The following is a 115,343-nucleotide window of genomic DNA, read 5'->3' as shown; positions in this document are numbered from 1 at the left end:
GCCTGTGCCTGATCGTCAATACCGCGCCGGTGGCCTTCGGCGCGATGGGCATTCCGATCATCGTGGCCGGGCAGGTGACCGGGCTGGATGCATTCGAGATCGGGCAAATGGCCGGGCGCCAGCTGCCGTTCCTGACCGTCATCGTGCTGTTCTGGATCATGGCGATCATGGACGGCTGGCGCGGCATCAGGGAAACCTGGCCAGCGGTGCTGGTGGCCGGTGGTTCGTTCGCGATCGCCCAGTACCTGACCTCCAACTTCATCGGCCCGGAGCTGCCGGACATCACCGCCTCGCTGACGTCGCTGGTCTGCCTGACCCTGTTCCTGCGCAAGTGGACGCCGGTGCGCATCTTCCGCTTCGATACCGAGAGCAGCGCAGAAGCTGCCGCCCAGGCACTGGAGGCACCGCGCTATTCCACCGGCCAGATCGTCAAGGCATGGTCGCCGTTCCTGATCCTGACCGCGATGGTCACGATCTGGAGCATCAAGCCGTTCAAGGCGCTGTTCGCCACCGGGGGTGCGCTGGAGCACTGGGTGCTCAAGATTCCGGTACCGGCGCTGGATCAGCTGGTGCTGAAAATGCCGCCGATCGTGCCGGTCCCGACCGGCTACGAGGCGGTCTACACGTTCGATGCGGTCTCGGCCACCGGCACGGCGATCATGCTGGGCGCGGTGATCGCGATCGTGCTGCTGAAGATGCGCCCGGCCGCGGCGCTGCGCACGTTCGGCGAAACCGCCCGGGAGCTCAAGGTGCCGATCTACTCCATCGGCATGGTGCTGGCGTTTGCCTTCATCGCCAACTACTCGGGCCTGTCGGCCACGCTGGCGCTGGCCCTGGCGCATACCGGCAAGGCCTTCACCTTCTTCTCGCCGTTCCTGGGCTGGCTGGGCGTGTTCCTGACCGGCTCGGATACGTCCTCCAATGCGCTGTTCTCCGCGCTGCAGGCCACCACTGCCCAGCAGATCGGCGTGTCCGAGGTGCTGCTGGTCGCGGCCAACACCACCGGCGGGGTGACCGGCAAGATGATCTCGCCGCAGTCGATCGCGATTGCCTGCGCGGCGGTCGGGCTGGCCGGCAAGGAATCGGACCTGTTCCGCTTCACGGTCAAGCACAGCCTGATCTTCACCGTGATGGTCGGCATCATCACCACGGTGCAGGCCTACTGGCTGACCTGGATGATTCCCTGAGCCCATGCGCGGCAGTCCGGCTACCGGCATCGACCCCATCGCCCGCCACGCGGGCGACAATGGCGGCATGAAGAACGAACGCCTGTCCGACAAGGTGGCCGCGCAGCTGCGCAGCCTGATCCGTGAGCACAACCTGCAGCCGGGTGACCGCCTGCCGGCCGAACGACCGCTGGCGGTGCAGCTGGGGGTCTCGCGCACGGCGCTGCGCGAGGCGATCGCGCAGCTGGCCAGCCAGGGCCTGCTGAACGCGCGGGTCGGCGGCGGCACCTACGTGAGCGAACCGGCGGCCCGTGCCCGGCAGGCCATCGATGAGCCGTTGATGCCGTACCTGCCGCTGTTCCAGGGCGACCCGGAATACCGCTTCGACGTGCTGGAGATCCGCCACGCGCTGGAAGGGGCAACTGCGTGGCACGCCGCCTTGCGCGCCACCGACGAAGACCGCGCGAAGATCCGCCAGGCCTTCGACACCATGATGGCTGCGCATGGCAAGGACGATCCGGCCGGCGAGGCACAGGCCGATGCGGCCTTCCACCTGGCCATCGCCGAGGCCTCGCACAACCTGGTGCTGCTGCAGGTGATGCGTGGCCTGTTCGAGCTGCTGCAGACCAACATCTCGCAGAGCCGCGAGAAGCTCTATACCTCCGCCCGCACCTTCGAGCCGCTGTCCGTCCAGCACCGCGAGATGATGGATGGCGTGCTCTCCGGCGACCCCGAACGCGCGCGTGCCGCCGCGCACGCGCACCTGGAATTCGTGCACACCTCCCTGCGCACGCTCGATGACAACGAGGCCCGGCGCGCACGTGCGTCACGGCTTCCTTCTTCCCACGGTTGACCCATGATCATTTCCGCCTCCACCGACTACCGCGCAGCGGCACAACGCCGCCTGCCGCCGTTCCTGTTCCACTACATCGATGGCGGCGCGTATGCCGAGCACACCCTGAAGCGGAACGTCGCGGACCTGTCGGAGATCGCGCTGCGCCAGCGCATCCTGCGCAACATGTCCGATCTGAGCCTGGAAATGGAGCTGTTCGGTGAGCGTCTGGCGATGCCGGTGGCGCTGGCGCCGGTCGGGCTGACCGGCATGTATGCGCGCCGCGGTGAAGTGCAGGCGGCGCGGGCGGCGGCGAGCCGGGGGATTCCGTTCACGCTGTCCACCGTGTCGGTCTGCCCGATCGAGGAAGTGGCCCCGGCCATCGATCGGCCGATGTGGTTCCAGCTGTATGTCCTCAAGGATCGCGGCTTCATGCGCAATGCGCTGGAGCGGGCCAAGGCAGCTGGCGTGACCACGCTGGTGTTCACGGTGGACATGCCCACGCCGGGCGCGCGCTACCGCGATGCGCACTCGGGCATGAGTGGCCCGAACGCGCCGGCGCGGCGCATGCTGCAGGCGGTGGCGCACCCGCGCTGGGCATGGGACGTGGGCCTGTTCGGCCGCCCGCACGATCTGGGCAACATCTCCACCTATCGGGGCAGCCCGACCGGCCTGGCCGATTACATCGGCTGGCTGGGCAACAACTTCGATCCGTCCATTTCCTGGAAAGACCTGGAGTGGATCCGCGAGTTCTGGAGTGGACCGATGGTGATCAAGGGCATTCTTGATCCGGACGATGCACGTGACGCCGTTCGCTTCGGGGCCGACGGCATCGTGGTCTCCAACCACGGCGGTCGCCAGCTGGACGGGGTGCTGTCCACCGCGCGGGCGTTGCCGGCGATCGCCGATGCAGTCAAGGGTGAGCTGAAGATCCTGGCCGATTCGGGCATCCGCAACGGCCTGGACGTAGTGCGCATGATCGCGCTCGGCGCCGACAGCGTGCTGCTCGGCCGCGCCTTCGTCTATGCGCTCGCCGCGCAGGGCGAGGCCGGCGTGGCCAATCTGCTGGACCTGATGGCCAAGGAAATGCGCGTGGCGATGACGCTCACCGGCGCCAGGACCATCGCCGACATCAGCCGCGATTCGCTGGTGGACGCCACGCGTCGCCTCGCGGCCGCACCATGAACGCGGCATCCCAGGGCACGGCAGCGCTGCTGGCGCAGCTGCGCGCGATCGTCGGGGACGCACACGTGCTGTGCGGCGACAAGCCGACCCGGCGCTTCCGCAAGGGCTACCGTTTCGGCGATGGCCCGGTGCTGGCGGTGGTCCGCCCGGGCACGCTGCTGGAACAGTGGCGCGCCCTGCAGGCCATCGTGGCGGCCAACGCGATCGTGATCATGCAGGCGGCCAACACCGGCCTCACCGGCGGTTCCACGCCGGATGGTGCCGACTATGACCGCCCGGTGGTCATCCTCAACACGCTGCGCCTGACCGGTGTGCAGCTGATCAACGAGGGCCGCCAGGTGGTCTGCCTGCCCGGGGCGACGCTGGACCGGCTGGAAAAGGAGCTGGCGCCGCTGGGCCGCGAACCGCACTCGGTGATCGGCTCGTCGTGCATCGGTGCCTCGGTGCTGGGCGGGGTCTGCAACAACTCCGGCGGCTCGCTGGTGCGACGCGGCCCGGCCTATACCGAACTGGCGTTGTTCGCCCAGGTCGATTCCAACGGCAAGCTGCAGCTGGTCAATCATCTCGGCATCGCGCTGGGCGATACCGCCGAGCAGATCCTGGAGCGGCTGCAGGGCGGCGACTACGCGCCCGCCGACGTGGACAATGGCAACGACCGCGCCGCCTCCGACCCGCGCTATGCCGAGCAGGTGCGCCAGGTCGATGCAGCCACGCCGGCCCGCTACAACGCCGATCCCTCGCGCCACTACGAAGCCTCCGGCTCGGCCGGCAAGCTGGCGGTGTTCGCGGTGCGGCTGGATACGTTTGCGCGCGAGCCCGGCGAGGTGTTCTACATCGGCAGCAATGCGATGGAGGATCTGACCGCGATCCGCCGCCATCTGCTGACCGCGTTCGAGCGCCTGCCGATCTCGGGCGAGTACCTGCACCGCGAGGCGTACGACATCGGCGAACGGTACGGCAAGGACACCTTCCTGCTCATCGATCGCTTCGGCACGGCCAGGGTGCCGGCGGCGTTCGCGCTGAAAAGCCGCGTCGATGGATGGTTCGAAAGCCTTGGCCTGCGCGGGGTCACCGACCGCGTGATCCAGTGGGCGATGCGCTGCCTGCCGGGCCATCTGCCCGCGCGCATGGGCCAGTTCCGTGACCGCTACGAGCACCACCTGCTGCTCAAGGTGTCAGCGGTGGATGCCGCCGCCGCCGAAACCTTCCTGCGCACTCACTTCGCTGACAGCGAGGGCGACTTCTTCCAGTGCACGGCCGAGGAGGGGCGCAAGGCGTTCCTGCACCGCTTTGCGGTGGCCGGCGCGGCCGTGCGTTATCGCGAGGTGCACCGGCGCGAGGTCGAGGACATTGTGGCCCTGGACGTGGCACTACGGCGCGATGACCGCGCGTGGGTGGAACACCTGCCGGCCGAACTCGACGCACGCTTGGCCGGCAAACTGTATTACGGGCATTTCCTGTGCCATGTGTTCCATCAGGACTACATCGTGCGCAAGGGCGAGGATCCGCTGGCCATCGAGCACGCGATGTGGGCGCTGTTGGACGCGCGTGGTGCGGAGTATCCGGCCGAACACAACGTGGGCCATCTGTACCCGGCCAAGCCGGCCTTGGCGGCGTTCTACCAGCAACTGGATCCGAGCAATACGTTCAACCCGGGCATCGGCCAGACCGCGAAGACGCGCGGATGGAGCAGCTGCGACTGCACCCCCCACGGGTAGAGCCACCCCATGGGTGGCTGTGCCGGCGTATCGCAGGTTTCAGGGCAGCCACCCATGGGGTGGCTCTACCCGCAACGCTTCATTCGCAGCGGACGGCGGTAATCACGTTGTCCTTGTCGATGAACACCCGCAGCCGATCCTGGCGCAGGTCACGGGTGGTGATCGTGGCCGGGCCGATCGGGTTGATCAGGCCGGCGCCGCTCTGCACCAGCAGCTTGCGCATGTTCGCCTCGTCGGCCGGCTGGCCGATGGCCCAGCCCAGGGCATCGGCCTTGCACAGGCCTGGACCCTTGATCTCCGGGCCCGGCGTGCTCACGCACGCGGCCAGCGAGAGGGTGCCGGCGAGCGTGATCGCGGCGAGGGGGTAACGGAAAAGGGATGCCATCGGGTCGCTCCTGCGGGGTCAGGCGCCGACCATACCACTGCGGTGTGCACCGGCGCGTGGTTGGCACCCCGCGACCGTTGGGCGCAGCCCACGCGGCTGATGGGGCAGGGCGCAACGGCCACCGGCGCTACACTGGCGGCCTCTCAGATCGGCCATGCCGGGAGTCGCAGGTGCTGCACGTGTTCATGCTGGGTGGGCGACATGCCCGCGCCCGGATCGAGGTCCACGACGTGGCCTTCGCCAACGTCGATGCCATTGAAGAGGCCTACCCGCAGCTGCGCCAGGACTGGTTCGGTGAGCGGAAAGGGCTGCATCTCGATGGCTGGCTCGCGGTGGATGGGGTGGAGGCGTACCGGGTGCGCTTCGGCGACGCGGCCCCGGCCGTTGGCGCGCCGCGCCTGTACTTCCTCAATCTCGGCGGGTATGCCGCCGGTGCGCTGGGCGAGGCGCATGATTACCGGCTGCTGGTCGCCACGGATGCCGAGGCGGCCAAGCGCGAGGCCAAGGCCCTGCGCGATGCCAGCTGGTTCAAGCCGCATACCGATGCCCTGCTGGAGGTGGATGACTGCATCGCCATCGACCAGGTCGGTGGCCGCCACGTGCAGCTTGAGCGCGGTGAGCATCGCGGGATCACCCTGGTCAGTGACTACATCGTGATCGGCTGAGCGGCGCCGATTGCCCGCGGCCCCGCTGCTGGCGCATAGTGTCGCGGTCTTGTGAGGTCCGGCGATGTCGTCGCGACAGGTCAACCAACGGAAGTAGCGCATGCACAGCAGGAAGATCACGGCCGCATTGATCGTGACACTGGGAATGACGATGGCCGGCAACGCCGTGGCGGCCGAGCCGGACGCACCGGTATTCGGTGGCTGGCGCAACCTCCATTCGGCCAGTGGCGCCGAACCGGTTCTGAGGAACCAGCCGTTTGCGATCCTGCCGCGCGAGGTTGCCAAGGGCGAGCGCTTTGCGATCCTGGACCGCGAAAACAAGCAGGCGGTCTGCTGCCTGGTGGTAGACAGTGACCGTCTCGATGCGATTGCGCTGGAAACCAGCTACCGGCTGCCCGGGGTGTGGATCGCCGATCTGCTCGGCAACGAGGACTACAACCTCCGCCACGGCGACCCGCATGTGTTTGCGATGAAGCGCGAGGGCGACCTGGTCGACCATGTCTTCTCGCAGGAAGGCGGCGGTTACAGTGACCTCGGCGGCCTGCTGCTGCCGGCCGGTGCCGCGCTGGATGCCAGCGGCGGCAGCGTCAAGTTCGGTACCACCACGTACCGCCTGCAGGTGCAGTCACAGCGCTTCGCCGATGACAATGGCGCGCTGGATCGCTACACCCTGCAGCCGCCGGCACCGGCCGCACCGGTGGTGGTCGAGGTGCCGTACAGCACCTACTGACACGGAAGCGACAGAAACGGCGCGGTACAATCGCGCCCGCCCATCGGCACGGCCGGCTGGGCCCGCATTCCTGTCCGAGCTTGTCCGTGATCGCCCGATTGTCCTTGCCCTGTGCGGTGCTGCTGTTGGCAGCCTGCGCCACGCCGCCCCGGCCGCCGGCCAGACCGCCTGCCAATCCAGACGCCCTGTGGGGCATCATCCAGCGCGACTGCGCCGGCGAGGCCGCCCCTCGCGGCAGCTGTTTGGCCGTTTCTCCCCAGGCGCAGCGGCGCGATGTGCTGCTCAAGGATTCGCACGGCCACTACCAGTTCCTGGTGCTGCCGTTGGACCGCATCTCGGGCATTGAAAGCCCGGCGCTGCTGCGTGCCGGTGCCCCCAACTACTTCGCCGCCGCGTGGAACGCGCGCAGCCACACCGAGCAGGCACTCGGAATGGCACTGCCGCGCGATGTGGCCAGCCTGGCCCTGAATTCGCCCCATGGCCGCTCCCAGCACCAACTGCACATCCACGTGGATTGCCTACGGGCGGATGTCCTGGCCCAGCTGCGCCGGCTGCAGCCGGTCATCGGCGCCAGCTGGCAGCCGCTGCCGGAGCCGTTGCGCGGGCATGCCTATCTCGCCCGCCAGTTGCCCGGGGCCGAGCTCACCGCGAACCCGGTGCGTCTACTGGCCGCCCATCTGGCCGATCCGGCCGATATCGGGAACTGGTCGCTGGTGGTCGCCGGGCAGACGGGCCCCTCCGGTGCGCCCGGTTTCGTGTTGCTGGCCACCCGGTTGGACCTGGCGGCGGGCAACAAGGCCAGCGGTGAGGAGCTGCAGGATCACGCCTGCGCGGTATTGACCGGTGCCGCCGGCCCGCTGGACGGTGTGCTGTGAGGCGGTGCCAGGGCAGGGCGCGCAGCATCGGCTTGCGCATGGCCGGGTAAAAACGTCGCACCTGCGCACCGTGTTGGATCCGGCCTGCTCCTGGCGGCGTGTATCTCGCTTCCCCGGACGACACCTGTATCGCCGATCAGAGGCAGTGCCGGGCTACCGTGGAATCACCGGACGATCGCGCGGCGCAGGGAATCCAGCGCGATTGAAACAAAAACCACGGACGTGGCACGTTATAGTGGCCGTTCAATGCGGTTCCCGCTTTCGCGCCCGGGCTGACTGGCGCGACGTATCCGACTTAATCCATGACTGCTGAAACCACGACTCCGCCCGCCGCTGCGCCGTCCCAGGCCACCGGTCCGCTGTTCTACCAGGCGCCCGTTCCGCTGCGCTCGGATCTGCACGCCGCCTGGCGCCTGGTGCCGGACACCGCGCATTTTGCCGGGGAAACCAACGCGATCCCCGCCGTGATCGGCGAATTCGGTTCGCTGGCCCAGCATTACCCGATCATTTTCACCGGCAAGGACGCGATGCCGCTGGTCGCCGTCGGCCTGGCACAGCGCAACCTGTTCGTCACCGATGGCGTGTGGGACGAGCAGAGCTACGTGCCGGCCTACGTGCGCCGCTATCCGTTCGTGTTCATGCAGGCCGGTGATCAGGACGAGTACGTGCTCGCGCTGGATTCGGCTGCCAGGCAGGTCAACCAGGGCCAGAACGAAGACGGCGTGCCGCTGTTCCAGGACGGCAAGGCCACCGAGATCGTCGACAACGCCATGCGCTTCTGCGGGGATTACACCCGCGAGCATGACCAGACCCGCCGCTTCACTGCCGCCCTGATCGAAAACGAACTGCTGATCGACCGCAACATCGACGTCACCCTCGCTGACGGCCGGCAGATGTCGGTCAACGGTTTCCAGGTCGTGGATGTGGAAAAGTTCGCCGCGTTGCCGGACGCCACCGTCGTGGCCTGGCATCGCAGTGGCTGGCTGGCGCTGGTGCACCACCACCTGAGCTCGCTTGCACGTTTCAGCGCGCTGGTGAACCGCCAGAGCGCGCTGCCTGCCGACGCCTGAGTCCGGGCGCACGGCGTGTCACGGAAACGGCGGCCGCAGGGCCGCCGTTTTTCATTGCTTAGGCAAAATATCGATAAGCATATCGCGGGCGGTCATTTCCTCCTTTTCCGCCTGTTCAGCAGAATCACGGCCCCTCCCTCACTACGCTCCGGCACGGGCCTGACCCCGCCGGCACGTACGTCTTTACCGGAAATCTGCATGTCTGTGCTGTATCGCCCGCTGCGTCGGCGGGCCCTGGTTGTGTCGTTGTTGCCTTTGCTTGGTGCGGTATCGCTGGTCCACGCGGCCGATGCACCCACCCAGCTGGAGGCCGTCACCGTCACCGGCTCGCGCATCCCCCGCGCCAGCGTGGAAGGTCCATCCCCGGTCACCGTGATCACCCAGGAGCAGATCGAGGCACAGGGCTACCGCAGCGCGTTCGAGGCGCTCAGCGCGCTGACCGAGAACACCGGCAACGTGCAGGGCGAGGATTTCGGCAACACCTTCACCCCGGCTGCCAACACCATCAACCTGCGCGGCCTTGGCCCCAACCTTACCCTGGTGCTGGTCAACGGCCGCCGGCAGTCGGACTACCCGTTGGCCTACGAAGGCTCGGTCAACGTGGTCAACCTGGCCAACATCCCCAGCGCGCTGATCGACCGGATCGAAGTGCTGGCCGGGGGCGCCTCGGCGGTGTACGGCTCCGATGCGATCGCCGGCGTGGTCAACATCATCCTGAAGAAAACCTATGACGGCGTCGGGATCAATATCCGCGCCGGCACCACCGAACAGGGTGGCGGCGACAACCAGCGCCTGCAGGCGGTCGGTGGCGGTTCGGGTGAGAACTGGGACGCGATCTTCGGCCTGGAGATCGCCAACCGCAAAGCGATCTACGGTTCGCAGCGCGACTTCATGGATTCGCTCACCGACGATCCGCGCGGCGTGGCGCCGCTCGCGACGGCCGTGGCGTATCGCCGCAACGCCTCCACCAACAACTACATTGATCCCGGTGCCGATGGCTGCGATGCCGCCAGCACGTTGTATGGCGGCAGTGTCTTCCGCGCGCAGAATCCGCGCCAGGGCTGGTACTGCGGCAGCAATGAAGCCGCACCCACGTTCTGGACCGTGCAGACCGAGAAGCGCAACATCGATGCGTACAGCGCGGTGACCTGGCGCTTGAATGACCGTCAGGAACTGTTCGCCGATGCGGCGATCGGCACTGCGCGCATTTACAACAACACCCGCGCACCGAGCTGGACCTCCTCGCGCAATTACTTCTACAACCAGAACAGCGGTCAGCTGGAAAGCTGGTACCGGCGTTTCGCGCCCGAAGAGATCGGCGGCGTGCAGCGCAATGCCAACCGCTTCCTGGAGCAGTCGTGGTCGTTCAACGTCGGCGCCCGTGGCAGCATCGGCGGCTCGGACTGGGATTACGAAGCGGCCTACAGCCGCTCGCGCTACGAGAACAGGACGCAGCGCCCGGGCCTGCTGGTCGGCATCAATGCGTACCTGCTGGGCCCACAACTGGGCACCCGCGATGGCGTTGACGTGTATGCCCCGGATCCGTCGCGCCTGTACCAGCCGCTGACCCCGGGCGAGTACGAGGGGCTGTCGGACCGCTACGAGAGCCGCAACGCTGCGTGGCTGCAGACCGCCAGCGTCAGCGTCAACGGCCAGCTGTTCGATCTGCCCGGCGGCCGTGCAGCGCTGGCCGCCGTGGTCGAAGCCGGCAGCCAGGGCTACCGCAACCGCCCGGACCCGGCCTTGGGACAGGGCGTGTTCTGGAACCTCAACGCCGGCATTCCGGCCGGTGGCGAGCGTGACCGCTATGCCGCCGGGGTGGAGCTGCAGCTGCCCTTGCTGGAGCGCCTGACCGCGACCGTGGCCGGTCGCTACGACCAGTACCGTGCTGCCGGCGATCATCTGGGCAAGGCCACCTGGAGCACCGGCCTGGAGTTCCGTCCGTTCGATACGCTGCTGCTGCGCGCGAGTGCAGCAACCAGCTTCCGTGCGCCGGACATGAACTACGTGTTCGCCACCGAAACGCGCGGTTACAACCCCGGCATGACCGATTATTGGCGCTGCCGCAGTGCCGGCCAGGCATACGACGACTGCGATTTCAGCGGCCTGGCGATCGATTACACCAGTGGTGCCAATCCGCAGCTGCAGCCGGAAACCGCCAAGTCCTACGGTCTGGGCTTCGTGTGGTCGCCGTCTGCCAATCTGGACTTCACGGCCGATTACTACGACATCCGCATCGACGATGAGGTCACCAACCTGGATGCCACCCGCATCCTCAAGGATGAAGCCGATTGCCGCCTCGGCCAGACCGTGGGTGGCGACGCACGCGATATCGGCTCGGCACAATGCCAGGACGCGCTGCGTCGCGTGATCCGCAACCCGGCCGACGCGGCAGTGCAGCCAAACCAGGTCGTGCGCGTGCTGATCAACCCGATCAACGCCGCCTCCGAAACCGTGCGCGGCATCGACCTGAAGTCGACCCTGCGCTGGGACGCGGGCCGCTATGGTCGTTTCTCCGCCCGCGTGGCGTACTCGCTGGTGATCGATCACAGGTACCGCCAGTTCGCCGGCGATGACGTGCAGGACCAGCGCAACTCGTTGGATTCCTACCAGTGGCGCAGCAAGGTCAACGGCAGCGTGACCTGGGCGATCAACGACTGGACCGCCACCCTGTACGGCATGCGTTACGGCTCGTTGCCGAAGACCGACGGCAGTGGTCGCATCGCGCCGTACATGACCTACAACGCCAGCCTGTATCGCAAGCTCAACGACAACGCCACGCTCGGCCTGATCGTCAACAACCTGCGCGACAGCCGCCCGCCGGCGGACAAGAACGGCGGCGGCTGGCCGTTCTATCCGGTCGGCAACTACGACCCCTACGGCCGCCAGCTGTGGCTGGAGTTCGATTACCGCTTCCTGTAATTCCCTCGCGGGCCCGGCAATGGCAATGCCGGGCCCGCTGCGTTTGGGTCTACAGCGCATGCGACGATATACTGCGCGCCGCCGAGTGTTCCGGCGGTTGCAGGAAGCACGCATGACCCACCCGATTCATTACCGTCGCGCCGTGCCGGGCGATGCCGCTGCCTGCATCGATCTGCGTGGGCGCACCCGCGAAAATGCGTTTTCCGCGGCCGAGCTTGCCGGACTCGGCATCACCGAAGACAGCTGGGCGGCCGGTATCCGTGACGATGTACTGCCGGGGCATATCGCGCTGGAAGGCGAGCACATGGTCGGCTACTGCTTCGGCGATCGCGACGGCGGCGAGATCGTGGTGCTGGCAATGCTGCCGTCCCATGAAGGGCAGGGCATCGGTCGGCGGCTGCTGGATATGTCCATCGCCGATCTAGTCGAGGCCGGCCATTCGCGGCTGATCCTGGGGTGTGCGGCGGATCCTGCGGTGCGCTCGCATGGCTTCTATCGCTACCTGGGCTGGCGGCCGACCGGCGAGATCGACGCCTTGGGTGACGAAGTGCTGGAACTGCACGTGGGCGCCAGGCCATAGCACTTGGGTAGGGCATGGCAGTGATGGCGTGTCAGGGGCATGCGCATCGCCCGCTCACTGTGCAGCCGGTCACGGCTCGGTGATCCGCCTCTGAAACATGCTGGGCGCATCTGGACGGAGCGATGCGATGCCTGCGTGGTGGCTGACCCTGATGATGAGCGCCACAGCGGTGGATCTGCCGCCGCGACAGGTGCATACCTGCCTGGTCGACGGCGCGCGTCATTATCAGTCCACCCCGTGCGAGGGACGCACCGAGCGCATCCGCGAGATGCCGCCGACCGCACGCGACAATCGGTCCCACTCGGCGGCAGCGGGCCACCCCGCAGCGCCCGGCCGGACCCTCGAACGCATCGCTGCGAAGGCAGGGCCGGCCTTGAGCAGCATCGGCAGCAGCGGGAGGGTCAGCCCGGCTTTGAGGCAATCGCGTCGTTTCATGAGGGTCGTTCCTGCGGCGGCAGCGTGGTCGATGCCAGCGAGTGTGTTCCCGCAGAGGCCCGCGGGCCTTGGCCTGGGGCCGGATGTGGGTGATGAAGGGACGAGTGGCGGGGGCTCAGGGGCGGGTGGAGCCAGGCGGAGACGCGTCGGTCCCGCGCCGATTGACGGATGCCCGACGCGGCATACCCTAGTCTGGTTCCATTGCGCTCGCGGCCGTCGCTGGGCGAGCGTCCCACGACATCCGGATCCATGCCCACCTCGAACGACCCCGCCCCCGGCGCACTGGCCACCTTCACTCCGGCCACGCGCGATTGGTTCACGGCAGCCTTCGCTGCGCCCACGCCCGTGCAGGACCATGCCTGGGCGGCTATCAGCGCCGGCCAGCACACGCTGGTCATCGCGCCGACCGGCTCGGGCAAGACCCTCGCCGCGTTCCTGCAGGCGATCGACCAGCTGTTCCGCAGCGGTGAGCCTCCCAGCGATGAGCAGCCGGGCGATGCGCAGCCGGAGGCGTCGGTGCCGAAGAAGCGCGGCACCCGTGTGCTGTATCTCTCGCCGATCAAGGCCCTCGGCGCCGATGTCCAGCGCAACCTGCAGATACCCCTGCAGGGCGTCAGCGCCGAACGTGCGCGGCGTGGCGATCCGGCGGTCACCCTGTCCGTCGCGATCCGGACCGGCGACACCACCCCGGCAGAGCGGGCGCGACTGCTGCGGCGTCCGCCCGACATCCTGATCACCACGCCCGAATCGCTGTTCCTGATGCTCACCTCACAGGCGCGCGAGACGTTGCGCGACGTGCATACCGTGATCATCGATGAGATCCACGCGGTGGCCGGCAGCAAGCGCGGCACCCACCTGGCGTTGAGCCTGGAGCGGCTGGATGCCCTGCTGCAGGTGCCCGCGCAGCGCATCGGGCTCTCGGCCACGGTGCGCCCGGTGGAGGAGGTCGCGCGGTTCCTCGGCGGCGACCGTCCGGTCACCGTGGTCCATCCGCCGTCGCAGCGGGCGCTGGAGGTCCGGATCGTGGTGCCGGTCGAGGATATGGGCGACATTCCGCCGCATCCCGCTGCCGCCGATGCACCCGCGTCCGCGGGCCGGGTCGGCTCGATCTGGCCGCATGTGGAGGCCAGCATCCTGGACCAGGTGCTGGCGCGACGTTCGACGATTGTGTTCGCCAACTCACGGGGCGTGGCCGAAAAGCTGACTGCCCGGTTGAATGAACTGCATGCCGACCGTGTCGCCCGTGGCCAGCTCCCGGCGCGTGCCTCGATGGCGGCGGCTGCCCCCGAGCACTACGGGTCGTTCAACGGCGGCACCGCCGGGCGGGCCGCCGGAGCGGAGGCGCTGATCGCCCGGTCGCACCATGGTTCGGTCTCCAAGGAACAGCGCCGCGAGATCGAACAGGCGCTCAAGTCCGGCGAGCTGCGCTGTGTCGTGGCGACCTCCAGCCTGGAGCTGGGCATCGACATGGGGCTGGTCGACCTGGTGATCCAGGTCGCCGCGCCGCCTTCGGTCGCCAGCGCGCTGCAGCGGGTGGGGCGGGCCAGCCATCAGGTCGGGGGCATCTCCACCGGCCTGGTCTACCCGCGCACGCGGCGCGACCTGATCGATGCGTCCGTGGCAGTGGAGCGGATGCTGGCCGGCGAGATCGAAGCGATCGATCCGCCGCGCAACCCGCTGGACGTACTGGCCCAGCAGACAGTGGCCGCCGCGGCGATGGAAACACTGGACGTGGAGGCCTGGTATGCGCGCGTACGCCGCGCTGCGCCGTACCGTTCGCTGCCGCGCAGCGCGTTCGATGCCACCCTGGACATGCTGGCCGGACGTTATCCCTCCGATGATTTTGCCGGCTTCCGCCCGCGGCTGGTCTGGAACCGCGACACCGGTGCACTGAGCGCGCGGCCGGGCGCGAAACAGCTGGCGGTCACCAGCGGGGGCACCATCCCCGACCGCGGCATGTTCGGTGTCGTGCTTCCGGAAGGCGAAGAGCGTGCCGGGTCGCGCCGGGTCGGTGAGCTCGATGAGGAGATGGTCCACGAATCACGGGTCAACGATGTGATCACCTTGGGCGCCACCTCGTGGCGGATCGAGCAGATCACCCATGACCAGGTCGTGGTGACCCCCGCGCCGGGGCGTTCGGCGCGCTTGCCGTTCTGGCGCGGTGAGGGCGTGGGCCGCCCGGCCGAACTGGGCGAGGCGGTGGGTGCCTTCATCGGTGCGCTGGATGCCGGTGCCGCGGAAGCGGGCCTGCCGGCCGGGCTGCGCGAGCGGCTGCAGGCCTGCGGATTGGCCGACAACGCGATCACCAACATCGCCGGCCTGCTGGCCGAACAGCGTGAGGCCACCGGCGTGCTGCCCACCGATCGCACGCTCGTACTGGAGCGCTGCCGCGATGAGGCCGGTGACTGGCGGCTGATGCTGCATTCGCCGTATGGGCGGCGCGTACACGATCCGTGGGCGCTGGCGGTGGCCGCGCGCATCCGCGAACGCTGGGGCGTGGATCCAGCAGTGGTCGCCAGCGACGACGGCATCATCGCGCGGCTGCCCGACGCACAGGGGCGCCTGCCGGGCGCGGAGCTGTTCCTGTTCGAGCCCGAGCGTCTGCGCAGCGACGTCACGCGCGCCGTGGGCGGCTCGGCCCTGTTCGCTGCGCGCTTCCGCGAATGTGCCGCACGCGCGCTGTTGCTGCCGCGGCGCACGCCGGGTCGTCGCTCGCCGCTGTGGCAGCAGCGCCTGCGCGCCGGTGAACTGCTGGCCATCGCGCAGGGCCATCCCGAGTTCCCGATCCTGATCGAGACCGCGCGTGAGTGCCTGCAGGACGTCTACGATCTCGATGCGCTGGGCGTGCTGATGCAGCGGCTCACCGACGGCCGCGTGGCGATCGCCGATGTCACCACCGAGGTACCGTCGCCATTCGCGGCGAACCTGCTGTTCGGCTATGTCGCCGAGTTCATGTACGGCACCGATGTGCCGCTGGCCGAGCGCCGTGCGTCGGTGCTGTCACTGGACAGCGGCCTGTTGGGCGATCTGCTCGGCCAGGTCGATCTGGGCGAACTGCTGGATGCGGCCGTGGTGGAGCAGGTGGGCAACGAGTTGCAGCGCCTGGCGCCCGACCGCCGTGCGCGCGGCAAGGAAGGGGCGGCCGATCTGCTGCGGGAACTGGGCCCGCTCACCGATGAAGCGATGGCGCTGCGGCGGGTCGATGACGAACCTGCCGGGCATCTGCACGATCTCGCCGCTGAGCGGCGTGCGATCCAGGTCCAGATCGCCGGCCGCCTGCACTGGGCGGCCATCGAAGATGCCGCGCGGCTGCGCGATGCGCTGGGGGTCACCCTCCCGCGCGGCATCCCCGAGCCCTTCCTGCAGGCCTCATCGGACCCGCTGGGCGAGCTGCTGGGCCGATATGCGCGCACCCATGCGCCGTTCACCACGGCCGAGGTGGCGGCCGCGTTTGGATTGGGCGTGGCCGTGGCCGATGCGGCACTCACGCAGCTGGAAGCGCAGGGCAAGCTGCTCAAGGGTCGTTTCGGTGTGGCGCGTCGCGATGCCGAGGCCGTCGGCGCGGCCGCCGAGCCGGCGCCGCTGGCCCGTCACGAATGGGTGGGTGAGGCGGTGTTCCGTCGGTTGCGGGTGCGCTCGCTGCAGGCGGCGCGCGAGGCGACCCGGCCGGTCGCGCGCGACGCCTATGCCCTGTTGTTGCTGGAGAGGCATGGGCTGCTGAGCGATGCCGAACAGGCTGCACGTGGCATCGCTCACCGCGGGCCGGGTGCGCTGGAAGGCATCGACGGCGTGCTGCGCGTGGTGGAACTGCTGGCGGGCGTGGCGCTGCCGGCGTCGGTGTGGGAACAGCAGATCCTGCCCGCGCGCGTGGTCGATTACGCGCCGGCGATGCTCGATTCGCTGCTCGCCACGGGTACCGTGGTGTGGGCCGGGCACGGGCGGCTCGGCGAGGAGGACGGCCTGGTCTCGCTGCACCTGCAGGAATTCGCGGCAGAAACGCTGCCCGCGCCTGCAGTGGCAACCGCGCTGTCGCCGCTGCAGGATGCGCTGCTGCAGGTGCTGGCCGACGGTGGCGCGTACTTCGCGCGTCAGCTGGTCACCGCGGTGGGCACGCACGGGGGGCGGGCCGGCAGCCCGCCCATGGAGATCACCGCCGCGCAGCTGCACGACGCCTTGTGGGGCCTGGCATGGTCGGGGTACCTGACCACGGATCTGTGGGCGCCGCTGCGCGGCATGGCCGGGGGCCGCGCGCTGCGGCCGCGGGTCGCGCGCGCCCCGCGGCGCGGTCGACGCGTCCATGGCGTCCCGATGCACGACATGCCCTTGGCCGACGGAGCGCCGGCCGTGATCGCCAGCTTTGCGGCAGCCGCGCTGGCCGGGCGCTGGTCGCTGTTGCAGCGTGAGGCGATCAGCGACACGGCGCGCGCGGTGGCGCTGGCCGAGGGGCTGCTGGACCGGCACGGCATCGTGACCCGCGGGGCCGCGATGGCCGAAGGGATCGCCGGCGGCTTCCCGGCGCTGCAACAGGTGTATCGCGGCATGGAGGATGCAGGCCGGGTGCTGCGCGGCCGCTTCGTCGAAGGGCTGGGCGGGGCCCAGTTCGCCGATCGCCTGATCGTGGATCGACTGCGTGGCGTCGCCGATGCCCTGCGGCCCGGTGCTGGCGAGGTGGCGATCGGGCTGTCCGCGGTGGACCCGGCCAACCCGTTCGGTACCGTGGTGCCCTGGCCGGTGCACGGCTCGGCGGTCCGGCCGGTGCGCCGCGCCGGTGCCGTGGTGGTGATCGGCGGTGGACGGCTGCTGATGTACCTGGCCCAGGGGGGCCGCCAGCTGCTGACGTTCTTCGATGCGGACGATCCGTCCCTGGCAGGCACGACGGCTGCCGCGGCGCAGGCGCTGGCCAGCGCACTGCGGCGGGGCCGGCGCAGCTCGTTCACCGTGGAGCTGATCGACGCTGCGCCGGCCCGACGCGACGGCCTGATGGACGCGCTGCGGGCCGCCGGTTTCTCCAGTGCGCCAAAAGGCATCAGCTGGGAGGGATGAGCGGGGGAGGCGAAGACTTACTGACGCCGTCTAAGTAGAAACACGCTGGCCGCGACGATGACCGACACGGACTATTGAGCACCACCGTCGTCGGAGATGTGCATGGCCAGCTCATCCGCAAAGAAGAAGCCCGGTTCATCCGCAAAGAAGCCCAACATCCTTGTCATCTGGGGAGACGACATCGGCATCTCCAACCTGAGCTGCTACTCGCGCGGCTTGATGGGATACCAGACGCCGAACATCGACCGCCTGGCCAACGAGGGCATGCTGTTCACCGATTCCTACGGCGAACAGTCCTGTACGGCAGGGCGTTCGTCCTTCATCACCGGCCAGAGCGTCCTGCGGACCGGCCTGTCGAAGGTCGGCATTCCGGGCGCGCCGGTCGGCATGAACGAGAAGATCGTCACCATCGCCGCCCTGCTGAAGAACGAGGGCTATACCACCGGGCAGTTCGGCAAGAACCACCTCGGCGACCTCAACCACATGCTGCCCACCAACCATGGGTTCGATGAGTTCTACGGCAATCTGTACCACCTCAATGCCGAAGAAGAGCCGGAGATGTACGACTACTTCCCGAAGGACGAGTTCGGGGATTTCATCGAGACCATCAAGCCGCGCGGGGTGATCCACAGTTTCGCCACCGATAAGGATGACAGCACCGACCAGAAGCGCTGGGGCAAGGTGGGCAAGCAGAAGATCGAGGATACCGGCCCGCTGGACCGCAAGCGCATGCTGACCTGCGATGACGACTTCGCCGACCGCGCCAAGGGCTTCATCAAGAAGGCGAACGACGACGACACGCCGTTCTTCGTCTGGGTCAACTTCACCCACATGCACCTGATCACGCATACCAAGAAGGAAAGCCTGGGGCAGGCCGGGCGCTGGCAGTCGCCGTATCACGACACGATGATCGACCACGACAAGAACGTGGGCGCGTTGCTCGATTACCTCGACGAACTGGGCATCGCCGAAGACACCCTGGTGGTGTACTCCACCGACAACGGGCCGCACCGCAATTCGTGGCCGGATGGCGGCATGACGCCGTTCCGCAGTGAGAAGGACACCAACTGGGAAGGCGCGTTCCGGATTCCCCTGGTGGTTCGCTACCCGGGAAAGATCAAGCCGGGCTCGGTGTCCAACGAGATCGTGCAGCACCATGACTGGCTGCCCACCTTCCTGGAACTGGCGGGCAACAAGGGCGTGGTCGAGGACCTCAAGAAGGGGGTCAAGGCGATCGGGCGCACCTACAAGAACCACATCGACGGGGTCAGCCTGCTGCCGTATCTCACCGGCAAGCAGGACAAGTCGCCGCGCAAGCTGTTCGTCTACATCTCCGATGATGGCGACATGCTCGGCATCCGCTACGACAACTGGAAGGTGACCTTCATCGAGCAGCGCTGCAAGGGCACCATGCAGCTGTGGGGCGAACCGTTCACGGTCATGCGCATCCCCAAGATCTACAACCTGCGCACCGATCCGTACGAGTTCGCGGATGTGACCTCCAATACCTATTGGGACTGGTACATCAACCACGTCTACATCGTGTACGGCGCGATCGCGCTGCTCACAAAATTCAACGAGACGTTCGTGGACTTCCCCAAGATCCAGAAGCCGAACACGTTCACGGCCGACCAGGCGGTGGAGAAGCTGCAGGAAGCGGTGACGGGCAAGTAGCGGCGAGGTCCATCGCAGCGCTGGCATGGCGACGAACCGGGGGGCAGGCTGTCCCCCGGTTTCGTGTGGGCGGCATCTCAGCACCCCCATCACACCAGGGGTGGCAGGATCGGGAGGGATTCGCCCCCTCACCAGGAGACCACCATGGCTTCGACCGTTGTCCTGACCCGATCATGGGTCATCCATCCGTTCCACGCCGCTGTACTGGGCGGGGTGCTGCCGCTGTTCCTCGGCGCACTGCTGGCGGACTACGCCTACTGGAGTTCGTACGAGATCCAGTGGGCCAACTTCGCCTCCTGGCTGCTGATCGGTGCGATGGTGATGACCACGCTGGCCCTGCTGTGCGGGATCGTCGGCCTGGTCCGTCGCAGCCGCAACCTGGCCTACGTCGTGATTCTGGCGGTGACCTGGGGCGTGGGCTTCATCAACTGTCTCCACCATGCGCGTGATGCATGGGCGGTGATGCCGGCGGGCCTGGTGCTCTCGGTGATCCTGACGGTGCTGGCGCTGCTCGCCACCTGGGTGGGGCTGTCCAGCCTGCGCGTGGGAGGTGTGCGATGAGCCGCCAGATGACGATCCGGATGCTCTCGGTTTCCGCGCTTGCGGTCGCGCTGGCGGCCTGCAGCGGCAAGGCCCCCGAGCTGGAACAGTACGGCGGCAACCCGGAGATGCCCAAGCCGCATCGCGGGCTGATGCCGGACATGACCATCGCCAAGCCGGCGCAGTGGGGCGACACCCTGCCGACGGTGCCCAAGGGCTACCGCATCTCGGCGATCGCCACCGATCTGAACATTCCGCGGCAGACCCTGGTGCTGCCCAACGGTGACATTCTGGTCGCGGAAGGTCGCGGCGGCAGTGCGCCTGCCCTCAAGCCGAAGGATGTGATCGCCGGCAAGATCAAGGCCAAGGGCAACACGGCGGTCAAGAGCGGCAACCGCCTGACCCTGCTGCGCGACGCCGATGGCGACGGCACCTACGAACTGAAGACGGTCTTCGCCGACAAGCTCAATGCGCCGTACGGCCTGGCGATGATCGGCAACGCGATCTACGTGGCCAACCAGGATGCGGTGGTGCGCTTTGACTACCAGGAAGGCCAGACCAAGGCGAGCGGCGCACCGGCGAAACTGACCGATCTGCCCGCGGCGATCAACCATCACTGGACCAAGGCGATGACCGCCAGTGCCGATGGCCGCTATCTCTATGTAGGCATCGGCTCCAACAGCAACATCACCGAGCGCGGCATGGCGGTGGAGATCGATCGTGCGCGGATCTGGCAGATCGATGTGGCCACCGGCGCACACAAGGATTACGCCACCGGTATCCGCAATCCCACCGCGCTGGCGATCCAGCCGGGCACCGGCACGCTGTGGGCCGTGGTGAATGAACGCGATGAGATCGGCCCGAACCTCGTGCCCGATTACCTCACCTCGGTGAAGGAGGGCGGCTTCTATGGCTGGCCGTACAGCTACTGGGGCAAGAATGTGGATCGCCGGGTGATGCCGCAGAATCCGGACAAGGTCGCCTCGGCCATCGCGCCGGATTACGCGCTGGGCTCGCATGTGGCCGCACTCGGCGTGGCCTTCTCGTCGCCGGTGATGGGTACCCAGTTTGCCGATGGCGTCTTCGTGGGCGAGCACGGCAGCTGGAACCGGAATCCACCGGTCGGCTACAAGGTGGTGTTCGTGCCCTTCAGCAATGGCCGTCCGGCCGGCGAGCCGATCGATTTCGTGAGCGGCTTCTTCGGCGAAGACGGCAAGACCCGCGGCCGCCCGGTGGGTGTCACGGTCGACCCGCGTGGGGCACTGATCGTTGCCGATGACCTCTCCAACACGATCTGGCGGGTCACCCACGACGGCACGCCCGCCCAGCCGTAAAGCGCCTTGACGGGGATGGAGGGGATGAATAATTACCTCCGTCCCCATCAAGCGGGGGCTTGACCTTCCCACGATGGGAATCTTTAGGGTGGCGGGTAACCTCACCCCAAGGACTGCCCCATGTCTTCTGTTGCTTCCCGGTCCGGCGCGCCGCTCAGCCGCCTGAGCCTGCCCATCGAGGGCATGACCTGCGCCTCCTGTGTGGGCCGGGTGGAGCGCGCGCTGACGGCCGTCCCCGGCGTGCAGACGGCGTCGGTCAACCTGGCCACGGAGCGGGCCGATCTCAGCTTCATCGGGGCGCCCGATCCCCAGGCGGCGGTGCGTGCCATCGAACGCGCGGGCTACACCGTGCGCGAAGCCACCACCGAGCTGAGCATCGAGGGAATGACCTGCGCGTCCTGCGTTGGTCGCGTGGAGCGCGGCCTTGCGCAGCTGCCGGGCGTGATCGCGGCCAGCGTCAACCTGGCGACGGAACGGGCGCAGGTGCGCCATCTGGCCGGTACGGTCTCCGTCGCTGATCTGGTCGCTGCCGTGGAAAACGCCGGCTACACCGCGCGCGCTGCAGGCGTGAGCACGGCTGCGGCCGGTGACCAGGAGGAGGAACGCCGCGAGGCTGAAGCCCGTGCGCTGCGCCGCTCCCTGTTGCTGGCGGTGGTGCTGACGCTGCCGGTCTTCATTCTGGAAATGGGCTCGCACCTTGTCCCAGCCATGCACCACTGGGTGATGCATGCCGTCGGCCTGCAGACCAGCTGGTACCTGCAGTTCGCGCTGGCCACGCTGGTGCTGTTCGGGCCGGGCCTGCGCTTCTTCCGCAAAGGCGTGCCGGGACTGCTGCGCGGCGCCCCGGACATGAACTCGCTGGTTTCGCTCGGCACCGCGGCGGCCTATGGCTACTCGGTGGTCGCCACCTTCGCCCCGGGCGTGCTGCCGCCGGGCACCGCCAACGTCTACTTCGAAGCGGCCGTGGTGATCGTCACCCTGATCCTGCTGGGGCGCACGCTGGAGGCGCGGGCCAAGGGCCGCACGTCGCAGGCGATCAAGCGCCTGGTCGGGCTGCAGGCGCGGACTGCACGCGTGCAGCGTGGCGATGAGACGGTCGAGGTGCCGCTCGAGGAGGTCATGCTCGGCGATGTCGTGCTGGTCCGCCCGGGCGAGAAAGTGCCCGTGGACGGCGCGGTGGTGGAGGGGGCGTCCTATGTGGATGAGAGCATGATCACCGGCGAGCCGGTACCGGTGGCCAAAGCCGTGGGCGCCGAGGTGGTCGGCGGCACCCTCAACACCACCGGTGCCTTCAGTTTCCGTGTCACCAAGGTGGGCGGGGACACCGTGCTGGCCCAGATCATCCGTCTGGTCGAGCAGGCACAGGGCTCCAAGCTGCCGATCCAGGCGCTGGTCGACAGGGTCACCATGTGGTTCGTGCCGGCGGTGATGGCTGCTGCCGCGCTGACCTTCCTGGTGTGGCTGGTGCTCGGCCCGGCACCGGCGCTGACCTTTGCGCTGGTCAATGCGGTGGCGGTGCTGATCATTGCCTGTCCCTGCGCGATGGGCCTGGCCACGCCGACCTCGATCATGGTCGGGACCGGCCGCGCGGCGGAGCTGGGCGTGCTGTTCCGCAAGGGCGAGGCGCTGCAGGCACTGCGCGATGTGAGTGTGATCGCGCTGGACAAGACCGGTACGTTGACCAAGGGCCGCCCCGAACTGACCGACCTGGAGCCGGCCGATGGTTTCCAGGCGGATGAGGTGCTGGCCCTGGTTGCCGCGGTGGAAACCCGCTCCGAGCATCCCATCGCCGAGGCGATCGTTGCGGCCGCCAGAGCGCGCGGTCTCGCACTGGCCACCATCGAACGCTTCGAGGCGGTGCCGGGCTTCGGCGTTTCCGCGCGTGTCGCCGGCCGCACCGTGGCCGTCGGCGCGGACCGCTACATGACCCGGCTCGGCCTGGAGGTGGCGGCGTTCCGGCCCACCGCCCAGCGGTTGGGTGAGCAGGGCAGGAGCCCGCTGTACGCCGCAATCGATGGCCGCCTGGCGGCCGTGATCGCGGTGGCCGATCCGATCAAGGAAAGCACGCCGGCGGCGATCCAGGCGCTGCACGCCCTGGGCCTGAAGGTCGCGATGATCACCGGCGACAACGCGGCCACCGCCGCGGCGATCGCACGCCAGCTTGGCATCGATGAGGTGGCGGCCGAAGTGCTGCCCGATGGCAAGGTCGCCGCGCTCAAGCGTTTCCGTGCTGGTGGCGCCAAGGTGGCCTTCGTCGGGGACGGGATCAATGACGCACCGGCGCTGGCCGAGGCCGATGTCGGCCTGGCGATCGGCACCGGCACCGATGTGGCGATCGAGGCGGCCGACGTGGTGCTGATGTCCGGCGACCTGCGCGGCGTGCCCAACGCGATCGCCCTGAGCCAGGCAACGATCCGCAACATCAAGCAGAACCTGTTCTGGGCGTTCGCCTACAACGCGGTGCTGATCCCGGTGGCCGCTGGCCTGCTGTACCCGTTCAACGGCACGCTGCTCTCGCCGATCTTCGCCGCGGCGGCGATGGCATTGTCCAGTGTGTTCGTGCTCGGCAATGCGCTGCGGCTCAAGCGCTTCCATGCACCGATGCAGGCCGATACGCTGGGCACCGGCATGGCGGAAAGTGAGAGGGAGACCGGACGATGAATATCGGGGAAGCCGCGACGTTTTCGGGCGTGTCGGCAAAGATGATCCGCTATTACGAGCAGATCGGCCTGATCCCGCCGGCGGCGCGCTCGGAGGCGGGCTACCGGCATTACAGCCCGCAGGACGCGCACAGCCTGCGCTTCATCCGCCGTGCGCGTGACCTGGGGTTTTCGGTCGAGCAGATCGGCGAGCTGCTGGTGCTGTGGCGCGATCGCGAACGCGCCAGCGCCGACGTCAAGGCGGTGGCGCTGTCCCATGTGGCCGGGTTGAAGGCGAAGATTGCCGAGCTGCAGGCGATGGTGCAGACATTGGAGCATCTGGCCGAACACTGCCACGGCAATGACCGCCCGGATTGCCCGATCATCGCCGACCTGGCCCAGCCCGTTTCCGCGCCGTCGGAGACTGCATCCGCCGGGAAGTCCCGCAAAACGCCGCTGTTCGGTGCGGATACGCCGGTGTCCTCGCGCGGGCGCGCGGCCCGCAAGCCACGTTCCTGATCGACCCGGCCGCGTCCATGCCCTGCAAAAAGGACACGGACGCGCTAAGGCCTTGACCTTGCCACGTTGTCAGCCCCGACAGTGGGCTCATACCCACCACGGCGAGGTCGCCCGATGCATCGTTTCACCCTTCCCACCATGACCTGCGGCGGCTGCGCCCGCTCCGTCACCAAGGCACTGCAGGGCGTCGATCCGCACGCACGCATCGAGACCGATCCGCCCGCGCGCGAAGTACGTGTGGAGAGCGACCGCGAGCGGGCCGCCTTCCTGGCCGCGCTGGCCGATGCTGGATTCCCTGCCACGCCATGAGCGGGCGGTCCCACGCCATCCCGGAGGACAACGCATGTGCATGAAACATCTTCTGCCGCTGCTGCCGTCCCTGGCGGCGTGGGGCACCGTGACATCCGATGCCGTCGCGGTGGCTCAGGCCTTGGTGGCGGACGCGAGTCGCTCCACCAGCACCTCAGCCGCTTCGGCCGACGAGGCCGGATTCTGGCCGGTGATCAGCAAGCCATCGCTGACGACATACGAGCCCCAGTCCGGCCCCTTGGAGTAGGAACCGCCCGCGGCCTTGAGCATGTCCTCGACCAGGAAGGGCACCACCTCGGTCAGGCCGACGCCCTCTTCTTCGGTGTTGGTGAAGCCTGTGACCTTCTTGCCCTGCACCAGTGGGGCGCCCTCGGCCGTCTTGACGTGACGCAGCACGCCCGGCGCATGGCAGACCAGCGCGACCGGCTTGCCGGCGGCGATGAAGGCTTCGATCAGCGCGATGGAGTGGGTGTCTTCGGCGAGGTCCCACAGTGGGCCGTGGCCGCCGGGATAGAACACGGTATCGAACGCGTCCTGCGAAATGCTGTCCAGGCGCACGGTGTTGGCCAGCTGCGCGTTGGCATCCACGTCTGCCTCGAAGCGGCGGGTGGCGTCGGTCTTGAAGTCCGGCTCGTTGCTTTTGGGATCCAGCGGCGGCCGCCCACCCTTGGGCGAGGCCAGCACGATCTCGGCGCCCGCATCCTTGAAGGTGTAGTAGGGCGCAGCCAGCTCTTCCAGCCAGAAGCCGGTCTTCTTGCCGGTGGTGCCGAGTTCGTCGTGCGAGGTCAGAACGATGAGGACTTTCATGGATGATGCTCCTGTGGGTGCTTGATTAGACTGGTCGTCTAGTGATGGGGCCGAGAAAAACACGCCGATGCCGGCGTGCGTGAGACACGCTTTTGTCAGGGGGCGGTATGCAGAAGGCGGGCGGTCAACGCCACGGCGTCGTCGAACGGCCCGGTGGTGCGGCCGATCTTGACCATGATGCTGGTCCCCAGCCACAGCTGATACACGCTTCGGGCGACCGCCTCGGGTGGCTCCCGGGTCGCCACCGATCCGTCGGCCAGGCCCGCCGCAATGGCACGCGCCAGCCGATCGGTGATCCCCGTGGTGCCACGCTGGAGTGCGGCCCGCATGGGTTCGGAAAGGTCCGCCACTTCGGCACCAAGCTTTACGGCCAGGCACTTGCCCTGGCAGTCCTCGAAGGACTGGCTGTCCTGCCAGGCGCGGAAGTACGCGGCCAGTTGCTCGGCCTTGGTCTGGCCCGGCTGGCGGAAGATGCGGTCCATATCGGCGAGATAGGCGCTGAAGTAGTCCTCCAGCAATGCCTCGCCGAAGGCTTCCTTCGAGGCGAAGTAGTGGTAGAACGAGCCTTTGGGGACTCCCGCCGCCGCGAGCACTTCATTGAGGCCGACGGCGGAGAAGCCCTTGGCGCCCATGATCCGCTGGCCGCTGGCAAGGATCGTGTCGCGGACGGTGGAGGGGGTGGTGGGCGAGTTCATGGACGCCACTGTACGCCTGATTAGACCGGTCGTCTAGTTCCTGCTTGCGTGGTCCGCGGGAAGCCGGTCAGCGGCCGGCACTACCCGGTCCCCGGGCGGCGATTGCCGACGGGAAGGGGGCGGATCAAGGTATATTCCCCGGCCCCATTTCCATTGCCAGATATCGCCCCGCCATGAGCACGCCCCGCAAGCACTACAAACACCCCGCAGAATCCGAGATCGGCAACGGCACGATCTACCTCGAGGCGCAGGGCGATGTGATCGTGCGGCAGGTGGAAAGCTACCGCAGCGTGCTGGTCTGGGCGGACAAATCCGGGCAGGCCGATGAGCGCTTCCCGCTGTCCGATCAGCCGCTGTCCTGGCTGGATCTGGATTCGGATGACGCCATCACCGCCAGTCAGTTTGAAGCCGTCTGGAAGCAGGCCAAAGCCGTTTCCGGCTGAGCGTGCCGAAAGGCGGGCGTCACACCGTCCAGCCGGGGCTTTCCGCCGCCGCCACATGCATCAGCTGATCCAGCTGGCGCAGCGCCCGGTGCAGTTCCTGCCGGTTGGCGGCCGCGCCCAATGAAATCCGCACCGCATCGTTGATCGCCACCCCGTCGGGCGTGAACGCCGATGACGGTGCGATGCCCAGCCCCTGCAGGCGCGCGGCGTGGGTGAGGCTGGCATCGGTCCAGTGCGCGGGAAGACGGCACCAGGCGTGCACGCCCGCGCAATGCTGCAGGAACCGCGGCGACAACGCCGACCGCGCCAGATAGCGTCGTTCGGCCGCTTCGTCCTGCACCAGTTTCAGCATGGCCTGCGCGGAGCCATCCAGGATCAGCTGCGTCACCAGGGCGTTCATCAGCGGTGGCGCCATCAGGTTGACCGCGCGCAGGGCGTCGAGCACCGGTTGCCGGTCCATGCCGTCGGGCAGGCGCACGAAACCGGTGTGCAATCCCGGACTGAGGCACTTGGAGAGCGTGGAGATGTAGCAGGCCTGCTGCGGTGCCAGCAGCGCGAGCGGGGCAGGGGCGTCCTCCAGCAGCAGCCAGTAGGGGTCGTCTTCGATCAGCAGCAGGTGCTGGGCGCGGATCACCTCGGCCAGTGCCTCGCGGCGTGCCTGCGGCATCGTGTGGGCGGTGGGGTTCTGTGCGGTCGGGTTGAGATAGACCACGCGCGCGTCGCGTTCTTTCGCGATACGGGCCAGCGCGTCTGGACGCATGCCGTGCGCGTCGCACTCGACCACGTGCAGCCGCCGCTCCAGCACCCGCGCGGCGTGCAGCAGTCCCGGGTAGACCAGGGGCTCGCACAGGATCGTGTCGCCGGCGTCGGTCAACGCCAGCAGCAGGGCAGACAGCGCCGCCTGCGCGCCTTCCGTGACGACCAGCGTATCGGCATCGACCTTGCCGAGGATCGGTTTGAGCCAGTGCTGGGCCGCCCGGTGATCGGCGCGGCTGCCACCGCCCACGTGATACGTCATCAGATTGTCCGCATCACTGCGGGTGAGCACGGACGACAGGCCACGCCGCAACACGTCGGCGACCTGGCCGCCGCCGGGGCTGGGCGGCAGGTTCATGCTCAGGTCCACCAGCTGGGTGAGTTCCACCTGCGGCGGCGCGACGAACGACCCCAGCGGGCCACGGGCATCGATCAACCCGCGCTTGCGTGCCTCGGTGAAGGCACGGGTAATGGTGGTGAGGTCCACCTTCAGCTCGGTGGCCAGCGCGCGCTGCGCGGGCAGGCGCTGGCCGGGACGTAACGCACCGGACCACACCGCACGTTCCAGGGCCTGCACGATGCGCAGGTACACCGGCCCGTGGCCATCGGCGATGAGGGGGCTCCATTCCATGCGCGCATGGTACGCGCGGCCGGGAGTGCGGCTGCGACAGTGTGTCGCATCATGTATGGATCATGTCGTTGCCTAACGTACGCGGCTGCGGCGGGCACCCCCCATGCATATCGGTCATGCAGGGGGGTGTTCGCCACTTTTCATGATCCGGGCCGCCCGGCCCGGCACTGCGTTGGAAGGGCCGTCACGCATGAACCCCGCTACACACTCCGCTCGCCGCGCCACGCTGGCCGGTCGAGCCCGCGCCGGACGCTGGTTCGGCCTGGCAGCGCTGCTGCCGCTGCTCACAGGCTGCAAGAACCTGGAGCTGTTCAATCCCATGGGCAGCATCGCCGAGCAGGAAATGCAGCTGATCCTGGTCTGCACCGGCCTGATGCTGCTGGTGGTGATCCCGGTGATCATTCTGACGCTGTACTTCGCCTGGCACTACCGCGAGTCGAACAAGAAGGCGACCTACGCCCCCACGTGGTCCCACTCCACCGCGATCGAAGTGGTGGTGTGGACGATTCCGTGCCTGATCGTGGTGGTGCTCGGCGTGTTGATCTGGAAGAGCACCCACGCGCTGGATCCCTACCGCCCGATCGCGTCGGACACGCCCGCACTGCGCGTGGAAGTGGTCTCGCTCAATTGGAAGTGGTTGTTCATCTATCCGGACCACAACGTGGCCACGGTCAATGAACTGGTGATGCCGGTCGATACGCCGGTCGCCTTCAAGCTGACCTCCGAGTCGATGATGAATGCCTTCTTCGTGCCGCAACTGGGCAGCATGGTCTACACCATGCCCGCGATGCAGACCCGCCTGCACCTGATCGGGCACACGCCGGGCACCTATGCCGGGATGTCATCGGCCTACAGCGGCTCGGGCTTCTCGGACATGACGTTCGATGCGCGGGTGATGACCGAAGCGGACTTCGACCAGTGGCTGGCGCAGTCGCGTGGCACCGCCCAGCACCTGGACCAGGCCCGCCTGGCCGAACTGGAGAAGCCGACCCACGGTGCGCCGATGCAGCGCTTCGCCAGCGTGGATACCGGACTGTTCGACAGCATCCTGCGCCGTTACGGCGGCATGCCCGATGACGAGATCTGCCTGCCCGGCGAAGAACCCGGCGCGAAATCCCAACTCGTAAGCCTGGCCGCGTCTGCCAGCCGTACCGCGGAGAACTGATTGTGCTTGGAAAGCTGAACCTCGAAGCGATTCCCTACCACGACCCGATCATCATGTCGGCGCTGGTGGGCTCGCTGCTGCTGGGCGTGGCGATCGTCGCGGCCATCACGTATTACAAAAAGTGGGGCTATATCTGGACCGAGTGGATCACATCGGTGGACCACAAGAAGATTGGCGTGATGTACATCATCCTGGCCCTGGTCATGCTGGTGCGCGGCTTCGCCGATGCGCTGATGATGCGTGCCCAGCAGGCCATCGCCGCCAATGACAGTGCCGGCTACCTGCCGCCGGAGCACTACGACCAGATCTTCACCGCGCATGGCGTGATCATGATCTTCTTCGTGGCCACCCCGCTGATCGTGGGTCTGATGAACATCGTGGTGCCGCTGCAGATCGGCGCGCGCGACGTGGCCTTCCCGTTCGTCAACTCGCTCAGCTTCTGGCTGTCGGCCGTGGGTGCGGTGCTGGTGATGCTGTCGATGTTCGTCGGCGATTTCGCCGCGACCGGCTGGGTGGCGTATCCGCCGCTGTCCGGCATCGAGTACAGCCCCACGGTGGGCGTTGACTACTACATCTGGTCATTGCAGGTCTCGGGCATCGGCACCACGCTGACCGGCCTGAACTTCATCGTCACCATCCTCAAGATGCGTGCGCCGGGCATGGACCTGATGAAGATGCCGGTGTTCACCTGGACCGCGTTGATCACCAACATCCTGATCGTGGCGATCTTCCCGGTGCTGACCGCGACCCTGGCGCTGCTGACCATGGATCGCTATTTCGGGATGCATTTCTTCACCAATGACGCCGGCGGCAACGCCATGATGTACGTCAACCTGATCTGGATCTGGGGCCACCCGGAAGTCTACGTGCTGATCCTGCCGTGCTTCGGCGCGTTCTCGGAGATCATCGCCACGTTTTCGGGCAAGCCGCTGTTCGGCTACCGCTCGATGGTCTACGCCACCTCGTCGATCGGCATCCTGTCGTTCTTCGTGTGGCTGCACCACTTCTTCACCATGGGCTCGGGCGCCAACGTGAATGCCTTCTTCGGCATCATGACCTCCATCATCTCGATCCCCACCGGGGTGAAGCTGTTCAACTGGCTGTTCACCATGTACCGCGGGCGGATCCGCTACCACTCCTCGACGTTGTGGACGATCGGCTTCATGGTCACCTTCGCCCTGGGCGGCATGACCGGCGTGATGCTGGCGATCCCGGGCGCGGACTTCGTGCTGCACAACAGCCTGTTCCTGATCGCGCACTTCCATAACGTGATCATCGGTGGCGTGGTGTTCGGCTGCCTGGCCGGCATCAGTTTCTGGTTCCCCAAGGCCTTTGGCTTCACCCTCAACGAGCGCTGGGGCAAGATTTCGTTCTGGTGCTGGCTGGTCGGCTTCTACCTGGCCTTCATGCCGCTGTACGTGCTGGGCTTCAAGGGCATGACCCGCCGCATGAACCACTATGGCGTGGAGGGCTACCAGCCGTGGCTGATCGTGGCCGCCATTGGTGCGCTGGTGATCGCCGCCGGTATCGCCGCGATGTTCATCCAGTTCTATGTCAGCGTGCGTGACCGCAAGGCCAACATGGACCTCACCGGCGACCCGTGGAATGCGCGCAGCCTGGAGTGGGCGACGTCTTCGCCACCGCCGTTCTACAACTTCGCCAAGCTCCCCGCGATCACCTCGCTGGAGCAGCATTGGGACGACAAGCAGCACGGCCGTGCCTGGCAGCGCCAGGACACCTACGAGGACATTCACATGCCGCGCAATACCGCGTCGGGTGTGGTGATCTCGGTGTTCAGCCTGGTGTTGTGCTTCGCCCTGGTCTGGCACATGTGGGTGCTGGCCGGCATCGGCCTGATCGGGGTGATCGCGACTTTCGTGCTGCGTTCGTATGACCGTGACGTGGATTACTACGTGCCCGCCGCCGAGGTGAAGCGCATCGAAGACGCGCACTTCGCGCAGATGGAAGGAGCCAAGGCATGAGCGGGGATACCCTGACCGCTGCCACGCAGCACGGGCAGCTCGCGGCCGGTCACCACGACCACGCCCATGAGCACCACGACGACGGCAACAAGACCGTCGTCGGGTTCTGGATGTACCTGATGGGCGACTGCCTGATCTTCGCGGTGCTGTTCGCCACCTTTGGCGTGCTGCTCAACGGGACGGCCGATGGCCCCAGTGGCAAGGAACTGTTCAAGTTGGGCTTCGTGCTCTCCGAAACGGTGGTGCTGCTGCTCAGCAGCTTCACCTTCGGCCTGGCGATGCTCGGCATGCAGGCCGGCAAGCGCAACCAGGTGGTGGGCTGGCTGGCCGTGACCGGCGTGCTCGGTGCGGTCTTCATCGGCATGGAGCTGTATGAGTTCGCCGAGCTGATCCATGAAGGCGCCACCCCGGACGTGAGTGCATATCTGTCGGCGTACTTCACGTTGGTGGCCACCCACGGCCTGCACGTCACCTTCGGCCTGCTGTGGCTGGCGATCATGATCCACCAGGTGCTGAAGTTCGGCCTGGACGGCATCGTGCGTCGCCGCCTGGCCTGCCTGAGCCTGTTCTGGCACTTCCTGGATCTGATCTGGATCTGTGTGTTCACCTTCGTCTACCTGAGGGAGTTTGTATGAGCGCGAACGCGCCTGATGCCGATCACGGTGGCGGCCACGCCACCCTGACGGGCTACCTCCTCGGCCTGCTGCTGTGCCTGGTGCTCACCGGTGCCTCGTTCGGCGTGGTCATGACCGATCTGGTGCCGCAGCCGCTGCGCCTGACCGCCATCGTGGTGCTGTGCGTGGTGCAGCTGGTCGCCCAGCTGGTGCTGTTCCTGCATATCGGGGCAGGGCGCAGCCAGCGCGAGAACACCGGCATCTTCCTGTGCACCGCCTTCCTGATCGCCATCGTGGTGGCCGGTTCGCTGTGGGTGATGCACAACGCCAACCTCAACATGATGCCGATGCAGATGTCGGGCACGCCATGAGCCGCTCATCCTGCGCAACCCTGCTGGCCGGGCTGCTGCTCTCCTCTCCCGTGATGCCGGTGGTGGCTGCGGCCCCGCAGGCCCACACCGCGGCAACGGTGTCGGTCAGCGGTCCCTGGGTCCGCCTGCCACCGCCGGCGGCGAATGTCGCCGCCGGTTATGTGCTGCTGCATAACGGCGGCGCTGATGACCGGCTGCTGTCGGCCGCGTCCTCGATGTTCGCCGAGGTGCAGATCCATGCCATGCGCATGGACGGTGAAGTGATGCGCATGCAGGCGCTGCCCGATGGCCTGGCTTTGCCGGGGGGGCAGACCGTCGCGCTGGAGCCCGGCGGCTACCATCTGATGCTGCTCAAGCCGAAGCGGCCGTTGTCGGCCGGGCAGACGGTGCGGGTGAGGCTGCAGTTCGCCCGCAGTGCACCGCAGGTGGTGGAGTTCAGCGTGCGCGATGGCCTGGTGCTGCACGGAGCGGCGAAGTGAGGCGCTGGGTCGCGGCGGGCATCATGACGGTGGCGCTGCTGGGCGGTTGCGCCGATGATCAGGCACCGGTAATGGGCCAGGCGGCACTCGGCGCGGTCAAGCTGGAGAGCAGCGACGGCCGAACGCTTGCGATCCGCGACCTGCAGGGCACGCCGACGCTGCTGTTCTTCGGTTTCACCCACTGCCCCGAAGTATGTCCGCTGAGCCTGGTCAAGGCGGTGCAGATCAAGCGGCTGCTGGGCCCCGCGGCAGAGCAGCTGCAGGTGGCCTTCATCACCGTCGACCCGCAGCGCGATACGCCCGGGCACCTGCGCGAGTACCTGGCGGCCTTCGATACGACCTTCCTCGGCCTGGCCGGCGACGAGGCCGGTACCCGCGCCATCGCCGAGAGCCTGGGCGTGAGCTATCGGCGCGTCGGCGAAGGGGACAGGGCGACCTTCGAGCACACGGCCTCGTGGTTCCTGCTCGGTGCTGACGGCCAGCTGCAGGACGTCTACGGCTATGCAATGAGCGAACAGGATATCGTCGAGAAGCTGCGCGTTCGGCTGGCCGAGGCCGGCACGTAAGCGGGCTGCAGGCCACTCCCCACGCCGTCGCATGGCCATGGACCGTGCAGGCGCGCACCGCGCGGATGGATCCGCCCGGTGGTCACCACGCGCGGGCGCGCACGTCCCAGCAGGCCGCGGTGAAGGTTACGGACTCGCCGTCGACGAACGGCTCGAAGACATGCAGCACCTCCTCGAGCACCTTCGTTCGTACGTCCGCAGCTAGGTTGTTGTTGCGCAGTGCGCTCCCGACCGGTCCCAGCAGCGAGACGTACGTCGCCAGATCCGCTCGGTTGATCCGGCACACGACATCCAGCGGCAGCAGCTCGATATCCTCCCAGCCGCCGTCGCCCAGGATCTGCTCGACCCGGGCCTGATCGGCAAACGCAAACTGACCCGGTGCGCCGGGCTGGCGCGGTGGCAACGGCAGCCAGGGCGCCGCGGCGCGCTCGGCGGTGGTCATGAAGGCATTCTCGTCCGCCCCACGCCAGACCAGCGCCTGCAGCACCCCGCCGCGTCTGGCGGCGCGCTGCAGTTGGCCAAAGGCCTGCACCGGCTCATCGAAGAACATCACGCCGAAGCGCGACACGATCCGGTCCAGGCTCCCCGGGGCGAATGCGTGCTGCTGCGCGTCGGCGACGATGAACTCCACGGCCAGGCCGGCGCGCTGCGCGCGCACGCGCGCCAGGGCGATCATCGGGGCGGAGATGTCGACCCCGGTGACGTGTGCCTCCGGCCCCAGGCGCCCGGCCATGCCCAGCGCCACTGCGCCGGTGCCGCAGCCGACATCCAGCACCCGCAGATCGTCGCCCGGCGGGATCGCGGCCAGCAGATGGTCGGCCAGCGGCGCGAACATCTGGTCGAGAAGGCGCTGCGCGTCCACCCAGGCCTCACCGGCCGGGCCATTCCATAACGCGTGCTGCGAGGTATCGGTCATTGAACGGCTCGATCTGGGCGTGCCAGTGGTATGAAGAGAATGCACTGTGCCACCTCAACCAACGTTGAGGTCAAGTAGCCAGGCCTCAGCCCCGCCACACATCCACGAGCAGTTTCACGTTCAACACGATGATCAACCCGCCGATCAGCCACGACAGCACGATCAGCCAGCGTGGCGCCACCAGCGCCCCCATCTTGGCCTTGTCCGAGACGAACCGCACCAGCGGCACCACCGCGAACGGCAGCTGCATCGAGAGCAGCACCTGGCTCAACACCAGCAACCGTGCGGTGCCTTGCTCGCCATAGATGGCCGTGACCACCACCACCGGCACGATCGCGATGCCGCGGGTGATCAGCCGCCGCGCCCACGGGGCGATCCGCAGCCGCAGGAAACCTTCCATCACGATCTGGCCGGCCAGCGTCGCGGTCACGGTGGAGTTGATGCCCGAAGCGAGCAGGGCGACCGCGAACAACGTCGAGGCCAGGCCGACGCCCAGCATAGGCGCGAGCAGTTCGTAGGCCTGCTCGATCTCCTGCACATCGGTCCGGCCATGCGCATGGAACACCGCGGCCGCCAGGATCAGGATCGAGGCGTTGATGAACAACGCCAGCATCAGCGCGATGGTGCTGTCGGTCACCGCCCAGTGCAGCGCGCTGCGGCGACCGGCATCCGTGCGCGGGTAGGCGCGGGTCTGCACGATGGAGGAGTGCAGGTAGAGATTGTGCGGCATCACGGTGGCACCGATGATGCCGATCGCCAGGTACAGGGCCCTGGGATCGGTCACCACCTGCGCGTGCGGAATGAACCCGGCCAGCACCGCCTGCAGCGGCGGGGCGGCGATGAAGATCTGGATCGCAAAGCAACCGAAGATCACCAGCAGCAGCGCGATCACGAACGCCTCAAGGGCACGGAACCCACGGTTCATCAGCAGCAGCACCAGCACCACGTCCACCGCGGTGATGATCGCGCCGGCCAGCAGCGGGATCCCGAACAACAGCTTCAGCGCGATTGCCGTGCCGATGACTTCCGCCAGATCGCAGGCGATGATCGCGATCTCGCACAGCAGCCACAGGCCCAGGTTGACCGGCTTTGAATAGTGGTCGCGGCAGGCCTGCGCCAGATCGCGCCCGGTGGCGATGCCCAGGCGCGCCGAGAGCCCCTGCAGCACGATCGCCATCAGGTTGGAGAGCAGGATCACCGAGAGCAGCAGGTAACCGAACTGCGCACCGCCGGCGATGTCGGTGGCCCAGTTGCCCGGGTCCATGTAGCCGACCGAGATCATGTAGCCCGGGCCGAGGAAGGCCAGCAGCCGGAACCACCAGTGACCGCCACTCGGGACCGCGACGCTGGCGTTCATCTCGCCCAGGCTGGGCGTATGCCCGGCCGAGGACGGCCAGGCGGGGGCGTTTTCTGGGCGCCGTTGGATATCCACGGCCGCAATATAGCAGAGGCTATGTTAGTAAGGCTTTGCAATCCGTGGCCTCCCAACGCCTTAACCCTGAACCGCGTATCGTCACCGCTCTTTTCAGCTGGAGTGGATGCATGCGTTGGATCGTGTTGTTGGCCGCATTGGCCATGCCCGTGGTGGCGTGGTTCTCACAGACCGGCGCGTTCGGCCCGACCAACGGTGCAGTGTCCGACCAGTACCCGACCCTGCTGGTCGCGGCCGGTTATGCCTTCGCGATCTGGGGTCTGATCTTCCTGTGGGACGTGCTGTTCGGATTCTGGCAGCTGCGACTGCGCAAGCCGGACATCACCGGGGTGCGCCCGTGGGCGGCGGCCGGTTTCGCGTTGACCGCCGCCTGGATGCCCGTGTTTTCCAACCAGTGGTTCCTCCCGGCGCTGGCGATCATCTGGGCCGCCTTGCTCTGCGTGATCGTGGCCGCCTACCGCGCCTCGCCGGTCACCGCGCCGGGTGGCCAGCGTGCGTGGGCTGCCTATCCGTTGGCGCTGCATGCCGGTTGGTTGTCGCTGGCGGCCTTCCTCAATACCGCCCAGGTGATCGTCGCCCATGGCTGGCTGCCGACCGACAACATGCTCGGCTGGAGCCTGGTGCTGCTGGTGCTGGCCACGCTGCTGGTGCTGGTGGTCAACCAGCTGCTGCGCGGGCACTTCGCCTATCCGGCCGCCGTCATCTGGGCGCTGGCCGGGATGTACGTCAAGCAGTCCGGCTGGGATCTGCCGGGGGCCCACAACATCGCCATCCTGGCGCTGGTGCTGATCATCGTCGTGGTGATCCAGACCATCTGGCTGCGCGTGCGCGCCTGGCACCAGCCGCGCGCCATCGTCGCCGCCCATCGTCATCGCCGTTGATTCTTTCTGCAGGAGATACCCCATGAACATCGCAATGAAGGCGCGCGGCTGATGCGCGCTGCCATCCACACCACCTTCGGTGACCCGACCCAGGTCCTGCACGGCGGCGACGTGCCGCAGCCGGCCCCGGCGGCCGGCGAGGTGCGCATCCGCACCGTGCTGGCGCCCATCCACAACCATGACCTGTGGACCGTGCGCGGTCAGTACGGCTACAAGCCCGAGCTGCCCGCGGTCGGTGGCAGCGAAGGCACCGGCGTGATCGACGCGCTGGGCGAAGGCGTCGACGGCCTGAAGGTCGGCCAGCGCGTCAGCGCCGCGTCGGTGCACGGCACCTGGGCCGAGTACTTCATCGCGCCGGCGCGCATGGTCATTCCCATGCCCGACAGTATTGATGACAACGCGGCGGCACAGCTGATCGCCATGCCGCTCAGTGCCTTGATGCTGCTGGAGTTCCTGCAGGTGAAGCAAGGCCAGTGGATTCTCCAGAACGCGGCCAACGGCGCGGTCGGCAAGGCGCTGGCGATGCTGGCCAAGGCACGTGGCGTGCACTGCATCAACCTGGTGCGGCGCGACGCGGGCGTGACCGAGATGGCCGGACTCGGCATCGACCACACCATTTCCACCGCGCAGTCCGACTGGATGGCCCAGGTGCAGGCCACGGTCGGCAAGGCATCGATCGCCGCCGCCGTGGACTCGGTTGGCGGGCGCGCCAGCAGTGAGTTGATGACCCTGCTGGGCGATGGCGGCACGTTGGTGTCGTTCGGCTCGATGACCGGTGAGCCGATGCAGCTCAGCTCGGGCGATGTGATCTTCAAACAGGCCACGGTGAAGGGCTTCTGGGGCAGCAAGGTCAGCCAGGCGATGGCGCCGGAAGACAAGCGGCGCCTGGTCGGGGAGCTGCTGCAGCTGGCTGCGGGTGGCGGGCTGAGTCTGCCGGTGGACGGTGTGTTCGGTCTGGACGAGGTGGCCGACGCCGCCAAGGCCAGCCTGGAGCCAGGCCGTAACGGCAAGGTGCTGCTGCGCCCCTGAGAAGGACCGGTAGAGCCGACCGTTGGTCGGCTGCCCTTGACCGGGGCGCTGCGTCAGCCGACCAACGGTCGGCTCTACGTGGGATGTGGCGCCGCCTCAGCCGACCAACGGTCGGCTCTACGTGGGATGTGGCGCTGCGTCAGCCGACCAACGGTCGGCTCTACCTTTCTGCGCGCAATGCTTCGATCACCACGCGCATCGCGCTGGAGGATTGCCGGCGGCTGGGGTAGTAGGCGTAATAGCCGTCGAAGGGATCGCACCAGTCCGGCATGACACGCCGCAAGGCACCGGCGGCGATGTCCTCGTGCACCATGTCCTCGGGCAGATAGGCCAGTCCGGCACCGGCCAGGGCGGCGCGACGGATCGCGCTGCTGCCGTTGAAGGTCCATTGGCCGTCCACGCGCACGTTCACCTCCTCGCCGTCCTTTTCCAGGTCCCACACCATCAGCCCGCCGTGGGTTGGCAGGCGCATGCCGATGCAGTTGTGTGCGGCCAGATCGGCCGGCACCTGCGGCGCGGTATGCGTGGCGAAGTAGGCCGGGCTGGCCACGATCGCCATGCGCTGCGGCGGGCTGATCGGCACGGCGATCATGTCCTTGGCCACGCGCCCGCCCAGACGGATGCCGATGTCGTAGCGCTGGGCGACGATGTCGGCCAGGCCGTAGTCGATGGTGAGCTCCACACGCAGGTCGGGGTAGGCGGGCAGCACGGCCGACAGCCGCGGCCAGACGATCGTGTTGGCCGCATGTTCGGCGGTGGTGATGCGGATCGTGCCGGCCGGGCGGTCGCGGTACTCGCTGATCGCGGCCACTTCGGCCTCGATCTCCTGCATGCGCGGCGCGACGGTGTCGTACAGCCGCTCGCCAGCCTCGGTCATCGAGACGCTGCGCGTGGTCCGGGTCAGCAGGCGCACGCCCAGGCGCTCTTCCAGGCCGCGGACGGTGTGGCTCAGCGCAGACTGCGAGACGCCGAGCTGGGCGGCCGCGCGGGTGAAGCTGCGCTCGCGCGCGACAGTGACGAACACCTGCAGATCGTTGAAATTCTCGCGGGCCATGGAGCGGGGGCCGAGGGCGCATGGCAGTCATGCGCGCCCATGATGCGCGGGCCCGACTGATGAACTCAAGTAGCGTTGTTTACCCATTGATGAGGATCAGTCATGGCTGCATCCCGGTTGCGATGGGTAGTTCCCGCGCGGGGCCAGGCCTAGAGTGAGGGTCCCGGCGGCGTGCTCCGTCACTCCCCACAGGAGATCGCTTCATGGACCTGTTCACCGCCGCGCTGTCGCTTTCGATGGCCGCCACCGCGCCCGCCGAAGCGCCGCCCATCCGCATCGCCCGCGCCGGCAGCGCCGCCTCGGCGGCCGGCCCGGCCGATTACTTCACCGGCCGCGTCCGCATCGATGCGCCCTTCCAGGCCGATGCGCCGGCACGGGTCGGCGGAGCGACGGTCACCTTCGAGCCCGGTGCCCGCACCGCATGGCATACCCATCCGCTGGGCCAGACCCTGATCGTGACCGCAGGCGTGGGCAGCGTCCAGGAGTGGGGCAAGCCCGCGCGCGAGATCCGCCCGGGCGACATCGTCTGGATTCCACCGGGCGTCAAGCATTGGCACGGCGCGCAGGCCACCACGGCCATGACGCATATCGCGATCGCCGAAGCGGTGGACGGCTCGCCGGTGACGTGGATGGAGCAGGTCAGCGACGCGCAGTACAGCGGCGGCTGAACGTCGGCGCGCGATGGGGACGGTCGTGTCACATCCGCCTGCGTAGGCTTGCCGCTGGATCGAAACAGGAGAACCGTCTTGAGCACTGTCTTCATCGTCGGCGCGGCCGGCAAGGTGGGTCGTCATCTCGTCAAGCAGCTGGCTGAAAGAGAGCATCGCGTGCTCGCGCTGCATCGCCGTGCCGGGCAGGGCGATGAACTCAGCGCGCTGGGTGCCACGCCGGTCCCCGGCGACCTCACCGCCATCGACGTGGACACGCTCGCCCGCAGCATGGCGGGCAGCGATGTGGTGGTCTTCACCGCCGGTGCGGGCGGCGCAGGCGTGGACGTGACCAACGCCATCGACGGCCGCGGCCTGGAACTTGCCGTGGATGCCGCCCGGCAGGCGGGCGTGCGTCGTTTCCTGTTGGTCTCGGCATTCCCCGAAGCCGGCCGCAACAAGGCCATGGGCGAGGGCTTCGAGAATTACATGACGGTCAAGAAACGCGCCGACGTGTATCTTGCCGCGACCGATCTGGACTGGGTCATCCTTCGCCCGGGCACCTTGAAAGATACAGCAGGCACCGGCCGCGTCACCGCGGGACCGGCGATCGCCTACGGCGATATCCCGCGCGCCGATGTGGCCGCCACCCTGGTCGCGCTGCTGGAACAGCCGCAGCTGCGGCGGACGATCATCGAGCTGACCGAAGGCGACCAGCCTGTCGATGCAGCGATCGCGGCGCTCGCCCACGCGTAAGCGGGGCTGCCTGGTGCGGCAATGGTAAAATCGCGCTTCCACACCGCAACACAGACGAGCACGCCATGACCAACGCCTCCTTCTATCCCATCGGTACCCCTGGCCAGCCCTGGGGCGCTGAAGAGAAGGCGCAGTGGCGTGCCCGCCAGGTGCCGCAGCGGCGCTATGCCGATGACGTGCTGCCGGTGCTGGAGGCATTGCGCGGCCGCTTCGATGTCAGCCAGTACGGCACGTTGGATTACGCCCCGGACCAGTACCCGCTGTTCGCCGTGCGCAGCCGCGACTGGAACTCCGCGCTGCCGACGATGCTGGTCACCGGCGGCATCCACGGCTACGAAACCAGTGGCGTGCAGGGTGCCCTTCAGTTCCTGCAGACCCGCGCGGCCGAGTACGCCGGGCGCGCCAATCTGCTGGTGGTGCCCTGCGTCAGCCCGTGGGGCTATGAGCGCATCCAGCGCTGGAACGCCGAGGCGATCGATCCGAACCGCTCCTTCATGGTCAACAGCCCGGCGGCCGAAGCGGCCGCGCTGATTGCTCTCGTCGCGCCGCTGAAGGGCAGTATCGTGATGCATATCGACCTGCACGAAACCACGGACAGCGATGAAACCGAGTTCCGCCCGGCCCTGGCCGCGCGCGACGGCAAGCCGTTCGAGCCGGGTCTGATCCCGGATGGTTTCTATCTGGTCGATGACAGCGAGAACCCGCAGCCTGCGTTCCAGACCGCCGTCAACGCGGCCGTCGAACGGGTGACCCACATCGCCCCGGCTGACGACAAGGGCGAAATCATCGGCTCGCCGGTGGTCGCCCCCGGCGTGATCGAATATCCGCTGGAAAAGCTGGGTCTGTGCGCCAGTGTCAGCGGTGCGACCTTCACCACCACCACCGAGGTGTACCCGGACAGCCCGCGCGCCACCCCGCAGCAGTGCAACGATGCCCAGGTGGCGGCGATCTGCGCGGCGATCGATTACGCGTTGGCCGCCCCCAGGAACTGATCCAGCAACCACAGCGCGGCCGGCCCCAGCGGCGCGCCCTTGCGCCACACCGCATCGGTGGAAACCAGCCGTGGCCAGCCCGGCAGGGGCAGCTCCACCAGCATGCCCCGGCCGTAGCGCGTGACCAGCGCGCGCGGCAGTTCGGCCCAGCCGAAGCCGTCCTCGGCCATCTCCAGCACCATCAGGTAGTCCGAGGCGGACCACGTCCGCCCGCGTGCGTGGCCCTCACGGCAGGCGTCGCCGCTCAGGCAGATCTGGCGATGACCGGCCAGGTGCAATTCCTCCGGCGCGGCCACGGCGGCCAGCGGGTGAGCGGCGGCCACGAATACCGCCATCTCCGCACGCAGGGGCAGGGCGCGCACCGCCAGTTCGGACGGGTAGGCCGGCTGATGCGGCATCAGCCCGAGATGGGCACGGCCGCGCTGCACCACGTCCAGCACGTCACTGCCTTCGGCATCCAGCCATTCCAGTTCGATATCCGGAAAACGATGCTCGAACCGACGCAGAAGATGCTGATCCGGATTGAGCTGGTAGATGTCCGAGAACACCAGGGTCAGGCGCGGTTCGACCTCGTCGGCCAGGCGGATGCTGAGCTGCTCGAGGCGGTCGGCGGCGGCCAGGATTTCCTGCGCATGGCCGAGCACTTTGCGGCCGTCTTCGGTCAGCACCGGGTAACGACCACTGCGATCGAACAGGGTGAGGCCCAGATCCGCTTCCAGCGTGGCGATCGCGGTGCTGATGGTGGATTGGGTCTTCTTCAAACGGCGTGCGGCGGCGGAGAACGAGCCGAGGGCCGCGGCCTCGACGAACGCGTGCAGTGATTCGGGGCCGTAGCGCATGGATGTATCGCCTTTGTCGATGGATTCCATCTTGGGACTGATGGAAAAGACGATGATAATGGGCGCGTCGCTTGGGTGCCATTGACCGGCTGCCGTACCGACCAACGGTCGGTACCTACCGGACTGCATGCCCGGATTTACCGGACTGCGTGCCCGATTTACCGGGCCACGTGCCGACCCGGTGTCGGCAGCCATGTCACCCGGCCAGCAGCGACGCATGCGCATCCGCCATCCCGGCCGATGCCCCGGTGCCCGGCATTCCGCCGGCGCGCACCGGCCGCAATCAAGGAGCTTTCCATGCACACACAGGTGCATTCGCAACCCCGTGCCCGCGGCGGCCTGATCGCCTGGGCCTGCCTGACCGTGGCGATCGTCGCCGAAGTGGTCGGTACCTCGTTCATGGCCGATGCCGCCCGTCATGGCGGCTATGTGGGCTATGCCGTGATGGCCGTGGCCCTGGCCATTTCGTATTACTTCCTTGCGCTGTCGGTGCGAGGCATCGCGGTCGGTGTCGCCTACGCGGTATGGGAAGGCCTCGGCCTGACCCTGCTGACCCTGGTCGGTATTTTCGTGTTCAAGGACAGCCTGTCGGTGCAGCAGATGTTCGGCCTGGTGATGGCGGCGGTCGGCATCGTCTGCGTCACGCTCGGCGAGGAGCACACGTCATGAATCTCACCGCCTTTCTGTTCGTGGTCTGCTCGGCCCTGATCGACATCGCCGCCAACATGATGGTCGCCAAGTCCGATGGCTTCCGTAAGCCAGCGTGGGGCGTCGCCGCGATCGTGCTGGTCTGGATCGCGTTCGCGATGCTCGGCCAGGCGGTCAAGACCCTGGACCTGGCCACCGCTTACGCGATGTGGGGTGCGATCGGTGTGATCGGCACCGCGCTGTGCGGGCGCGTGCTGTTCGGCAATCGTCTGCGCCCGATCGGCTGGGTGGGCATTGCGCTGGTCACCGCGGCGGTGGTGGTGCTGTCCAGCCACTGATCCCGCTCAGCGGAACAACTGGTTCAGCACCGTGCCGGAGGCCGCGTCCGCGAAGCCGTCGAAGCGGCCTTCGTCCTTGAGCAACTGCGAGGCGCGCATCATCCCGCCCCAGGCAGTACGCGCCATCGCACCGCCAACGCTCACCCGGCGCACGCCCATGGCGGCAATGTCCTGCAGGGTGAACGGCAACGCGCTGCCCACCAGCAGGTTGACCGGTCGCGGTGCCACTGCGGCCACCACCGCCTCGATCTGCTCGCGGGTGCTGATGCCCGGTGCGTAGAGGCAGTCCGCACCCGCCTCGGCATAGGCGCGCAACCGCGTGATCGCATCCTCCAGGTCCGGGCGGCCGACGAAGAAGTTTTCGGCACGGCCGATCAGCACCACGTCCTCTCCGGCCTCGTCGATCGCACGGCGCGCCGCGCGCACCCGGGCCACGGCATCGTCCAGCGTGCGCAGCGGATGGTCCGGGTCCGGGCTGGCGTCTTCGATGGAGATGCCAGCCACGCCCGTGGCGATGGCAAGGGCGACGTTGCGGCCGACCTCCTGCAGCGTGCCGAAGCCATCGCCGAAATCGGCGTTCAACGGCAGCGGGGTCGCGGCGGCGAGGGAGTGGAGATGGGCGAGCGTTTCCTCCAGCGTCAACGTGCCATCGGCCTGGGCCTGGCTCCACGCATAGCCGGAACTGGTGGAGGCCAGTGCCTGGAAACCGAGGCTGTGCAGATAGCGTGCGCTACCGGCGTCCCACGGGTTGGGCAGCACGAAGCAGCCGTCATCGTGCAACGCGCGGAAGGCCGCGCGGCGCGGGCGGGGGTCGAAGGACAGGTCCGTCATCGTGCGCATCCGGTAAACAGTGGCCTGATGGTAACGCCCGCCGCTGCCACGCCCATGCTGCGCTTGCCCGGGTGCCTTCTGCGTGCAAGTCTGGGGCTGCGCCGGGCCGCCGGCGCAGCCAAGGAGGCGCGCATGCTCGAGGTGATCGATCTGCTGTTGGCCCCGCTGTTCAGGATCAGCCCGGTGCGGTATCTGCGCGATCCGGCCTACCGCCAGCGCATCCACCGCGAACAAGGCAAGGCCGGGCGCTATCGCATGATCTTCCTGATGCTGCTCGTACTGGCCGCGATCGCACTGTTGGCGCTGGTGATCCTCGCGCGCTACGGGCGTTAGCGAGGAACAGTCAGGGCAGTCTCAGGCGCGCACCCACCGCGCGCACAGCCCCACCAGCACCAGCGTCACCGCCACCGCGCTGAAGGCGAACACCAGGCTGCTGGCCTGCGCCACGAAACCGATCAGTGCCGGGCCGGCCAGCACACCGGCATAGCCGAGCGTGGTGATCGCCGGGATGGCCAGGCTTTCCGGCATGACCTTCTGGTTGCCGGCCATCGAGAACAGGGCCGGCACGATGTTGGCGCAGCCCAGGCCGACCAGGGCATAACCGCACAGGGCCAGCGGCATCCAGGCAGCGAACGTTGCCAGCGCGAAGCCCGACGCCGCGACCAGGCTGCCGATCAGGATCGAACGATGGCGGCCGAGCCTGGCCACCACGCCATCGCCGACGAGACGGGTCACGGTCATCGCGATGGCAAAGGCCAGGTAGCCCAGGCCGGCGCGCGAGGGATCGACCTGCTGCACTTCATGCAGGAACACCGCGCTCCAGTCCAGCACCGAGCCTTCGGCCAGGAACGCCACGAAACACAGCACCCCGATCGCGAGCACCACGCCGTGCGGCACCGCGAACATCGGCGCATCACTGGGGGCCTTGTCGGTCCGCCAGTGCGGCAGCGAAAGGGCCAACAGCGCGGCCATCACCGCAGACGCCAGCAGGCAGGCCAGCCACGGCGGCAGGTGGAACGCGAGCAGGGCGGTCATCGCGCCGGCACCGACGGCACCGCCGATGCTGTAGAAGGCGTGGAAGCCGGACATCATCGGCCGGCCGCTGTCGCGCTCGACCATGATCGCCTGCATGTTCATCACGCAATCGCAGGCGCCCACGCCGGCACCGAACACGAACAGCACCAGGCCCAGGGTCAGCGGCGAGGGCGCGACGACAAGCAGGGGCAGGGTGGCGATCACCATCACCAGCGTGGCGATCATGACCGCGCGGCAGCCGTGGCGTGCGGCGAGCATGCCGGCGATCGGCATCGCCAGCAGCGAGCCGGCGCCCAGGCACAGCAGCACCAGGCCCAGTGAACCTTCATCCAGCCCGGTGCGGTGCTTGGCGAACGGGACCAGCGGCGCCCAGGCAGCGGTGGCGAAGCCGGGCAGGAAAAAGGCAGCGCGGGTGGCGTGCTGCTGCCCGCGGGCGGCAACGGAAGAGAGCGGGGTCATTGGTCTGGAGATTCCTGGGAAAGTGTCAACGGCGCGAGGCGAGCTGGATATCCACGCCGCGACGGACGAATGCGTCGATCTGCGGCGCAGGCGCATCGGCTTCGAGCACAAGCACATCGATGTCATCGACGGTGCCGATGCGATGGCGCGCCTGGGCGCCGAGCTTGTCGTTGGTGGCCACCACCACGCAGCGGCTGCTGGCGGCCAGCATCGCCCGCTTGAGGGCGGCTTCTTCGCCATCGACTGCCCACAGCCCCTGCTGCGCATCCACTGCGCAGGTGCCGATGAAGAACAGATCCACGCGTAGTCCGCCCATGGCCTCCAGTGCCTGCGCGCCCACGGTGGCGCCGATGCGAGGGTCAAGGCGGCCGCCGATCAGCGTGACCTCGATGCCGCCGCGCGCCATCAGGGTGAGCGCGATATCCGGTGCATTGGTCAGAATATGCAGGCCTTCCAGTGCTGGCAGGCAGGCGGCGATGGCGCTGTTGGTGGAACCGGCATCGAGCAGAACGGTGTCGCCGGCCCGGATCTGAGCGGCGGCCTCGCGTGCCAGTGCCTGTTTCTGCGTTTTCTGCACGGTTTGGCGGGCACTCAGCGGGGGAAAGTCCGGGGTTGCGGGCAGTGCGCCGCCATACACCTTCCGGCACAGGCCCTGCTGCGCGAGATCGCGCAGATCGCGGCGGATCGAGTCCTCGGAGACCTGAAGGTCCACTGCCAGCTGGGCCGAAAGAACCCGGCCGTGTTGCTGGAGCAGGCCGAGGATGGTCTGCTGGCGTTCGCTGGGGAGCGTGTCCGGGGCGGGTGTCATGGCGAAAGCGGCCTGTGCTGCGTCTGCGTGTTGATGCACATTCTATTGAAGTGCGCATGAACGTGCAAATGCCCGGAGCAGCCGCATTCAACCGCCTTGCTCGCGGGTAAGCCCGCCGGTCGAACATGACCTTCGCTGGCGTCGCTGGCCTCTATCGACTCTGGCGTCGCTGCCATCGTTGGCGTCGCCGCCGTCGCCGCCATCACCGCGATCACCGCGATCAACGGCACGGAGATCTGGAGAATGTTCTGGGTCACGACATTGGTTTGATCCAGAACCAGAAGGCATGTCGATATGCATTGCGCACCGCACTCGCCAACGGTAGGTGCGCACACGGTTTCATCGAATCTGAAAGATTCATCGAGTGCAACGCGCGCGGCGTGCAAGGCGTTGTGGACCGTTTTCGGCAGCGACGTCCCGCGTAGTCAACAAATCGTCGCCGAGGGTTCACAGTCCATTGATTCAGCGGGAGTGTAGATTCGATCCACAGGTCGAGGTTGTGTCTCCGACCGATTCTTTTTCCAGGCAGATCACGCTTCGTCCTGTGCGTATCACGCGCGGGACGGCGAGTGGCTGCGCCATGCCTCCCCCGTTGAGTCTTCCCCCAATGTCCGCTCGCAATCGCACCCGTGAGGTCTCCGCCGCCAAGGCCGAGGCCCTGGTCAAAACCGATGCCCTGCATGCGCGCCGGCGCCGCATCACGCAGACCGTCGTGCCTGGCGACCACATCGAACGTGCCAGTAACCGCGACCATCGCGTGTTGTTCGTCGTCTCGGAGATGGCCGACTACATCAAGGCCGGCGGCCTGGGTGATGTCGCCGCCTCGCTGCCGCGTGCGCTGCGCGACCGCGCGGACATGCGCGTATTGATTCCCGGCTATCGCGAGGTGCTCGAGCGCACCGGGCCGATCCAGGTGATCGGGCAGACCCCGGCGCACGCGGCGTTGCCAGCCTGCGTGATCGCACACACCGTGCTGGACGACGGACTGCCGGTCTACGTGCTGATCTGCCCGGAGCTCTATGAACGCGACGGCTCGCCGTACGTCGACGCGGCCGGGGAGCCGTGGGCCGACAACGCGGTGCGCTTTGCCACGCTGTCGCGCGCGGCGGCGGTGATCGCCGCAGGTGAGGCCGGCATGGACTGGACGCCGGGCCTGCTGCACCTCAATGACTGGCCGTGCGCGCTGGCCGCAGCCTACGTGCGCTGGTCGGGCAGCAAGGCCTCGTGCCTGCTCACCATCCACAACCTGGCCTATCAGGGCCTGTTCCCGGCCAGCCTGGCCGCGGACCTGGGCATCGCCGAGGCGCAGCGTGAAGCGCTGGATTTCCACGGGCAGCTGTCCTTCCTGCGCGGCGGCATCGTGCATGCCGACCAGGTCAATACGGTCAGCATCAGCTATGCCGCGCAGATCACCGCGCCGGCGGAGGGCTGTGGTCTGGACCGGCTGCTCTCGCGCCGTGCAGCGCTGGGGCACCTGAGCGGCATCGTCAACGGCATCGACAGCAGCTGGGACCCGCGCACCGACCATCACCTGCCGGTGCACTTCAGCGTGCAGTCCTGCGAAGGGCGCGACCACAACGCGCGCCATGTCCGGCGTGCGTTCGGCCTGCCCGAAAGCCGGGGCCCGCTGTTCGCGGTGGTCTCGCGGCTGGTCCACCAGAAGGGCCTGGACCTCACCTGCGACGTCGCCCCGCAGATCGTGGCCGCCGGTGGCCAGCTGGTCATCATCGGCGGTGGCGAGCCACAGATCGAAGCGCAGGTGCGTGAACTCGCGCGCCGCTATCCGGGTAGCGTCTCGGCCTACATCGGTTTCGATGAAACGCTTGCGCGCCGCATGTTCGCCGGCGCCGACTTCCTGCTGATGCCATCGCGGTTCGAGCCGTGCGGCCTGAGCCAGATGTACGCCCAACGCTTCGGCTGCCTGCCGATCGCGCACGCCACCGGCGGCCTGATCGATACCGTGGACGATGGCGTCACCGGCTTCCTGTTCAACGGCGCCGAAGCCGATGCGCTGCGCCGCTGCGTGCAGCGTGCATTCCGCACCTTCCGTCAGTCCGGGCTGATGGCGGCGATGCGCCGCGCGGCGATGCTGCGCCCGAGCGGCTGGGATATCGCCGGCACGCATTACCTGGATCTTTATCAACGCACCACGGAAGCACGCGCATGAGCACGCAATGGGAACTGGATGCCGGGATCGAGCCCGGCGGTGAGAGCGTGTCCGCAGCGCCATTGGCCGAGGCGGCGTTGTTGCCGGCGCGGGCGTCGATTGCCGTCGGCGCGCCTGGCGATGCCTTCGCGCTGCTGGGCCCCCACCGTGATGCCACCGGTGCCTGGCGCCTGCACGTGCTGTTCCCGGCCGCACTCGCGGTCCTGCGCCGCGACGCGGCCGGCCACTGGCGGCCGATGGCCGCCATGGGCGAGGGCATCTTCGAGGCGCCCATCGAGGGGCCCGTGGTGAGCCTGCTGCGGGTCGATTGGGGTGGCGTGCAACAGGAGATCGAAGACGTTTACGCCTTCGGTCCCGTGCTGGACGAGGACGCGCTGGCCGGCATCGCCGCCGGCGACCCGAACAGCATCCGCGTGGCGCTGGGTGCACACCAGGCACAGCAGCAGGGCATCGATGGCGTGCGTTTCGCCGTCTGGGCCCCGAACGCGCGCCGTGTTTCGGTGGTGGGCGACTTCAATGGCTGGGACGGGCGGCGTCACCCGATGCGGTTGCGCCATGGCGCTGGCGTGTGGGAGATCTTCCTGCCGCGCGTGGAGGCCGGCGCGCGCTACAAGTTCGAGATCACCGCGGCCGACGGGACCCGGCTGACCCACAAGGCCGACCCGATGGCCCGCCAGTCCGAGCTGCTGCCGGGCACGGCCTCGGTAGTGGCCGATGGGGCGCAGCGTGCATGGCAGGACGACGCCTGGATGCAGGCGCGCGCATCGATGGATGACCGCGCGATCTCCATCTATGAAGTGCACGCCGGTTCCTGGCGGCGCGGTGACAATGGCGACGTGCTCGACTGGGACCAGCTCGGCGACCAGCTCATTCCCTACGTGACGGGCCTGGGCTTCACCCATATCGAACTGCTGCCGGTCAGCGAGCATCCGTTCGGCGGTTCGTGGGGCTATCAGCCGCTCGGCCTGTACGCCCCCACCGCGCGGCACGGCGGGCCGGACCGTTTCGCACGCTTCGTCGATCGCTGCCACCAGGCTGGACTGGGGGTGATCGTGGACTGGGTCGGCGCGCATTTCCCGTCCGATGCCCATGGCATGCAACGCTTCGACGGCACCGCGCTGTATGAGCACGATGACCCGCGCCAGGGCCTGCACCCGGACTGGGACACGCTGATCTACAACTTCGGCCGCAGCGAAGTGACCGGCTTCCTGATCGGCAGCGCACTGGAGTGGATCGAGCGGTTCCATATCGATGGCCTGCGCGTGGATGCCGTCGCCTCGATGCTGTATCGGGACTACAGCCGCGAGGACGGGCAGTGGATCCCCAACGCGCACGGTGGCCGCGAGAACCTGGAAGCGATCGCCTTCCTGCGCGACCTCAACGATGCCATCGCCCGGCAGGCACGCGGCGTGCTGGTGATCGCCGAGGAATCCACTGCGTGGCCGGGCGTGACCGCCCCCAGCGGCGAGGGCGGGTTGGGCTTCACCCACAAGTGGAACATGGGGTGGATGCACGACACGCTGAGCTACCTGGGTCGCGACCCGATCCATCGCTCGCATCATCACAGCCAGATGACCTTCAGCGCGATGTACGCCTTCTCCGAGCAGTTCGTCCTGCCGCTCTCCCACGATGAAGTGGTGCACGGAAAGGGATCGCTGCTGGGCAAGATGCCCGGCGACCGCTGGCAGCAGCTGGCCAACCTCAGGGCCTACCTCGGTTTCATGTGGGCCCACCCGGGCAGCAAACTGCTGTTCATGGGCGGCGAATTCGCGCAATGCACGGAATGGAACCACGATGCCCAGCTGGACTGGGCACAGGCGTCCGAGCCGGCACACGCGGGCGTGGCGCGGATGGTCGGCGACCTCAACCGGCTGCTGCGCGAGCTGCCGGCGCTGCAGCACGGCAACCGGACCGAGCAGGGATTCGAGTGGAGCGTTGGCGACGATCACGTCAACAGCGTGCTCGCCTTCATCCGCCACGATCCGCGTGGGAGCGCCGGCCCGCTGCTGGCGGTCAGCAATTTTACCCCGATGGCGCGCCACGGCTATCGCGTAGGGGTGCCGCACGCCGGGCGCTGGCAGGAAGTGTTCAACAGCGACAGCCGTTTCTACGGTGGCAGTGACATCGGTAACCATGGGCAGGTCGATACCCTGCCGATCGCGATGCACGGGCACGCGCAGTCACTGGCCTTGACCCTGCCGCCACTGTCCACCGTGTTCCTGCAGGTGGAGGGGTGACGGCGGGAGAGCGATTCGGCGCCTGGCGGCAGCCTGGAGGTGACCATGTCTTCCGTCTCTGGGCACCGGCCGCGCAGTCCGTGGAGCTGCTGCTCGACGGCGAGGCGCTGCCGATGCAGGCAGCCGATGACGGCAGCTACTGGATCCGGCTGGCGTGTGCAGCGGGGGCGCGCTACCGCTACCGCATCGACGGGACGCTCAGCGTTCCCGATCCGGCCTCGCGCTGGCAACCCGAAGGGCTCAACGGCCCCAGTGCCGTGCTGGACGAAGATGGCCATGCATGGCAACACGCCGATTGGGCGGGCAGGCCGTGGGAGGAAGCCGTCCTCTATGAAGTGCACGTGGGTGCTGTGGGCGGCTACGCCGCGCTGCAGGCGCAACTCCCGGCACTGGCAGCGATGGGCATCACCGCTCTTGAACTGATGCCCCTGGCCACCTTTCCGGGTACGCGCAACTGGGGCTACGACGGCGCATTGCCCTACGCGCCGGCCGCGGCCTATGGCAGCCCGGACGAGCTCAAGGCGCTGATCGACCACGCGCATGCGCTGGGGCTGATGGTGCTGCTGGACGTGGTCTACAACCACTTCGGCCCGGAGGGCAATCATCTGCCGCAGTATGCGCCCGCGTTTTTCCGTGACGACGTCACCACCCCGTGGGGTGCGGCGATCGACTTCCGGGAACCGCACGTGCAGCGCTTTTTCATCGACAACGCGCTGATGTGGCTGCGCGAGTACCGGTTCGATGGCCTGCGCCTGGACGCCGTGCACGCGATCCAGCCGCCGTCGTTCCTCGCCCAGCTGCGCGAGGCGATCCAGACGCACGGGCCGTCGCACCAGGTGCACCTGATCCTGGAGAACGAGCACAACACCGCCTCGCTGCTGGCCGATGGTTACACCGCGCAGTGGAATGACGACTTCCACAACGCGCTGCACGTGTTGCTGACCGGCGAAACCGAGGGTTACTACGCCGATTTCGCGGCCAACCCGACCGCACAGCTGGCGCGGGTGCTGGCCGAGGGGTTTGCCTGGCAGGGGGAAGTCAACCGCCTGGGGCACCGGCGGGGCGAACCCAGTGCGGGGCTGTCGCCGGCGCACTTCGTGATCTTCGCGCAGAACCATGACCAGATCGGCAATCGCGCCTTCGGCGACCGCCTGCAGACACTGGTGTCGCCCGAGCGGCTGCAGGTGGCGCTGGCGCTGACCGCCCTGACACCGATGATTCCCTTGTTCTTCATGGGTGAGCCATGGGGCGCGCGCGAGCCTTTCCTGTTCTTCACCGATTTCGATGCGCCGCTTGACCAGGCGGTACGCGATGGACGCCGTGCCGAGTTCAGCCACTTCAGTGCCTTTGCCGATCCGCAGGCGCAGGCCTCGATCCCCGACCCGAATGCCCTGGCGACCTTCCAGGCGTCGCAGGCGCCGCTGCCGTCGGCCGAAGCACGTCAGCAGAACCCGTGGCTGGCGGCCTTCCGCAGCGTGCTGACCCTGCGCTGGCAATATCTGGTGCCGCAATTGCGGCACGCACGCAGCCTCGGCGCGAGCGTGCTCGGCGACGGCGCGGTACGCGCAGGCTGGCAACTGGGCGATGCCCAATGGTGGCTGGCCTTCAACCTTGGCCAGACCGCCGTGCTCGCCGATCTGCCTTACGGCGAAACCGTGCTGCAACTCGGCGAGGTCGGGCACGGCCAGCTGCTGGCACCGGCCGCGCTGCTGGTGCGGCGCGTGGCGGCATGAATGCCACGCCCGCGCTGGCCAGCCTGGCCGAGGCCGCCGGGCTGCTGATCCGCTGGGAGGACGTGCACGGCACGCCGCGCATCGTCGAACAGGACACACTGCAGAGCGTGCTGGACGCATTGGGCTGGCGCGCGGGAACACCGGCGCAGTGCCAGCAGAGCCTGCAGCATTGCCTGCACGAGCGCGCCGTCCCGTCGCTGCGCACCGTGCAGCTCGGTGAGCCCCTGCTGCTGGACGTGGACGGCGCGGGCGAGTGGTGCGATGAACGCGGACACACCATGCCGGCGACGCGGGCACGACCCGGTGTCTGGGTAGTGCCGGAGCAGCCCGGCTACTGGCGCCTGCGCGTCGGGCAGGATGAGCATGCCGTGGCAGTCGCGCCGACGCGCTGCTTCAGCGTGGCCGATGCCACCGGTCTCGCCGAGCCGCGCAGCTGGGGCGCGGTGCTCCAGGTATACGCCGCGCGCCGTGCCGGAGATGACGGCATCGGCGACAGCAGTGCTGCGCAGCAGTGGTGTGAGCGCATTGCCGCCGCCGGTGGCGATGCGGTGGCGCTGAGCCCGCTGCACGCCGCGGGCCGGATCGATGGGTCCTTCAGTCCCTATTCGCCGAGTGACCGTCGCTTTCTCGAGCCGGTGTATGCCGGCACGCTGGAGGAGTGGGACATTGCCGAGGACGATGCGCCGGACCCGACGCCGGCGGATGGCCTGATCGACTGGGCCGGCGCGGCGGCACGCAAGTGGCATCGCCTGCAGCAGTCGTACCAGCGTTTCACCCAGGCACCAGAGGCACTGCAGCGTGATCTGCGTGGCTTCGAGCAGGAGGGCGGCGCCGCACTGGCCGCGTTCGCACGATGCAACGCCGCCGCGATGGGCCAGCGCGATCCAGCGTTGCAGGTGCATGCGCAATGGCGCGCTGCGCGCAGCTGGCAGCAGGCGCAACGCCGCGCGCAGGAGGCCGGCATGGCACTGGGCCTGATCGCCGACCTGGCGGTCGGCTTCACCGCTGACGGCGCCGAGGCGGCCGCGGCTGCCGACACCGCCCTGCGTGGGCTGGTACTGGGTGCACCGCCGGACGCCTTCGCCCCTGACGGACAGGTCTGGGGCATCAGCAGCTACTCGCCGGATGGATTGCGCCGCAGCGGCTTTGCGCCGTTCATCACCCTGCTGCGCGCCGTGATGCGTGACCGGGGCGGGGTGCGTATCGACCACATTCTCGGCCTGCAGCGGCTATGGGTGGTGCCACACGGCGCGGGCTCCGGGCAGGGGGTGTACCTGCGCTATCCGCTGGCCGATCTGCTCAATCTGCTGGCGCTGGAATCCTGGCGCAACCGCTGCATTGTCATCGGCGAAGATCTCGGGGTCGTGCCGCCCGGGATTCGTGACACGTTGGCCGCGCGCGGCGTGCTCGGCATGGATGTGCTCGCCTTCACCCGCGCGCCGGACGGCGACTTCCTGCCGCCGGCGCAGTGGCGGCGCGACGCCGTCGCACTGACCGGCACCCACGATCTGCCGACGCTGGAAGGCTGGCAACACGGCGATGACCTGCGCTGGCGGGCGCGCCTAAGCGCAGCGCCCGCCGCCGATACCGCGCAGGCCATGGCCGCGCGGCGCGAGGACGTGGCGCGGCTGGCCCGCGCGGTCGGCACCGATGGCGCTGCGCCGGATGCCCTCCGGCTGGCCGCGCTGCGGCAGGTCGCCGCCAGCCCGGCGCCGTTGGCGTTGTTGCCGGTGGAAGACGCGCTGGGCCTGCGTGGCCAGGTCAATCTTCCGGGCACGGTCGCCGTCCACCCGAACTGGCGCCAGCGCCTGCCATCCCCGTTGCCGTTGCGGACGCTGGACCGTTCGCTGCAGCAGTTCGCCGCGGCCCGCCGCCGCCAGGAGCATTGAGATGGTTCCATTCCGCGCCACCGCCCGCCTGCAGCTGCACGCCGGCTTCGATTTCGATGCGGCCCGCGCGCAGGTGGATTACTACGCTTCATTGGGCATCAGTCACCTGTACCTGTCGCCGATCGCCAGCGCGGTGCCCGGTTCCACGCATGGCTACGACGTCATCGATCCCACCACGGTCAATCCGGAGCTGGGCGGGGAGGCCGGATTGCAGCGTCTTTCCGATGCCGTGCGCGCACGCGGGATGGGCCTGATCCTGGATATCGTGCCGAACCACATGGCGGCGCACCCGCTCAATCCGTACTGGGCCGATGTGCTGGCCCACGGCAAGGCCAGCGCGCATGCCGGCTGGTTCGACATCGCCTGGCGCGCACCGGGGCGTGACGGCAAGCTGTGGCTGCCGGTGCTGGATCGACCGCTGTCCAGCGCGATCGCCGACGGCGTGCTCACCGTGCAGCGCGCCGCCGACGGATCGGCGGGCGTCGCGCACCACGGCACCGTGTATCCGCTGGCGCCCTCTACCTGGGCCGCAGGCGGGTCGGAGCTGACGGCACCGGCCCTGGCCGGCGTTCTGGCGGCGCAGCCGTACCGGCTGGCGTGGTGGCGCAGTGGCGATGACCGGATCAACTACCGTCGCTTCTTCACCATCGCCTCGCTGGTCGCGCTGCAGATGCACCGCCGCGATGTCTTCGAGACCGTGCACGCACTTCCGCTGCGCCTGGTGGCGGAGGGACGGGTGGATGGCCTGCGCGTGGACCACGTGGATGGACTCCGCGATCCGGCCGGTTACCTGCACCGGCTGCGCGCAGCGCTGGATGCTGCCGGCGCCCGCCGTGGGCTGTCGCCTGGCGCGCTGGGCCTGTGGGTGGAGAAGATCCTGGCGCCGGATGAAGCCTTGCGGGCGGACTGGCCGTGCGATGGCACCACCGGCTACGACTTCATGGACCAGGTCGGTGCATTGCTGCACAGCGGTGCCGGCGGCAACCCACTGACGCGGCACTGGCAGCAGGTCACCGGTGATCCCCGCAGCTTCCGCGAGGTGGAACTGGAGGCCAGGCGCGACGTGCTGGAGCAGGGCCTGCGGGCCGAATTCGATGCTTTCGTCGCGCGCCTCGTCCGCCTTTCGCGCCTCACCGGCGGCATCGCCGCCGATTTCGGCAGGCCCCTGCTGGCGCGCGCGGCGTTGTCCCTGTTGAGTCACTTCCCGGTGTACCGCAGCTATCTCACCCACGCGGCCCCGGGCGCCGAGGATCGGCGGCTGTGGCAGCAGGCCATCGAGGCGGCCATCGCCGGCAGCGCGCCGGATCAGGTGGCTGCGATCGAGCAGGTCGCCGCGTGGGTGCTGGCGCCGCCATCGCAGGAGGATGACCCGGTGCTGCATCGCCGCTGCCTGGCGCTGCGACAGCGGGCCCAGCTGCTCAGCGCGCCGCTCAACGCCAAGGCAGTGGAAGACAGCAGCTTCTATCGGCATGCGCCGCTGTTGTCCCGCAACGAGGTCGGCAGCCATCCAACGGTACTGGGTGTGTCGGCACCGCGTTTTCATGGGTTCATGCGCGCCCGCCACGACCAGCACCTGCGCAGCCTGCTTGCCACGGCCACGCATGACCATAAACGCGGCGAAGACGCCCGGATGCGATTGGCGGTGGTGTCAGCCTGGCCCGAATGGTGGCTGCGCCAGGTGCGTCGCTTCGAACGGCTCGCAGCGTCCCTCGGTGCCGGTGCACTGCACGCGGCGGACCGCGAGATGCTGTGGCAGACACTGGTCTCGGTCTGGCCGGCCGAGGGCGGATCAGGCGCTGATCTCGCTGCGCGCGTGGTGCAGTGGCAGGCCAAGGCGCTGCGCGAGGGTGGCCAGCGCAGCAGTTGGGGCCATCCGGATGAGGCTTACGAGTCGTGCGCGGCGGCCGTGGTGGAAGCATTGATCGACAGCGAGGCCGGGCAGCCGTTCCGCGCGGCCGTGCAGGACGTCGTGGCGCGCATCGCGCCGGCCGGAGCGCGTTTCAGCCTGAGCCAGACCGCGCTGCGGCTGAGCGTGCCGGGCGTGCCGGATCTGTACCAGGGCACCGAAGGCTGGGATCTGTCATTGGTGGACCCGGACAACCGGCGGCCGGTGGACTATGCGCTGCGTGGCCACTGGCGCCGGGATGGGCGTGCGTGGCCGGTACTGCTGCAGGGGTGGCGCGATGGCGTGGCCAAGGCGCGCCTGGTGCAGACCCTGCTGCAGGCCCGGAGCAGCGCCCCGGAGCTGTTCGCGCTGGGCGGCTATGTGCCATTGCCGACCACGCTGCCCGAACGCGTGCTGGCCTTCGCGCGCGAACACGGCGCGCAGCGGCTGATCGTGGTCGCCGCGATCGCCACCACCGTGCGTCCCGCGCAGGAAGTCACGGCGGCGTTGCCTGCCCGGTTCTGGGGCACGGGCCGCGTGACGATTCCGCAGGGGCGCTATCGCAATCTGCTCACCGGCACGTCGGTAGAAATCACCGACCCCGATATTTCCCTGCGGGCGCTGTCCGATGGCAGCCCCGTGACCCTGCTGATCAACGAGTGAAGCAAGCGCAATGGACGAAAACGAACGACGTGAACGCATCGGGGCCCTGGCCCGCCAGATCTGGGAAGCCGAAGGCCGTCCGGACGGACAGGACCAACGGCATTGGTTGATGGCCGAACGGCTGTTCGATGCCGAGCTGCAGGCCGCGGGCCACACCGTCGAGACGCGCCGATGAGTGCCCGCCAGTTTGCCCAGTCCTCGCGCCTGCGGGGCGGACGCCCCTTCCCGTTGGGGGCCACCTGGGATGGCCTGGGCGTCAACTTCGCGCTGTACAGCCGGCATGCGACCAAGGTCGAGCTGTGCCTGTTCAACGAGCGTGGCCGTGAGGTCGAGCGCATCGTGCTGCCCGAGTACACCGATGAAATCTGGCACGGCTATCTGCCGGACGCACGGCCCGGCCAGCGCTACGGCTACCGGGTGCATGGTCCTTACGCCCCGGAGGCCGGCCACCGGTTCAACCCCAACAAACTGCTGCTGGATCCGTATGCCAAGCAGATCGTCGGCCAGCTCAAGTGGGCGCCGGCGCTGTTCGGCTACACGATCGGGCACAAGGACAAGGACCTGAGCTTCGACAAACGCGACAGCGCGCCGTACATGCCGCGTTGCGCCGTGGTCGATCCGGCCTTCACCTGGGGCCGCGACACCGCACCGGCCACGCCGTGGGAGGACACGGTCATCTACGAAGCCCACCTGCGCGGCCTGTCGATGCTGCACCCACAGGTGCCTGAGCAGGCACGTGGCTCCTTCTCCGCGCTGAAGCAGGACGCGCTGCTGGATCACCTCCGCCAGCTCGGCGTGACTGCGCTGGAACTGCTGCCGATCCATGCCCACGTGGACGACCAGCATCTGCTCGAGCGCGGCCTGCGCAACTACTGGGGCTACAACACGCTGGCCTTCTTCGCGCCCGAACCGCGCTTCATGTCCACCTCCACCATCGCCGAGTTCAAGCAGATGGTGGCCTGCGTGCATGACGCCGGGCTGGAAGTGATCCTGGACGTGGTCTACAACCACACCGCCGAAGGCAACGAGCTCGGCCCGACGCTGTCGTTCAAGGGCATCGACAATGCCAGCTACTACCGGCTTGCCGATGACCCGCGCTACTACATCAACGATACCGGCACCGGCAACACCTTCGACCTGACCAACGCCGGTGCGCTGCGGATGGTGATGGACTCGCTGCGCTACTGGGTGCAGGACATGCACGTGGATGGCTTTCGCTTCGACCTGGCCACCATCCTGGGCCGCGAACGCGCCGGCTTCGATCCATCGGGCAGCTTCATGGATGCCGTGCGCCAGGACCCGGTGCTGAGCCAGGTCAAGCTGATCGCCGAGCCGTGGGACATCGGGCCGGGCGGCTACCAGCTGGGGCAGTTCGCACCGGGCTGGGCCGAATGGAACGACCGTTTCCGTGACAACGTGCGGGCACTGTGGCGCGGCGATGGCGGCCAGCTGGCCGAGTTCGCCACCCGCCTGATGGGTTCGGCCGATCTGTTCAACCACAAGGGACGGCGGCCGGCCGCGTCGGTGAATTTCGTCACCGCCCACGATGGCTTCACCCTCAATGACCTGGTCAGCTACAACGACAAGCACAACGAGGCCAACGGCGAAGACGGGCGCGACGGCAGCGACAACAACATCTCCTTCAACCACGGCGCCGAAGGCCCTACCGAAGACGAGGGCATCAACACGATCCGGGCGCGGCAGATGCGCAACATGCTGGCCAGCCTGCTGCTCGCCCAGGGCACGCCGATGCTGCTGGCCGGGGACGAGTTCGCGCGCAGCCAGGGCGGCAACAACAACGCCTACTGCCAGGACAACCCGCTCACGTGGATCGACTGGCAGCAGGCCGCCAGCCCGGCAGGCCGCCAGCAGTCGCTGTTCGTACGCCGGCTGCTGTCGTTGCGCCGCCGCTACCCGCAGCTGCGCCGCGGCCGCTTCCTGGACGCCCGCGACGAGCAGGGAGAAGGCTATGACGTGCGCTGGCTGCGCCCGGATGGCCAGCCCATGGAAGATGGCGACTGGCATGATGGCGAGGCCCGCAGCCTGGCGCTGCACCTGGGGGCCGCCCGTCAGGAAGACACGCCGCGCGGTCCCGAGCATGCGCACCTGCTGTTGATGTTCAATGCCTCGCACGCGCCGCAGGCGTTCGTGCCGCCCTTGATCGACGATGAACACTGGCGCGTGCTGATCAGCACCATCGACGGTGCGCCGCTGCAGGCGGATGCGGAAGGCCACTGGCCTCTGCCGGACCGCGCGATCGTGGTGCTCAGCAGTCGCCGCAACCGCCATTCCGACACGGAAGGCTGAGCTGACGCTGCCCTCCCGGCACGATGCCGTGCCGGGAGGTCCCAGGTCAGCGCTCCTGGTCCAGCTCGCGCCGGACCACGCCGGCGACCCAGTCCATGAACGCCGCCACCCGTCGCGGTAGATGACGGCGTTGCGCGTAGAGCAGGGTCACCGGCATCGGCTCTGCTTTCACGTCCGCGAGGATCTCCACCAGGGTGCCCGAGGCCAGTGCCTGGCGCACGCCGAGCAGCGGGACCTGGATGATCCCCAGCCCGGCCAGGGCTGTCGCGGTATAGCCCTCGCCACTGTTGACCGTCACCGCACCGCCCATGGGCAGGCTCTGATAGGTCTGCCCGTCGTAATACTCGAATCCGGGCGAACGCTGACCGAGGGTGCTCACGTAATGCACCAGCGCGTGGCCGGCCAGGTCGGCCAGCGTGGTCGGCGTGCCCCGGGCGGCGAGGTAGGCCGGGCTGGCGCAGTTGATGATCGGCAGCTGGCCCAGCGGGCGGGCCACCAGCGTGTTGTCGTCCAGTGGACCGACCCGGAGCACGCAGTCGAACCCTTCGCGGATCAGATCGACCCGGCGGTCGGTACCGCTCACTTCCATCTCCACGCCAGGGTGCTGGGCCAGGAAGGCAGGCAGCTGCGGTATCACCAGTTGCCGGGCCAGCCCGCTGGACATATCCACCCGCAGCCGCCCCTTCAGCTGCGCCGTATCGACCCGGAACATGCCCTGCAGGTCGTCCATGTCATGCAGCAGATCGTGTGCCCGCGCCTGGAACTGGGCACCGTCAGCGGTCAGCTGCACCCGGCGGGTGGTCCGATGCAGCAGTTGCACACCCACATCCGCTTCCAGTCGCTGCACGGCCAGCGACACGCTGGCCTTGGGTAGGCCCAGGCTGTCGGCGGCGCCGGTGAAGGAGCCGAGTTCGGCCACCCGGAGGAAGCAGCGCAGGTGATCGAGGCGATCCATGGATTGTTCGTGATTATTGGATAGTCAAATCAGCATCCGCCGATTTATCCGCGCACGCAACACCAATAGGCTGACAACCATTCCCACAACGCAGGTGTACTGACATGCGCAACGCAACCCGAGTCGTCCTGATCACCGGCGGCAGCCGTGGCCTGGGCCGCAATGCCGCCCTCGCACTGGCCGCCGACGGCGCCGATATCGTGCTCACCTATCGCAGCCAGGCCGGCGCCGCCCAGGAAGTGGTCGCGCAGATCGAAGCACTCGGCCGTCGCGCGGCCGTGCTTCCCTTGGACATGGCCGACAGCACCGGTTTTGCTGACTTCGCCAGCCAGGTCCGCAGCGTGCTTGATGGCTGGGGCGAGACCCATCTGCAGGGCCTGCTCAACAATGCCGGCGAAGGCCTGCACGCGATGATCGCCGACACCACGGTCGATCAGTTCGACGCCCTGGTCGCGGTCCATCTGAAGGGACCGTACTTCCTGACCCAGGCGGTGTTGCCGCTGCTTGCCGATGGCGGCCGCATCCTCAACGTCTCCAGCGGGCTGGCACGCTTCTCGCTGCCGGGCAGCTCGGCCTACGCGATGATGAAGGGTGGCATCGAAGTGTTTACCCGTTACCTGGCCAAGGAACTGGGCGCCCGCGGCATCAGTGCCAACACGCTCGCCCCCGGCGCGATCGAAACCGACTTCGGTGGCGGCCGCGTGCGCGACGACGCGCAGGTCAATGCGATGGTGTCCTCGGTCACCGCGATGGGCCGCCCGGGCAAGCCGGACGACATCGGTCCGGTGGCGGTGGCGCTGCTGTCGCCGCAGACGGCGTGGATCAACGCGCAGCGGGTGGAGGCGTCGGGCGGCATGTTCGTCTGAGATCGCGGGCGGTCAAAGCGGCCATCGTGTGGCACGCGCGGTTCTCATTGCTGGCAGCGGATCGAGGGCCGGTCACGACCGTGGGTCGTGACGCGCTCGGTTGATCGAGTGAGAATGGTTCGCATCAAGCGCCGTCAATGGCTATGATGCGGGTCCTTTCGCCACGCTCGAGCCTGCCTTGAAGACTGCTTCGCCACTCAGCCCGATGGGCCGCGTCTTCGCCACGGTGGCCTTCGTCGAAGCCCTGACGTGGGCCGGCCTGTTGATCGGCATGTACTTCAAGTACCACGCAGCGGATCCAACGCCGGTCGGCGTCAAGGTGTTTGGACCGGTGCACGGCGTCGCCTTCATGGTCTACGTCGTGGTGTCGGTCCTGGCTGCAATCCGTTTGCGTTGGCCGTGGTGGGCCGCACTGCTGGCACTGGCCGCGGCGGTGCCGCCATTGGTCACGCTGCCACTGGAATGGTGGTTCAAGCGCCGGGGGCTGTTGTCCGCGCCGCTGCGTTGAAGCTTCCACGGTAAGCCCGCGCAACCGCGGGCCTGCCCTCCAGGGCGTCACCCATCGCCCAACACCGCCAGGATCTGCTTCGGCGTCTGGAACCCCGCCAGTCGGGCGGTTTCGTGACCGTCGCGCACCACCAGCAGCGTCGGTGTCTGGCGCAACCCCAGCTCGCGGAACAAGCCCTCACCCACAGTTTCCAGCTTCACCTTCAACACCGTCATCCCTGCGTCTGCGATGGCGCCGGAGACACTGGCCAACGACATCTCCAGCATCCGGCACCCGGGGCAATCGTCCTTGTGGAAGTCCACCAGCAGCGCAGGGTGTTCGCGCAGGGCGGCGTGGTAATCCTCAGCGGTCCGGGCGTGCAGGGTCAGCATGTCGTGAATGTCTCGGTAGTGGCCAACACGGCGTCGGTCCAGTGGTGGATGGCGTGGGTGTCGGCGGCGCCGTGCGGCATCTGCTCGATCTCCAGCACGGGGTACGGGGAGTGGAAGAAGCGCGCCAGGCGGTGCGCGGCGCCGCAGTAGTACTCTTCGCCCCATTGGGTCTCGCCGGTGCCGAACACCGCGGCCGGGAAGGGCAGGGGCAACCCGAAACGATCCCGCAGCGCGGCCACGCAGTCCTTCATTTCCGCCGGGGTGCGCCCGGCGTTGTCCGTCCATGAGCCAAGCAGGCACAGGGCGGGGGGATCGGCGGGCAAGGCCAGGGCGATGTCGCCGGCATCGACGTCGAGCCAGTCCACGCGGTGGCCCAGCGCTTCGCAGTGGGCCCGGACCAGCATGGCGACCTCGCGGGTGTTGCCGCTCAGCGAGACGAACGCCAGCAGGATATGCATCGGCATGCGTCCTTACAGATCGTCGAAACCGTTGTCCGAATTGGTCTTCTTGTAGCTGGCGTTGCGCATCTCGAAGAAGTCGGTCTTGGTTTCGGTGAAGTTGTCGGCGTAGGCCTTGATCCACGGCATCACGTTGACGTTGGTCTCGCTGTACAGCTTCTCGATCCCGAGCATGCCGGCCATCTTGTTGGCGCGGTACTTCACGTAGCGGATCATCTCGTCCACATCGATGCCGTCGATGCCGTCGAGCACTTCCCCGGTCCAACGCGTCTCCAGCTGGATGGCGTGCTCGAAGGCCTCGTGTACGTAGGCGGTCAGCTGCTCGCCCTGCAGCGCGGGGTTCTCACCGATGATGGCGCGGATCAATTCGCTGATGAACTTGGTGTGGGCCAGCTCGTCGCGGTTGATGAAGCTGATGATCTTGCCGGTGCCGGTCATGCGGTTCTGGCGGACCAGGTTGTAGAAGAACGCGAAGCCCGAGTAAAAGTTGATGCCTTCCAGGATCGAGGACTGGATCAACGCGCGGATCAGCGTCTCGGCGGTCTTCTCGCGCATGAAGTCATCGTAGGACTGCATGATCGGCGCATTGCGGGCCAGGATGGTCGGGTGGGTACGCGCGATCTCGAACACCCGGTTCTGGTCGGCCAGGCCGGCGATCGAGGCCAGCACGTAGCTGTAGCTTTCGTTGTGGATCACTTCCTGCTGGCCGATGATCGCCGCGTTGGCGTGCGCGGCCGGGTCGGTGATGTACTCGGCGACGTTGTAGATGAAGCGCGTCTGCGGCGAGTCCAGCGTGGCCAGCAGGCCGATGATCGAGTCGTAGGCGTTCTTCTCGCGGGCATTGAGCTCGCCGTACTGGCGCGCGTCACCCTTCATGTCGACTTCGTCGGGAATCCAGAAGTTGGTCGATAGCTCCTTGTACGCCCGGTAGAACGACGGGTAGGGGATGTCGTTCCAGTTGAGGATGCCACTGGTGCGGCCGTTGATGATGCCGGTGGAGCGGTTGGGGTGGCGCGGTTCGAGGATCTTGATGCGTTCGAGGGGGATGGCCATGGGGGTGTGTCCTGGAGCAGAGCCCCCTGAGTCAGGGGGCGGCCGCGAAGCGGCGGGGGTCTGGGTGGTTGTAATGCGGGGCCCATGGTTTGCACAGCGAACCATGGGAGCGTCAGCGCGAATGCGATGCGCCTACCCGCACCATTCGCATTCGGCGATGTCGATATCGTTTGAGCGCACGTAGTAGGTCGTCTTCAGGCCTTCGCGCCAGGCACTCATGTGCAGCGCGAGCAGGGTGCTGGCGCGGATGGTGCTGGGCACGTACAGGTTGAAGCTGATCGACTGGTCCACGTGGCGCTGGCGGCGGGCGTTCTGGCGGATGCTGGCGAACTGGTCGACCCGGTAGGCGCCTTTCTCGTAGTACGGATAGGTCTCCAGCGACAGGTCCGGCGCAGCCACCGGCCGGCGGAAGTCCTTCTTCTCCTCGTAGTAGAAGGCGCCGTACACCGGGTCGATCGAGGCAGTGGAGCCGGCGATCTGGGCGGTGCTCATGTTCGGGGCCACCGCCATCAGCCAGCCATTGCGCAGGCCGTTGACGCCGACCTGCGCGGCCAGTTCGCGCCAGGCCGGGTTGTCATAGCCACGGGCGCGGAAGTACTCGCCGTTCTGCCACTCGCTGCCGACGAACGCGCTGTAGCGCCCCTTTTCCTTGGCCAGGGTCATGCTGGCCTGGATGGTGAGGTAGTTGATGCGCTCGTACAGGCTGTCCGCGTAGTCTTCGGCCTGGGACGAGTTCCACTCGATCTGCTGCAGGGCCAGCAGGTGGTGCCAGCCGAAGGTACCCAGCCCGATCGCGCGGTACTTGCGGTTGGTGATGGTCGCCTGCGGCACCGGCAGCTGGTTGAGGTCGATCACGTTGTCCAGCATCCGCACCTGGATCGGCACGAGGCGCTCGAGCACGTCGCTGGTCAGCAGGTCCGGTGCGGCCGTGACCGCACGGCCCAGATTGATCGAGGACAGGTTGCACACCACGAAATCGCCGGCCTGTCTGGTCGTCACGATCTGGTCGCCGCTGATCATCTCCTGGATCATGCGGGTGGGGCTCATGTTCTGCAGGATCTCGGTGCACAGGTTGCTGGAGTAGATGCTGCCGGCATGCTTGTTCGGGTTCTTCCGGTTCACTTCGTCCCGGTAGAACATGAAGGGATTGCCGGTCTCCAGCTGGCTCACCATGATCCGCTTGAACAGGTCGATGGCCTTGATCGTGCGCCGGCTGATCCGTTCATCGGCCACGACCTCCTCGTACTTCTCGCGGAAGCTGCCCTGGCCGCGCTGCTCATCGTGGAAATCCTGCAGGTACCAGCCCTTGATCCGCTTCACCTCGTACGGATCGAACAGGTACCAGTCGCCACGGCGCTCCACCGCTTCCATGAACAGGTCGGGCAGGCACACCGAGGTGAACACGTCGTGCGCGCGCAGGCGCTGGTCGCCGTTGTTCAGGCGCAGATCGAGGAAGGCCTCGATATCGCGATGCCAGACATCCAGGTACACCGCGATCGCGCCCTTGCGCTGGCCGAGCTGGTCCACGCTCACCGCAGTGTTGTTGAGCTGCTTGATCCACGGCACCACGCCGCCGGAGGAATTGGCCACGCCGCGGATCGCCGAGCCCGCCGAGCGCACATAGCCCAGGTACGCACCCACCCCACCGCCGTGCTTGGAGACGCGCGCCACGTCGGTGTTGGAGTCGTAGATGCCCTGCAGGCTGTCGTCCACCGTGTCGATGAAGCACGAGGACAGCTGGCCGCCGACCTTGCCGGCATTGGCCAGGGTCGGCGTCGCCACCGTCATGTACAGGTTGGACAGCGCCCAGTAGGCCTCGCGCACCAGCAGCATGCGCCGGCGGCGCGAGCGTTCGCCATGCTCGTGTTCGTGCTGCATCAGGTACAGCGCGATGGTCAGCCAGCGTTCCTGCGGCAGCTCGTACACCGCACGCGACTGATCGGTGGCCAGGTAACGGGTCGCCAGCAGGTACAGCCCGTTGTAGGCGAACAGCGTGTCGCGCTCGGGCTCGATCATCTGCCCGGCTTCCTCCAGTTCATCCTTGGAATACGCCTTGAGGATGTCGATCGAGTAGACGTTGCGGTCGGCCAGGCTTTCCTGCAGCCCCACGTACGAGCCGTACTTCAGCGTGGCATCGTAGAAGCGGTTCTTGCTGGCGCGCTTGTACAGCCGCCGCAGGTAGAGGCGGGCGGCGAAGTGCTCCCAGTCCGGCGCGGTCAGGTCGATGCGTGATTCGGCCTCGCGGATCAGCAGGTCCACCATCTCATCGGCGCTGAGCTGCTGCCGCCGGGCGATCTGCCCGAGCACGCTGCGCAGATAGTCGGCCACCTCCAGCTGCGGGAACTCGGCATGCACGCTGTGCACCGTGCGCTCTAGCCGCGTCTGGTCGAAGGGCATGCGTCGATTGCCGCCTTCCTTGGTGATCCAGAGCGTTTCAGTGCCGGTGGCGGCCTCAAGGGCGGTGTCGGTGGGCGGGGTGAGGGTCGAAGCGACGGTGTCGTCGGTGTTCATGCGTTCTCCATGCAGGGCGCAGAGACCAGCAGGCAGCGCGGCAGAGCCGTGCGGCAGCCGGACAGAAGGCGTGATTGGTGGGCAGGCCCTGCGGGTGCAGGAATACGTCGCCGCTGGCTCACATCGGTGGCGACGGGCCGTGCTTCCAGGCGCCGGTCAGGTGGGCGCAACGGGGCGCTCAACAGCAGCGCGGCGTTGCGGCGATGCACCGGGCCTGGCGAAGCGGGGAGCCGATGGGCACAACATAGTGGGGTGGAGGTGACTCGTCAACCGAATATGTAGTGCTTTTTTGTCGCAGGGGGTGTCGCCTGCGGACCTGAACATGCGATACAGATTGCACTATCAAACGCAAATGCGAGCCGTTATCATTTGATGGATCACAGGGCGGTGATGCGTTCGCAACCGGATGGCAGAACCGCGCGCGCGTCGGCGCACCGCGTGGTTCAACTTCTTATTGGCTGTGGTGTTCAATGTCTTCACGTCCTGTCGTTTCCGGTTTGCCCGCTCTCGTTTCCGCCGCGTTGCTCGGCACCATGGCGATGATGGCGTTCGTATCGGTGATCGGCCCGGTGGTGCGGGTGTTGGGCCTGGCCGAGTGGCATGCCGGCCTGTCGGTCACCGCGGCCGGTGTGTTGTGGATGCTGTCGGCGCGCCGCTGGGGCGCACTCAGTGATCGCATCGGGCGCAAGCGCGTGCTGCTGATCGCATTGGCGGCCTACGCGGTGATCTACGTGGCGCTGGCGGTGTTCGTGGATGTAGCGCTGACCTCACCGCCAGCGATCTGGATCTCCGTGCTGGTCCTGGTCGGCACGCGCGCCCTGGTCGGGTTGTTCTACGCTGCCGTGCCACCCACTGCTGCCGCCATCATTGCCGACCAGGCCGCCCCGGGGCAGCGCGGCAGCGTGATGGCCAAGCTTGGCACCGCCAATGCGCTGGGCATGGTGCTGGGCCCGGCCGCCGCCGGTTGGATCGCCTACCAGAATCTCTCGCTTACCCTGTATGTGGCAGCGTTGTTGCCGTTGTTGTCGCTGCTGATGATCTGGTGGCGCCTGCCGAATACGCCGCCCGTCGCGCCGACGCACACCGGCCCGAAACCAACGCTCGGTCTGGGCGATGCGCGCCTGCGCCTGCCATTGCTGGCGGTGTTCGCCGCGATGATCTCGGTCACGGTCGCGCAGGTGACGGTCGGCTTCTTCGCGATTGATCGGCTGCAGCTCTCCCCGGCAAACGGCGCGCGCATGGCCGGGCTGGCCCTAACCGCGGTCGGTGTCGGCCTGATCTTCGCGCAGGGCCTGGTGATGAAGCTCAAGGACATCCGCCCGACGCGCTGGATCCTGGTCGGGGCGCTGATCTCCGGGCTGGGCTTTGCGTCGGTGGCGCTGGTCAGCGTGCCGTGGCAGCTGCTGGCCAGTTACGCGATCGCCGCGTTCGGCATGGGTTTCGTGTTCCCCAATTTCCAGGCGCTGGCGGCCGATTCGGTGGAGGCGCACGAACAGGGCGCTGCGGCGGGCACCGTGGCCTCGGTGCAGGGCATGGGCATGGTGGTCGGGCCGATGATCGGCACACTGCTGTATCGCTGGTCGCCGAGTGCACCGTACCTGCTGGTTGGCGCGGTACTGCTGATCCTGGCGGCCGCTGCGGCCCTGCATCGCACGCGGGGTGCGGCATGAACGAAATGCTCGCCACCGGCGTGCCTGATGAGATGGCCGACACCGCCACGCTCGACACGGCTGACGCGCCGTATTTCCTGCTGCGCAGCCCTCAGCAGGCGATGGAAGCGCAGGGTGTGCGTGCGCGGCTGCCGTCCGGCGCCACCGCCACGCTGGCCGATCGCGTGGCCACGTTCTTTGCCGCACCGCGCTCCGGCCCGCGCCTGCTGGTGGGCGCGGTGCCGTTTGATCCGGAGCAGGGCCATGCGCTGTATCAGCCGGATCAGGTCTCCGGCCAGCCCACAGTGGTCCGTGTGGAAACGCCGACGCTGGTCGGTGATGTGCTCGCCGAACCGTCTGCGGAGGCGTACGCGCAGGCAGTAGCAACTGCTGTCACGGAGCTGCAGCGCAGCGACAGCCCGTTGGAAAAAGTCGTCCTGGCACGCAGCCTGCGGGTCACCACCGCGCAGCCGCTGCATCCGCGCGTACTTGCCGCGCGCCTGGGCAAAGACCCGAGCGTGGCGACGTACGTGGTACCAGTGCCCGCGGGACGCGGCAACGCCCCGGCCTGGCTGGTCGGCGCCACCCCGGAGCTGCTTGTCTCCAAGCGCGGTGACCGCGTGCTGTCGCATCCGCTGGCCGGCTCGGCCCGTCGTTCGGCCGACCCTGCCGAGGATGCACGTGCCGCGGAAACGCTGCTGGCCTCGGCCAAGGACCATGACGAGCACCGCCATGTGGTCGAGGCCATCGTGGCCGCGCTCGCGCCGCTCTGCCATCAGGTCGAGGCACAACCACGGCCGACGCTGCACGCCACTGCCACCATGTGGCATCTCGGTACCCGCATCCACGGCACGCTGAAGGATGCTGCGGTGTCCTCGGCTGCCTTGGTCGCGCTGCTGCATCCCACCCCGGCGGTCTGCGGCACGCCGCGCCAGCCCGCGCTGGAGCTGATCCGCCAGGCCGAGCCGGTCGCGCGGGGCTTTTATGCCGGCGCTGTCGGCTGGACCGATGCCCAAGGTGATGGCGACTGGTACGTGGCGATCCGCTGCGCTCGCGTGCAGGGCACCGAAGTGCGCCTGTATGCCGGTGCCGGCATCGTCGCCGAGTCCCAGCCCGATCTCGAGGTGGCCGAAACGGCTGCCAAGTTCATGGCCCTGCTGACCGCGCTCGGCGTCCGTGACGTTCGTCCTTTCTGATGTGCGGGAGCTGTCCATGAACACATCCTTCTCTTCTTCCCGGGTGCCGCTGCGCCAGGTATGGCCGCCGGCCCTGGTCTCGCGCTATCGCGCGGCCGGCCATTGGCGCGGCGAGACCTTTCCGGGCTTCCTGCGCGAACGCGCCGAGCGCTTCGCCGGTGATATCGCGGTGGTCGGCGGCGATACGCGCCTCACCTATGCCCAGCTGTGGCAGGAGGCGGGTCGCATCGCAGCCGGACTGCTCGCGCAGGGCCTGATCCCGGGCGACCGGGTCGTGGTCCAACTCGGCAACGTGCCCGAATTCGTGACCGTGGTCTGCGGGCTTTTCCGTGCCGGCCTTATCCCCGTCTATGCCTTGCCCGCGCACCGCATCACCGAGGTCGCACACTTTGCCCGCAAGGCCGAGGCCAGTGCCTATGTCACGGCTTCCAGCTACGATGGGTTCGATTACCGCACCCTGGCCCGCGAACTGCAGGCGCAGGTGCCTGACGTGCAGCACATCATCATCGCCGGTGACGCCGCGGCGTTCACTACGCTGGCGTCGCTGGCCGGGGATGTTGAACAGCTGCCGCCCGATCCGGATCCGCAGGCGGTCGCGTTCCTGCAGATCTCCGGGGGCAGCACCGGCCTGTCCAAGCTGATCCCGCGCACGCACGATGACTATCTGTATTCGTTCCGCGCCAGCAACCCGATCTGTGGCATCACCCGGGACAGTGTGTACCTGGTCGCATTACCCGCCGCGCACAACTTCCCAATGAGCTCGCCGGGGTTCTTCGGCACCCTCTACGCCGGTGGCAAGGTAGTGCTCAGCCCGGGTGCGGGCCCGGAGACCGCGTTCGGCTTGATCGCGCGCGAGCGGGTCACCTGTGTTGGCCTGGTTCCGCCGCTGGCGCTGCTGTGGGCGCAGGCCGCTGCCACGACCACCCACGATCTCTCCAGCCTGCAGGTCGTGCAGGTTGGCGGCGCCAAGCTGGTGCCGGAAGCGGCGCGCCGGGTGATCGCCGGGCTGGGCTGCACGCTGCAGCAGGTATTCGGCATGGCCGAGGGCCTGGTCAACTACACCCGTCTGCACGACAGCGAAGAGATCATCGTCTCCACGCAGGGCCGCCCGATCAGCGAGGACGATGAAGTGCTGGTGGTCGACGACCACGGTCATCCCGTCGCAGAAGGTGAGACCGGGCATCTGCTCACCCGCGGCCCGTACACCATCCGCTGCTACCACAACGACCCGGCGGCCAATGCGCGCGCCTTCACCGAGGACGGTTTCTACCGTACCGGCGACATGGTGCAGCGCCTGCCCGGCGGTTATCTGGTCGTGCAGGGCAGGGCCAGCGATCACATCAACCGGGCCGGCGAGAAGATTTCCGCCGAAGAAATCGAAGACCATCTGCTCGCGCACCCCAGCGTGTTCGATGCGGCCGTGGTCTCGATTCCCGACGCGTACCTTGGCGAGCGCAGCTGCGCCTTCATCATTGCCCAGGGCGAGCCGACCAAGGCCGCCAGCCTCAAGGCCTGGGTGCGCAGCCGCGGCCTGGCCGCGTTCAAGGTGCCGGACCAGATCGTGTTCGTCGATGCCTTCGGCACCACGGCGGTCGGCAAGATCAGCCGCCGCGAGCTGCGTGCCCAGCTGCGCGAACGTTTCATGCAACAGACAGGAGAAACGCGCTGATGGCGCTGCCAACGATCCAACCGTACCCCCTGCCGACCCAGGCCGAGCTTCCCACCGCGCGCGGCGCCTGGCAGCCGCAGAGCGAGCGCCTGGCGCTGCTGGTACATGACATGCAGCGGTACTTCCTGGCCGCGTTCGCGCCGGACACCGCACCGCTGGCCCCCGCCGTGGCCAACATCGCGCGCCTGCTCGCGCATTGCCGTGCGCGTGGCATCCCGGTGTTCTATACCGCGCAGCGCGGCCACCAGGACCGCTGCGATCGCGGCCTGCAGGCGGATCTGTGGGGCCCGGGCATGTCCGCAACCGACGAGCACGAAGCCATCATCGAGGCGGTGGCACCGCAGCCGGGCGACCATGTGCTGGTCAAACACCGCTACAGCGCCTTCCAGCGCAGCAACCTGGAAACGATGATGCGCGCCCGTGGACGCGACCAGTTGCTGGTCACCGGTGTCTATGCGCACATCGGCTGCACCGCCACCGTGGCCGAAGGCTTCCAGCGCGACATCGAGAGCTTCATCGCTGCCGATGCCGTCGCCGATTTCTCGCGCGCCGACCACGACCTGGCCCTGCATTGGATCGCCCGTACCTGCGGCATCCCGATGACCACCGATCACCTGCTGGAGACGCTCGCATGACCGCACTCACCCTGGAGCGCATGCGCGCCGATGTCGCCGAGATGCTTGGCGAAGCGCCGGAGGACATCGGCAACGATGAGAACCTGATGGACCTCGGGTTGGATTCGATGCGGGTGCTCGGGCTGGTGCTGGCCTGGGGCAACACCGGCATTGCGCTGGAGTTTGGCCATCTGGCCGAGCACGCCACCCTTGGCGGCTGGTGGAGCGTGGTGCAGCGCCTGCAGAACCGGGGCACGGCCGACGCATGAATGCCAGTGCGGTGCCCGACGCGGCGTGGCCACAGGCGCGCGGCCTGACCGAGGCCCAGGCAGGCCTGTGGTATGCACAGCGTCTTGCGCCGGACAACCCGGCCTTCAATACCGCACACGCGGTGTGGATCGAGGGGGCGCTGGATGTCCCCGCCTTCACACGCGCCGCGGACGGTGCTGCGCTCGAAGCGCAGGCACTGTCGCTGCGCATCGCCGAGGGCGGGCAGGGCACACCGGTGCAGTGGATCGACGCGCAGCATCGTCCGCGGCTGGAAGTGGTTGATCTGTCCTCGCATGCCAACCCGCAGCAGGCGGCGCAGGCTGCCATGCAGCGTGACCGCTTGACGCCGGTCGATCCCGCGCGCGACCGACTCAGCCAGCAGCGGCTGTTCGTGCTGGGTCCCCGCCGGTACGTCTGGTACCTGCGCGTGCATCACCTTGCCGCCGATGGCTATGGCATGGCGTTGTTCTCCGAGCGGGTCTGCACGCGATATGCGCAGGCCCACGACGACGGCACGCTGGCGCCACTGCTGCCGGTGCTGGACGAAGATGCACAGTATCGTGACGGCGAGCGCCGCGTCCGCGATGCCGCGTACTGGAAGGACGCCATGGCCGCTGCACCGGCGGCCGCAGGCCTTGGCGCAGGCATCGCCCCGGCCGCTCCGGATGCGATCCGCTTCGTGACGCCGATGGCACCAGCACTGCGCCAGCATGTATTGGAGGCAGCCACGCGGATCGGCCAACCGTGGCCGGATGTCTTGACCGCGCTGTCCGCCGAATACTCCCGCCGCATCAGTGGCGAAGCCGAGGCCATCATCGGCGTGCCCTTCATGGGTCGGCTGGGCAGCGTCTCCGCGCGCGTGCCGGCGATGGTGATGAATGTGCTGCCGCTGCGGCTGGCGGCCACGCAGGGCAGCGTCGATGATCTGGTCCGCGAGGTGGCCCTGCGCCTGATGCGCGGCCGCCGACATGGCCGCTACCGTGGCGAGCAGCTGCGCCGTGACCTCGGCCTGATCGGCGGCCAGCGGCGTCTGCACGGCCCGCTGGTCAATGTGCAGCCGTTCTACCGGCCGCTGCAGTTGTCTGGTGTGGAGGCGTCGCTGGAGGTGCTGTGCACCGGTCCGGTGGACGATGTGACCCTGGGCTTCCGGGGCGATGGCACGGCCGTGCTGGATCTGGAAATCGAGGCGAACCCCGCGCTGTATACGCCCGCCCAGATCGAGGGGCACGCCGCGCGCCTGCTGCACTTCATCGCGGCCGCGCTGGATGCTCAGGCCGCGGGTGAGGCGCTCAGCACGGTGCCACTGGCCACGCCAGCGGAACAGCAGCGCTATCTGTACGACGTCAACGCCACCGATCATCCGGCGCCGGATGTCAGCCTGGTGGAGCTGATCACCGCGCGCATGGCGCAGACGCCCGACGCCATCGCCGTCGTCTTCGGCGAGGCGAACCTGTCCTTTGGCGAGCTCGAACAGCGCAGCCGGGCTTTGGCGGTGCAGCTGCAGTCGCAGGGCGTGGGCCGCGAATCGCGCGTGGTCGTCGCGCTGCCCAGGTCACTGGAGCTGATCGTCGCCTTGGTCGCCATCCAGCGCGCTGGCGGTGCCTACCTGCCGGTGGACCTTGCTCATCCTGACGCGCGCATCGCGCGCATCCTGCAGTCTGCCGCGCCCGTGTGCGTGCTGGCACTGCCCGAGGATCGCCACCGGTTCGGTGCTGCGCCTGTCCTCAGCCCCGCGGCGTGGTCGCAGGCCACCGACACCCGCCTGGCTACCCAGCCGGCGCCGGGCGACGCGGCTTACGTCATCTACACCTCGGGCTCCACCGGCGAACCCAAGGGCGTGCTGATCGAGCACCGCGCCATCGTCAATCGCCTGGAATGGATGCGCGTCCACTACGGTATCGCGCCGGACGACCGCATCCTGCAGAAGACACCGGCCACCTTCGATGTCTCGGTGTGGGAGTTTTTCCTGCCACTGATCACCGGTGCCACCCTGGTGGTCGCGCCACCCGAGGCGCATCGCGATCCGCTCCTGTTGGCCGCGCTGATCCGCGCGCAGGGCATCACCACCCTGCATTTCGTGCCGTCCATGCTGGAGGCCTTCCTCGCGGCACCGGCATCCCACGGTCTGCAGCTGCGCCGCGTGTTCACCAGTGGCGAAGCACTCGATGCCGATCTGCGCGACCGCTTCCATGCACGCGTGCACGCCGAGCTGCACAATCTCTACGGCCCGACCGAGGCCGCGGTGGATGTCAGCTTCTGGCCGGCCAGCGCGGACGACGCGTCGCGCCCGGTGCCGATCGGCCATCCGGTATGGAACACCCGCTTGTACATCCTCGATGCGGGCATGCAGCCATTGCCCCCGGGCGTGGCGGGCGACCTCTACCTCGGCGGCGTGCAGTTGGCCCGTGGATACCTGGGGCGCGACGACCTCACCGCCGAACGATTCCTGCCCGATCCGTTTGTCAACGGCGGTCGCCTCTATCGCACCGGCGATGTGGCGCGCTGGCGCGACGATGGCGCAGTGGAGTATCTGGGCCGAAGCGACCACCAGGTCAAGCTGCGTGGCCTGCGCATCGAACTTGGGGACATCGATGCCGCGCTGCGTACCGCGCCCGGCATCACCCGGGCCGAGGTGCTCCTGCGCGAGGACCGCCCAGGCGAGCGCCGGCTGGTGGCCTATGTGCCCATCGGCGCGCCCGATGCAGCGGCGCTGCGCGAGCACCTGGTCAAAACGCTGCCGGACTACATGGTGCCGTCCGCCTTCGTCGCCATCGATCACTGGCCGGTGACAGCCAACGGCAAACTGGACCAAAATGCCTTGCCGGCCCCCGCACAGGCATGCACGGAAGGTGTCGCACCCCGGACCAGCACCGAGCGCGAAGTTGCTGCCTTGTTCGCGCAGGCGCTCGGCATCCAGGGCCCCATCGGCATCGAGGCCGACTTCTTCACACTTGGCGGTGACTCGCTGAGCGCGGTTCACCTCCTGCTGGCGATCCAGCAGCGCTGGCGCTGCGATCTGGGCCTGGGCACGGTGTTCGCTGCACCAACGGTCGCCGGTCTGGCGGCGCGCATCGATGCGCCACCGGCCGCGACCGATCATGGCCTCGCGCCACTGATCCAGCTGGCCACCGGCGATGCCGCGCTACCACCGCTGTTCGTCATCCATCCCGCGGGAGGCATCGCCTGGAACTATCGCGACCTCGCGCGTGCGCTGGCACCCGCCCGCGACGTGCATGGGCTGCAATCGCCCGCCCTGGATCTGGAGCAGCCCATGCCCACGACCATCGATGCCCTGGCTGCCAGCTATGTGGACCGGATCCTGGCGTTGAACACGCCGGGCCCGGTGCATCTGCTGGGCTGGTCGGTGGGCGGCATTCTGGCGCAGGCGATGGCGGTCCACCTGCGTGCGCGCGGCCGCGACGTCGGCCTGCTTGCGCTGCTGGATGCCTACCCCAGCGAGTGCTGGCGGGCTGAGCCGGAGCCGGACCCCATCGCGGCAGTGCGGGCGCTGCTCGCCATCGCCGGGCACGATCCCGATGCCCATCCCGAGCTGGACACCCGCGAGCGCATCCTCAGCTTCCTGCGTCGTGGCGACAGCGCGCTGGGCAATTTGCCGGATACGGTGCTTGATGGCGTGGTGCGGGCGGTCACTGGCACCAACCGGTTGATCCGCGCCCACCATCACCGCCACTTCGACGGTCCATTGCTGCACGTCCGCGCCGGGCGCGACCATCTTGCCCGGCCGCAGCTGCAGTCGCGGCTGTGGCAGCCTTACGCCGTTCACCTTGAGGCGCTCGAACTTCCGTTCCTGCATGCCGAACTGACCGGGCGCGACGCGGTCGCCCAGCTCGCCCTTCATCTCAATCACCGGCTCCAGCAATGGGACCGCCGCCTCAAGATGCCCGTATGAAACTCACCGGCTTCAACAACACCATCGCGTTGGTGACCGGCGCCGGGGGTGGCATTGGCGCGGCCCTGGTCAAACAGCTGCGCCAGAGCGGCTGCACCGTGATCGCCACCGATGTGGTGGCACCGGTCATCGCGGATGAGGCAGGGCAGCCCAAGGCCTACGCCAACGCGCTGGATGTGACCGACTCGGCTGCCGTGGATGCACTGGTTGGCTGGATCGAAGCGGAGATCGGCGCGATCGGCTTCGGCATCAACGTCGCCGGGGTACTGCAGACGGGTACCGTCGCCGAGACGGACGATGCGCAATGGCGCAGGGTCTTCGCGGTGAATACGGACGGCGTGTTCCATGTTTCCCGTGCGCTGGCACGGGTGATGTCGCCGCGTCGAAAAGGCGCCCTGGTCACGGTCAGCTCCAACGCGGCTGGGGTACCGCGCCACGGCATGGCCGCCTATGCGGCCTCCAAGGCTGCCTCGACCATGTTCACCCGATGCCTTGGCCTGGAGCTCGCACCGCTTGGCATCCGCTGCAATATCGTCGCCCCGGGGTCGACCCTGACGCCGATGCAGACGGGCATGTGGGCAGACGAGCAGGGCGCAGAACGTGTGATCCAAGGGAGTCTGGAGACATACAAGGCCGGGATTCCCCTACAGAAACTCGCTCGCCCGGATGACATTGTGTACGCCGTCATGTTTCTTCTCTCCGACCAGGCGGGGCACATTGCCATGAGCGACGTTTACGTGGATGGCGGCGCCACACTCCGCGGGTAATTCAGACCGGGTGATTCGATCCAATCACACCGATCAACAGGGCCAACAGCCTCCGCCGCGCCAACTGCGATAGAGCGCGCAGAAACCAATTTATGCAAGTTGGTTCATAGAGAATCGGCCGTCGCCTCGCTTAAGGTGCCGATCAGCCGCGTAGACACTGAAGCTGATACGGTGCTGCAGCTTCGTGCCTGCGTTTTAGCAGGCAGTACGGATGCGTGCTCGTCGCTTGGGGAAGCGGAAGAGCAGATCGACGCGTCTGTGCAGATTCCCTTCTCGAGGCAACGTCATGAAACGCATAGTGATTGCGGACGACCACCCGGTCGTGCGAACCGGGCTTCAATCGATCCTCTCGCGAGACCCGCGCTTCGAGGTCATCGGCGAAGCGGCCGATCCCGAGCAGCTGGAGGAGTTGCTCGCCACCCGCGCCTGCGAACTGCTCATCACCGACCTGTCAATGCCATGGAGCCGTCGCCCGGATGGCGTGCGCATGCTCGCTGCGATTTGCCGCGACTATCCCGGGCTGCCCATCTTGGTAATCACCACCTTCAGCAACGAGCAGATTCTTCGTGCAGTAGCCAAGCTCGGCGTTAGCGGCATCCTGGACAAGACCAGCGCGCTGCCGGTGCTGATCGAGGCGGTCGACGCCGCGCTCGCAGGTGAGCGCTACTTCGCGCCGGTGCTGGAGCAGCGCCTGAGGTGCAAAGTGCAGCGTGGTGCTGGGCTCACCGCCCGTGAGTCAGAGGTGGTCCGGCTTCTCGCACACGGCCTGAGTGTCAAGGATGTCGCCGACATCCATCGGCGGACGATAAGTACCATCAGCCGGCAGAAGGGCGCCGCTATGCGTCGCCTGGGCCTGCACTCGGACTATGCGCTGCTTGATTACGCACAGTCGGTCGGGTTGTCGCCGGGGGGAGGTCCCGGCGGTGAGCGTTGTTCGTTGGCGTCGATCGGAAATCTGCCGCTTGGCCGGCGGACGCCATCCCGCAAGTCTTAACGACCAGCACGCGATGCACACATCCTGTTTTTATCAAGTTGTTGCATGGTGCGCTGCAGCTTGCATCTTTAGTGTTGCGTCCTGCCCGCGGTTGCCGGTCTTCGGCATCTCTCGCTGCGGTCAGTCTCCTCCATCACTTCGCAAGGATAGAACGCAATGACTCTGCTAAAGAAGCTCTCATTGGCCACTGCGCTGGCCGCTGTCTCCCTGTCCGCCAATGCTTTCGACGCCGACATCAAGGTCTGGGCCAATGTCGACCCGACCCTGGCCCTGCTCAAGGCCGATGGCACCGCGCTGGATTCGGTCGTCAACATGGTCCACAACCCGGTCACTGGTCTGGTGCCGTGGTCGCAGCAGGTGCGCGTCTACTCCAACGATGAAGACAAGGACATCGAAGTGCGCGTCGGCAGCACGCCGCAGCTGCTCAACACCGATGGCAGCGGCGCCCCGGTGCCGCTGACCGTCAGCCTCAACGGCAAGGCGCTGACCGTGGCCGCGCAGGACTTCGCCGCCTCGGAGCTGTTCGACGGCGCGCTGCCGGGCGCATCGATCCCGATGCCGCTGCGTATCGCGCAGACCAACCAGGCGCCGATCGCCAAGGGCGGCACCTACGAGGGCATCGTCACCATCGCCATGCAGCAGAAGACCACCAGCCCGTAAGGCGCCCGCGCCGGCCCGCTCCCCGGGCCGGCCGCTTCCGGTAACACCCCCATGAAATCTCCCGCACCCGCCGTCACCCGGCTGGCGGTCGCGCTCGCCCTGTCGTTGGCCACGCCCCTGGTCGCGGCGCGCGGCGTTCCCGCCGGTTTCGAGGATCTGGTCGAAGGCCAGACCGAACAACTCGAGGTACGCCTGTTCGGTCGTTCGACCGGGCTGGTGCCGGTGCGCGTGACATTGGAACACGTGCAGCTGGAGGCCCCGGCGGAGGCGCTGCAGGCATTGCAGCTGCCGGCCGAGGCACAGACCGCGTTGTTGCCAGCGCTGTCGCAGCCGCTGCCGCGCAACAGCCATCTGGCCTGCCGTTACGGCGGCGCCAGCGCCGGCTGCGGTTACATCGATCCCCCCGAGGAGCCTACCGCCGTGCGCGCGCTGTATGACGAGGGCGAGGGCGCGGTGCGCCTGTTCATCGCCCGCCAATGGATCGCCGGCGAGCCGGCCGTCGAGCGTTACCACCAGGTCGACGCCAATGCCGAGAATGCCTTCCTGCACCAGCACACCCTCAATGTCAGCGGTGGCCGTGGCTACCAGTCGCTGGCCGCGCAGGGCATGGGGGCCCTGGGCGTATTACAGCGCGGGCACCTGGCCGCCGACTGGACCTTCAGCCAGCAGCGTTACCAGGCCGGCCGCGCGCACCGCGCGTTCCAGCTGGACAACGCCTACTACCGACACGACCTGGGGCAGCAGCACTACCTGCAGGCCGGGCGCATGGACCGCCGCAACCTGAGCAGCCCGCAGGGCGGCACCTTCAGCTTCAGCATGCTGCCGATGGACCGCTTCCAGGGCCTGCGCGTGGGCACCACGCAGGCCTACGTGGATTCCGCTGCGGCCGTTCAGGCCACGCCGCTCACCGTGCTGCTGGCGCGCGATGCGCGGGTGGATGCCTTTGATGGCGAACGCCTGCTGCAGACCTTCTACCTGCAGGCCGGCGTCAACCAGCTCGACACGCGCCGGTTTCCGCTGGGCAACTACACCATCACCCTGCGCATCTATGAAGACGGCGTGCTGGTGCGCAGCGAGGACGCACCGTTCGACAAGGGCGGTGACTGGACCGACAGCAGCGTGCAGTGGTTCCTGCAGGGCGGCCGCCGTAACGAGCGCCGCAGTGACCGTTTCGATGACGAGATGGCGGCCATGGGCGGGCTGCGCGTGCCTGTGTCGCGCAACGTGGCGGTAACCGCCGGCATCGCTGACTTGGGCGGCTTCAGCTATGGCGAACTGCGCCTGGACCTGCGCCATGTGTTTGCCACCCAGGAAGTGCGCGCCACCTTCAGCGGCATGCACGGCAGCGATGGCAGCCGCGGCCAGCAGCACCAGCTGTCCTACCGCCGCCGCGCCTCGTGGAATGTGTACCACCAGCGCATGCGCGGCCGCGCCTGCCAGTTCGAGGACGATGCGCGCGACCGGCTTGGCTGTGCCGACTCGCTCAGCGCCTCGATGGCGCTGCCGGTGGCCGGCGGCAACGCCTACGTGGCCTATACGCGCCGCCAGACCTGGCGCGCAGGCACCGTGCAGCCGGGGTTGGGGGATGATCCGCTGGCCGGGCTCGACCCGCTGTTGCCGCCGTGGATTCCACAACCCACGCGCGTGCCCCAGCTCAGCCGCACCTGGCAGGCCAGCTACAGCCGCAGCCAGCGCTGGGGCGAGTTCAGTGTGTCCAGTCGTATCGGCGTGTGGCAGCAGACCAGCGGAGGCGGCCTGCGCGATGGGCGCGACCGCGGCGTCTACTTCAACGTCAGCCTCAACCGCCTGCAGCGCGGCGACCGCGGCACCTCGCAGCGGCGCTACGGCGTGGATGTGCGCCAGCCCCAGCACGCGCGGCCGGAGATCAACTACAGCGCCGGGCAGACCCTGCGCCAGGACTACGAGGACCAGTACCGCGAGGTGGCGGCCGAGCTGCGTGGCAACAACAACGAGCGTTACAGCGCCACGCTCAGTGGCCAGCTGCAGAACCGCATTGGCCAGACCGGGGTCACGCTGTCGCGCTACCAGGACCGCAGCGGCGGTGAAATAGCGTATAGCGCCACGCACAACTCCGGCCTGGCGTTTGGCGCGCGTGGGCTCTATTGGGGCGCGGGCATCGGTGCCGATGCCGGGCTGGCGGTGCAGGTGGACGGCAGCGACGACCTGGACCTGACCGGCGTGGCCGCCGAACTGCAGGTAGGCGGGCTGCGCCGGCAGCGGCTGAAGCTGGGCGAACGCCGCCTGCTGCCGGTTTCCGCCTACCAATCGCACCGCGCCGAAGTGCAGGACGCCAGCGCGCTGGACAGCATCGCGGCCGTGCGCGTGAGCGGTGTAGGCGGTGCGCGCCCGCTGTTCCTCTCGCCCGGGCGGCTGGTGCGCATGCCGGTGCCCATTGAAGTGACTTACACCTTCATCGGCAACGCCCACGACATCGCCGGAGCACCGCTGCGCGGCGCCCGCATTCTCAACGCGCCGGTGCCCGGCACCGGCAGCAACGGAGGCTTCGTGGCCGACTTCCCACGACGCGAAAAGACCCTGTACCTGCTGCAGGACGACAGGCTGCTGCACTGCCCGCTGCAGGTGCGCGAGCGCCGTAGCGTGGTGATGCTGGTGGGCGCCGTGCAGTGCGAACCGCTGGCCGTGGCCCAGTTACCTGCTGATATCCGGCATCAGGCACGGGTGACGCGACTGCTGCAGGAGCAGGCGTTGATTGCCGCGACGCCGCAGACCGCGGCCGCAGGAGGTGCGCAGTGAGCCGCCGGGTGTGGTGGGTGATGGCGGTGCTGTGTGCGCTGGTGGTGTTGGCGCCGCGGGCGATGGCGCAGCAGCCGCCGGAGACAGATCCCAGTCCGATAGTTCAGCAGGTGACGCTTGCGTGGGATCGATTGTCCATGCCTGGTGATCTGGAGATTTGGCCAGACAGGACCGTTCTGGGCTTCAGTCGTGACGTGTCGCGCAAGCTTGGCCAGATACATCTGACCTGCCGATCCAGTGTGGATCCTTCGCAAGGCAGCTGCAGAACCTCTGGCGATGAGGATGTGCTGTTCGGATCGTCGGAAATCGTACTCAGGATGGTCGAACAACGATCCGGTCTTCCAACAGAAGTGAGATTGAACGGTTGGTTGCGACGGATCGTGTCGGGTCGTGCATGCACTGGCGATTTCTGGACCCAGCACGTATACCCGCTGTACTCAGCAGCTTGGGACCAATGCAATGTTGATGAGCCGCTAGGTACCGGAGTAAGGCTTGTACTTCCACAAGAGGAACTCAGGAGACTGGTAGCGGGTCAGTGGCACGGTGAGCTCCAGCTCGATCTCAAAGTCGATCCAGCACAAGGAACGGTGCTGACCAATGTCATCTCCTTCGACTTCACCATCACCGACTACAACGCGGTCTCCATCTACTTCCCGCTGTTCGACCAGGTCACCCCGCACGTCGGCTTGAACCTGCAGTACGACCCGCTCGCACAGACCATTGGCGGCCGAACCCAACTCGACATGTGCCTGTATGACGGTCTGGGCTCGCAAAGCCAGTACCTGGGCGTCACCGTGCGCGACAGCGGGCCGCGTCCTCCGGGGCCTTCCGGCTACTCGGTCTGGCATACCGACGGCGGCAGCGACGCCACGCAGCGCGTGGACTACACCGTCACCCTCGATCACAACGGCAGCGCCATACCGCTGCGCAACGGCGTGGAGCAGCTGCTGCACGGCATCGATACCGCAAAGCTGCGCTTGGTGCTGTTGCCCGGCATGACGCAGCCTGTGTTCTGCGTGCCCACGCCATTGACGCTGGACACCCCTCGCGTGCCGGTCAGCAGCAAACGCCCCGGCTACTACGACGGCGACCTCAAGGTGGAACTGCGCGTTCCCACTGTCACGCCCTGATTCCCATGGAGCCCCCGATGAAGCCTTTCATTCGCTGCCTGCTTCCCTTGTCGCTGCTGATGGCGATGCCTGCCCACGCCAATCTCACCGTGCACCCCATGCGCACGTCGGTGGACGTAAAGAAGGGTGCGCAGATCCGCATCTATTCGCAGTCCACCCAGCCGCAGTACGTGCAGGCCTCGATCAAGCGCATCGTCAATCCAGCCAGCGCGGATGAGCAGGAGGTCGAGGTCGAGCCCGGCGAAGCGGCCATCGCCATCACCCCCGGTAAGTTCGCGCTGGCAGGTGGCGGCAATCGCCTGATCCGGGTGATTCCGCTGCAGCCGGTCGAGAAGGAAACCGCCTACCGCGTGTACTTTGAAGGTGTGCGTGGCCCTGAAGGGATCGAACGCCCAGGCGAGGGCGAGCGCGCACAGGCCAACATCGGCGTCAGCCTGGTCTGGGGCGCACTGGTCAATGTGCTGCCCGCACAGCCGGCCATGGCGGTGCAGGTGGAAGGCAACCACCTGCGCAACACCGGCACGGTTCGCGTAGGCATTACCAGCATCGCCGACTGCGATGGCGCGCGCTGCACCGCGTACGACGTTTCGCGAAGCCTGTATCCGGGCAGTGCACTGGAACTCCCGTTCCCGGTGCAACCGGGACACACGCTGCAGATGCGTTACCGCCTGACGCGCGACGGCTATCGCGAGCATGTGCAGGCACTGGCTCCCTGAACCCCTCAGGCCGTCGTGGCGCAGTCCCGCCGCGACGGCACTTCTTCGTTTCCCTTGTTAAGGAGTTTTCATGAACAGGATTTACCGTCGTCTTTGGTCTACTGCACGCCAGTGTTGGGTGGTGGTCAGTGAACTCGCGAACAGCCGCGGGAAGCGGTGCCAGTGCACTGGTACTGCGTTGGCTGCAGTTCTCATGCTGGCCCCACCTCTTGCGCGGGCTTCGTCGGACAAGGTGGATGAGGAAGATGCCGTCAGCCGCAATCCAGTCCTCGAACAGGCTCTCCAATCCAGTCTGCTGCTGCAGGCGTTCCAGGGCGCGCGCGCGGCAGGGGTTTCGCCGCTCTCTGCCACGCCGGTCTACCAGGCAGCAATCGTCACCGATCCATCCTATGGAAACTCCACCGTGAGTGGCGACCAGCTGCTGATGCTTGGCTCACGCTCCTCATTGAATGGCACTGGCGGGGTTGCGTACGGAAACCTGATCAGCGCCACCGGCAACAACGTTGTGGCGGTGGGTTACCGGGTCAAAGTGACAAATGGCGGATACGCTACAGCCGTGGGTACCAATGCCATTGCTGATGGCGTGGGAACCACTGTGTTTGGCAACCATGCAGAGGCCTATACAACCAATTCCGTTGCCGTCGGCAGTGGAGCACGAACCAATAACGGCGCTGGCATCTCCAGGATCGCAATAGGTGGGGATGCTTACGCCGGCTCCAGCGGCTGGACCGGCGCCATTGCGCTGGGGGGAGACGCCAATGCAAGTCACGACAGCGTTGCAATCGGCTATGGCGCAAGAACCACACAGAGTGGCTCGGTGTCCTTGGGGAGAGGCTCGGTTGCCAGTCAGGCCAATACCGTATCTGTCGGCAACGACACTACGAAGCGCCGAATCGTCCATGTGGCCGATGGCAACATCAACGGTACCAGTACTGACGCGGTAAACGGCCGACAGCTGCAGACGGCAAAAAATGATATCAAGACGGCCGCGGACGCCGCCGCCGGCGCGCAGCGAACAGCCAATACGGCCAACACTACCGCTACCACCGCCAAGTCCACTGCAGATCAGGCCTTGGCCAATTCGCGTGTGGTCACCCAGGCATCGGCCAGTGGCAGCGTACGTGTGGGCGGTGACAATACCGGCACCACTGTCAGCTTCGCCAACAAGAACAATGCAACGCGCTACCTCAATGGAATCCGTAACGGAGCGCTGAGCGCCAGCAGTACCGATGCGGTTACCGGACAACAGCTGTTTGCCACCAATTCCAATGTAACCAAGGCCCAGACCACGGCTGACGCGGCGAAGACAACTGCCACGGCAGCGCAGTCCACGGCCAACACGGCCAACACCAACGCCAACACGGCACTGGCCAAAGCCAATGCCGTAAGCGGGCTCGTCAGCCAGGCATCTGCGAGCGGCAATGTACGGCTGGGCGGTGAGAACACCGGCACGGTGCTGGATGCCCGCAACAAGTCCAATGCGGTGCGCAGCATCACTGGCCTGAAGGATGGGGCACTGAGCTCAACCAGCACCGAGGCGGTGACGGGCAAGCAGCTCAATGCAACCAACGCCAATGTCAGCGAGGCGCAGGCAGCAGCCGACGCGACGGCTACACGGCTGAACGCCAGCGCAGTGGCCCTTGGCGCGGGAGCTGTCGCGGAGCAGGCCAGCTACGGCATCAGTACGGCGCTGGGTAACAACGCCAAAGCCTACAACGGCAAGAGCGTCGCCATGGGCGCAGACGCTCGCGCGACAGTGGATGACGCGGGCAACAAGATCAGTGGCAACGCGGGTGTGTCCATCGGTGCTGGCACCCGCAGTGGCAACGGTGCGGTGGCGCTTGGATTGGATGCCGTCGCAACGGGTGATCGAGGCGTTGCCGTCGGCCATGAGGCGTCTGGTAAAGGCACGCACGCCACCGCTATGGGCTTCCAGAGCAACGCATCGGCCAACCAGGCCACGGCGGTCGGGCGCGGCGCCCTAGCCAGCAGCCTGTATGCCTCGGCAGTGGGCAATCAGGCCAGTGCCACGGCACAGAGCGCGTTGGCCCTTGGTGATCGTGCCAATGCGGCACACGCGGGCGCTGTTGCGCTCGGCAATGGCTCAGCCACGACTGGGACCAATCAGGTCTCGGTGGGCAATGGCTCGTTGAAGCGCAAAGTGGTCAACGTGGCGGATGCCGCCTTGAGTACGTCCAGCAGTGAAGCGGTGACCGGCAGGCAGCTGCATGCCACCAACACCAGCGTGGCTGCTGTGAAGGCGACCGCGGACGGTGCGCAGGCGCGCGTGGCGGTGTTGGATGGCCTGGTGGGGCAGGTATCGGCAGGCGGCAACGTGCGCCTGGGTGCAGACAACACCGGCACCGTCGTCGACGTGGCCAACAAGACCGGCGCCAAACGCAAGCTGCAGAATCTGGCCAATGGCGTGCTCAGTACGTCCAGCACGGATGCAGTGACCGGGCAGCAGCTCAATGCCACCAATAGCGAAGTGACCAGCGTGCGCACGGCGGCAACCGCGGCGAAGACGGCGGCCGACGCTGCCCGTGGCGTAGCCGATGGCGCTGTGCTGAAGGCTGATGCCTTGGGCGGACTGGTGGGTCAGGTGTCTGCCAGTGGTAATGTCCGCCTGGGGGCAGAGAACAACGGCACGATTGTGGATGTCGCCAACAAGAGCGGTGGCAAGCGGCGCATCTACAACATCGCCAACGGCACGCTGAGTACGGGCAGCACCGATGCGGTGACCGGGCAGCAGCTGTTTGCGACCAATGCCACGGTGGAGACACAGCGACAGGCTTTGGCTGGGCACGCGCAGCAGCTGACGGATCAGGACGGGCGTATCACCGACAACCGGGTCGAGCTGGATGCGCTGCGTGCGGACTTCGATAACTTCGATCCGGATCTGGATGGCGTGGTCAAGTTCAGTGCTGATCGTCACCTGGTGGACATGGAAGGTGCGCGCGTATCGGGGGTGGCAGCGGGGGATATCAGTTCTGCGGCCAGTACGGATGCTGTGAATGGTGGGCAGTTGTTTGCGACCAATGAGCGCGTCAATGCGATCGAGAGCGCCGGAATGTTCCTGAGTATTGGGAGCGACAGCCTCAGCGAAGCCGCTAGGTCAGGCGCCTTTGGTGTGGCCATCGGTGATTCGGCGCAGGCAAGCGTTGAACATGAGGGAGGAACCGCGGTAGGGGCATATGCCAATGCGAGTGGCAAGAACTCTGTAGCCCTCGGCAGAGGGGCACTTGTGGAGAAGGGGGCGGAGAGTTCTTTCGCGCTCGGTGCCGGTTCGCGCGCAGCGGCAGTTGAAACAACGGCGGTTGGCGCGAATAGTAGGGTTGAAGCACGTGCGGCCAGGTCCGTCGCCGTGGGGGCTGGATCAATTGCAAGGGAGTCTGACACCGTCTCCTTTGGGACGAGTCTGTACCAGCGCCGACTGGTGAATGTAAGTCGAGGTATCGCAGAGGGTGACGTCTCCACAATCGCACAGCTCAACGAAACTCTTGCCGGTTTCGGGGGTAGTGCAGGAGTGGATGCTCTTGGGAACGTCGTTGGGCCCATCTATAGCGTGCAAGGTGGCAAGCAGGACAATGTGGGAGACGCGCTGGCTGCACTCGATGGTGCAGTGGTCAGGTCAGACAGTCGCGTAGATGGCCTCGAAGGTCAGCTGCGTGCGACGTTCCAACAATCACCCTCGACCGGGGTGGATGGAGTTGGTCAGCTGAATCTGGCAGGTGCGCAAGGCATGGTTCTGTCGAATCTGGCCGATGGGCGTATTGCTGCCGGTAGTCGCGATGCGGTGACTGGTAGCCAGCTGTATGCAGCCAAGCAGGAAATAGATCGCAATAAGATCAATATAGACCAATTGATGGGGGGCGGGCGCGGGATTGCCAATGAATGGTTCCAGGGACTGATTGATTTTGCCGGAGCTCAGATAACCGGCGTGGCGGCGGCAGATATCAGTTCTGCAGCGAGCACAGATGCTGTGAACGGCGGGCAGCTGTTTGCAACGAACTCCAGGATTAATGACGTCGAACGGAAAGGACGCTATCTAGCAGTTGGTGATACGGGGGTCGGGCAGGGGGCCTTCTCTGGAGCTTTCGGGTTGGCAGTTGGTGATGGTGCGGAAGCATCATTGACAAGCGAAGGTGCGACGGCAGTTGGTGCGTTTGCGACAGCCAAAGCTAGGAATTCTGTGGCTTTGGGTCGGGCCTCCTACGTTCACGAGCGCGCGGAAGATGGCTTCGCTGTGGGGGGCAGGAGCCAAGTCGCTGCTAGAGGCGGCATTGCTCTCGGTGCAGAAAGCGAGGTTCGTTCCACTGCGAGGAATTCGGTAGCCATCGGCTATCAATCTATTGCCAATGATGCAGACACCGTTTCTTTAGGCAATGACTTGTTGAAACGCCGGATTGCGAACGTAGCCAACGGCCGCAACACCAACGACGCAGCGACCATCGGCCAGCTCCGCGGCGCCCTGTCCGCCCTCGGCGGCAACATCGACGCCAACGGCAACGTCACCACCCCCGGCTTCAACGTCCAGGGCCAGCATCAGAGCACCGTCAGCGACGCTCTCACCACCCTCGACGCCGCCGTAGTCACCACCGGCTCCCGCATGGACCGCGTCGAAACCCAGCTCCGCTCGGTCTTCCAGGAAACCCCCTCCACCCGCAGCGATGGTGCCGCCCAGCTCACCCTGGCGGGCGCCAACGGCATGGTCATCTCCAACGTGGCCAACGGCCTGATTGCCGCCGGCAGCCGCGAGGCGGTCAACGGTGGCCAGTTGCATGCGGTGCAGCAGCAGCTCAACGGCCGCATGGACGGGCTGGAGCAGCGTGTTGACGGTCCGCCGCAGGCCCGTGCGATGGCGACTGCATCGGCCGATGCGGGCGCGCCAACGCCCACCCCGACCAGCAGCGAATCGGCCGCGGCCACTCCGCCGGTGGCCAACGAGGGTGACAAGGCCGTGGCCGACAGCGGCAGTGCGCCGTCGTCGTCGCCCACGCCGCAGCCCAAGTCCAAGAAGGATGACGCGCCCGCACCGACCCCGCAGGTGGACACCGCCGAGCTCGAGAAGATGCTCGCGCGCGCCAATGAGTACACCGATGGTGCCATCAAGGGCGTGGAGCAGCGCCTGGACAAGATGGACAAGCGCTTCAACCGCATGGCCGCGATGAGCAGCGCGCAGACGGCCATGGCGATGAACACCGCTGGCCTGGCCACCTACAACCGCCTCGGTGCGGGCGTGGGCTACGCCGAGGGCGAGTCGGCACTGGCGGTCGGCTACCAGCGCGTGCTCAACGAAAAGGGCTCAGCCACCTTCAGCCTCAACGGGGCGTTCACCAACAGCGGTGATCGCAGCATGGGCGTGGGTGTGGGCATCGGCTGGTAATCCTCCCGGCCGATTGCAGGGAAACACCAGCGCTCCCCGGTCCGTCATTGCGGACCGGGGAGTTTCTTTTTGTGTCGTGCCTTGCGGCCCCGGGCGGGCAGGTGCCACGCCGCCGTGGGCTCAGGTGCCTGGGTCCATCTGCGCCAGCAGGCGGTCCATCTCGTCCAGGTCCGCTGCGCCCGGGTCGCCGTTGATGGCATGGTGCTTCAGGCAGCCGTCGATCTGGTCCAGCGTGACCAGCGTGGCCGCATCCCCGACCATCGAGGCCGCCCCGCGGATGCGGTGGCTCATCGCCAGCGCCCGCCGCCATTCGTGGGCCACGATGGCCTCGCGCAGTGCGGCAATATCCCGGGGGATCTGCGTGCGATACACCGCCAGCACATCCAACGGCGTCGCCGCCGCCGGCCGCAGGGCCCTGGCCGGATTCATGGCCGTGCAGTGCGTGGCCACATCGAACGCAGGCCAGTCGATGGGCTTGCACAACGTCGCTGCGATGCCCGCGGCCCGGTAGCGGGGTGGACGGGTGACGTCGGGTGATGCCGAGATCGAGACCACTCGGGCGCCCAGCCACGCGCGCGTCCGCTCCAGGGCGCGGATCGCCTCGATTGTTTCCAGGCCGCTGGCATCCGGCAGTGCATCGTCCAGGGTGATCAGGTCGAAGGGGCCGGCCTGCGCCAGTTGCTGCAGTGCCTCATGGCGACTGGTGGCGCAGCGCACCTCGAACCCGCGCTCGCGCAGCCGGTGGCTGATGACGTCGGCGATCAGTGGCTGGTCTTCGATGACCAGGGCGCGCGCGGGCCGGTCGTTGTGGTCGGACAGGTGTCCGGGCAGGGCCGGCGCCGGCTCCGTGCGCCGCTGCGCGGGCAGGGTGGCGGTGAAGGTGGACCCCACGCCTGGTTGGCTGCGCACGGTGATCTGCCCGCCCTGCGCCGTGGCGATGCGGCGACACAGGGACAGCCCCAGCCCGGTCCCGCCGCGCTGCCGGCCGTCACGGGTGGTGCTGAAGGCGCCGAAGATGTCGTTCAGATCTTCGGCGCTGATGCCTTCGCCGGTATCACTCACACGCAGCACCATCCGGCCGCGCTCGCCCACGCCTGCCTCGAATCTCAGGCGCACCGACACGGTGCCGGCATCGCAGAACTTCACGGCGTTGGAAATCAGATTGCTGGCGATGTGGCGCAGGGCGCGGGTGTCGCAGCTCGCGTGCTCCAGCACCGGCTGGTCGAGATCGAACAGCAGGGCGGTGCCCTTGGCCGCGGCCACCGGCCGGGATGCGCTCAGGCAGCCGGCCAGTACGGTGGCCGCGCCGGGCTGCCACTCCACGGGTGCATGGCTGTGGCGATCCAGGAACATGAATTCCAGCGCATTGGCCAGGGTGTGGTGCAGCGAAGAGGTGGCCGCGCGGGCGGATGCGATCACGGGCGCGGCGGCCGGGGTGGGGACGGTGGATTCAATCAGGTCGATGGCGGAAATGACCGAGGCCACGCCATTGCGCACTTCGTGATTGACCAGGGTCAACATGCGCGCCGTGCTGGCCTGCAGCGCCGCGGTCGCCCGCGCATTGCGGTAGGCCTGGATGATCACGAAGGCCGCACCAAGGATGGACAGCACCAGCACGATGATCGGTGTGCGATAGAAAGAGAGGACGGCACGGAGAGTGGGAGGCGAGCGATACAGGGCATCCATCCACCGGCCGACCAGATCCTGCTGGGTGTCCAGCGGCAACGAGCGGAACGCCTGATGGGCCCGGTCCATCTCGGCGGCGCGCGCAGGATGGGAGGCGACCCGGATTCGCACGGAGGGGCCATCGCTGGCCGGATGCACCGCCAGCGTGGTGCTGTTGCCCCGGCGTGCGAGTGGAATCAGGATGGCGTCCATGCCCAGCGCCGCGTCCACGGTGCCGCTGTCCACCGCGGCCACCATGTCTGCCGCGGCAGGCAGTGGAAACACCTCGATCGCGGGGTGGTGAGCAGCCAGATAGCCGTGGTACTCCCCGTTGCCGATCACGGTGACACGCTTGCCCTCCAGGGCGGACAGGGCCCGCACGGGGGAGCTGCTGCGGGTGAGCAGGACCGAGTCGCCGGCATAGAAGACCGGTGAAATCACCGTGGCCGTGGGCAACAGTGCCGTAGTGCCCGGCAGCGCGAACGCCAGCCCGTCCACCTCCTGCTGCGCAAGCAGGCCGAGTGCGTCGCTGAAGGTGGTGGCCCCGGCCACCTGGATCTTGATGCCCGAGAGCGCCTCCACCGCCTCCACGTAGGCGCGTGCCCCGCCCAGCGAGGAAGGCCCGCCCAGCCCGTACGGGCCGCCCAACTGCGGGCCGGCGGCCAGCACGAAGGGCGGCTGCCGATCCGAGTGGGCGGGGAACAGCGTAAGCAGCAGCGCCCCGGCGGCGAGGAGGATGGTCGCCAGCAGGCTGGCCTGCAACGCGACCCGACGTTTACCCGCGATGTTTTTCATGTAAGTACGCTCGCACCCGATCCACGCACAAGAACGGCACCGGCAAGGCGCCGACGGTGCTGTGGAAGCTGGTGCGCGCAGCCACGAATCCAGCCTTGCACGACACCAGGAGGCGCTCAATGTGCGTTTCCGACGATGGGATGTCGTATCCGGCACGAGGCGCTCGGTCTGCGCAGTGCGTCTCGCAGGCCTCCACGCGCCCTTCACGGCGATTGGCTCGATCGGCATGGCAGTCGAAGCTCATCAACGTGCATCGCGCAGCTGGCGACGATGCGATCGGTCAGCTGCCTGCATCACCTTGGACACTCGCACCGTCCTCACGATCGTTCCACGCGTTGCTGCGTGTGCGCCACCTAAGCTGGCATTCCCGTCGCGAAGTTTCTTTTCCCATGACCACAGCACTACATGATCTGGACGCCCTTGAACCCATCGATATCGATGCGCTCAAGGCACAGGGTGTGCCGCCGGTCGCCCAGTACCTGGTGGACCAGGAAAAATTCGTTCTGTTGGGCGGCAAGCGCGGCATCTACCGCTTGGCCGGCGCCGATACGGCGTGCTACTTCACCAGCCTGGACCAGATCCGGCTTCACCTGCTGGGGCAATCATTGACGCGGCTGACGGTGGAGCTGGCCTGAGCGCTCAGATCCCGCCCTGGCGAGGCAGCGGCGCAGGCACGTTCAGCTGGCCACCGGCGGCCACATAGGCCGCCAGTGCTTCGCCTTGACTGAGCAGATGGCGGTTCATCATCTGCTCGGCGGCTTCGGCATCGCGGTTGCGGATGCAGGCCATCAGGGCGCGATGCTCGGCTAGTGACTGGGCCATGCGGCCCGGCGTGAGCAACTGCCGGCCGCGATGCATCTTCAGGATGCGGTGCAGGTCGTGGGTGACGCGGATCAGCCACGGGTTGCCGGCATGGGTCTGCAGACTTTCGTGGATCAGATAATTGTTGCGGTAGTACTCGGCCAGATCGCCCGCGGCTGCAGCGACTTCCATGGCATCGTGCAGCGCCTGCAGCTGGACCACGCCCGCTTCATCGATGCGCTTGACCGCTTCATGCACGCAGCGGCCTTCCAGCATGGCCATCACCGGGAACAGCTGGTTGAGGTCTTCCAGGGTCAGCCGGGTGACCCGGCTGCCGCGGCCCGCATCGAGCTGCACCAGGCCCTCAGCGGCCAGCAGTTTCAGGCTCTCGCGCAGCGGGGTGCGGCTGATGCCCAGTTCTTCGGCGAGCAGCGGCTCGTCGATCCATTCGCCCGGTGGCAGTTCGTAGTCGTAGATCTTCTGGCGCAGCCGCTCGGCCACTTCTTCATAAAGCGGCACGCGTTTCTTCGACAGGCGGGGACCAGGGGCCAGGGGCATGGCAGGGCTTCATGGACAGGTGTGCAGCATTCTACCGGGTCACGGCGGGCCTGCCGGTGCAGGCCCGCCGTGTGCTTACATCCAGCCCGGCACGACGAACAGCAGCCATGCCAGCAGCGGACCGAACGCCACCACCAGGCCGCTGTAGACCAGGAAGCGGCGGAACAGGGCTTCGCGCTCTTCCTTCGCCGCCGAGGCAACCACCAGCGCGCCATTGGTCGAGAACGGGCTGACGTCCACCACGGTGGAGGAGATCGCCAGCGCGCAGATCACACCGGCCGCGCTCAGATGCCCCTGCATCAGGAACGGCACCGCCAGCGGGATCGTCGCACCCAGCACCGCCGCAGAAGAGGCGAACGCTGAGACGATGCCACCGACATAGCAGACCAGCAGCGCGCCCAGCAGCGGAATGCCGATCGCACCCACGCCATGGCCGATGTAGTCCACCGCGCCGGCCTGCTGCAGCACGGCCACGTAGGTCACCACGCCGCTGATCAGCAGCACGGTCGACCAGCTGATGCCATCCACCGCGCCCTTCTGCGAGTTCGGCGAGAGCAGGGCAAGCACCACCGCGACGGTGATCGAGACCAGGCCGACGTTGAGGTTGTAGACCAGGGCCGCGATGCCGAGCCCGAGCAGGCCGATCAGGGTGAACACGCGCTCGCGGTTGATGCGCACGTCATCCAGCGCATCGGGATCATTGGAGAGCGTGCCACCGCCGGCCGAGACCAGGGCGCCGTGACCTTCGATCGCAAACTGGCGCGAAGAGGCCTGGCTGCCGGCGACCAGCGGTTCGGTCGCCGTTGGTGCGCGACGCATCAGGGCCAACCCGCCAAAGGCGAAGAAGCAGATGATGCCCATCAGCAGGTTGAAGCCCAAGCTGGTCAGGAACACCGCCATTTCCGTGACTTCCAGGCCGGCCTTCTGCACCACTTGGTTGGTGATGCCGCCATACACGCTGATCGGCGAGAAGCCACCGGCCTGCGCGCCGTGGATCACCAGCAGGCCCATCATCAGCGGGTTTATCTTGTACTGCTTGGCAAAGCGCAGCGCGACCGGGCCGATGATGGCCACCGCGGCCGGGCCGAGCGCGCCGAAGGCGGTCAGCACGGCGGTGACCACGAACATCACCCACGGTATGGCGACGATGTGCCCACGCACCGCCTTGACCGCCCAGTGCACGAGCAGATCGATGGTGCCGTTCTTCTGCGCGATGGCGAACAGGTAGGTGATGCCGACCAGGGTCAGGAACAGGTCGCCCGGGAAGCCGGCCAACACTTCCTTGCCCTCCATCCCGACGAACAGGCCGCCGATGATGAAGGCCAGCGCGAATGCCACGGCACCCATGTTGATGGGCAGGGCCGTGGCCACGATGAACATGATCACCAAGCCGATGATCGTTGCGATTTGCGGACTCATGCGCCCTCCCGAGACACTTGATACGCGTGCAGCATGATGGCGACCCGCCACCCGGGGACTGCTGGTGTTACACCTTTGCGTGGCCCCTCATGCGCGTGCGCATGCGGCGTCCACCCATTCGCGCACGCCCTCCAGCGTGCGGAAATCCTCTACCGAGCGGGCCTGCAGCTGCGGATGCAGCTCGCGTACCCGCCGGCTCAGCGCCGAGCCGGGGCCCAGCTCCAGAAATACTTTTCCGCCGCGCTCCACCGCCTGCGCCAGCACCTGCTGCCACTGCACCGTCCGGGCGATCTGCGCGGCCAGCGTGTGCACCACACGTGCGACATCGACGACGCTGCTCCCGTCGATGCCGGCGAGCAGGCGCAGCCGGGGCGGCTGCAGTGCGGTCTTACCCAGGACCGCTTCGAACGCCTGCGCTGCTGGCGCGAGCAGCGGGGTATGTGCGGGAACATCCACCGGCAATGACACCGTGCGTGCACCGTGCCGGACGGCCGCGGCGGCGGCGGCCTCCAGCGCGCTGCGCAGGCCGCCCAGCACCACGTGGTCCGGGCCGTTGACGATGGCGAGATGGACCGCGTGCTCGGCGCACAGCAGGGCGATCTCGTCGGCCGCCAGGCCGATCACCGCGATCAGGCCGGCGTCGGCCGGCGAGGCGGCGTCCATCAGCGCGGCGCGGCGGGCAGCCAGGTGCAGGCATGCAGTGCTGTCGAAACTACCGGCGATGGCATGCGCGGCCAACTCACCGGCGCTGTAACCGGCCACCGCCGTTATGGTGGGCAATCGGTCGCGTAACGCGGCCCAGTGCGCCAGCGCCGCGGCGCAGACGAGCGGCTGGGCGAGCGCGTTGTGGAAGCGGTGTTCGTCTGCGGCAAGTGCCTCCACCGGCGTGCCCAGCATCGCACTGGCCTGCGCGAGGATGGGCTGGGCACGGGCGTCCTCGCCAACGCGCGCGAACATCCCCGGGTGTTGGCCACCCTGGCCCGGGCAGAGCAGGACCAGGCTCATGCGTGCGCCTGCAGGTGCAGGAACCACGTGCAGGCCAGCAGATCGGCGCTGCCGCCGGGGCTGAGCCGTCGCTGCTCGAATGCGTCACCGATGGCGGCGACACGTTCGGGCCAATCGGCCTGCTGGACACCGCCTGCCGCGAGGAAGCCGCGCGCCTGGTGCTGGGCGAACGCCAGCCCGGCCTCACCCCCGCGGTGCAGGAGATTGAGATCGACCGTGTGGGCGATCAGCGTCATCAGGGTTTCCACCTGCGCCGCTTCGGCATCCTGGGTGGCATCCAGCACGCGTTGCAGGGTCGGCAGGGCCAGCGCGTGCAGCAGCGGGTACCCTGCGGCCGCCTGTTCGCGGACACCCGGCACGGCGTGCCGCCGGCGGGCGCGTTGGCCGGGGCTGTGCGGATTCAACGGGGCCTCCAGCAGCGCCGACCGCCACTGGGCGACACCGCGACATACCGCCTCGCCCGACGGTGCGCCTTCGCCGCTGGCGCGAAGGCGGGCGGACTGTGCGACCAGCAGGCCCAGGCTGAAGATCGCCCCGCGATGCGTATTGATACCGCCGGTGGCGCGCAGCATCGCGGCTTCGGCGGCGATGCCGAGCGTACGCAACGAGGCGAACGGCACTTCGCTGCGGCCCGCGTGCGCGATTGCGACGAAGTAACCGCGCAGCGCGAACAGGCTGCGCAGGAAGGTGCCCGCATCCATGTCGGTGTGACTGCCGCGACTGAACGGCGTGACCAGGCCGGGTTTGGGCGCGCAGGCAAGCTCGGCGTGCAGACTGGCGATGGCCAGGCGGCCGAGACGACGCGCATCGGCAGAGCGGGGCGCAGCGGTGGCCGGCAAGGGCAGCCGAACGGCGTTCATGCGGCGACCTGCCAAGCGGTGAGCGCCTCGCGCGGCACCAGCGAGCATGCATCGTTGCCTTTGACCATCAGTCGCGCGGCGCCGCTGGCGTACTCGCGCCAGTTGACCGCACGGTCACCCGGGAAGCGCAGTTCGCCGTCCAGCCGCGTGGGCGATCGCCGCTCGCAGTGCTGCAGCACGGCGACGATCGTCTCGGCCTGCCCGGTGCCGGTGACGTCCCAGAGCAGGTCAAGATCCGAGCCGTCATGCAGGTAGCCCAGGCCGGTCAGGTGCTGCCACGCCGCGCTGCCGAACACGCGCGGTGCTACCGGTAAGGTGGCCGTTTCGGTGGCAAGGCCGTGCAGCCGGTCGCGCCATCCCGCGCCGATATCCGTCGCGACCTCGGTCAGCAGCGGCGGTGGCGCGCTGCGCAGGACGGCGGACGGATCAACCCGCAGCGACAACCGCTGGCGGTGCTCGGCCAATGGCAGGGGAACGCCCAACCGCAGCTGGTGTTCGTCGCTGGTGGGGTCGCGCCGCGCCACCACGAAGGGCAGTCGCGCCTGTGCCCATGCCCGCAGCCGCGTCTCGGCGCCCGCACTGAGAACCTGCCACGGTGCCTGCGGATCGAGCCAGACCAGGTCGTGACGGCGCATGGCTCAGACCTCGCCTGCGGCCACGGCGGCAGCGACGTCGCGGGCGAGCAGGCGACCGCCACGCGCCGTTCCGCGTTCCCTGCGCTGATCGCCGGTGACCGGCGCCTGCAGCGCTTCGACCAGCGCCTGTGCAAGATCGCCCTCCCAGACGGCCTCCACCGCACCCATGCGCACGTAATTTTCAACGCCCGGCGCGAATACCGGCGAGCTTTGGCTCAGTGCCTGCAGTTTCTCAAGCGGCTGTTTGGTGACGCGCGCCATCGCGCGCAGATCCATCACGCGCACCTGCGCTTCGGGCAGGGCGTAGATGCGGTCGGCCATGAGCCCGAACGAGAGGAAGCCGCCGCTGACCGATTCGCCATAGACCAGACTCACCAGCGGCGCGCCACGGCGGCGGGCCAGATCCAGAGTGCCGGCCAGGTGTGCGAAGTAGCTGTTGATGCCGAGCATTTCATCGCGGCGTGCCAGGCGCTGGCCGGCGGTATCAACCAGCATCACGATCGGCCGCTGCGGATGCGCGCGGGTACTGGCGAGCACGGTGGCAGCCAACGCCAGTGCGTGGTCGACGCCGACCTCCAGCTTGTTCGCGGTACCGATCACGGTGACCTCGCCCACTGCAGTGGTGGCGGTGCCGCCCAGCACATCGTCGTTGCGGGTGACTGCGTGACCCCGCGGGAACAGTGCGTCGAGCAGGGGGGTCAGTTCCATGGCAGGCTCCGGTTCCTGGCCGCTTCCAGGAAGTCAGCGGTTTCCAGCAGCGGCAGTTGGTCGGCATCGGCGATGCCCTGCAGGCGCCAGACCTCCAGGCCATCGCGGCAGCCCCCGTAGGCGTTGATACGTGCATCTAGCCGCGTCTGCGCCTGCTCAAGGGCCTGCAACGGGTCGTCGGCCTCGGTGTGGGTGTCGATCAGTGACAGTGCCGCCTGACCAAAGGCGTCGATGCGGTCCGGCACCAGCTGCACGGCATCACCGATCAGGTAGCGGTGCTTGCCGCCGGTGACGCGCCAGACCAGGGCGCGGTCGCGCGAGTCGAACTCCTCCACGCCACGCACGGTCTCGATCACTTCCGGGCCGGACAGCGAGAGCCGGCCTTCTTCGGACATCACCACCGCCGTGCAGCAGCGGGCGACGATGCCCATCCCACCGAAGGCGCCGTTGCCGCTGCCGATCAGTGCAAACACGGGGATCCCGGCGGCACGCGTGGCCAGCACCGCACGCATGATCTCGGAGATGGCCACCAGGCCGGCGTTGGCCTCATGCAGGCGGACGCCGCCACTGTCGAGCAACAGCAGCACCGCATCCGGACGTACCGCGACGGCACGCTCCAGCAGCCCGGTGAGCTTGGCGCCGTGTACTTCGCCGACGCCACCGCCCATGAACTGGCCTTGCTGCGCCGCGATCAGGACAGGACGACCGCTCAGGCTGCCGGCGCCGACCACGATGCCGTCATCGAATGCACCCGGCTGATCCAGCTGCGCCAGGTGCGGGCTGATGATGCGGCGGGCCGGGCCGACGAATTCGCTGAAGCTGCCTGCATCGAGCAGGCCGGCGATCCGCTCGCGGGCGTCTGCTTCGTAGAAACTGTGACTGCTCACGAAGCGTCTCCTTCCTGCAGGGTTTCCAGTGCCTGCTGCAGTCGCAGGCTGACCACCGCCGGCGTGGCACCGGCATCGTTGATCGACAGGCGCACGTTGCGCAGCGGATGCCGCGCGGCGAAATCGGCCAGCACCGCCTGCCAGATCGTGTCGAAGCCGGTGGCCGAGGTGATCACCTCGATCTCCATCGCGCCATCCAGCGGGGTAGGTTCGATCAGCACTTCAAGGTTGCCCGAGGCGACCACGCCGACCAGCGCGTGATGGTCGCGCTCGGTGAGATCGTGCTGCCCGGGGAAGCGATAACGCAGGGTTTCCATGGCGTGCCCCTTACCAGTTGCGGAAGCGTTTGGGCGGGTTGTACAACCCGCCGGACCAGCGCACGAGATCCTTGACCGAGCGCGCGGCGAGCAGGTCGCGGCTGGCATCGCGGGTGCGGATGCCCAGGTCTTCAGGCCGGCGGATGATGCCGCGGTCGCGCAGGTTCTCGACCATCACGCGGTCACGGCCCAGGCCGACTGCCGTGTAGCCGGCCACGCCGCGGATCGCCTGCTCGCGTTCCTCCGGGCTGCGGCACAGCAGCAGATTCGCGATGCCTTCTTCGGTCAGTACGTGGGTGACGTCGTCGCCGTAGATCATCACCGGCGGCAGCGGCATCTTCGCGCGCTCGGCCAGCTCCCAGGCGTCCAGGCGTTCGACGAAGGCCGGCGCCATGTGCTCGCGGAAGGTTTCCACCATCTGCACGACCAGCTTGCGCCCGCGCGGCATCTGCCCCGGCAGCGCCGCTTCCTGGCCGGCCTTGAGCCAGGCCGGGCTGGCATGGCGGCGACCGCGTGCATCCGAGCCCATGTTGGGCGCGCCGCCGAAACCGGCGATGCGGTCGCGGGTGGCGGTGGAACTGTTGCCCTGCAGGTCGATCTGCAGCGTTGAGCCGATGAACATGTCGCAGGCATACAGGCCGGCGGTCTGCGAGAACGCGCGGTTCGAGCGCATGCTGCCGTCACTGCCGGTGAAGAACACATCCGAGCGCGCCTGGATATAGCGTTCCATGCCCAGCTCGGAGCCGAACGAATGCACGGACTGCACGAAGCCGGACTCGATCGCCGGGATCAGTGCCGGATGCGGATTGAGCGCCCAGTGCGTGCCGATCCTGCCCTTCAGGCCCAGTGACTCGGCGTAGGTGGGCAGCAGCAGCTCGATCGCAGCGGTGTCAAAGCCGATGCCGTGGTTGAGTCGCTGCACGCCGTACTCGGCATAGATGCCCTTGATGGCCATCATCGCCATCAGCACCTGGATCTCGGAGATCTGCGCCGGATCACGGGTGAACAGCGGCTCGATGTAGTTCGGGCGCGGCGCCTCGGTAACGAAGTTGACCCAATCGGCCGGGATGTCGACGCGGGGGAGGGTATTGACGATTTCGTTCACCTGGGCGATGACGATGCCGCCACGGAACGCGGTGGCCTCCACGATCACGGGGGTGTCTTCCGTGTTGGGGCCGGTATAGAGATTGCCGTGGCGGTCGGCGGCCTGCGCGGCGACCAGGGCGACCTGTGGGGTGAGATCGATGAAGTAGCGGCCGAACAGTTCCAGATAGGTGTGGATCGCCCCGATCTCGATCCGTCCCTCGGCAACCAGATTGGCCAGCCGGCCGCTCTGCGGGCCGGAGAAGGAGAAGTCCAGGCGCTGGGCGATGCCCCGCTCGAACACATCCAGATGCGAGGGCAGGGACAGCACGGACTGGACCAAGTGCAGGCCGTGCACCTGCGCCGGATCGAGCTGGGCCAGGCACTCGGCCAGGAAATCGGCCTGTTTCTGGTTGTTGCCTTCCAGGCAGACCCGGTCGCCCGGTTCGAGCACGGTGTGCAGCAGGCGGGGAACCTCGGCATGGGGCAGCAAGCGCCCGAGCCCGGCATCGGCGGCCCGCTGCAGCCTTGCCTGGCGGCGATCCGCTAGCGTGTTCCAGTCTCGAGCCATCTGCCGCCTCTTCATAATTACGCTGTAATTACAAAGCTATCACCCGACTTTGGCCGGGGCAAGAGGCCTGAGGAGGCCAGTTCCGGGCCTGTCGTATTCAGTTAGAGCCGGCTCTCCTGGCATCTTCAGCATCCAATGCGCCGAGCGTCGCGGCATCGTTGCTGAGCGGGATGGCTGGCGAACGCGCAGGCAGGTTTGTTCAAAGCGGGCAATACCTTGCTGGCGCGACCTCGGCTCAGCGTTGCTCGGGGCAATGTCGTGCGGCCATCAAGGCACGCAGATGGAACGCCTGGATCAGCCCGCTCCCTTTCCCGCACGCGGCCGCCGCGGCTTCGCCCCCCGCGGCACCACTTTCGGCGTCGCCACCAGCACGCCCCACTGATGCAGGTGCTCCATGCCCGACAGCGCATCCAGGTACGCCATGAAATGCGTCAGATAGCCGGGCGAGGTTTCTTTCATCAGCGTCAGGGCCCGATGGACGAGGACGCCGGAATTCAGCGGGCCGCCGTTGGTCGGCACCTGGGCCAGCGATTCTTTCAACTGGCTGGCGTTTCGAAGCGTGGCCCAGCCCGCACGAACGTCGGCCAGCACCGGCAGCTCGGGGTAGGCCGGGTTGTGCTGGCCGGTCAATTCCGTGACCAGCGCCTGCAGACCGATGCGCCCGGGTGACGGGCCCTGCCCAGGCTGCGCCGCGGCGGGCGCCTCGGTAATCCGCTCGGCGTAGCTGGTCACCATCGCATCCAGCTTCGCCTGCAGCAGTGCCCGCACCTCACCGTCGTGCGCCTGCGTGCGGGCATGCAGGGCCTCGATCACGGCAAAGCGCGTGCGGTCGAGCTGGTCGAGCTTGTCCGCTCGCCAACGCTGGAGAATCTCAGCGGTTGCGACGGCGTTACGGGGCATCCGCGGCCTTGCTCGCCCTGGGTTTCGGGATCGGGGCAATTTCCACGCGACGGTTCTTGGCACGGCCGTCTTCGTTGGCGTTGGAGCTCACCGGCTGCTCGGAACCGAACGCCGCGGCAAACACCGCGTCCGACGGCACGCCCTCGGCGATCAGGGTGCGGGTCACGGTCAACGCACGCTCGGCGGAGAGCTCCCAGTTGTCGGCGAAGCGCCAGTTGCCATCGCGCACCTGCTGGTCGTCGGTGAAGCCGCTGACCATCAGGATCTCCTCGCGCGCGGCCAGGTAGCCTTTCAGCGGACCGGCCAGGCTCTTGAGCACTTCCAGGCCCTCCGGCTGCAGCTGGTCGGAGTTCAACGCGAACAGTACGTTGCCGCGGATGCCGATGCGGCCGTCCACCAGCGTGACGCGCCCGGCGGCGAGCGGGCCGGCCAGCGCCTGCTCCAGCGTCTGGCGGCGCTGCACTTCGGCCTGGCGCTGCTTGACCTCTTCATCCAAGCGGTTGGTCAGCTCCAGCTGCAGCGCGACCACGCCGACCAGGATCAGCACGAACGCACCGAGCAGCACCGACATCAGGTCACCGAAGGCGGCCCAGATCGGGGCGCCTCCGTCGGCCTCGACTTCGATCTCGTCGCTCATGCCGAGGCAGCCCCGGCCTTGCTGCCGCGGCGGCCGGCCAGCTGCTGCAGCTCATCGATGATCTGCTTCTGGGACAGCACGCTGAGGTCGATCACCTCACGCGCCTGGGCGACGTAGTAGGCCAGCTGCTCGTCACTGCGGGCCAGCGAACCATCCAGCGAAGCGCCGATCTGGGCCAGGCGCTCGTTGAGGCCGTCGCTGGCGGTGCCGAAGGACTGCACGGCGCTGCCGAGCGCGTCGGCCAGGCTCGCCACTTCCACGGCGCTGCCGGTGACCTGCGCAGCCACGTTGCCGAGCTTGCCGGTCTCCGCTTCGATGTGGTCGGTGAAACGGGTGCCAACGCGCTCGAGCAGTTCGGCCGAGGTGGAGACCAGTGCATCAACGGCGACGCGTTGTTCGTTGGCCGCGTGGTTGACCGCATCCAGCAGGGTCTCCACGGTGGCCAGCAGGCGGCTGCGTTCTTCCAGCGTGGCGGTGTCGCGGACCAGGCTGTCGGAGAGTTTGCCGCGCAGTTCGGCGACGACATCGGCCGCGGCCTTGGGCGCTTCCGAGGCGGCCTGCACCAGCCGCGAGATTTCGCTGATCGTCTCGCTGGCGTGCGCCTGGGCCTGCTGGGTGATGTCATTGGCGGTGCGTGCCAGGGTGTCGCAGATCTCCTGCTGGCGGCTGGCCACGCTGGCGCCGGTCTGTTCCCAGCGCTCGCCGAGGCTGGCGCTCATGCCGGTGAAGGCATCGGTCCAGGCGCGCAGGCGCTGCTGATCGCGTGCTTCCAGGGCGTCCTGCAGCTGGGCATGCGAGTGCTGCATCGCCTCGCCAAGCGAGACCGCCTGCGCCTGCAGTGTGGCGGAAGCGGCATCCAGGGCCTGCTGATGCCGCTCGCTCAGCGCGGTCGCGGCGGCATCCTGGCGGGCCAGCGCCTGCTGCCAGGCCTCGGCGATCTGCGCGGTGGTGGCCTCCATGCGGCTGCCGACCGAATCGATCAGGCCGGTGGCCCGGGCCTGGTGCGTTTCGGTGAAGCTGCCAAGCGCGCTGCGCAGGTCATCCGCAAGGGCGGCATGGGTCTGCTGCTGCGCGGCCTGTGCATCCTGCCAACGGGTGGCCGTCGCGTTGAGTTCGGCCGAGACCGCCTCAAGCAGGGCGCTGGAGCGCTCGCCATGCTGCTCGGCGAAGCGGGCCAGCGCACTGCGCAGCTCGGTCGCCATGGCGGTATTGATCTGCTGCTGCTCGGACTGGGCAGCCTGCCAACCGTCAGCCGTGCTGACCAGCTTCGTGGAGACGGCCTCGAGCAGGCCGAGCGCGCGTTGGTCGTGCTGTGCGGCGAATCCGTCCAGCGCGGCGCGCAGGTCGGCGGTCAATGCAGCATTGGTCTGCTGCTGGCTGTCCAGCGCGGCCTGCCAGGACGCGGCGGTGGCGACACGGCTGGCGTCGAAGCCGTCGGTCAGGCCGGTCAGCTGGCGCTGCACCGCATCGGTCACCGTTTCGTGCATGGCGGCGTTGGCGCGGGCGATGCCGGCCAGGGTGGTGTCCATCACCGGCTGCAGGGCGGCACCGACGGCACGTGCGCTCTCGGCGACACTGTCCTTGAGTGACTCCTTGATCGCGGAGGTCAGGCGGGCGTATTCCTCGTCGGCCTTGGCATGGAAACGCTGCTGGTTGGCCAGCAGTTGCTCGCCCGAGGCGCTGCTCTGCTGTTCGATCGCCGTGGTCATGGCCTGCAGCCGATCCACCAGCGCCGGCATCAGTTCGGCCTGCTGCTGCAGCAGCCGGAAGGCTTCATTGCGCTGCCAGGACTGCGAGTGCGTGTGCAGGGTGGTAGCGATCTCCACGTCCAGCTGCTGTACCGCTTCCAGGCGCTCACGCCGGCACAGCGCCGAGAGCAGGCCGAGCATCGCGGAGGTGGCGACACCGGCGATCGAGGTGCCGAAGGCGACCGCCAGGCCTTCCACCGGCGCGCCCAGCGAGCCGCGGATGGCCTGCAGGTCGGTCGCGCTTTCCAGGGCCAGGCCGGTGCCACGCAGGGTGGCCATCATGCCGAGCAGGGTGCCGAGCATCCCCAGCAGCACCAGCAGCCCGACCAGATAGGGGGTCAGGACCGGGCCGGGCAGGGCGACGCGTTCGCCTTCCACGCGCAGGCGTACCGCATTGCGCAGGCTGGGGTGCAGCTGGCTCAGCCAGGTGGTCAGGCCGGAGCCGGCCGCGCCGGCACTGGCACTGGCCGCGGCGAGCGAGGCGGTCGCCTGCCGGTAGCGGTACAGCTCGAGGCCACCGGCGAGGTAGCACACGGCGATCAGCGCGGCGACAGCGAAACCGACCGGATTGGTGCTGGCATAACCGGCCCCGATCCAGCACACCGCGACAAGGCCAAGCAGGAAAACAACGTAGTGAAGACTGGTTCTGAACATGACGTCCCGGTTAGTGGGTGCGAAGCGCTGCAAGCAGGCCTTCGATCGGTTGAAAACGAATATCCAGCTCGGCCAGCAGCAGGCTCTGCATGTCGCGGCGGAACACCTCCAGCCAGGCCGCGTCGCTGGCGGCATCGCGCAGGCGCTCGAAATGCACCCCGAGCAGCACCGGCACCTTGGCCAACAGGCTGTGTTCGCGGGCGCTGAGGGTCTGCTCCATCAGCGCATCCACCTCGGCCAGCCGCGCCAGCTCGGGTGAGCGGCGGGTCAGCATGTCGCGCAGCCGCCCGCGCAGGCGGCTGGTGGCGCCGAGCATGGAACGCTGCACGGTAACGTAGCGCTCGCGGTACACGGCGAATTCGATGGGCGTTTCGGTCGCTTCGGCCTCGACCGCGCGCCGAACCGGCCTGGAAGGCTCAGGTTCCTGAACAATGGTGGCTTCCAACACCGCGCGGATCCGTTGGCATTCCGCATCCTCGTCGGCATCGAAATCCGGCCCCTCCACCGCAGGCGGCAGCCGCCCATCGAGCGCCTTGGACAAGGTCACCGCCCGCGTCCAGTCCACCCATTCGCTTAGCCGGTCCGACAGGGCCGGGCCCGTCGAGGACAGGTTGCTTTCAGCCAGACGGGCCAGCAGCCGGATGAAGGCCGGGCCCGGGACAGGCGTCCGTTGCGCGGTTTTGGCCATTGTTCCGGTTAAAACGGCGAATTTTACACCGTAATGGCCGCGGGCCGCCGGCGCGCAGGGTTCAGCCACGGCGCCGAGCGCTCCCGGCGCTGCCAGCGCTGGCATGATCTTTGTCAGCGGCGCCTGTGCGCCAACTCAGTCGGTCGGCAACGGCGCGTGCGGCGAGACCAGGCCGTGTTCGCGCAACGCGCTCCAGAACGCCGGCGGAATCGCGACCTTGGCCAACGCAAGATTCTCTGCAATGCGGCCGGGCTGGCTGGCACCGGGAATCACGCCCGCCACGGCCGGGTGCGCCAGCGGGAACTGCAGCGCCGCCGCACGGATGTCCACGCCGAACTGCGCGCCTACCTGCTGCAGGCGCCCGACCCGATGCAGCACGTCGGTACCGGCCTTCTGATACTCGTAATGCGCGCCGCCAGCGAGAATGCCGGAGTTGTATGGACCACCGACCACGATGCGGGCGCCACGCGCTTCGGCGGCCGCCATCAGGCTGGCCAGTGCCTCATCATGATCCAGCAGGGTGTAGCGCCCGGCGAGCACGAAGCCATCCGGGTCGGCTTGCTGCAGCGCCATCACGCAGGGCTCGACCCGGTTGACGCCCAAGCCCCAACCCTTGATGACCCCCTCCTCGCGCAGCCGGGTCAGCGCGGTCGCGGCGCCGGACATGGCCTGGTGGAACACGGCGCGCCAGTTCTCGCCATGGAAATCCTTGGCCGGGTCGTGGATCCAGACGATGTCCAGGCGGTCCGTCTTCAGGCGTTTCAAGCTTTCTTCGATGGCGCGCAACGTACCGTCGGCGCTGTAGTCATAGACGATCTTGTTGGGCAGGCCATGCTCGAACAGGCCGCCTTTCTCGCCCAGGTCGCGGCTGGCGGCGTCTTCGGTTTCATCCAGCAGACGGCGGCCGACCTTGGTACTCAGCACATAGGCATCGCGCGGGTAGTGCTGCAGCGCTTCGCCGAGCCGCCGTTCGGCCAGGCCGGCGCCATACAGCGGGGCGACGTCGAAGTAGCGGATGCCCTGGTCCCACACGGCGTGGACGGTTGCCAGTGCCTCCTGTTCGGGAATGGCGCGGTACATGTTGCCGAGGGGCGCGGTGCCGAAGCCGACACGGCCGGGAAGGTGAATGCTCATGTGAGGTGGGTACAAAGCGGAAGGCCGCCCAGTCTGCGCGGGGCACTCTGGCTCAAACAGCCGTCGATAAGCGAAAGAGTGTTGCGCGGCGGGCAAGGATCGAGCCGGATCTGCGCGGCGTGGCAACGACGCAGCAGCTATTCTGTCGCCCGATTTCTCAGCGGAGTGCAGCAGATGGGTTGGACAGTAAAGCTCGCGCCGCTGGCGCTGTTGGTGGCGGCCAGCGGTACGACCGCCGCCGCGCCCGTGCCGGCGACCGCCGAAGGGGTCCGGAACGTGCCTGGGTTTGCGCTGCCGCTCTCGCCGTATCTGAGCCCGGAAGCACAGGCAGCCATGCGCAGCGCCGTCGTCAACGGTGATCCGGTCGCGAAGATGGATAACGCCACCGTGCTCAAAGAGCTGGCGACGATCCGCAAGGGCGCCGATGACTGGGCCTACGGCGAGATCAAGGCGCTGCGCGAGCGCTATCCGGTCGAACTGCACCACGAAACCTGGAACGGGGTGCCGGTGGTGCGGGTCGAGCCGCGCAGCGCGCCAGCCGATCCGGCGCAGCGTCGCCTGCTGATCGAGCTGCACGGTGGTGCATTCGTGTTCGGCCGCGCCGACAGCATCGGTCTTCTTGAGGCGATCCCGGTCGCCGCGATGACCGGTGCCACGGTTGTCGCCGTAGAGTATCGGCAGGGACCGGAGCATCGGTTCCCCGCCGCCAGTGAGGACGTGGCGGCGGTCTACCGCGCGGCACTGGAAACGCGGCCCGCAGCGCATATCGGCGTGTTCGGCTGCTCGGCTGGCGGCGTGCTGACCGGCGAATCGCTGGCGTGGTTCGCCAAGGAAAAGCTGCCGATGCCAGCAGCGGCCGGGCTGTTCTGCGCCGGTGGCGATGCGCGTTACGGCGGCGATTCGCGCTACGTGGCCGCTGCCGTCACCGATGCACTGCTGCCGCACGCCGATGGCAGCCTGCCGATCATGGAAGACCTCTATTACGGCCCGGTGGACTTCCGTGACCCGCTGGTGTCGCCGGTCTTCTCCGATGCGGTGCTTGCGCAGTTTCCGCCGACGCTGTTCATCACTGCAACGCGGGCAGCCGAGCTGAGCAACGTTTCCTATACCCATTCGCGGCTGGTGGACCTGGGGCGCCAGTCGGACCTGCACGTCTGGGACGGGCTGGGCCACGCCTTCCACCTCGACGCCCGGCTGCCGGAAAGCCAGCAGGCGTACCGGGTGATGGCGCGCTTCTTCGCCCGGCACCTGGACATGGCCCTGCCCGGACCGCCCGCGGAGTAGGGTGCGACGGGGCTGCATACACGATGCATACATCCGTATGCACTGCGCATACATTCGGTTGCCTACGGTGGAACCCGAGTGCACCCGCGCTCGGTTTTCCCCATAAGGAGTAGATGATGAGTCAGCAGATTCCCGAAGGTACCCTGGTCGTTGTAGCCGATGGCGGCTCGGCCCGCGTGTTCACCAACGTCGGCACCGCGCACAAGCTGCAGCTCAAGCAGGAAGGGGAACTGCAGCTGCAGGCCGTGAGCGATACCGGCGCGTCCGGGCAGGGCCCGTCCGGCTCGGTGCCGCAGGAGATGACCATCTCCCAGCTCAACGAGGCCACGTTTGCCAAGCAGGTGGCGGCACAGTTGAATGAAGACGCGTTGAAGAACCGCTACGCGCACCTGATCCTGATCGCCGATCCGCAGACCCTGGGCCGTATCCGTCCGCTGCTGCACAAGGAAACGCAGGAGCGCCTGCTCAAGGATCTCGCCAAGGACTTCACCAATGCGCCGCTGGAGGATATCCAGCGCGCCCTGTCCTGAGACACCGCCCATGGCCTTCGCCCGCGAATACAGCCCGTCCGACATCACCCGTGCCGACATCGACGCGGGCAGCGGATGGATGCTGCTGGAATTCGGCACCGGTTGGTGCGGCCATTGCAGCGCCGCCCAGCCACTGCTGCAGAAGTTTCTCGGTGGCTATGACGCGACGCACCTGAAGGTCGAGGACGGGAAGGGGCGGCCACTGGGCCGCTCCTTTGCCGTGAAACTCTGGCCGACCGTGATCCTGCTGCGCGATGGCCAGGAGATCGCCCGCGCGGTACGGCCGCATGAGCGCGAGGATCTGGCGCCGCTGATTGATGCGCTGGAACGCGGTCCGTAACGGAAGGATGCGGGTCGCGCAGGCCAGCAGGATGCGTCCTCCGATACGCGCATTGGCGCGCAGTACGCCGCGGTTTGGACCTGCTGCGCCTGCGTGCGTTCATCACATGAAAGACCGCTGAAACGCCTGAAACAGGCTGTTCCACGCGCTCCGGACGAGCAGCGAGGGGAACGCCGGCGTCATTTGTAGTATCATGGCCCGCTTGATCACCCCCGGGCCATTGCCCGCTTCCGGGTCATCCATCCCGCAGCGTCGCTGAGTCCACGCGGCCGTCCGGGATCGTCTGTTGCAACCCCTCTTCGCGCGTCGCGCTGTGTCATCAGAGGCGGTGTTTCCTGTGCCGTGCGCGGGACCTCGGGCGCCGCGATGGCCTGCTTCCAGGAGAAAGCAGATGCAGGACCTGCATGCCGCACATGCCCATTTCGGCTGGTTCAAACGCCGCCGCCAGATGCACGTCGACGAAGTCACCGTCGTTGATCGCCCGATGCTCAAGAAGGCCGTGGGTGCGGCCGCACTCGGCAACGCGATGGAGTGGTTTGATTTCGGTGTCTATGGCTATCTCGCCGTCACGCTGGGTCACGTGTTCTTCCCCGACAGCAGCCCGACCGCGCAGCTGATCGCTACCTTCGCCACCTTCACCGTGGCCTTCCTGGTGCGTCCACTGGGCGGGCTGGTGTTCGGGCCACTCGGCGACAAGTACGGCCGCCAGAAAGTGCTGGCCTTCACCATGATCCTGATGGCGCTGGGCACCTTCAGCATCGGCTTGATTCCCTCCTATGACCGCATCGGCATCTGGGCCCCGGCACTGCTGCTGCTCGCCCGGATCGTGCAGGGCTTCTCCACCGGTGGCGAGTACGGGGGTGCGGCGACCTTCATCGCCGAGTACTCGACCGACCGCAACCGCGGCCTGATGGGCAGCTGGCTCGAGTTCGGCACGCTGGGCGGCTACATCGCCGGCGCGGGCACGGTCACCGCGCTGCACATGGCGCTGAGCAGCACGCAGATGCTGGACTGGGGCTGGCGCATTCCGTTCCTGGTGGCCGGTCCGCTGGGCCTGCTCGGCCTGTACATGCGCATGAAGCTGGAAGAGACGCCGGCGTTCCGTGCGTACGCCGAAGAGGCCGAGAAGCGCGATCACGAACGCCCCGGCCTGGGTGCGCTCTTCCGCGTGCATTGGGCGCAGCTGCTGATCTGCGTTGGCCTGGTGCTGGTGTTCAACGTCACCGATTACATGCTGCTGACCTACATGCCCAGCTACCTCAGCGTGACGATGGGCTATGCCGAGAGCAAGGGGCTGCTGCTGATCATCATCGTGATGCTGGTGATGATGCCGCTCAATGTGCTGGGCGGGTTGTTCAGTGATCGCCTGGGCCGCCGCCCGATGATCATCGGTGCCTGCATCGCCTTGTTCCTGCTGGCGATCCCCTGCCTGAAGCTGGTCGGCAGCGGCAATGACTGGTTGATCTTCCTGGGCCTGATGCTGCTGGGCGTGGCGCTGGTGTGCTTCACCAGCTCGATGCCGTCCACGCTACCGGCACTGTTCTATACCCCGGTGCGCTACAGCGCGCTGTCGATCGCCTTCAATGTGTCGGTCTCGCTGTTTGGTGGCACCACGCCGCTGGTCACTGCGTGGCTGGTGGAGCGTACCGGTGATCCGCTGGTGCGGGCGTATTACCTGATGGGGGCGGCGGTGATCGGTGTGATCACCATGCTGTTCGTGCGCGAGACCGCCGGCATGCCGCTGCGGGGGTCGCCGCCGGCGGTGGCCAGCGAAGCCGAAGCCCGTGCCCTGATGCGCAGCGATGAGCCGGTCACGGTGGATGTGACCCAGCCGACGCTGCCGGTGGCAGCGGTGCCGGAAGATGCGCGCCCGGCGTAACGCCGGTCCGGTCCGGTCACCCACTGCGCCGCCATGGCGCCGGCCAGGAGGGCCGGCGCCGGTAACACCCGCACCGCAACATGTCAGCCCGATCGGCCAGTGCTAGGATCAACCCCACCTGAATCGATCTAAATTCAACGCCATGACAAAAACGGGGACGGTACGGTGGTTGGGGCTCGCGGTAGGGGCGATGTTGGTGGCCGGCACCGCCACGGCGGCACCGGCGAAGGTCGGCGAGCGCGCGTACGCGGCGGTGGATCCGTTCATCGGCACGGCGGGCGAGGGCCATACCTATCCCGGCGCCACGGTGCCGTTCGGCATGGTCCAGCTGAGCCCGGATACCCGCATCCAGCCGCGCGAGAAGGCCTATGGCTGGGCCGCAGGGTATCGGCATGACGACAGCAGCATCGTCGGCTTCTCGCATACGCACTTCTCCGGCAGCGGCCATTCCGATCTTGGCGATGTGCTGCTGATGCCGGTGCGCACCGATGCCAGCCTGGAGCGGGGCGACCCCGACAAGCCCGGCAGCGGCTACACCTCGCGCTTCCGCCACGACGACGAGCGCGCCGAGCCAGGCTACTACGCGGTCACGCTGGATGATCCGAAGGTGCGCGCGGAGCTGACCACCAGCACCCGCGTCGGCGTGCACCGCTATACCTACCCGGCCAACCAGCCGGCGCGCGTGCTCCTGGACCTGCGCACCAGCCTCTACGATTACCCCGGCAAGATCCTGTGGTCGCGGCTGCGCGCCCGCGAGGACGGCACCATCACCGGCTTCCGCGAGACCCGCGGCTGGGCGCCGGGCCGGCAGCTGTATTTCGCGATGCGTTTCTCCCGGCCGCTGACCGGTCACGAGTTCCACAACACCGAGACCGACATCGCCTACAAGGGCTTCCCGCCGCCGGGGCACCAGAGCCCCGCGCAGCGTGCGCAGATTGAAGGGCGCCAGCTGGTCGGCACCTTCGATTTCGGCAAGCTGGATACACCGCTGGTGGTGACGGTGGCGATTTCCTCGGTCAGCGAGGCCGGTGCGATCGCCAACCTGGAAAGCGAAGTGCCCGGCTTCGATTTCGACCGCGTCCGCGCCGAGGCAAAAGCGCAGTGGTCGCAGGCGCTGTCGGTGCTGGATATCGACGGCCCCGAGCATGACCGCCGCAGTGCCTATACCGCGCTGTACCACAGCCTGCTCGGGCCGACCGTGTTCATGGACAGCGATGGCCAGTACCGCGGCTCGGACAACGCCGTGCATCGCGCCGAGGGCTACACCAACTATTCGACCTTCTCGCTGTGGGATACCTACCGCGCCCTGCATCCGCTGCTGACCCTGGTGCAGCCGGAAAAGCGCAACAGCGATTTCATCAATTCGCTGCTCGCACACCAGCACAACAGCGCCTACGGAATGCTGCCGGTGTGGGCATTCCACGGTCAGGAAACGTGGTGCATGATCGGCTACCACGCGGTGCCGGTGATCGCCGATGCCTACCTCAAGGGCATCCGTGGTTTCGATGAGAACAAGGCACTGGCCGCCATGGTGGCGACCGCCAACTACGGTCCGTACGACGGCATCGCGCAGTATCGCGAACTGGGCTGGGTGCCGATCGATGAAGAAGGCGAGGCCGCCAGCAAGACGCTGGAATACGCCTTCGACGATTGGACCATCGCGCGCATGGCCAAGGCCATGGGCAACACGAAGGTCGCCGGCGAGTTCGAGAAGCGCGCCACGAACTGGCGCAATGCGTTCGACAAGGACACCGGCTTCATGCGCGCGCGCAAGCGCGATGGCAGCTTCCGCACGCCGTTCGACCCGAGCGCCAGCGGCTACGGCACCGATTACACCGAAGGCAATGCCTGGCAGTACTCCTGGTACGTGCCACACGACGTGGCCGGTCTGGCCGCCGCGCACGGGGGCAGCGATAAACTGCTGGCCAGGCTGGATGAGGTGTTCGAGGCCAAGGTCGACCCGTCGATCTTCGAGCACATGGAAGACATCACCGGCCTGATCGGCTGGTATGCGCACGGCAATGAGCCCAGCCACCACGTGGCGTACCTGTATGCCCATGCCGGCCAGCCATGGCGCACCCAGGCGCGGCTGAAGCAGATCATGGACACCCAGTACGCCGACCGCCCCGATGGCCTGGCGGGCAATGACGATCTCGGCCAGATGTCGGCCTGGTATGTGTTCACTGCACTGGGCTTCTACCCGGTGGCCCCGGGCAGCGGCGAGTACATCATCGGCCGTCCGTTCCTGCCCAGGGCGGCGCTGCACCTGCCCAACGGCAAGACCTTCACCATCGTCACCGAAGGGCTGGGCAAGGGCCACGACTACGTCGGCTCGGTCACCCTCAACGGCCAACCGCTGCAGCGCACCTTCCTGCGCCACGACGAGATCCTGGCCGGCGGCGAACTGCGCTTCACGCTGCAGGCCGAGCCGAACAAGGCCTGGCCGGGGCAGGGCGCCGAGCAGCCGTACTCGATGTCCCGCTGACGGGTGACCGCGGCCTCCTTCTGGCCAAAATGGGATTTATGTCCAATTTGGCCAGAAGGGGTATAGTGGGCCCATCCCGTCCTGGAACGTGCCATGACCCTGCCACTGGATCTGCCCGGCCTTGAGAAGGCCACCGCCTCCTCGGTCAAAACCCGCGGCTGGCCCAGCCTGATGCGGACCGTCCGCGAGAAGCAGGCACTGGTGATCACCAACCACAATCATCCCGAAGCGGTGATCGTGGACATCAAGACCTACCAGGAACTGCTGGCCAAGGCGGCCGGCGGCGACCTTGATGAGCGCGTGGGCGAGCTGGAACGCCTGCGCGCCGCGTTCGATACCACCCTGGCCAGCCTCGGCCACGATGGCGGGCTGGGCAAGGTGCTGGGCCAGCCGATCCGCCGCGGCCGCAAGGTCGCCCTCGGCAGTCCGCTCTGACCGATGGGGCGGATTCTGGTCCTGGCCGGCGTCAATGGCGCCGGCAAAAGTTCGCTGCTGGGCATGTGGCTGGAAGAAGAAGGCCTGACCTGGTTCAACCCGGATACGTTCACCCGCCGCCTGGTGGAGGCCGGCTGGGCGCTGGGGGATGCCAATGCCGCCGCGTGGAACGAGGGCGCACGCCGTTTGCGGCAGGCCATCGACGAGGGCGGCGACTTCGCTTTCGAAACCACCCTGGGCGGCAACACCATCCCGCGCCTGCTGCGTGAGGCCTGCGACCGTCACCACGTGGCCATCTGGTTCTGTGGCCTGCAGAGCGTGGAGCTGCACATGGCACGCGTCGCGGGCCGGGTCAGCCGTGGCGGGCATGACATCCCCGCCGACAAGATCCGCGCCCGTTACGATTCCTCGCGCGAGAATCTGCTGGCCCTGCTGCCGCACCTGGCCGAGCTGCATGTCTACGACAACAGCGCCCCGGCCGATGCCGACGGCGCCGAACCGCTGCCGGTGCTGCAGTTGGATCGCAACGGGCTGCACTATCCGGCCTCGGCGATCGAGCTGCTGCAGACGCCTGACTGGGCCAAGCCGATCGTGATGCGCGCCATGGAACTGCACACCCCGGCCTGAGGGTTACTGCAATGGCCTGAGCAGCAGCAACAGGCTGAGTGTCATCCCACCGGTTCGTGGATCGGACACCCGTTGAACCGCGAACGGAACTGACGCGAGGCGGCCATCACCACGCGACGCGCACGGTTCAAGCCCCCCAGCGGGCGATGCTCGGCCAGCGCTTGCCACGGGGCAAATGCCAGTGCGTCCTCGATACCCGGCGAGCTGGCAGGCTGCCACGCTTCCTGCTGCGCAACGCTCAGGCGTGCAACCGGCAGGAACGGACTGTCCGCTTCCGGCCACGCGACCGACGCATCCTCGATCGGCATGCGTTCGACGTCGCGGCACAGCTGCACGCGCAGCTCCCATTCGACCGGATTGGGCAGGTCGGTGAAGAAGGACACCACTGCCTCTCGCTGCGCATCTTCGTCCGAGCCGATCTTGTCGCCGGTCAGCGCAAGCAGCGCCGGTGAGATCGGGGCCAGTGAAAACTTGGCCATGTAGGGACCATAGAGGAAGGGCACCTGACTGAAGAAGGTTTCGCCCAGCGGATGGTGTTGCGGCTCGCCGCCCATGCCTTTCAGCGTGGCACTTCCCCCGCCGACGGCTTCCAGCGCCGCCTCCGCGCCGCGCAGCGTGGCTGAGATCATGCGTTTGGTACGCGGCATCCGCTCGGTAGTGGCGGCCAGCAGCTTGGCCGAACGCAGGAAGCCGGCGACGCCGGGCGTGTTGAACGCCGGACCGTTGACCATCAGGAAATCCTGGGTGTGCTGTTCCTCCGCACCCTCGGCGCGCGGGCCTTCCACGCCGATCACCTTGAGCGCCATCGCGCGCGGGGTGGAGACCGAGTCTGGCAGCTGCTCGGCCGGTGGCGAAGACAGCCGGACCAGTGCGTCGTAGCTGCCCGGCCGCGCGAACAGGCCGTGCCGCAACTCGGCCGGCAACCCGTCCAATACACGTAGCCGGCCCTTCAACAACCCTTGGCCCTTGGCGTGCACCGCACGGTGGGCGTGGCCTTCCTGCTCGGCGACGGTCAGCGCCATGCGCGCGAACACCTCGGTCAGTTCGCGGATATGCGTGGCCTCATCTTCGTCGGCATGCTCAAGCGAGGCGTGGTAAAGAACGGGTGGGGGCAGTGACATGCAGGCTCCTGTTTGTGATCAAGGGCGGCGATCAAGCGCGGAAAGCGAAACGCGCTGCGCGGGGAGGTCATCTCCCCGCACAACGCAATGCCGGAGGAGAAGCGGAACGGTCAGGCCGCAGCGGCCTTGGCATTGCCGCCGCCGGCCAGGGCCAGCAGGGTCAGCTTCTCGTCCGTGTCTTTTTCTTCCTTGAGCGTTTCCAGCAGCAGCGGCACGGCTGCCTTGTAGCCCAGCTGTTTGGCCAGCGCGGCAATCGTGCCGTAGGAGGCGATTTCGTAATGCTCCACCTTCTGCGCGCCACCAATCAGTGCGGCATCGCGGACCGGGCCCTCCTCGATACTGTCGATTGCCTCTTTGCCTTCCTCGACCAGCCCCTCCATCGCGGCGCATTTGATGCGCTTGAGCCGGATCCCCAGCAGTTCCACCACCTGGTCGATGCGCTCGATCTGGCCCTGCGTCTCTTCCAGGTGCGTCGTGAATGCGGCCGCCAGGTCGGGATTGGAGGCGGCACGCGCCAGTCGGGGCAGCGCCTTGGTCAGCTGCTTCTCTGCACTGTAGATATCCGAGAGCTCGTGGATGAACAGGTCTTCTGCGGTCTTGATCGCCATGGAGGTACTGCCGTTGGGTTTGAGCATCCGACGCTAGGCGCGTGGGTGTTAGTCCAGCGCGCTTTGTTGTGAAGGCGCTCTGCACGCACCTTCAGGGCGCGTCCGGCCAGGCCTTGAGCAGCGGCAGCGGATCGTAGGCACCGTCGGCTCCGTAGATGCCCCAGTGCAGATGCGGCGGGGTGCCTTTGGCATTGCCGGTATCGCCGACGTAGCCCAGGACGGTGCCCTGTTCGATGACATCGCCACGAGCCAGGCCCTCGCGCCAATCATCCAGATGCGCGTAGTAATAGCGCTCGCGCGCAGGGCCCATCACCCAGACCTGGCGCCCGCCCAGGCCGCTTTCACGGATGTCGGCGACGATCCCCGGAGTGGCGCTGCGCACCTCGGTGCCGCGCTTGGCGAAAATGTCCACGCCGGCATGCGTGCGGTCGCGTCCACGCGGTGCGCCGAACGTGTCGGCGACCTGGCGCGCGGCCACGCCCGCCACGGGGACGGGCAGCGCGGTCGGTGCAGGCATCTGTGACAGGCGCCAGAGTGCCCGCGGTGATTCCGCGATCGGGCTGTTCCAGAGCACGCCGGCCACCACGATGCAGACGACAAGGACGAACAGCCGCAGCAACCCGCGCCGCAGGCGGCGTGCAGGGGAGGTGAGCGGGCGAGCGAAAGGTGAGAGTGGAGCATCTCGACTCACTGGCGGACCCTCTTGAACTGAAAGGTCCACTTTGCCAGCTTAACCTTCAACATCGTTTCACGTGCTGCCTCGCTTCGAGTAGTGACGTGGAACTGTCCGCAACTCCTCAATTCAGGCGAACATCGTCTATTCAGCTTCCGCCGGATCTGAAAACGCCTCAGAATGGTTGTCTTCAAGCAACTGGATCAACCCGGAGGATTTAAACTGACCCTCCAGCACCGCCGCGAGTCGCGCATTTTGGCGGTCATCGCTTCCTGAACTATGCGGGGCGTTGACTATCAAGCAGCAGGCTTCAACAAAGCAGTGCGCTACTCGCCCGTACTCGTACTTTTTGTCCTCATATCTGGCTCGATGAAATTCAAGGGATTGTAGAACAATGAGCTTAAGTTCCTGTCCGGTCGCGCGGCGCAGGGCTTGAGTCCAGTCTTCCGTGGTAACGGAGGAGAGCAGCGCCTGGTCGCTCTCGCTTAGCTCCTTTCCTTCGTTGGCCCGACTGCACAGACCAGAAAGCGAGTTTCGTGAAAGGCTGATTGCGCGCATTCGACGCACCACATCCAATATCTTTTCATGAAGCAACGTGTGGCCTGGCGCGGGTACAGCCTCTTCTCCAGAGGAGTATCGCTGCTCAAAAGCGGATACCCACGCATCAATCAGCTCATCAGCCACCGCTTGGCCGCCACTCACTTCGCCTGCTTGATAATAAATGGCGTCGAGCAATGTAGCGTCGAGCCATTGAACACCCGCCCTGATGATTTCAAGGTCATGCAAGAAGGACCGATCGGGCTTCTTTACATTCCATTTGCGATCCTCCAGAAACTTCTCTGCCGCGACCCGTACCAGTAGCGCGGAGCGGTTTTCTGAGAATGCTCGAATCGCCTCCTGAATAGAGCGGGCGTCAATCTGCCCGGATTCTAGGTATCTGACAATGGCCTTTTCGAACAAGCCGCAGGATTTTATTCCAAGGCGATCCATGAGTAGAATCCAGCCTTCTCTACCGGCGTGTGGAGCTTCAGCGTCGCGATCTGACGCCACAACACGATCCGCAGTCTCGCTGAATGTTGAGCGGTAATTGACGACAAATTCAAAATCGGGTGCGTTGTCAAGCGAGCGATGATGAATCGCCCCAAGGAGTACCACTGACGGA

General features: G+C 67.4%; 99 protein-coding genes (2 of these 99 cut by a window edge). 62 read left to right on the top strand and 37 right to left on the bottom strand.

Annotated features, from left to right (window positions below; translation table 11 throughout):
• The 4 genes from lldP to dld form a co-directional block, all read left to right on the top strand.
• Positions 1–1,187: the 3' portion of an L-lactate permease gene (lldP, locus tag NJD74_RS17155; protein WP_102789608.1), read on the top strand. It extends 472 nt beyond the left edge of the window; only the last 1,187 of its 1,659 coding nucleotides appear in the window; the start codon falls outside the window, past its left edge; it ends in the stop codon at positions 1,185–1,187.
• Positions 1,188–1,254: 67 nt separating this feature from the next.
• Positions 1,255–2,019, top strand: a complete 765-nt coding sequence (lldR, locus tag NJD74_RS17150; RefSeq protein WP_070470845.1) for a transcriptional regulator LldR — start codon at positions 1,255–1,257, stop codon at positions 2,017–2,019.
• Positions 2,020–2,022: 3 nt separating this feature from the next.
• Entirely contained in the window at positions 2,023–3,183 is a 1,161-nt protein-coding gene (gene lldD / locus NJD74_RS17145; RefSeq protein ID WP_070470781.1) for an FMN-dependent L-lactate dehydrogenase LldD, read from the top strand.
• A complete protein-coding gene (dld, locus tag NJD74_RS17140; RefSeq protein WP_070470779.1) occupies positions 3,180–4,901 on the top strand; it encodes a D-lactate dehydrogenase in 1,722 nt (573 codons plus the stop codon). The genes lldD and dld overlap by 4 nt, the downstream gene beginning before the upstream one ends.
• A 79-nt stretch (positions 4,902–4,980) precedes the next feature.
• Here the strand turns inward: dld and NJD74_RS17135 are convergent, their stop codons facing one another.
• Positions 4,981–5,286 carry a hypothetical protein gene (locus NJD74_RS17135; RefSeq protein ID WP_019185084.1) on the bottom strand — a complete coding sequence of 102 codons (306 nt, stop codon included), beginning with the start codon at positions 5,284–5,286 and terminating at the stop codon, positions 4,981–4,983.
• 170 nt (positions 5,287–5,456) lie between these two features.
• Between NJD74_RS17135 and NJD74_RS17130 the strand changes: the two genes are divergently transcribed.
• The 6 genes from NJD74_RS17130 (at position 5,457) to NJD74_RS17105 (ending at position 12,128) form a co-directional block, all read left to right on the top strand.
• Positions 5,457–5,951, top strand: a complete 495-nt coding sequence (locus tag NJD74_RS17130; protein ID WP_070470776.1) for a DUF1543 domain-containing protein — start codon at positions 5,457–5,459, stop codon at positions 5,949–5,951.
• Positions 5,952–6,051: 100 nt separating this feature from the next.
• Positions 6,052–6,681, top strand: a complete 630-nt coding sequence (locus NJD74_RS17125; protein WP_319624656.1) for a decarboxylase — start codon at positions 6,052–6,054, stop codon at positions 6,679–6,681.
• Positions 6,682–6,779: 98 nt separating this feature from the next.
• Positions 6,780–7,556, top strand: coding sequence for a CDP-diacylglycerol diphosphatase (locus NJD74_RS17120; RefSeq protein WP_080341474.1), 777 nt, complete (start codon positions 6,780–6,782; stop codon positions 7,554–7,556).
• 302 nt (positions 7,557–7,858) lie between these two features.
• The gene (locus tag NJD74_RS17115) at positions 7,859–8,626 is read left to right on the top strand and encodes a SapC family protein (protein ID WP_319624655.1); all 768 of its coding nucleotides are present in this window, start codon (positions 7,859–7,861) and stop codon (positions 8,624–8,626) included.
• A gap of 198 nt (positions 8,627–8,824) precedes the next feature.
• The gene (locus tag NJD74_RS17110) at positions 8,825–11,548 is read left to right on the top strand and encodes a TonB-dependent receptor (protein ID WP_319624654.1); all 2,724 of its coding nucleotides are present in this window, start codon (positions 8,825–8,827) and stop codon (positions 11,546–11,548) included.
• 112 nt (positions 11,549–11,660) lie between these two features.
• The gene (locus NJD74_RS17105) at positions 11,661–12,128 is read left to right on the top strand and encodes a GNAT family N-acetyltransferase (RefSeq protein ID WP_019185090.1); all 468 of its coding nucleotides are present in this window, start codon (positions 11,661–11,663) and stop codon (positions 12,126–12,128) included.
• Between the two features lie 225 nt (positions 12,129–12,353).
• Here NJD74_RS17105 and NJD74_RS17100 read toward each other — a convergent pair whose 3' ends face one another.
• Complete coding sequence (locus tag NJD74_RS17100) at positions 12,354–12,563, bottom strand: hypothetical protein (protein WP_319624653.1); 210 nt, start codon at positions 12,561–12,563, stop codon at positions 12,354–12,356.
• 249 nt (positions 12,564–12,812) lie between these two features.
• Between NJD74_RS17100 and NJD74_RS17095 the strand changes: the two genes are divergently transcribed.
• The 7 genes from NJD74_RS17095 (at position 12,813) to NJD74_RS17065 (ending at position 24,621) form a co-directional block, all read left to right on the top strand.
• Complete coding sequence (locus tag NJD74_RS17095; RefSeq protein WP_319624652.1) at positions 12,813–17,606, top strand: ATP-dependent helicase; 4,794 nt, start codon at positions 12,813–12,815, stop codon at positions 17,604–17,606.
• A gap of 102 nt (positions 17,607–17,708) precedes the next feature.
• Positions 17,709–19,280, top strand: coding sequence for an arylsulfatase (locus tag NJD74_RS17090; RefSeq protein ID WP_319624651.1), 1,572 nt, complete (start codon positions 17,709–17,711; stop codon positions 19,278–19,280).
• 144 nt (positions 19,281–19,424) lie between these two features.
• Positions 19,425–19,841: a DUF2231 domain-containing protein gene (locus NJD74_RS17085; RefSeq protein WP_070473908.1), complete on the top strand. Its 417-nt coding sequence runs from the start codon at positions 19,425–19,427 to the stop codon at positions 19,839–19,841.
• Positions 19,838–21,154, top strand: coding sequence for a sorbosone dehydrogenase family protein (locus tag NJD74_RS17080; RefSeq protein WP_319624650.1), 1,317 nt, complete (start codon positions 19,838–19,840; stop codon positions 21,152–21,154). The genes NJD74_RS17085 and NJD74_RS17080 overlap by 4 nt, the downstream gene beginning before the upstream one ends.
• Positions 21,155–21,274: 120 nt before the next feature.
• The gene (locus NJD74_RS17075; RefSeq protein WP_319624649.1) at positions 21,275–23,815 is read left to right on the top strand and encodes a heavy metal translocating P-type ATPase; all 2,541 of its coding nucleotides are present in this window, start codon (positions 21,275–21,277) and stop codon (positions 23,813–23,815) included.
• The gene (cueR, locus tag NJD74_RS17070; RefSeq protein ID WP_070473914.1) at positions 23,812–24,312 is read left to right on the top strand and encodes a Cu(I)-responsive transcriptional regulator; all 501 of its coding nucleotides are present in this window, start codon (positions 23,812–23,814) and stop codon (positions 24,310–24,312) included. The genes NJD74_RS17075 and cueR overlap by 4 nt, the downstream gene beginning before the upstream one ends.
• A 114-nt stretch (positions 24,313–24,426) precedes the next feature.
• Entirely contained in the window at positions 24,427–24,621 is a 195-nt protein-coding gene (locus NJD74_RS17065) for a heavy-metal-associated domain-containing protein (protein ID WP_070473916.1), read from the top strand.
• 114 nt (positions 24,622–24,735) lie between these two features.
• Here NJD74_RS17065 and NJD74_RS17060 read toward each other — a convergent pair whose 3' ends face one another.
• Together NJD74_RS17060 and NJD74_RS17055 are read right to left on the bottom strand one after the other, a co-directional pair.
• The gene (locus NJD74_RS17060; RefSeq protein ID WP_102789313.1) at positions 24,736–25,428 is read right to left on the bottom strand and encodes a type 1 glutamine amidotransferase domain-containing protein; all 693 of its coding nucleotides are present in this window, start codon (positions 25,426–25,428) and stop codon (positions 24,736–24,738) included.
• 95 nt (positions 25,429–25,523) lie between these two features.
• Entirely contained in the window at positions 25,524–26,123 is a 600-nt protein-coding gene (locus NJD74_RS17055) for a TetR/AcrR family transcriptional regulator (RefSeq protein WP_070473920.1), read from the bottom strand.
• 173 nt (positions 26,124–26,296) lie between these two features.
• Between NJD74_RS17055 and NJD74_RS17050 the strand changes: the two genes are divergently transcribed.
• On the top strand, positions 26,297–26,566 hold the full coding sequence (locus tag NJD74_RS17050) for a hypothetical protein (protein ID WP_083298829.1): 270 nt from the start codon (positions 26,297–26,299) through the stop codon (positions 26,564–26,566).
• 19 nt (positions 26,567–26,585) lie between these two features.
• Here the strand turns inward: NJD74_RS17050 and NJD74_RS17045 are convergent, their stop codons facing one another.
• Entirely contained in the window at positions 26,586–27,953 is a 1,368-nt protein-coding gene (locus tag NJD74_RS17045; protein WP_102789312.1) for a PLP-dependent aminotransferase family protein, read from the bottom strand.
• Positions 27,954–28,143: 190 nt separating this feature from the next.
• On the opposite strand from NJD74_RS17045, the gene cyoA reads away from it, so the two are divergent.
• From cyoA to NJD74_RS17015, 6 genes are read left to right on the top strand one after another with little or no spacing between them, the layout of a single operon-like run.
• Positions 28,144–29,118 (top strand): ubiquinol oxidase subunit II, encoded by a 975-nt coding sequence (gene cyoA / locus NJD74_RS17040; RefSeq protein WP_102789311.1) that lies wholly within the window; start codon positions 28,144–28,146, stop codon positions 29,116–29,118.
• A 2-nt stretch (positions 29,119–29,120) separates the two neighbouring features.
• Positions 29,121–31,100 carry a cytochrome o ubiquinol oxidase subunit I gene (gene cyoB, locus NJD74_RS17035; protein ID WP_102789310.1) on the top strand — a complete coding sequence of 660 codons (1,980 nt, stop codon included), beginning with the start codon at positions 29,121–29,123 and terminating at the stop codon, positions 31,098–31,100.
• On the top strand, positions 31,097–31,735 hold the full coding sequence (gene cyoC / locus NJD74_RS17030; protein ID WP_102789309.1) for a cytochrome o ubiquinol oxidase subunit III: 639 nt from the start codon (positions 31,097–31,099) through the stop codon (positions 31,733–31,735). The genes cyoB and cyoC overlap by 4 nt, the downstream gene beginning before the upstream one ends.
• On the top strand, positions 31,732–32,085 hold the full coding sequence (gene cyoD, locus NJD74_RS17025) for a cytochrome o ubiquinol oxidase subunit IV (protein ID WP_070473928.1): 354 nt from the start codon (positions 31,732–31,734) through the stop codon (positions 32,083–32,085). Before cyoC ends, cyoD begins: the two co-directional genes overlap by 4 nt.
• Positions 32,082–32,564 (top strand): copper chaperone PCu(A)C, encoded by a 483-nt coding sequence (locus NJD74_RS17020; protein ID WP_070473930.1) that lies wholly within the window; start codon positions 32,082–32,084, stop codon positions 32,562–32,564. The genes cyoD and NJD74_RS17020 overlap by 4 nt, the downstream gene beginning before the upstream one ends.
• Positions 32,561–33,130, top strand: coding sequence for an SCO family protein (locus tag NJD74_RS17015; RefSeq protein WP_083298830.1), 570 nt, complete (start codon positions 32,561–32,563; stop codon positions 33,128–33,130). The genes NJD74_RS17020 and NJD74_RS17015 overlap by 4 nt, the downstream gene beginning before the upstream one ends.
• Before the next feature lie 82 nt (positions 33,131–33,212).
• On the opposite strand, the gene NJD74_RS17010 is transcribed toward NJD74_RS17015, so the two are convergent.
• Together NJD74_RS17010 and NJD74_RS17005 are read right to left on the bottom strand one after the other, a co-directional pair.
• Positions 33,213–34,046, bottom strand: coding sequence for a class I SAM-dependent methyltransferase (locus tag NJD74_RS17010; RefSeq protein ID WP_070473932.1), 834 nt, complete (start codon positions 34,044–34,046; stop codon positions 33,213–33,215).
• 85 nt (positions 34,047–34,131) lie between these two features.
• A complete protein-coding gene (locus NJD74_RS17005) occupies positions 34,132–35,472 on the bottom strand; it encodes an Nramp family divalent metal transporter (protein ID WP_070474109.1) in 1,341 nt (446 codons plus the stop codon).
• 116 nt (positions 35,473–35,588) lie between these two features.
• On the opposite strand from NJD74_RS17005, the gene NJD74_RS17000 reads away from it, so the two are divergent.
• Both NJD74_RS17000 and NJD74_RS16995 read left to right on the top strand, forming a co-directional pair.
• Positions 35,589–36,359, top strand: a complete 771-nt coding sequence (locus NJD74_RS17000) for a hypothetical protein (protein ID WP_319624648.1) — start codon at positions 35,589–35,591, stop codon at positions 36,357–36,359.
• Between the two features lie 51 nt (positions 36,360–36,410).
• On the top strand, positions 36,411–37,388 hold the full coding sequence (locus tag NJD74_RS16995) for a zinc-binding dehydrogenase (RefSeq protein WP_070425246.1): 978 nt from the start codon (positions 36,411–36,413) through the stop codon (positions 37,386–37,388).
• A 160-nt stretch (positions 37,389–37,548) separates the two neighbouring features.
• Here NJD74_RS16995 and NJD74_RS16990 read toward each other — a convergent pair whose 3' ends face one another.
• The gene (locus NJD74_RS16990; RefSeq protein ID WP_319624647.1) at positions 37,549–38,442 is read right to left on the bottom strand and encodes a LysR family transcriptional regulator; all 894 of its coding nucleotides are present in this window, start codon (positions 38,440–38,442) and stop codon (positions 37,549–37,551) included.
• A 203-nt stretch (positions 38,443–38,645) separates the two neighbouring features.
• Here NJD74_RS16990 and NJD74_RS16985 point away from each other — a divergent pair, with 203 nt between their 5' ends.
• The 3 genes from NJD74_RS16985 to NJD74_RS16975 all read left to right on the top strand — a co-directional run bounded on the left by NJD74_RS16985 (position 38,646) and on the right by NJD74_RS16975 (position 40,837).
• Complete coding sequence (locus NJD74_RS16985; RefSeq protein ID WP_319624646.1) at positions 38,646–39,110, top strand: cupin domain-containing protein; 465 nt, start codon at positions 38,646–38,648, stop codon at positions 39,108–39,110.
• Positions 39,111–39,188: 78 nt separating this feature from the next.
• On the top strand, positions 39,189–39,845 hold the full coding sequence (locus tag NJD74_RS16980; RefSeq protein ID WP_319624645.1) for an SDR family oxidoreductase: 657 nt from the start codon (positions 39,189–39,191) through the stop codon (positions 39,843–39,845).
• 65 nt (positions 39,846–39,910) lie between these two features.
• The gene (locus NJD74_RS16975) at positions 39,911–40,837 is read left to right on the top strand and encodes a M14 family metallocarboxypeptidase (protein ID WP_319624644.1); all 927 of its coding nucleotides are present in this window, start codon (positions 39,911–39,913) and stop codon (positions 40,835–40,837) included.
• Here the strand turns inward: NJD74_RS16975 and NJD74_RS16970 are convergent.
• Positions 40,810–41,676 carry a LysR family transcriptional regulator gene (locus NJD74_RS16970; RefSeq protein ID WP_102789344.1) on the bottom strand — a complete coding sequence of 289 codons (867 nt, stop codon included), beginning with the start codon at positions 41,674–41,676 and terminating at the stop codon, positions 40,810–40,812. The two genes, NJD74_RS16975 and NJD74_RS16970, sit on opposite strands and share 28 nt — an antisense overlap.
• 297 nt (positions 41,677–41,973) lie before the next feature.
• On the opposite strand from NJD74_RS16970, the gene NJD74_RS16965 reads away from it, so the two are divergent.
• Complete coding sequence (locus NJD74_RS16965) at positions 41,974–42,345, top strand: multidrug efflux SMR transporter (protein ID WP_319624643.1); 372 nt, start codon at positions 41,974–41,976, stop codon at positions 42,343–42,345.
• Positions 42,342–42,662 carry a multidrug efflux SMR transporter gene (locus tag NJD74_RS16960; RefSeq protein WP_019184628.1) on the top strand — a complete coding sequence of 107 codons (321 nt, stop codon included), beginning with the start codon at positions 42,342–42,344 and terminating at the stop codon, positions 42,660–42,662. The genes NJD74_RS16965 and NJD74_RS16960 overlap by 4 nt, the downstream gene beginning before the upstream one ends.
• A 6-nt stretch (positions 42,663–42,668) precedes the next feature.
• Here the strand turns inward: NJD74_RS16960 and NJD74_RS16955 are convergent, their stop codons facing one another.
• Positions 42,669–43,502, bottom strand: a complete 834-nt coding sequence (locus tag NJD74_RS16955) for an isocitrate lyase/phosphoenolpyruvate mutase family protein (RefSeq protein WP_102789302.1) — start codon at positions 43,500–43,502, stop codon at positions 42,669–42,671.
• A gap of 123 nt (positions 43,503–43,625) precedes the next feature.
• On the opposite strand from NJD74_RS16955, the gene NJD74_RS16950 reads away from it, so the two are divergent.
• A complete protein-coding gene (locus tag NJD74_RS16950) occupies positions 43,626–43,826 on the top strand; it encodes a hypothetical protein (protein WP_019184625.1) in 201 nt (66 codons plus the stop codon).
• 21 nt (positions 43,827–43,847) lie between these two features.
• Here NJD74_RS16950 and NJD74_RS16945 read toward each other — a convergent pair whose 3' ends face one another.
• From NJD74_RS16945 to NJD74_RS16935, 3 genes are read right to left on the bottom strand one after another with little or no spacing between them, the layout of a single operon-like run.
• On the bottom strand, positions 43,848–44,987 hold the full coding sequence (locus NJD74_RS16945; protein ID WP_319624642.1) for an MFS transporter: 1,140 nt from the start codon (positions 44,985–44,987) through the stop codon (positions 43,848–43,850).
• A 25-nt stretch (positions 44,988–45,012) separates the two neighbouring features.
• On the bottom strand, positions 45,013–45,795 hold the full coding sequence (locus tag NJD74_RS16940; RefSeq protein ID WP_319624641.1) for a DeoR/GlpR family DNA-binding transcription regulator: 783 nt from the start codon (positions 45,793–45,795) through the stop codon (positions 45,013–45,015).
• Positions 45,792–46,052: a hypothetical protein gene (locus tag NJD74_RS16935; RefSeq protein ID WP_319624640.1), complete on the bottom strand. Its 261-nt coding sequence runs from the start codon at positions 46,050–46,052 to the stop codon at positions 45,792–45,794. Before NJD74_RS16935 ends, NJD74_RS16940 begins: the two co-directional genes overlap by 4 nt.
• A gap of 350 nt (positions 46,053–46,402) precedes the next feature.
• Here NJD74_RS16935 and glgA point away from each other — a divergent pair, with 350 nt between their 5' ends.
• Genes glgA through glgX form a run of 7 tightly spaced genes read left to right on the top strand, consistent with a single transcriptional unit; the run spans position 46,403 to position 58,676 of the window.
• A complete protein-coding gene (glgA, locus tag NJD74_RS16930; RefSeq protein WP_319624639.1) occupies positions 46,403–47,962 on the top strand; it encodes a glycogen synthase GlgA in 1,560 nt (519 codons plus the stop codon).
• Complete coding sequence (gene glgB / locus NJD74_RS16925) at positions 47,959–50,199, top strand: 1,4-alpha-glucan branching protein GlgB (protein WP_319624638.1); 2,241 nt, start codon at positions 47,959–47,961, stop codon at positions 50,197–50,199. Before glgA ends, glgB begins: the two co-directional genes overlap by 4 nt.
• The gene (treZ, locus tag NJD74_RS16920) at positions 50,196–51,932 is read left to right on the top strand and encodes a malto-oligosyltrehalose trehalohydrolase (RefSeq protein WP_319624637.1); all 1,737 of its coding nucleotides are present in this window, start codon (positions 50,196–50,198) and stop codon (positions 51,930–51,932) included. The genes glgB and treZ overlap by 4 nt, the downstream gene beginning before the upstream one ends.
• Positions 51,929–53,821, top strand: coding sequence for a 4-alpha-glucanotransferase (locus NJD74_RS16915; RefSeq protein WP_319624636.1), 1,893 nt, complete (start codon positions 51,929–51,931; stop codon positions 53,819–53,821). Before treZ ends, NJD74_RS16915 begins: the two co-directional genes overlap by 4 nt.
• A 1-nt stretch (position 53,822) precedes the next feature.
• Positions 53,823–56,369 (top strand): malto-oligosyltrehalose synthase, encoded by a 2,547-nt coding sequence (treY, locus tag NJD74_RS16910; RefSeq protein ID WP_319624635.1) that lies wholly within the window; start codon positions 53,823–53,825, stop codon positions 56,367–56,369.
• A 10-nt stretch (positions 56,370–56,379) separates the two neighbouring features.
• Complete coding sequence (locus NJD74_RS16905) at positions 56,380–56,544, top strand: DUF2934 domain-containing protein (protein WP_019184616.1); 165 nt, start codon at positions 56,380–56,382, stop codon at positions 56,542–56,544.
• Positions 56,541–58,676, top strand: coding sequence for a glycogen debranching protein GlgX (gene glgX, locus NJD74_RS16900; RefSeq protein ID WP_070473959.1), 2,136 nt, complete (start codon positions 56,541–56,543; stop codon positions 58,674–58,676). The genes NJD74_RS16905 and glgX overlap by 4 nt, the downstream gene beginning before the upstream one ends.
• 46 nt (positions 58,677–58,722) lie before the next feature.
• Here the strand turns inward: glgX and NJD74_RS16895 are convergent, their stop codons facing one another.
• Positions 58,723–59,631, bottom strand: a complete 909-nt coding sequence (locus NJD74_RS16895; protein ID WP_319624634.1) for a LysR family transcriptional regulator — start codon at positions 59,629–59,631, stop codon at positions 58,723–58,725.
• A 104-nt stretch (positions 59,632–59,735) separates the two neighbouring features.
• Here NJD74_RS16895 and NJD74_RS16890 point away from each other — a divergent pair, with 104 nt between their 5' ends.
• Together NJD74_RS16890 and NJD74_RS16885 are read left to right on the top strand one after the other, a co-directional pair.
• Complete coding sequence (locus tag NJD74_RS16890; RefSeq protein ID WP_070473963.1) at positions 59,736–60,497, top strand: SDR family oxidoreductase; 762 nt, start codon at positions 59,736–59,738, stop codon at positions 60,495–60,497.
• Between the two features lie 205 nt (positions 60,498–60,702).
• Positions 60,703–61,005, top strand: a complete 303-nt coding sequence (locus NJD74_RS16885) for a DUF3817 domain-containing protein (protein WP_037553548.1) — start codon at positions 60,703–60,705, stop codon at positions 61,003–61,005.
• A gap of 47 nt (positions 61,006–61,052) precedes the next feature.
• Here the strand turns inward: NJD74_RS16885 and NJD74_RS16880 are convergent, their stop codons facing one another.
• The 4 genes from NJD74_RS16880 to NJD74_RS16865 all read right to left on the bottom strand — a co-directional run bounded on the left by NJD74_RS16880 (position 61,053) and on the right by NJD74_RS16865 (position 65,398).
• On the bottom strand, positions 61,053–61,376 hold the full coding sequence (locus tag NJD74_RS16880; RefSeq protein ID WP_070473966.1) for a thioredoxin family protein: 324 nt from the start codon (positions 61,374–61,376) through the stop codon (positions 61,053–61,055).
• Entirely contained in the window at positions 61,370–61,834 is a 465-nt protein-coding gene (locus NJD74_RS16875) for a flavodoxin (RefSeq protein WP_319624633.1), read from the bottom strand. Before NJD74_RS16875 ends, NJD74_RS16880 begins: the two co-directional genes overlap by 7 nt.
• Positions 61,835–61,846: 12 nt before the next feature.
• The gene (locus NJD74_RS16870; RefSeq protein WP_070425230.1) at positions 61,847–62,887 is read right to left on the bottom strand and encodes a ribonucleotide-diphosphate reductase subunit beta; all 1,041 of its coding nucleotides are present in this window, start codon (positions 62,885–62,887) and stop codon (positions 61,847–61,849) included.
• A 132-nt stretch (positions 62,888–63,019) separates the two neighbouring features.
• Entirely contained in the window at positions 63,020–65,398 is a 2,379-nt protein-coding gene (locus NJD74_RS16865) for a ribonucleoside-diphosphate reductase subunit alpha (protein ID WP_319624632.1), read from the bottom strand.
• A 470-nt stretch (positions 65,399–65,868) separates the two neighbouring features.
• Here NJD74_RS16865 and NJD74_RS16860 point away from each other — a divergent pair, with 470 nt between their 5' ends.
• The 13 genes from NJD74_RS16860 to NJD74_RS16800 all read left to right on the top strand — a co-directional run bounded on the left by NJD74_RS16860 (position 65,869) and on the right by NJD74_RS16800 (position 87,134).
• Complete coding sequence (locus NJD74_RS16860) at positions 65,869–67,068, top strand: MFS transporter (protein WP_319624631.1); 1,200 nt, start codon at positions 65,869–65,871, stop codon at positions 67,066–67,068.
• Complete coding sequence (locus NJD74_RS16855) at positions 67,065–68,243, top strand: isochorismate synthase (protein WP_070473974.1); 1,179 nt, start codon at positions 67,065–67,067, stop codon at positions 68,241–68,243. Before NJD74_RS16860 ends, NJD74_RS16855 begins: the two co-directional genes overlap by 4 nt.
• A 16-nt stretch (positions 68,244–68,259) precedes the next feature.
• On the top strand, positions 68,260–69,912 hold the full coding sequence (locus NJD74_RS16850) for an AMP-binding protein (protein ID WP_070473976.1): 1,653 nt from the start codon (positions 68,260–68,262) through the stop codon (positions 69,910–69,912).
• Positions 69,912–70,547 (top strand): isochorismatase family protein, encoded by a 636-nt coding sequence (locus NJD74_RS16845; protein WP_319624630.1) that lies wholly within the window; start codon positions 69,912–69,914, stop codon positions 70,545–70,547. Before NJD74_RS16850 ends, NJD74_RS16845 begins: the two co-directional genes overlap by 1 nt.
• Entirely contained in the window at positions 70,544–70,795 is a 252-nt protein-coding gene (locus tag NJD74_RS16840) for a phosphopantetheine-binding protein (protein ID WP_070473980.1), read from the top strand. Before NJD74_RS16845 ends, NJD74_RS16840 begins: the two co-directional genes overlap by 4 nt.
• Entirely contained in the window at positions 70,792–74,706 is a 3,915-nt protein-coding gene (locus NJD74_RS16835) for an amino acid adenylation domain-containing protein (protein WP_319624629.1), read from the top strand. Before NJD74_RS16840 ends, NJD74_RS16835 begins: the two co-directional genes overlap by 4 nt.
• Positions 74,703–75,473 (top strand): 2,3-dihydro-2,3-dihydroxybenzoate dehydrogenase, encoded by a 771-nt coding sequence (locus tag NJD74_RS16830; RefSeq protein ID WP_070473984.1) that lies wholly within the window; start codon positions 74,703–74,705, stop codon positions 75,471–75,473. Before NJD74_RS16835 ends, NJD74_RS16830 begins: the two co-directional genes overlap by 4 nt.
• A 286-nt stretch (positions 75,474–75,759) precedes the next feature.
• A complete protein-coding gene (locus NJD74_RS16825) occupies positions 75,760–76,467 on the top strand; it encodes a response regulator transcription factor (RefSeq protein ID WP_319624628.1) in 708 nt (235 codons plus the stop codon).
• 156 nt (positions 76,468–76,623) lie between these two features.
• On the top strand, positions 76,624–77,127 hold the full coding sequence (locus NJD74_RS16820) for a CS1 type fimbrial major subunit (RefSeq protein ID WP_319624627.1): 504 nt from the start codon (positions 76,624–76,626) through the stop codon (positions 77,125–77,127).
• Between the two features lie 51 nt (positions 77,128–77,178).
• The gene (locus NJD74_RS16815; RefSeq protein WP_319624626.1) at positions 77,179–79,902 is read left to right on the top strand and encodes a TcfC E-set like domain-containing protein; all 2,724 of its coding nucleotides are present in this window, start codon (positions 77,179–77,181) and stop codon (positions 79,900–79,902) included.
• A complete protein-coding gene (locus tag NJD74_RS16810) occupies positions 79,899–81,032 on the top strand; it encodes a CfaE/CblD family pilus tip adhesin (RefSeq protein WP_319624625.1) in 1,134 nt (377 codons plus the stop codon). The genes NJD74_RS16815 and NJD74_RS16810 overlap by 4 nt, the downstream gene beginning before the upstream one ends.
• Before the next feature lie 17 nt (positions 81,033–81,049).
• On the top strand, positions 81,050–81,748 hold the full coding sequence (locus tag NJD74_RS16805; RefSeq protein WP_319624624.1) for a pilus assembly protein: 699 nt from the start codon (positions 81,050–81,052) through the stop codon (positions 81,746–81,748).
• Between the two features lie 70 nt (positions 81,749–81,818).
• Entirely contained in the window at positions 81,819–87,134 is a 5,316-nt protein-coding gene (locus NJD74_RS16800; protein WP_319624623.1) for an ESPR-type extended signal peptide-containing protein, read from the top strand.
• A gap of 120 nt (positions 87,135–87,254) precedes the next feature.
• Here NJD74_RS16800 and NJD74_RS16795 read toward each other — a convergent pair whose 3' ends face one another.
• Positions 87,255–89,594 (bottom strand): ATP-binding protein, encoded by a 2,340-nt coding sequence (locus tag NJD74_RS16795; RefSeq protein WP_319624622.1) that lies wholly within the window; start codon positions 89,592–89,594, stop codon positions 87,255–87,257.
• 389 nt (positions 89,595–89,983) lie between these two features.
• Between NJD74_RS16795 and NJD74_RS16790 the strand changes: the two genes are divergently transcribed.
• Positions 89,984–90,229, top strand: a complete 246-nt coding sequence (locus tag NJD74_RS16790; protein ID WP_019184591.1) for a hypothetical protein — start codon at positions 89,984–89,986, stop codon at positions 90,227–90,229.
• Positions 90,230–90,233: 4 nt separating this feature from the next.
• On the opposite strand, the gene NJD74_RS16785 is transcribed toward NJD74_RS16790, so the two are convergent.
• From NJD74_RS16785 to NJD74_RS16720, 14 genes are all read right to left on the bottom strand, one after another.
• Positions 90,234–90,953 carry a GntR family transcriptional regulator gene (locus tag NJD74_RS16785; RefSeq protein WP_019184590.1) on the bottom strand — a complete coding sequence of 240 codons (720 nt, stop codon included), beginning with the start codon at positions 90,951–90,953 and terminating at the stop codon, positions 90,234–90,236.
• A 75-nt stretch (positions 90,954–91,028) separates the two neighbouring features.
• Complete coding sequence (locus tag NJD74_RS16780; RefSeq protein WP_019184589.1) at positions 91,029–92,372, bottom strand: SLC13 family permease; 1,344 nt, start codon at positions 92,370–92,372, stop codon at positions 91,029–91,031.
• 87 nt (positions 92,373–92,459) lie between these two features.
• Positions 92,460–93,377, bottom strand: coding sequence for a malonate decarboxylase subunit epsilon (gene mdcH, locus NJD74_RS16775; protein ID WP_070474000.1), 918 nt, complete (start codon positions 93,375–93,377; stop codon positions 92,460–92,462).
• Positions 93,374–94,237 carry a triphosphoribosyl-dephospho-CoA synthase MdcB gene (gene mdcB, locus NJD74_RS16770; protein ID WP_070474002.1) on the bottom strand — a complete coding sequence of 288 codons (864 nt, stop codon included), beginning with the start codon at positions 94,235–94,237 and terminating at the stop codon, positions 93,374–93,376. The genes mdcH and mdcB overlap by 4 nt, the downstream gene beginning before the upstream one ends.
• The gene (mdcG, locus tag NJD74_RS16765; RefSeq protein WP_070474004.1) at positions 94,234–94,872 is read right to left on the bottom strand and encodes a malonate decarboxylase holo-[acyl-carrier-protein] synthase; all 639 of its coding nucleotides are present in this window, start codon (positions 94,870–94,872) and stop codon (positions 94,234–94,236) included. The genes mdcB and mdcG overlap by 4 nt, the downstream gene beginning before the upstream one ends.
• Before the next feature lie 3 nt (positions 94,873–94,875).
• Positions 94,876–95,580, bottom strand: a complete 705-nt coding sequence (gene mdcE / locus NJD74_RS16760) for a biotin-independent malonate decarboxylase subunit gamma (RefSeq protein WP_102789279.1) — start codon at positions 95,578–95,580, stop codon at positions 94,876–94,878.
• Positions 95,571–96,467, bottom strand: coding sequence for a biotin-independent malonate decarboxylase subunit beta (locus tag NJD74_RS16755; RefSeq protein WP_319624621.1), 897 nt, complete (start codon positions 96,465–96,467; stop codon positions 95,571–95,573). Before NJD74_RS16755 ends, mdcE begins: the two co-directional genes overlap by 10 nt.
• Positions 96,464–96,784, bottom strand: coding sequence for a malonate decarboxylase acyl carrier protein (gene mdcC, locus NJD74_RS16750; protein ID WP_019184583.1), 321 nt, complete (start codon positions 96,782–96,784; stop codon positions 96,464–96,466). The genes NJD74_RS16755 and mdcC overlap by 4 nt, the downstream gene beginning before the upstream one ends.
• A gap of 10 nt (positions 96,785–96,794) precedes the next feature.
• Entirely contained in the window at positions 96,795–98,438 is a 1,644-nt protein-coding gene (mdcA, locus tag NJD74_RS16745) for a malonate decarboxylase subunit alpha (RefSeq protein WP_319624620.1), read from the bottom strand.
• A 294-nt stretch (positions 98,439–98,732) separates the two neighbouring features.
• Positions 98,733–99,338 (bottom strand): DUF2894 domain-containing protein, encoded by a 606-nt coding sequence (locus tag NJD74_RS16740; RefSeq protein WP_070474012.1) that lies wholly within the window; start codon positions 99,336–99,338, stop codon positions 98,733–98,735.
• Positions 99,328–99,975 carry an OmpA family protein gene (locus NJD74_RS16735; RefSeq protein WP_070474014.1) on the bottom strand — a complete coding sequence of 216 codons (648 nt, stop codon included), beginning with the start codon at positions 99,973–99,975 and terminating at the stop codon, positions 99,328–99,330. Before NJD74_RS16735 ends, NJD74_RS16740 begins: the two co-directional genes overlap by 11 nt.
• Positions 99,972–102,377, bottom strand: coding sequence for a DUF802 domain-containing protein (locus NJD74_RS16730; protein ID WP_319624619.1), 2,406 nt, complete (start codon positions 102,375–102,377; stop codon positions 99,972–99,974). Before NJD74_RS16730 ends, NJD74_RS16735 begins: the two co-directional genes overlap by 4 nt.
• Before the next feature lie 10 nt (positions 102,378–102,387).
• Positions 102,388–103,065, bottom strand: coding sequence for a DUF3348 domain-containing protein (locus NJD74_RS16725; protein WP_070474018.1), 678 nt, complete (start codon positions 103,063–103,065; stop codon positions 102,388–102,390).
• A 135-nt stretch (positions 103,066–103,200) separates the two neighbouring features.
• Positions 103,201–104,199 (bottom strand): aldo/keto reductase, encoded by a 999-nt coding sequence (locus NJD74_RS16720; protein WP_319624618.1) that lies wholly within the window; start codon positions 104,197–104,199, stop codon positions 103,201–103,203.
• A gap of 174 nt (positions 104,200–104,373) precedes the next feature.
• Here NJD74_RS16720 and NJD74_RS16715 point away from each other — a divergent pair, with 174 nt between their 5' ends.
• The 7 genes from NJD74_RS16715 to NJD74_RS16685 all read left to right on the top strand — a co-directional run bounded on the left by NJD74_RS16715 (position 104,374) and on the right by NJD74_RS16685 (position 111,779).
• Complete coding sequence (locus NJD74_RS16715) at positions 104,374–105,483, top strand: alpha/beta hydrolase fold domain-containing protein (RefSeq protein WP_070474022.1); 1,110 nt, start codon at positions 104,374–104,376, stop codon at positions 105,481–105,483.
• A 116-nt stretch (positions 105,484–105,599) separates the two neighbouring features.
• Entirely contained in the window at positions 105,600–106,013 is a 414-nt protein-coding gene (locus NJD74_RS16710; protein ID WP_019184575.1) for a host attachment family protein, read from the top strand.
• Positions 106,014–106,023: 10 nt separating this feature from the next.
• Positions 106,024–106,353, top strand: coding sequence for a thioredoxin family protein (locus NJD74_RS16705; protein ID WP_019184574.1), 330 nt, complete (start codon positions 106,024–106,026; stop codon positions 106,351–106,353).
• A gap of 391 nt (positions 106,354–106,744) precedes the next feature.
• Positions 106,745–108,232 carry a glycine betaine/L-proline transporter ProP gene (gene proP / locus NJD74_RS16700; RefSeq protein WP_319624617.1) on the top strand — a complete coding sequence of 496 codons (1,488 nt, stop codon included), beginning with the start codon at positions 106,745–106,747 and terminating at the stop codon, positions 108,230–108,232.
• A 190-nt stretch (positions 108,233–108,422) separates the two neighbouring features.
• Positions 108,423–110,717: a GH92 family glycosyl hydrolase gene (locus NJD74_RS16695; RefSeq protein ID WP_070474027.1), complete on the top strand. Its 2,295-nt coding sequence runs from the start codon at positions 108,423–108,425 to the stop codon at positions 110,715–110,717.
• A 93-nt stretch (positions 110,718–110,810) separates the two neighbouring features.
• Entirely contained in the window at positions 110,811–111,152 is a 342-nt protein-coding gene (locus tag NJD74_RS16690) for a type II toxin-antitoxin system prevent-host-death family antitoxin (RefSeq protein ID WP_319624616.1), read from the top strand.
• A 3-nt stretch (positions 111,153–111,155) separates the two neighbouring features.
• The gene (locus NJD74_RS16685; RefSeq protein ID WP_319624615.1) at positions 111,156–111,779 is read left to right on the top strand and encodes a hypothetical protein; all 624 of its coding nucleotides are present in this window, start codon (positions 111,156–111,158) and stop codon (positions 111,777–111,779) included.
• Between the two features lie 41 nt (positions 111,780–111,820).
• Here NJD74_RS16685 and NJD74_RS16680 read toward each other — a convergent pair whose 3' ends face one another.
• The 4 genes from NJD74_RS16680 to NJD74_RS16665 form a co-directional block, all read right to left on the bottom strand.
• Positions 111,821–112,900 carry a catalase family protein gene (locus NJD74_RS16680; RefSeq protein ID WP_319624614.1) on the bottom strand — a complete coding sequence of 360 codons (1,080 nt, stop codon included), beginning with the start codon at positions 112,898–112,900 and terminating at the stop codon, positions 111,821–111,823.
• A gap of 110 nt (positions 112,901–113,010) precedes the next feature.
• Positions 113,011–113,508: a ferritin-like domain-containing protein gene (locus tag NJD74_RS16675; protein ID WP_070427396.1), complete on the bottom strand. Its 498-nt coding sequence runs from the start codon at positions 113,506–113,508 to the stop codon at positions 113,011–113,013.
• A gap of 91 nt (positions 113,509–113,599) precedes the next feature.
• Complete coding sequence (locus NJD74_RS16670) at positions 113,600–114,199, bottom strand: M23 family metallopeptidase (protein ID WP_319624613.1); 600 nt, start codon at positions 114,197–114,199, stop codon at positions 113,600–113,602.
• A 126-nt stretch (positions 114,200–114,325) separates the two neighbouring features.
• Positions 114,326–115,343: the 3' portion of a hypothetical protein gene (locus NJD74_RS16665; RefSeq protein ID WP_319624612.1), read on the bottom strand. It continues 776 nt past the right edge of the window; 1,018 of the gene's 1,794 nt are visible here — the last part of the coding sequence; the start codon falls outside the window, past its right edge; the stop codon is at positions 114,326–114,328.

Origin of the sequence: Stenotrophomonas sp. RG-453, assembly GCF_033843685.1 — a bacterium.
Taxonomy (GTDB): Bacteria; Pseudomonadota; Gammaproteobacteria; order Xanthomonadales; family Xanthomonadaceae; genus Stenotrophomonas; species Stenotrophomonas bentonitica_A.
This window is presented reverse-complemented; position numbering and strand designations above follow the sequence as displayed.

Bases quoted from the DNA above. Each gene is read 5' to 3' on its own strand.
- NJD74_RS17095 (WP_319624652.1), top strand. From the start codon at position 12,813: ATGCCCACCTCGAACGACCCCGCCCCCGGCGCACTGGCCACCTTCACT.
- NJD74_RS16950 (WP_019184625.1), top strand. From the start codon at position 43,626: ATGCTCGAGGTGATCGATCTGCTGTTGGCCCCGCTGTTCAGGATCAGC.
- NJD74_RS16705 (WP_019184574.1), top strand. From the start codon at position 106,024: ATGGCCTTCGCCCGCGAATACAGCCCGTCCGACATCACCCGTGCCGAC.
- NJD74_RS17090 (WP_319624651.1), top strand. From the start codon at position 17,709: ATGGCCAGCTCATCCGCAAAGAAGAAGCCCGGTTCATCCGCAAAGAAG.
- NJD74_RS16785 (WP_019184590.1), bottom strand. From the start codon at position 90,953: ATGCCCCTGGCCCCTGGTCCCCGCCTGTCGAAGAAACGCGTGCCGCTT.
- NJD74_RS16850 (WP_070473976.1), top strand. From the start codon at position 68,260: ATGAACACATCCTTCTCTTCTTCCCGGGTGCCGCTGCGCCAGGTATGG.
- NJD74_RS16780 (WP_019184589.1), bottom strand. From the start codon at position 92,372: ATGAGTCCGCAAATCGCAACGATCATCGGCTTGGTGATCATGTTCATC.
- NJD74_RS16820 (WP_319624627.1), top strand. From the start codon at position 76,624: ATGACTCTGCTAAAGAAGCTCTCATTGGCCACTGCGCTGGCCGCTGTC.
- NJD74_RS16880 (WP_070473966.1), bottom strand. From the start codon at position 61,376: ATGCTGACCCTGCACGCCCGGACCGCTGAGGATTACCACGCCGCCCTG.
- cueR (WP_070473914.1), top strand. From the start codon at position 23,812: ATGAATATCGGGGAAGCCGCGACGTTTTCGGGCGTGTCGGCAAAGATG.
- NJD74_RS17020 (WP_070473930.1), top strand. From the start codon at position 32,082: ATGAGCCGCTCATCCTGCGCAACCCTGCTGGCCGGGCTGCTGCTCTCC.
- glgX (WP_070473959.1), top strand. From the start codon at position 56,541: ATGAGTGCCCGCCAGTTTGCCCAGTCCTCGCGCCTGCGGGGCGGACGC.
- NJD74_RS16890 (WP_070473963.1), top strand. From the start codon at position 59,736: ATGCGCAACGCAACCCGAGTCGTCCTGATCACCGGCGGCAGCCGTGGC.
- NJD74_RS17080 (WP_319624650.1), top strand. From the start codon at position 19,838: ATGAGCCGCCAGATGACGATCCGGATGCTCTCGGTTTCCGCGCTTGCG.
- glgA (WP_319624639.1), top strand. From the start codon at position 46,403: ATGTCCGCTCGCAATCGCACCCGTGAGGTCTCCGCCGCCAAGGCCGAG.
- NJD74_RS17100 (WP_319624653.1), bottom strand. From the start codon at position 12,563: ATGAAACGACGCGATTGCCTCAAAGCCGGGCTGACCCTCCCGCTGCTG.
- NJD74_RS17050 (WP_083298829.1), top strand. From the start codon at position 26,297: ATGAGCACGCCCCGCAAGCACTACAAACACCCCGCAGAATCCGAGATC.
- NJD74_RS16715 (WP_070474022.1), top strand. From the start codon at position 104,374: ATGGGTTGGACAGTAAAGCTCGCGCCGCTGGCGCTGTTGGTGGCGGCC.
- mdcH (WP_070474000.1), bottom strand. From the start codon at position 93,377: ATGAGCCTGGTCCTGCTCTGCCCGGGCCAGGGTGGCCAACACCCGGGG.
- NJD74_RS17135 (WP_019185084.1), bottom strand. From the start codon at position 5,286: ATGGCATCCCTTTTCCGTTACCCCCTCGCCGCGATCACGCTCGCCGGC.
- glgB (WP_319624638.1), top strand. From the start codon at position 47,959: ATGAGCACGCAATGGGAACTGGATGCCGGGATCGAGCCCGGCGGTGAG.
- NJD74_RS17055 (WP_070473920.1), bottom strand. From the start codon at position 26,123: ATGAACTCGCCCACCACCCCCTCCACCGTCCGCGACACGATCCTTGCC.
- mdcB (WP_070474002.1), bottom strand. From the start codon at position 94,237: ATGAACGCCGTTCGGCTGCCCTTGCCGGCCACCGCTGCGCCCCGCTCT.
- NJD74_RS17105 (WP_019185090.1), top strand. From the start codon at position 11,661: ATGACCCACCCGATTCATTACCGTCGCGCCGTGCCGGGCGATGCCGCT.
- NJD74_RS16990 (WP_319624647.1), bottom strand. From the start codon at position 38,442: ATGGCCCGCGAGAATTTCAACGATCTGCAGGTGTTCGTCACTGTCGCG.
- NJD74_RS16970 (WP_102789344.1), bottom strand. From the start codon at position 41,676: ATGCGCTACGGCCCCGAATCACTGCACGCGTTCGTCGAGGCCGCGGCC.
- NJD74_RS16995 (WP_070425246.1), top strand. From the start codon at position 36,411: ATGCGCGCTGCCATCCACACCACCTTCGGTGACCCGACCCAGGTCCTG.
- NJD74_RS16915 (WP_319624636.1), top strand. From the start codon at position 51,929: ATGAATGCCACGCCCGCGCTGGCCAGCCTGGCCGAGGCCGCCGGGCTG.
- cyoC (WP_102789309.1), top strand. From the start codon at position 31,097: ATGAGCGGGGATACCCTGACCGCTGCCACGCAGCACGGGCAGCTCGCG.
- NJD74_RS16875 (WP_319624633.1), bottom strand. From the start codon at position 61,834: ATGCATATCCTGCTGGCGTTCGTCTCGCTGAGCGGCAACACCCGCGAG.
- NJD74_RS16940 (WP_319624641.1), bottom strand. From the start codon at position 45,795: ATGACACCCGCCCCGGACACGCTCCCCAGCGAACGCCAGCAGACCATC.
- NJD74_RS16945 (WP_319624642.1), bottom strand. From the start codon at position 44,987: ATGACCCCGCTCTCTTCCGTTGCCGCCCGCGGGCAGCAGCACGCCACC.
- lldR (WP_070470845.1), top strand. From the start codon at position 1,255: ATGAAGAACGAACGCCTGTCCGACAAGGTGGCCGCGCAGCTGCGCAGC.
- NJD74_RS16800 (WP_319624623.1), top strand. From the start codon at position 81,819: ATGAACAGGATTTACCGTCGTCTTTGGTCTACTGCACGCCAGTGTTGG.
- NJD74_RS16870 (WP_070425230.1), bottom strand. From the start codon at position 62,887: ATGGCCATCCCCCTCGAACGCATCAAGATCCTCGAACCGCGCCACCCC.
- NJD74_RS16740 (WP_070474012.1), bottom strand. From the start codon at position 99,338: ATGCCCCGTAACGCCGTCGCAACCGCTGAGATTCTCCAGCGTTGGCGA.
- NJD74_RS16725 (WP_070474018.1), bottom strand. From the start codon at position 103,065: ATGGCCAAAACCGCGCAACGGACGCCTGTCCCGGGCCCGGCCTTCATC.
- NJD74_RS16830 (WP_070473984.1), top strand. From the start codon at position 74,703: ATGAAACTCACCGGCTTCAACAACACCATCGCGTTGGTGACCGGCGCC.
- NJD74_RS16965 (WP_319624643.1), top strand. From the start codon at position 41,974: ATGCACACACAGGTGCATTCGCAACCCCGTGCCCGCGGCGGCCTGATC.
- NJD74_RS16710 (WP_019184575.1), top strand. From the start codon at position 105,600: ATGAGTCAGCAGATTCCCGAAGGTACCCTGGTCGTTGTAGCCGATGGC.
- NJD74_RS16735 (WP_070474014.1), bottom strand. From the start codon at position 99,975: ATGAGCGACGAGATCGAAGTCGAGGCCGACGGAGGCGCCCCGATCTGG.
- NJD74_RS16975 (WP_319624644.1), top strand. From the start codon at position 39,911: ATGACCAACGCCTCCTTCTATCCCATCGGTACCCCTGGCCAGCCCTGG.
- mdcE (WP_102789279.1), bottom strand. From the start codon at position 95,580: ATGGAACTGACCCCCCTGCTCGACGCACTGTTCCCGCGGGGTCACGCA.
- NJD74_RS16955 (WP_102789302.1), bottom strand. From the start codon at position 43,502: ATGCGCACGATGACGGACCTGTCCTTCGACCCCCGCCCGCGCCGCGCG.
- NJD74_RS16730 (WP_319624619.1), bottom strand. From the start codon at position 102,377: ATGTTCAGAACCAGTCTTCACTACGTTGTTTTCCTGCTTGGCCTTGTC.
- NJD74_RS17000 (WP_319624648.1), top strand. From the start codon at position 35,589: ATGCGTTGGATCGTGTTGTTGGCCGCATTGGCCATGCCCGTGGTGGCG.
- NJD74_RS16885 (WP_037553548.1), top strand. From the start codon at position 60,703: ATGGGCCGCGTCTTCGCCACGGTGGCCTTCGTCGAAGCCCTGACGTGG.
- treY (WP_319624635.1), top strand. From the start codon at position 53,823: ATGGTTCCATTCCGCGCCACCGCCCGCCTGCAGCTGCACGCCGGCTTC.
- NJD74_RS16675 (WP_070427396.1), bottom strand. From the start codon at position 113,508: ATGGCGATCAAGACCGCAGAAGACCTGTTCATCCACGAGCTCTCGGAT.
- NJD74_RS16835 (WP_319624629.1), top strand. From the start codon at position 70,792: ATGAATGCCAGTGCGGTGCCCGACGCGGCGTGGCCACAGGCGCGCGGC.
- lldD (WP_070470781.1), top strand. From the start codon at position 2,023: ATGATCATTTCCGCCTCCACCGACTACCGCGCAGCGGCACAACGCCGC.
- NJD74_RS17115 (WP_319624655.1), top strand. From the start codon at position 7,859: ATGACTGCTGAAACCACGACTCCGCCCGCCGCTGCGCCGTCCCAGGCC.
- cyoA (WP_102789311.1), top strand. From the start codon at position 28,144: ATGAACCCCGCTACACACTCCGCTCGCCGCGCCACGCTGGCCGGTCGA.
- NJD74_RS16865 (WP_319624632.1), bottom strand. From the start codon at position 65,398: ATGAACACCGACGACACCGTCGCTTCGACCCTCACCCCGCCCACCGAC.
- NJD74_RS16895 (WP_319624634.1), bottom strand. From the start codon at position 59,631: ATGGATCGCCTCGATCACCTGCGCTGCTTCCTCCGGGTGGCCGAACTC.
- cyoD (WP_070473928.1), top strand. From the start codon at position 31,732: ATGAGCGCGAACGCGCCTGATGCCGATCACGGTGGCGGCCACGCCACC.
- NJD74_RS16860 (WP_319624631.1), top strand. From the start codon at position 65,869: ATGTCTTCACGTCCTGTCGTTTCCGGTTTGCCCGCTCTCGTTTCCGCC.
- NJD74_RS16695 (WP_070474027.1), top strand. From the start codon at position 108,423: ATGTTGGTGGCCGGCACCGCCACGGCGGCACCGGCGAAGGTCGGCGAG.
- NJD74_RS17045 (WP_102789312.1), bottom strand. From the start codon at position 27,953: ATGGAATGGAGCCCCCTCATCGCCGATGGCCACGGGCCGGTGTACCTG.
- proP (WP_319624617.1), top strand. From the start codon at position 106,745: ATGCAGGACCTGCATGCCGCACATGCCCATTTCGGCTGGTTCAAACGC.
- NJD74_RS17075 (WP_319624649.1), top strand. From the start codon at position 21,275: ATGTCTTCTGTTGCTTCCCGGTCCGGCGCGCCGCTCAGCCGCCTGAGC.
- mdcA (WP_319624620.1), bottom strand. From the start codon at position 98,438: ATGGCTCGAGACTGGAACACGCTAGCGGATCGCCGCCAGGCAAGGCTG.
- NJD74_RS17010 (WP_070473932.1), bottom strand. From the start codon at position 34,046: ATGACCGATACCTCGCAGCACGCGTTATGGAATGGCCCGGCCGGTGAG.
- NJD74_RS16985 (WP_319624646.1), top strand. From the start codon at position 38,646: ATGGACCTGTTCACCGCCGCGCTGTCGCTTTCGATGGCCGCCACCGCG.
- NJD74_RS16805 (WP_319624624.1), top strand. From the start codon at position 81,050: ATGAAGCCTTTCATTCGCTGCCTGCTTCCCTTGTCGCTGCTGATGGCG.
- dld (WP_070470779.1), top strand. From the start codon at position 3,180: ATGAACGCGGCATCCCAGGGCACGGCAGCGCTGCTGGCGCAGCTGCGC.
- NJD74_RS16840 (WP_070473980.1), top strand. From the start codon at position 70,544: ATGACCGCACTCACCCTGGAGCGCATGCGCGCCGATGTCGCCGAGATG.
- NJD74_RS16825 (WP_319624628.1), top strand. From the start codon at position 75,760: ATGAAACGCATAGTGATTGCGGACGACCACCCGGTCGTGCGAACCGGG.
- NJD74_RS16905 (WP_019184616.1), top strand. From the start codon at position 56,380: ATGGACGAAAACGAACGACGTGAACGCATCGGGGCCCTGGCCCGCCAG.
- mdcC (WP_019184583.1), bottom strand. From the start codon at position 96,784: ATGGAAACCCTGCGTTATCGCTTCCCCGGGCAGCACGATCTCACCGAG.
- NJD74_RS17060 (WP_102789313.1), bottom strand. From the start codon at position 25,428: ATGAAAGTCCTCATCGTTCTGACCTCGCACGACGAACTCGGCACCACC.
- NJD74_RS17110 (WP_319624654.1), top strand. From the start codon at position 8,825: ATGTCTGTGCTGTATCGCCCGCTGCGTCGGCGGGCCCTGGTTGTGTCG.
- NJD74_RS16845 (WP_319624630.1), top strand. From the start codon at position 69,912: ATGGCGCTGCCAACGATCCAACCGTACCCCCTGCCGACCCAGGCCGAG.
- NJD74_RS16855 (WP_070473974.1), top strand. From the start codon at position 67,065: ATGAACGAAATGCTCGCCACCGGCGTGCCTGATGAGATGGCCGACACC.
- mdcG (WP_070474004.1), bottom strand. From the start codon at position 94,872: ATGCGCCGTCACGACCTGGTCTGGCTCGATCCGCAGGCACCGTGGCAG.
- NJD74_RS17125 (WP_319624656.1), top strand. From the start codon at position 6,052: ATGCACAGCAGGAAGATCACGGCCGCATTGATCGTGACACTGGGAATG.
- NJD74_RS17065 (WP_070473916.1), top strand. From the start codon at position 24,427: ATGCATCGTTTCACCCTTCCCACCATGACCTGCGGCGGCTGCGCCCGC.
- NJD74_RS16795 (WP_319624622.1), bottom strand. From the start codon at position 89,594: ATGAAAAACATCGCGGGTAAACGTCGGGTCGCGTTGCAGGCCAGCCTG.
- NJD74_RS17085 (WP_070473908.1), top strand. From the start codon at position 19,425: ATGGCTTCGACCGTTGTCCTGACCCGATCATGGGTCATCCATCCGTTC.
- NJD74_RS16790 (WP_019184591.1), top strand. From the start codon at position 89,984: ATGACCACAGCACTACATGATCTGGACGCCCTTGAACCCATCGATATC.
- NJD74_RS16690 (WP_319624616.1), top strand. From the start codon at position 110,811: ATGACCCTGCCACTGGATCTGCCCGGCCTTGAGAAGGCCACCGCCTCC.
- NJD74_RS16815 (WP_319624626.1), top strand. From the start codon at position 77,179: ATGAAATCTCCCGCACCCGCCGTCACCCGGCTGGCGGTCGCGCTCGCC.
- NJD74_RS16720 (WP_319624618.1), bottom strand. From the start codon at position 104,199: ATGAGCATTCACCTTCCCGGCCGTGTCGGCTTCGGCACCGCGCCCCTC.
- NJD74_RS16960 (WP_019184628.1), top strand. From the start codon at position 42,342: ATGAATCTCACCGCCTTTCTGTTCGTGGTCTGCTCGGCCCTGATCGAC.
- NJD74_RS16680 (WP_319624614.1), bottom strand. From the start codon at position 112,900: ATGTCACTGCCCCCACCCGTTCTTTACCACGCCTCGCTTGAGCATGCC.
- NJD74_RS16685 (WP_319624615.1), top strand. From the start codon at position 111,156: ATGGGGCGGATTCTGGTCCTGGCCGGCGTCAATGGCGCCGGCAAAAGT.